Raw genomic sequence first — 115,343 nt, forward strand, 5'->3', positions numbered from 1 at the left:
CCACACCGTCATCCTCATCGCCTATTCCCAGATGGAGGACGCCGAGGCCCGCACGTACCTGCCGCACGTCGTCTTCGTCGATAAGCACAACCGCATCGTGGAGCGGGGCAGCGAGCCGGGGCAGATCCCCGTCGACTCCGACGCCGCCCGGCTCCAGGGGCTGACGCCCTCCGGCCTCTCCTTCGCCGCGGCCCGGAGCTGAGCCGTTGCGAGCATGCTCACCATCGATAGGCTGGTGGGCATGCAGGGCAAGGATCTTCCCGAACTGTTCGAGCTCTACACGCGCCGCGAGTTGACGCTGCACGATGTGCGTGCGGCGGCCCCAGATCTCACCATCGAAGGACACGACGGCGATGGAACGAGCATCCTCATCCGCGATGGCGTGCGGCTGGTCCTGAAACTCGACGAGGCGTCCATCGACGTCTCCCTCGACTTCGTCGATTACGTCAAGGAGGTCTCGGGCCGCGATGAGCTCCCCTTCTGCTACGAGCTCGAATGGCCGGGCGGACGGCACGTCGCCTCGGTGGGCGACCCCGGTCTTGAGATCGCCGAGGATCTGGCGCGTCGTTGCGACGGCGTCGTCGCCGACTTCCACAAGCGGGTGGTGTGGCCGGTCAGCGAGTCGCCGCCTCCCGACTTCGACTCCGATCTCTACGACGCCCCGGAGGAGTCCTTCCAGGTTGTGCAGTTGCGGTGGTTCGTGCGCGAGACCGTGTGCGATGTCCCGGTTGCCGCCTGGATGCGGGCCGTCGGGCGGGTGGCGCCCGACTGGCTGCCCACCGAGTACACCGGCAGGGCGCGCATGCTGGCGCTGACCGAGGCGACCATCGACGCGGCGGACGATATGAGGCGCACCGGCGACTACGGGGTGTTCCTGACCGGTCCTGAACCGATCCATGCGGTGGAGATGCTCCCCAGCGCCCCGCAGGAGCCGTACGGCATGTACTGCGTCGAGTGCGCGGTCGAGCTCGCCGTGCTCGACGGGGCTGCGCTGGATCGGCTCCACGAGATGTTCATCGCGGTCGCCGATGAGCTGGGGGCCGAGTTGGCGCTGGCCGAGGTTCTGGAGAACTGGGATCACACGTACAACGGGAGCGTCATGCCCGGATCGCAGGCGCAGTACCCCCAGGAGCTCGGCATGGGCGACATGGTGGTCGCGGGACTGCCGATGCGCCCGGTGCCGTGGTGCTACTTCGGTCCCGCCTACGCACGGCTGCTCTCCGGTTTCCTGTCCGGCGCCCCGGCGCAGTGGGAGCGCCTGCGCACCGCTCGCGGTCTCGACGTGAGGCTCAGCGGGCTCCCTGTCCCGGCCGAGGAGCTGCCGTCGGACTGGTTCCCCGCCGACTTCTGCATGTCGCTGCAGCCGCGGTGGTTCCACGAGAGCATCCTGTACGGCGCCCCCGCCCTGCCGGACTGGAACTGAGTGCGCCGGTTCCTGCCCGAGGTCGTCGGACTCGGACATGACGGTTTTCATCTCGCGGATACCCACGGATTTCACGTAAAGAGAGCATACGTCTTGTGTTCGTACGGGCCGCTGTCCAGGTGTCCGTAGCTGGGTGTGTTGGTATGTGGGACGTGGTCGGGATGGTTTACGGGGCGGTTGCTGGTGCCTGGGGTGAGTGGGGGTGGTACCGTCGATGGTGTCCCTTTCCGCGTTGAGTAGTGCCATTGATGAGTAATGAGAGGCCATCAAATGGCGGGTAGTTTGAAGTGGTACCATGATCAGGCGCAATCTGCGAAGTCGAGTATGGATTCGGCGAGTGGTCATATTAGTGGGGATTCGGTGGAGTCGCCGTCGGGTTGCGGGTCGTCGGCGTCGGCTGCGACGGCGGTGGTGTCGAGTTTTCAATTGGCGTTGTCGGGGTTGCAGTCGAGTATTCCGTCGTTGTCGAGCAGTATGTCGTCCGCTGATTCGAATATGACGTCGGCTGATACGCAGAGTGCGAGTAGTGTGCCGCAGTGTTCGCCGGCGCAGTCGGGGACGGATCCGGGGTCGACGCTGGGTTCGGGTTCGTCGTCGAAGGGTGGTTCAGGGGGTGGGAAGCCTCATTCGTCTTCGCATCCCGGGTTGTCTGCGGATGCGGGGTCGACGTGGAGTGGCTCTTCTGGTGGGTCGTCGTCAGGGTCTGGTTCGGGGACGTCGTCGTATGCGGGTATGAGTTCGAATCCTAATGGGCGCTGATCGGGGCCCGGTTGGTGATGTGGTTGTGAGTGCGGAGGTTAGTGATTATGTCGATTGATACTCATTTGGATGCGACGCCGTCTGATATTACCTCGTCGGCGACGAAGATCGGTGATATTAAGTCGCATGTTGATAGCGCCGAGACTGATATGATTAGCGCGCGTAGTAGTGTGGCGGATTTGCGGGGGACGACGGCGGGTGCTGTGTATCCGATGGTTAATTCGTGTGTCACTAATTGTGAAACTTTGGTGTCGAATCTGGGTAGTTATAAGACTGCTTTGGATAATCTTGCGAGTGCTCTGGGGTCGATTAAGACTGATTTGGAGGGTATCCGTAGTAGGGCCACTGAGGGTGGCTTGACTCTTTCTGATGAGACTATTGATGCGCCGACGCCCTCATCGTCGTCTTCGTCATCCTCTGCTGGTGATTCGCCTTCTGTTCCTGGGGATAGTCCTAGCGGGACGGAGGTTGATAATAGTGATGCTGAATTTCAGCAGAAGATGATATTGTATACCACGTTGGCGACTGAGACGAGTGATATTCGTACTCGGGAAAAGGAGGCTCGGCAGGATTTTGTGGATGCCTGTCAGAAGATCACTAATCCTGTGTACCATGCCGTGGCCGCTGGGGTGAAGGACTATATCAGGCCGTCGACTAAGGGTGGTGGTTGGATCGCGGCGGCGACTGCGAGTAAATGGGGCGTGAGTCGTACGAAGGATGCTGTTGGTTTGGTGAGGGGTTTTGCTTTGCGAGCCAGTGGTGCGGATGTTGCTCGTTATCGCAAGTGGGCGACGTCGCATTCGGCCAAGCCGGGAGCGCCTGCTCGTAGGTGGATCAGGGGCAAGAATCCGGTCATGACGGAGGCTGGCGGTAAGGGGACATGGGAGTGGAAGCATGCGTTCAATGACCGCAAGCTCGGGAACTGGAAGGTGCCGGCATCGGCGGAAGGGTCCAGGAGTGCGAAGATCGCGGAAACGGCCGGGAAGATTGCGGATAGCAATGCGCTGAAGTATGCCGGTCGTGCGGGCACCGCGGTGAGCTTCGGTGTTGATGCTTACCAGCAGTGGCAGAAGGACTCGAAGGACCCCTCGATCGGCACTGGTGAGAAGGTAGCCCGGGCGGCGACGAAGGGTGCTGCTTCTGCGGGTGGTGCGTGGGCCGGCGCTCAGGCGGGTGCCGCGATCGGTGCGTGTGTGGGCGGCCCGGTCGGGGCTGCGGTTGGCGGTATTGTTGGCGGAGCTGTGGGGTCTGGGGCAGGAAGTGCTTTAGCTGATCTCGCCAATAAGGGGATTCATAAGTTGTGGCATTGATGGTTAGTGGTTTGTGAGGGGGTGAGTTGGTGTGTCTGAGGGTGTGTTGTACGGCCTGGTGTGTCTTGCCTTGGGTGGGGTGACTTTGGTGAATTGGTGGTTTGCGATGTTCTCGGACAGTGATTATGGGGAGATGTGTCGTGACATGCTTGCGGGTGAGTTCAGTCTGGGCCGTAACACGGTCGCGGTTATTCAGCCTGCTGTAGGGACGCTTTTCGTATTCGGAGGAGGGTTGCTGCTATCTGAGGCTGCCGGCCTTGGCTATGATGAGGGTCCTCTAGCATGGTTTTTCCTGGCGGGAGTATTGCTGTCTGTGGTGATGGGGTTGTTGGGTTTGATTCCGGTTCCGTTGCCGAGGTTGATGTATCCGGAGGGTCAGATGGAGAGGCGTTGGCGGCGGAGTCTGACCGCGGCTGAGGCTGCTGAGGCTGCTGAGGCTCAGCGGCGTGCGGATCATCCTGCTGGTGGTTCTCGGCCGCCTTACCGTGGTAAGCACCGCAAATGACCACCATCGCCCACCCTCTGGGGGTCGTTGATACCGCTGAGCATAGTGACGGGGTCTGCGGTCTTCGCTACCCGAGGTATCGACCAGGCTTTTGGCCTGCTGCTCAGACGGATGCTGCGGTCGGCGGTATCGTCGGCGGAGCCATCGGATCCGGGGTCGCGAGTAAGGGTGTTGACACGGTTATGAGTTGGCTCCATCACTGATGATCATTGATGGTGGCGTGTGGCGCGAAGGCGGTGATGTGGCTTGTCTGAAAATCTGCTTTACGGTCTGGGAAGTCTTGTGCTGGGTGGGGTGACTTTGGTGAATTGGTGGTTTGCGATGTTCTCGGACAGTGACTATGGGGAGATGTGTCGTGATATGTCGTCGGGGGAGTTCAGTCTGGGCCGCAATACGATCGCGGTTATCCAGCCCGCTGTAGGGACGTGTTTCGTGTTCGGGGGAGGGCTGCTGCTGGCTCAGGCTGCTGAATTCGATAACGAGGGCCCTTTAGCGTGGTTTTTTGCTGTAGGAATATTTCTGCCTATGGTGGTGGGTTTGTTGGGTTTGATTCCGGTTCCGTTGCCGAGGTTGATGTATCCGGAGGGGCAGATGGAGAGGCGCTGGCGGCGGAGTCTGACCGCGGCTGAGGCCGCTGCGGCTGATGAGGCCCAGCGGCGCGCGGACCATCCCGATGACGGCTCTCGGCCGCCTTACCGTGGTAAGCACCGCAAATGACCACCCCCGCCCATACCCTGGGGGCTGCTGATACCGTCGAGCACATCGGCGGCCCTCGCGCATATTCCCAGGGAACCCCGGTCTGGCAGCGGGATGTACTTCTGTACTCCCTTGTGAGGTTGTGAGAGCGTTCTGCTGGTGTCAGGCCGTCGATGCGGACTGTAGGGAAGATGGAAACTATGGTTGTGCGACCATGCTTGGTAGGTACTCTCTCATGCGGCCTCATTTGAATACGCGCGGGCAGGTGCCCATTCTGTATCGCCTGTCTGATTGAATCCCACGATGTTCCCGCTCCTCCCATGTGCGGTCAGGGGGTGCTGTGCACATGGGAGCGGAGAACTTCCCTCACACCCAACCCAGATTTCGCAGAACGGTGCGGTTTCTGGAATGTAGAGACGCTGCGAGTGTGCAATGCCCTGTAGCGCCCTGCTCACAATGCCCACGATCGCCCTCTCGCCGGCGGCAACGTCGTCATAAGTCAGCCGGAGCGGCACATAACCGGCGGCGAGGGCGCGCTGGTCGCGGTGCCGGTCGCGGACGAACTGCTCCTTGGAGGAATGGAACTCGAATCCGTCGTCCTCCACGATGAGCCACCCCTCGACAAGGGCATCGACCTCGCCGATGCCCTCGAGCACGACGCCGGCCTCGACCCGCAGCCCGGTTTGCCGCAGGCACAGCCGGGTGCGAGTCTCCACATGGGAGCGGGCGGCCGCGTCGGCCTGATCCAGGCGTAGACGTGCGGCCTTCGAATAACGGCCGACCAGCAGCTCGGCGATCTCCTCCTTCGTCGTATCCCCGTGGTTGAGTGCCGCGTCCGCGACGCAGATCGCGTCGAGCTCGTCCAGGCAGGTCAGGGCGCAGGCGACGACCTCGGCCGGATGAACCAGGGGGAAGTCGTCAACCGTCATCGGGGTCAGCGTTGCCGGCCGGTGGATGCGAACATCGGTGAGGGGTCTGCTCGCTGATGCGCGTACTGAACGGTCCCTGGGGACGGCGATGTGGAACTCGCGCGACGGGTGCCACATGGGGTAGCCGAGTACACGAGCAGCGCTGGCGCACGTGAGATGGCCGCGAAAATGACGAGCTCGCACAATGCTCCGCTCTGTTCCGGGTTGGACGAGCAGTCGGCGGTGCGCTCGCGTGGCCGATTCCTCGCGGTTGAGAGGGGTGGTGCTTCTCCCGGCCGAATAGACTCGCGCGCGTGAGTGACGAGACCCAGCAGAACACCGTCCCCGAGCCAGACAACGCCCAGGCCCCTGCAGCGGCCCCTGCAGCGCCCTCCGAGCAGCCCGGTGGCTCCGGGCAGGCCCAGCGGCCCCAGCAGAACGAGCAGACCGGCCAGACCAAGCGGGACAAGCAGGCCCAGCAGGCTGATCAGGCCGGTCAGCCCAGGCAGGATCCGGGCCCCGGCGAGCAGTTCGCGGTCCGCGCCGCCAAGCGGGAGCGGCTGCGCTCCGAGGGCTGGGAGCCCTACCCGGTCCAGCTCCCCATCACCACGACCATCGCCGCCGTGCGCGAGCGCTACTCCCACCTCGAGGCCGGTCAGGAGACCGAGGACATCGTCGGCGTGGCCGGGCGCGTGGTTTTCCTGCGCAACACCGGCCGCCTCTGCTTCGTCTCCCTCGCCGACGGCGCGGGCACCACCCTCCAGGCGATGCTGTCCGCCAAGGCCCTGCCCGGCTCCGGCCACACGTCCCTGGCGGCCTTCAAGGCGGACGTGGATCTGGGCGACCACCTCTTCGTCCACGGCCGCGTCATCTCCTCGCGCCGCGGCGAGCTGTCCGTTATGGCCGAGCCCGTCCTGCGCGAGTGCGCCGACGCCGTCGAGCCGGCCGAGCGCGGGGATGACGACGTCGTCGTGCCCGCCTGGCGCCTCGCCTCCAAGGCCCTGCGCCCGCTGCCGAAGGTCTGGACCAACCAGGAGGGCGAGGAGGTCAGCCTGAGCGAGGACAACCGGGCGCGCCGTCGCGAGCTCGACCTGCTGATCCGCCCCGCCGCACGCGACATGGTGCGCACCCGGGCCGCCGTCATGCGCTCCCTGCGCGACAATTTCCACCGCCGCAACTACCTCGAGCTGGAGACCCCCATGCTCCAGGTCATCCACGGCGGCGCGGCGGCCCGCCCGTTCATCACCCACATGAACGCCTTCGACATGGACCTCTACCTGCGCATCGCCACGGAGATCTACCTCAAGCGCGCCGTGGTGGGCGGCGTGGACCGCGTCTTCGAGATCAACCGCAACTTCCGCAATGAGGGCGCCGACTCCTCCCACTCCCCGGAGTTCACCGCCCTGGAAGCCTACGAGGCCTACTCCGACTACGACGGCATGGCCGAGCTGACCCGCAACCTGGTCCAGCAGGCCGCGCGCGACGCCTTCGACCTGCCCGAGGGCGGCGAGATCGTGACCCTGGCCGATGGCACCGAGTACGACCTCTCCGGCGAGTGGGACAAGATCGACCTCTACACCTCCGTCTCCGAGGCGCTGGGGGAGGAGATCGCCGTGGACACCCCGCGCAAGCAGCTCGTGGCCCACGCCGAGCGAATCGGCCTGGAGGTGGACGACTACGCCGTGGCCGGCAAGGTCGTGGAGGACATCTTCGAGGAGCTGGTGGGCAACAAGCTCTGGGCGCCCACCTTCGTCTACGACTTCCCCGAGGACACCTCGCCGCTGACCCGCTACCACCGCTCCAAGCCGGGTCTGACGGAGAAGTGGGACCTGTACGTGCGCGGATTCGAGACGGCCACCGCCTACTCCGAACTGGCCGACCCCGTGGTCCAGCGCGAGCGCTTCGAGGCCCAGGCCCTGGCCGCCGCCAACGGCGACCCCGAGGCCATGGTGCTGGACGAGGACTTCCTGGTGGCCATGGAGCAGGGTTTCCCGCCCAGCGGCGGCATGGGCATGGGCATCGACCGCCTGCTCATGGTGCTCACCGGCCAGGGCATCCGCGAGACCATCACCTTCCCGCTGGTCAAGCGGAGCTGACCCGTACTCGGCCGGCGCTCCGTCGTGGCAGCCCGGCGGGCCTCAGCAGGCCTAGTACCCGGTAGTCCCCAGGCGGCGCTGGGCGGACTCGAGCTCGGCGTCATGAACGTTGAACTTTGGGAAAAAACTTCCCAAAACGAGCTGTTCACACTAGGGTTGCGGTATGTTGCTGGACTTCACCGTGGCGAACTACCGCTGCTACGCAGAGGAGGCGACCCTCGATCTCACTCGGGGTTCGCTTAAGACTCTGACGCCGCGTGGCGGCTCCTCCTGGCAGGAGCAGACATGGCGCGTGGCGGCGATCTTCGGTGCCAATGCCTCAGGCAAGTCCACCCTCCTGGACGCGCTTGACTGCCTCCACCATGCCGTCGGTGATCAGCGGGACATCCTGTATCAGCCCTTCAGTCTCGATCGTGACCACGCGGCGCAGCCGTCCCGTTTCTCCATTGGTTTCACCCACGAGAACGAGCGCTACAGCTACAGTGTCGAGGCGCATCGCTGGGGCATTTCGCGTGAGGAGCTCTGGGCAGCGGGGCAGCGCTGGCGCAAGGTCTTCGTGCGTACCCAGGGCCCCGAGGATGACGAGCCCACGGTCGAGTCCGGCACCACCCTCAAGGGTGCCACGAACGAGGTTCGTCGAATCACGACGCCCAAGGACCTCTTCCTCGCCATCGCTCTCAAGTACAAGCACGCCACCCTTGCTCCGATTGCGCGCAGTTTGCGTGCCATGCGCTTCATCCACCACAGTGACCGGGAGCGCGCTTCGCGTCTGCGGTGGGTGATGAGCCGTCTCGCAGAGGCCCCTGAGCAGTGGAGTGGTATTGCGAACGCCATCGCTCAGGCTGCCGACCTGGGCATTGTCGGTCTTGAGCTTGAGGAGCAGGAGGTTCCTCAGAAGGTGCTTGATCTTCTGCATCGACTTCTCATGAATGAGGATGAGGGCGAGGATGCGGAGGTGCCTGCTGAGCTGCTCACGGAGCTCCAGCGTCACCTCGTCCTCCACCACCGCGGTGCCGACGGTGAGGAGTACCCATTGGCGAGCAGCCAGCAGAGTCAAGGAACTCTCACCTGGTTGGCGACGGTCGGTCCTGCCATCGACGCCTTGCGACTAGGGCAGGTGCTGTGCATCGACGAGCTCGATGCGAGCCTCCACCCCACACTGACCGCCACGCTGGTGGACATGTTCAAGGATCCGGACCTCAATACCCGGGGTGCTCAGATCGTCTTCACAACCCATGACACGGCGCTCCTGGACAATTCTCCCGTCCAGCTCCTGGAGGCGGGCGAGGTGTGGATGACGGAGAAGTCCCCCTTCGGTGCCAGTGAGCTTTTCTCGCTCGCAGACTTCCCCTCCAACCGCAAGGGCACTAACAAGCAGCGCCGCTACCTCGCCGGTGCCTTCGGTGCTATCCCTCGGGTAGACACCTCCAGCCTCCGCCGGTACCTCTCAACGCCGGCAGGGGCGAAGTGAGATGACGCCACCGAGAAGGAAACGGCGCAGCCAACGAGTCGAACTGTGCACCGTTCTCCTCGTGACTAATGGGCGGGTCACCGAGAACGCCTACCTGCAGCAGCTGTGCCGACGTGTGGACCGCGACAGAGTCTCAGCTAAAGTGAAGGTCATCAACGGTGATCCGCTCACCGTCGTCAAGGAGCTCAGCGGGCCTCGGTCAGACCTCAGCGACTACAGGGAGGTGTGGATCGTCGTCGACCATGATGGTCGGGACTGTCATGATTTTCTGGCTAAATGCCGAGGGCTGAGTAGCAAGCGGACCGTTGTGCACGGTGTTGTTTCCGTGCCCTGCTTCGAGGTCTGGCTCAACGCCCACTACGCCCCCGTGAAGAACTACCAGAACCAGGCTGATGCGCAAACGCACTACCGGGAGCTGACGGGCCTGAGCAGTAAGGACGCGAAGATGCTGCCGGACGACTTCCCCTGGGATGAGGTCGCACAGGCCGTGGTCAGGTGCCATCTGCCGACGGACAGCCTCCCGGAGACTGATACTCAAGGGCCTTGCCCATCGACAACGATGCCCCACCTGCTCCGCAGTCTTGGACTCCTCAGCGCTGACGAGTTCTAGAACCCGGTAGTACCCAGGCGGCGCTGGGCGGCCTCGAGCTCGGCGCGCAGGTAGGCGTTCTCCTGCTGGAGCTGGGCGATGTACTGGTCCCGCTGGGCGATCGCCTCGGCGTACTGGGGGTCGCTCATCGCTCCGCCGCCTCCCGGGACGGTCCCTGCCCCGGTGGTGTAGCCGGCATTCCCGTACGCCCCGGGCGCCGATCCGTAACTCGTGTCCGCCCCGTAGACACTGCCGTTCAGCCGCGCCTCCATGGTCTCCATGGTGGCCACGACCGTATCCAAGAAGGCGTCGACATCCGGCTGCTCGTACCCTTCTCGGAACTTGGATGTCTTGAACCGTATGTTCCTGACGTCCTGGGAGGTCAGAAGTATCTCCGCCTCCTGGTGAGAACCGGTAGTCGCTCCCGGTGCCATTCCAAGGCGCTCCTCGAGTCCCCGCAGCGTGGTGGTCACCTCGTCGAGGAACTCGTCGACCTCGTCCTGAACGTATCCCTCACGGAGTCTCGTGCTATCGAACTTCACGTTGAGGACGTCATCGGATGTCAGTAGCGTCATGCTCGCCTACCCCCTGTTATCGGATTCTGCTCGCCGTCCTGGTCGTCGACCCGCAGCCCCAGGTGCTGCGCCAAGAGCGGCGCGAGTTCGGTGAGCTGCTCGCCGCTGACGGTCGCCCCACCCAAGGAGTCGACGCCGCTGACCACCCTCATCTCCAGCCCCCGCAGGTCGACATCGCTCAGGCTCCCACCGCGCAGGCGCAGCGTGCCCACCTGGCAGTCCTCGAAGCGGACCCGCTCTGCTTCGATGCCGCTCAGGTCCAGCTCGTCGATCCGGGTGCCCCGGATGAGGAGGTCGCGCACAGCGGTCCCGGCGAGGTTGGCGAAGCCCAGACGGCAGTCCTCAACGAGGACGGACTCGACATCGGCGTCGTAGAGCTCCCAGGCCCCGATACGGGAGTCGACCAACTCCACCGTTCGCCATGTGGAGCGCGGGCTGTGAAGGTACGTGGCACTCAGGCGCTCCAGGCGACAGTCGACCAGCCGTGCGGCGGCCAGGTCGGTGTCGTTGGCGAAGACCTCCGAGAACCGGCAGCTCAGCAGGCTGATCGCGGACAGGTCCGAACCGCTCAGGTCCGCCTCGGCCAGCTGCAGATCCTCGACCATCCCACCGGCGGCCAGTTCATCGGCCGCGCCGTCACGCAGGCGACCGAGGCCCGGTGCCGCGAGGACCGGCGGCTTCGGGGAGGCTGTGGTGGAGGAGCCTGCGGCCGTGTCGGTCCGTTCTGCGGTCATGGACATGTTCTATCGCAGATCGGCTCCGGGCACCGGGGGTTGTTCTCCCCGGTGCCCGGACGTGACGGAGGGACTCGTGTCCAAATCTGTGACAAAGGAGCTCCGAGGCCATTACTCCGCCGAAAGGAACCGCGGAATCATGCGGTTTTCTTTTCCGCAACTGAGGGTGATCGCGGCCTTTGTCGCCGATATGGACACCATGAACCGCCGCTACTCGAATCGGACGGTGGTGCCGGCCAGCATCCGCCTGCCGTAGCGGGCGCTGGCCAGGGTCGCCGCCACCACCAGCGCCAGGCACGCCCCCAGCACCAACCAGTAGCCGCTGCTGGGCCAGCTGATACGGCGCCCTGATACCCCACCGATCAGCGACCACGCGGTCAGCCAACCCAGCCCGATGCTCATGGCCAGGGCGGTGGCCGTCGGCAGCGCCGTCTCGTAGGAGACCATGGAGCGCAGCGTTGCCGCCGGCATGCCGACCAGTCGCAGCAGGCCGAGGACCCGCTGGCGCCCCAGCAGCGCCGCCACCGTCGAGACCCCGAGCGAGACCGCGGAGATGCCCGCGGCGATGAGGATGCCGATGTAACCGAGCTGGGCGAATTGGTTCTCCATGGCACTGCCCTCGAGGGCCTGAATCGAGCTGGGTGAGGTCGGGGAGGTACCCGGGGCCAGGCCGGAGGTGGCCAGAGCGGTGCGGGCCCGCTCGACTGCTCCGGGGCTGGCCGGGTCGGTGCCCACCAGGAGGACGGGAGCGCCTTGCTCATGGGCGGTTTTCAGCTCCCCGGCACTGACCGGTGACGGCGAGGCGGCGGCATTCTCATACAACCACCGGGTGCTGATGCTCACCGCGCCATCGGGGGCCGCCACGTGCGGCGCCCCGAGTGCCTCGGCCTTGTCGGCCTCGAGGATGACCTGACTGTCCTGCGTGCTGTCTCCACGGATCCTCCCCATGGCGACCGTCGTCACCCCGGGTACGCCGGAGAGCCGGTCGACGGCGCTGTCCAGTACGCCCTCGTCTCTGACCGTCGGCATCACCTCGAGTGTCGTGGGGCTCAGGTGCCCACCGCCCTGCGTGACGTCACGGGTTCCCGCAGCGGCCGTGATGGCGACGGCGAACACCGTCATGGCGTAGACGGCGATGACGACGCCCGCCACCGCTCGGAAGACTGCTCGAGGGTGCTGAGTGATCCGGTTGAAGCCGATGACCTGCGCCGCCGAGTGGGCCAGTGCCCGACCTCCTTGCGCCACCCACAGGTCAGGACCGGCCCGGCCCACAGCAGCCCCAGCATCGCGCACAGGAAGGAGGCGGGCAGCAGGTAGATGGTCAGATCGGAGTCCTGACGGGCCACCGCCGGAGTGCTGACCAGACCTGCAGTCCCCAGGATCACGGGCACCAACGAGATGAGACGCGGGCGGCGCTCGGTGCGCTCTCGGGACCCGCCCAGAGGGCCGAGGTCGGCCCGTCGCGTGCGCCACCAGGCCACGGCCGCCGCCCCCGCGGTGGTCGCGACGACGGCGAGGACCGCGTTGACCGGTGAGCGCAGCAGGTCGGAGTAGTAGAAGCGACTGGACCTCAGCGTGATCTGCGCGGCCACGGGGATCATGGCCAGGTAGAGGCCCACGCCCGCCAGGGCGCCGACGAAGGTGGTGGCCCCGATCTCCAGGGCCGCGGTGCGGGCCACCTGCTGCGGTGTGGCCCCGATGAGGCGCAGCGTGGCGAAGCGCTCGGCCCGCTGCGCCGCCCCCAGGTCCGTGACGATCCCGACGAGCAGCAGCGCGGGCACGAGCACCGCGATGGCACCGATGAGCGTGGCGATCCGATACGCCTCATTCTCGTAGGGGATGCCCTGGAACGAGGTGACCACCTGGGGCGGGATGTAGAACTCGGAGGCGGCCACGGTCCCCAGGTCCGTCCCGACGACGGCCACCAGCGAGTCCGGGCCCTCGACGGCCTCGGGGGTCAGGACACCCACCTGCTTGCCATAGCGGTCGCCGAGCTGGTCGGCGGGGAGGGAGGAGATGCGCTTGGCCAGGGCCGGCGAGGCCAGGTACTCGCCCTGCTTCGGGACGACATCGGCCCCCGGAATCCTCACTGAGGTGGTGCCCGACTCCGGCAGGGCCACCCGTAGAAGCGTGATCGGCCTGTCGCCGACGATGTCGACGTTGCTGGCGACTGCCAGCTCGTTGTCTGTGAGGACATGATCGGGCTGGAGGTCCGTGTGGTTCGACTGCTGGGAAAGGCCGGGCATGAGCGCGGTGGACCCCCAGCTGGAGCGCATGCTGCGCTCAGGGAAGGCCTCGGCGGCGGCCAGCAGCATGAGGAACAGGGCCACTCCCACCATGACGCCGGCGACGATCCCGGCCAGGCGGCGTCGGGCGGAGCGGTCGTTGGCGACGAGCAGCCGGGTCAGGGCGATACGGCTCATGACCGGCCCCCGGTAGCGGCGTGCCCGGGCTCCTTTGGTCCGACCACGGCGTGTGTGGCCCCGGGACCGATGCGACCGTCGCGCACGGTGACCTCCCGGTCGGCGTAGGCGGCGATGCGCGCATCATGGGTGATGATGACCAGGCCGGCACCTCGGGAGCGCACCGAGTTCAGGAGTACCTCCATGGTCCGCTCGGCGGCCAGGGAGTCCAGGGAGCCGGTGGGCTCGTCGGCGAAGAGGAGGTGCGGGTTGGTCACCAGTGCCCGCGCGACGGCGGCCCGCTGCGCCTGCCCGCCCGAGAGCTGGGTGGGGCGCTTGTCCAGGTGCTCGCTCAGCCCCAGCTCACCGAGGGTCTCGCGGGCCTGGGCCAGAGCCTTCCGGCGCGAGGCGCCCGCCAGAAGTAGAGGGATGGTGACGTTGTCCAGGGCGGAGAGGTCCGGCAGGAGCTGGCCGAATTGGAAGATGAAGCCGAACTCCTTCAGGCGCAGGCGGCTGCGGGCCGACTCGTCGAGGGCCGCGATGTCTTGCGGCGTATCGCCTCCGTGATAGTCGACGCGTCCGGCGTCGGGCACGAGGACCCCGGCCATGACGTGCAGGAGCGTTGACTTTCCCGAGCCCGACGGGCCGGTGACGGCCAGGACCTCACCGGCCAGGACATCCAGGTCGACGCCGCGCAGCGCGTGGGTCTGCCCGAAGCTCATCTCCAGGCCGCGGGCGCGCATGATGACCTTGTCCGGCGGGTCCGCCTCGCCCCGATCTGGCGTGGGGAGGACATCGGCGGCCGTGGAGGTGGTGGCGTTCATGAGTGCACCTCCTCGCGCAGCTCGCTCAGGCGGGCCGCGGTGGTCTCCATCCAGCGCAGGTCGGCCTCGATGTGGAACAGGGCGTGGTCGGCCAGCAGCACCGTGCGCAGGTCGCCGTCTTGCTTGAGGCGGGTCAGCTCGCGCATGCGCGCCATGTGCTCGGCGCGCTGGAGGTCGAGAAGGCGCCCGGCGTCGTCGTCGAGCATGAGGGCGATGACGGTCTTGGCGAAGATATCGGCCTGGACGTCGCCGGCCGGGGTGACCGGGGTCAGCAGCCACTGCTCGACGCTCTGGCGCCCGGCGTCGGTGACCTCGTAGCGCTTGCGCTCCGGGCCGGCGCCGGGCTCGGCCTCGACCTGCGTGATGAGCCCGTCGCGCACCAGGCGGGCGAGCGTGGCGTGTAGACCTGGCCGTAGGCCAGTGGCTTGGAGGCGGCGAACCAGTGGTCCCAGGAGCGTTTGAGGTCGTATCCGTGCCCCGGCCCGGCGCTGAGCAGCCCAAGAAGAGTGAGTCTGGATTCCATGCCCACAACTATGCGCTGAGTGTATACACCGACGACATACTCCGCGAGGAGGAGAAACTGAGGTGTGGTCGTGAGCCTGTGCCGAGGCGGTGGGCCTTTGTTGTCCGGGCCGTGTCGGCCTCTGGGGTCGTCGGCAGATCGTCCGTCCCCTCAGCTGACGGTTGTCGCTGACGGCAGGTTCGTGGTGGAAGATGCGACCCCGGAGCACCCTCGTACTGTGGGTCCTCGCCGGGGTGAGCGATCCGATTGCTCAGTGGCGTTTCCAGGCGCGGATCTTGGTGCGGAAGGAGGTGAAGGGTGCCACCGTGTTGATATGCACCCACTTGGCCACCGGCCAGGCCGACGGTGTCGAGGAGGCCCATGCCCGCTGCCCTGAGGTGAAGAGCTCCTCCAGGCTCAGCGATGCCACGAGAGCGACGACGTCGTCGACCCTGTCCCGAAAGGTCTCCTGGAGCTGGGGCAGCGAGGCATCACGCCACTGCTCGTAGAAGGCGCTGTAGAGATCGCCGAGCCGGTTCCATTGGTAGCCGGGCGCGGGCGTGACCACCTCGCGCCCCGCCCGCTCGTCTCGCTCCCAGTCCAGCAGCAGGTCCATCCACCCCAGCTGGTAGGTGAGCATCTGCGCCGGCGTGCGGTCCACCCCGTCCTTGAGGACGTGGAGCCCAGAGGCGGGGACGTCGTCGAACTCGGCGATGAACAGCTCGGCGCGCTTGCGGATCTCCGCGATGAGCTCCTCACCGGAGGCGTAGTCCTTCACGGCGGTCTGGTCTCCTTCTTCGCCCTCGCTGGCCCGCCGGCGGCAGTCGGAGGCGTGCGGTCGTAGGGTAATCCGCGCGGTGCCCTGAACCTACGAACCCGAGACTCAACCTACGAACTCGCGGCGCCCCAGCCGTGCCTAGTCCTGCGCCGTGACCCCGACGTCGGCCATCTTCCGCTCCGTCCATGGGGCGACGACGAACAGGACGATGGCCACGGCAACCGTCACGACCCCTAGGCCGTAGTAGTAGGTGGAGTTCGCGACGTGCTCCGTCCTGGAGATGATGAAGCCGGCCAGGCCCTGGCCGGTGGCCGTCGTCAGCAGCCACAGGCTCATCGTCTGGGAGGCGAAGCTCTTGGGCGCCAGTGCAGACGTCGTGGACAGTCCCACCGGGGACAGGAAGAGCTCGGCGACGGTCTGGATGATGAAGACCACGGCCAGGAACCACCAGGGGGACAGTCTCGCGCCGCCAGTCCAGGTCTGGAAGCCGTAGCCCAGGATGAAGGCCGATACCCCGATGATGAGCACCGAGATCGCGAACTTCATGATGGTGGAGGGGAATCTGCCCGCCCGCCGGGTGAAGAGCCAACCGATGAATGGCGCCAGGATGACGATCGTGGCCGGGTTGATGGACTGGTAGGTCTCCGGGGTGATGACCCAGCCGAGCAACGGGATACGGCCGTCGGTGTTGTCCTTGGCGAAGGTGGCCATCTTACCGGCCGCCTGCTCGGAGATCATGAAGAACAGGACCGCGCCGATCCACAGGGGGATATAGGCGCGCAGGTGGGTGCGCTCGGGGGCCGTGACCTTGGGGGAGCGGAACATGAGGATGAAGTAGCCCAGAGCGGCGCCGGCCGGGATGATGAGCATGGTCGCGGAGATGGCGTCGAGCAGGCTGCCGGTCAGGGTGCTGAGGGCCACGACGAGCGCGGCCGCAGCCGCCACGGTCAGTACCGAGGTAAGTACGAACCTCTGGCGCTCCTGGGGGCGGATGGGGTTGGGAACGATGAAGGCGAAGGCTGAGAGCTTGTGGCGGCCGTAGATGAAGGCGATCAGGGCCACCGCCATGCCGACGGCGGCCGAGAAGAAGCCGGCGTGGTAGCCGTAGTGCTCGCGCAGCCAGCCGGTCACCAGCGGAGACGCCAGTGAGCCGAGGTTGACCGACATGTAGAACAGCTGGAATCCGGCGTCGCGCCGCGGGTCGTCGTCATCGTAGAGGCCCCCGACGATCGTGGACAGGTTCGGCTTGATGAAACCGGTGCCCACGGCCACCAGCACGATCCCCGTCCAGGAGAAGGCTGGCGCGGGAATGGACAGGCAGATGTGCCCGGCCATGATGACCAGGCCGCCGTAGAGGGTGGACAGCCACGGCCCGATGATGCGGTCGGCGAAGATGCCGCCGGGGATGGCCAGCAGGTAGACGGCCGCGCTGTAGGAAGCCAGGATGACCTGCCCGGAGTTGGCGCTCAGGCCCAGGCCGCCGCCGGCCACGGTGTCGGTGATGAAGTAGAGCAGGATGGCACGCATGCCGTAGTAAGAGAAGCGTTCCCACATCTCCACATTGAGCATCCATGGCAGTCCACGGGGGTGACCGAACAGCCCCCGGTCCTCCTTTGACGGCGTCGTGCGCAGGGTGGAGGGGCGCCACCGGCTGGCGATCATCCGACCGGTATCGAGATCGTCCTCGACGGGAGTCGGGGTCGTTGACATGAGACTCTCCCTTCCTGTGGTCGGGTGAGGCGTGCCGCTGGACCGTCAGTGTCCGGCACGAACCACAGGTACCCAAGCACCCTACTCCGACCGCATGGCTATTTTGGGAGAACGTGAAGATGGCTGTGCGAAGCGGCCCATGAGGTCGGCGAGTCCGGGACGCTCATTGCCCCCTCTGGGATCCATCGGCGGCAGCCGGACCTCGCGGTCGTAGGGTAATCCGCGCGGTGCCCTGAACCTACGAACCCGAGACTCAACCTACGAACTCGCGGCGCTCCAGGTGCGGCTCGTCCAGGCGGGCCTAGTCCTGGGCGGCGACCTCGACGTCGGCCATCTGCCGCTGGGTCCACGGGGCGACGGCGAACAGCACCAGGGCCATGAGCAGCGTGGCCACGCCCAGGCCGTAGTAGTAGGTGGCGTCGGAGGCGTCCTCGGTCTGGGCGATGACGAAGCCGGCCACGCCCTGCCCGGTGGCGACGCTGAGCCACCACAGCCCCATCGCCTGGGAGGCGAAGCTCTTGGGGGCCAGGGCGGTCGTCGTGGCCAGGCCGACTGGGGTCAGGAAGAGCTCGGCGACGGTCTGGATGACGTAGACCAGCGCCAGGAACCACCAGGGGGACAGGTCCTGCCCGCCCGGCCAGATCTGGAACCCGTACCCCAGCATGAGCGCCGAGAGCCCCACGATGAGCACCGCGATGACGAACTTCATGATGGTGGAGGGGAACCGGCCCGCCCGCCGGGTGAAGAGCATGCCGATCAGCGGGGCCAGGATCACGATCGCCGCGGGGTTGACCGACTGATAGGCCTCCGCGGTGATCGACCAGCCGAACAGGGGCAGCCGCAGATCTGTGTTGGAGTCGGCGAAGGTGGCCATCTTGCCGGCCGCCTGCTCGGTGATCATGAAGAACAGGACCGCTCCGATCCACAGGGGGATGTAGGCACGCAGGTGGGTGCGCTCGGGGGCGGTGACCTTCGGGGAGCGGAACATGACCACGAAGTAGGCCACGGCCGCACCGACCGGCACGAGCAGGCCCGCCGTGGCGACGGTGCTCACCAGGTTTCCGGTGATCGCCTGCAGGACGGCCACGACAGCGCCGACGGCGACCAGGACGCCGAGGGAGCCCAGCAGCAGCCGCCGGCGCTCCTGGGGGCGGATGGGGTTGGGCACGGTGAAGGCGAAGGCGGAGAGCTTGTGGCGGCCGTAGATGAAGGCGCCCAGGGCGAAGGCCATGCCGACGGCGGCCGAGGAGAAGCCGGCGTGGTATCCGTAGTGCTCGCGCAGCCAGCCGGTCAGCAGAGGAGAGGCGAAGGCGCCGACGTTGATGGACATGTAGAACAGCTGGAAGCCCGCGTCGCGCCGGATGTCATCGTCGTCGTAGAGGCCGCCGACGATGGTTGTCAGGTTCGGCTTGATGAAGCCGGTGCCCACGGCCACCAGCACGATCCCCGTCCAGGACGTGACCGTGGTCGGGATGGTCAGGCAGATGTGCCCGGCCATGATGACCACGCCGCCGTAGAGGGTGGACAGCCAGGGTCCGATGATGCGGTCGGCGAAGATACCCCCGGGGATGGCCAGGAAGTAGACGGCCATCCCGTAGAGCGCGATGATGACCTGTCCGCTGGTCTCGCTCAGGCCCAGGCCCCCGTGGGCGACCGTGTCAGTGATGAAGTAGAGCAGGATGGCGCGCATGCCGTAGTAGGAGAAGCGTTCCCACATCTCCACGTTGAGCATCCAGGGCAGCCCCCGGGGCTGGTCGAACAGTCCCCGGTCCTGCCGCGACGGCGTCGTGCGCAGGCTGCGGGGCCGCCACCGGCTGGAGATGAGGCGGCCGGGACCGGCCAACCTGTCCTCGCGGTCGTCGGCCGCCGTCGCGGTGCCTGACATCGGGCCGGATGTCGAGTCTGACATCGGACCTGACGTCGAATCGGACTCGGACTGTGCCATGGCGCTGTCCCTTCCTCAGGGCGGTGGCCGCTCGGGGCCGGCCGCAGGGGTGATCCAGGGCGCCGGGTGCTCCGTCTGACGCGAAGGAGCACAGACCTGTCGCCGAGGTCAGAAGTGATGGTGCCCAGACCATAGCGCCCCGCCTGTTTCCGGCATGCTTCCGGTTCTCGGCCAGACGACGGTGGCCCCGGAGAGGCGACCGCTGGGGTCTCCTCTCCGGGGCCACCGGGCACCGCCGCGCAGGGCGATGGCAGGGATGCCTCCGACGGGCGGATGGCGCGGGGCCGGCAGGGCCTGCCGGACCGGGCCCTCAGCGGGCCAGGGCGTCGGCTGCTGCCTTGACGGTCGGGCGCACCGGGGTCAGGCGCGTCAGCTGGGTGACGTGACGCGGTTCGAGCTCATCGATGCTCGAGACGCCCAGGAGCTTCATGGTGCGCACGATCTCCTCCGACAGGATCTCGATGGTCCGGTCCACCCCGGCGCGCCCGCCCGCCATGAGGCCGTAGAGGTAGGCGCGGCCGATGATCGTGAACTTCGCGCCCAGGGCCACGGCCGCGATGATGTCGGCGCCGTTCATAATGCCGGTGTCGATCATGATGGTGGCCTCGGAGCCGACCTCGCGGACGAGCTCGGGCAGGAGCCGGAAGGGTACGGGGGCGCGGTCGAGCTGACGCCCGCCGTGGTTGGACAGGATGATGCCGTCCACGCCGTGGTCGAGCAGCCGCTTGGCGTCCGGAATGTTCTGCACGCCCTTGATGACGATCTTGCCGGACCACATGGAGCGGATGACCTCGAGGTCCTCATAGCTGATCGTCGGGTCCATGGCGGAGTCCAGCAGCTCGCCGACCGTGCCGCCCGTGCTCTTCAGCGAGGCGAACTCGAGCTTCGGGGTGGTCAGGAAGTCGAACCACCACCACGGCCGGGGGATCGCGTTGAGGACGGTGCCCGCGGTGATCTGCGGCGGGATGGAGAAGCCGTTGCGCCGGTCGCGCAGGCGCGCCCCGGCCACCGGGGTGTCCACGGTGAACATGAGGGTGTCGAAGCCCGCCTGCTCGGCGCGCTCGACCAGGCCGTAGGAGATCTCCCGCTTGCGCATGACGTAGAGCTGGAACCAGTTCCGCCCGTGCGGGTTGGCCGCCCTGACCTCCTCGATGGAGGAGGTGCCCAGGGTGGACAGCGTGAACGGGATGCCGGCGGCGCCCGCGGCCCCGGCGCCCGCGATCTCGCCCTCGGTCTGCATCAGGCGGGTGAAACCGGTCGGGGCGATGCCGAAGGGCATGGCCGACGGCCCCCCGAGGATCTGGCAGGAGGTGTCCACACTGGGCGCCGGCCGCAGGATGTCGGGGTGGAACTCGACGTCGCGGAAGGCCTGGCGGGCGCGGCGCAGGGAGATCTCGCCCTCGGCGGCGCCGTCGGTGTAGTCGAAGGCGGCGGCGGGCGTGCGGCGCTTGGCGATCTTCCGCAGGTCCCAGATGGTCTGGGCCGACTGGAGCCTCCGGTGCTTGGCGTTCAGATCGGGCTTCTTGAAATGAAGCAGATCGAAGATCTCATTCGGATTGGGGATCTGGCGCTTGACCATGGCGGTGGACCTCGTCGTTGAGCGAGCATGACAGTACAAACGCACGTGACAGGGTGCCGACGCAACGTCTGCTCCGCAAGACTATCAGGGACGAACGACCCAGGAAAAAGGCACGCCTCACCTCATGACCGTGTTGACGGGGCGGGTAGCGCCCGCCGCCCGCCGCCCGCCGTCAGCCGTGTCCGCCGCCCGCCGCGCTGACGGCACTACTCGAAGCGGACCGTGCCTCCCGCGCTTCCCGAGACCATCCGGCCCGCCGCTCTCGCGCTGGCCACGATCGCCAGTCCCGTCAGGGCCAGGCACGCCCCGACGACGGCGTAGTAGGAGCCCGTCGGCCAGCCGATCGAGCGCGAGGACGTGCCCGTGACCAGGATCCAGGCCGTATACACCGCCGCCCCGATGCCCAGGGCCAGCACGCCGGCCACCGGCAGAAGGGTCTCGTAGGCCACCGAGCGGCGCAGGACGTCGCGCGGCATGCCCACCAGGCGCAGCAGTGACAGCACCCGGCGCCGCGCCAGCAGGGAGGCGATGGTCGACACCGCCAGCGAGGCGGTGGACACGCCCGCCGCGATGAGGATGCCGATGTATCCCAGCGTCGCGAACTGGTTCTCCACGGCCGTGGCCATGACCGCGGTTCTGTCGTTGCGCGTGATCGGGTACATCGTCAGGTTCAGGCCGGAGGTCTCCATGAGGGTGCGCGCCCGCTCCAGTGCGCCCGCGCCGCCATCGGTGCCCGCGAGCAGCACCGTCGGCGCCGGCTCCTCCCCGGGCGCCTCGGCGGGCTGCGGATCGGCGGCGGCGTTGACCAGCCATCTGGAGGACACGCTCACCCAGCCCGTGTCCGACTGCGCATCGCCCGCCCCCAGGGCGCGGGCGTCCTCGACGGACAGCGTCAGCCGCATGCCGGCCCTGTTCTGCTCCTTGTCCCTCTCGGAGTCCTCGGAGCCCTCGGACTCTTCGGCACCCCCGCTCCCGCGCGGCGCCTCCATCCGCGCCAGGGCGACGGTCTCCACGCCCTCGACGTCGCCGAGCCGTCTCACCGCGGTCTCGAGGTCGGCCGGGGCAGCCGGATCGCTCGGGTCGCTCGGGTCGCTCGGCCCTGCGATGGTGTAGAGCGTCGTCGTCGGGAGATACCCGGCTCCCTGGGCGGGCACGGCGGTGCCGACCGCCGCCGTGATGGCGACCGCGAAGAGCGTGACGACGTAGACGGCGATGACGAGCCCGCCCACCGCCCGGAAGGCCGCCCGCGGGTGCTGCGCCAGCCGCCCCAGGCTGATGACCTGGGCCGCGCTGCGGGCGCCGCGCCGCGCCAGTCGTGCGCTCCAGGAGGTCAGGAGCGGCCCGGCCCACAGCAGCCCCAGCATGGTCAGGCAGAAGGAGCCCACGAGGAGGAGGCCGATGGTCGTGACCGAGACTTCGGAGCCTCGGGACACGACTCGCACCGCCGTGAGTCCGGCCAGGCCCGTCAGTAGCGGGAGCAGGGACCGGAGCCGGGGCGGGCGCTCACTGCGCTCGCGGGACGCCCCCAGCGGGCCGATGCCCGCCCGCCGGGTGCGCCACCAGGCCACGGCGGCGGCGCCGAGCGTCGTGCCCAGGACGCTGGCCGCGATGACCGCGGGGGAGGCGAGCAGATCGTGGGGGAAGAAGCGGGAGGAGTTGATCACGATGCGCGCCGCCGCCGGGATGAGTGCGAGGTAGGCGCCGACGCCGAGCAGCGCCCCCAGCAGGGTCGTGGCCGCCGTCTCCGCCGCGGCGATCCGGGCCACCTGCCCGGGCGTGGCCCCGATCAGGCGCAGGGTCGCGAAGCGCTCGGCGCGCTGGGCGGCGCCCAGGTCGGTGACGATGGCGATCAGGAGGAGCACCGGGACGAGGGTGGCGATCGCGCCGATGGCGGCGACGATCTGCCAGACCTGGGAGGCGTAGTCGTGGCCGACGAGCTCGGTGACGACCTGCGGCGGCGGCATGCCCGGGCCCTGCCGGCCCAGGACCTGGGACTGATCCGCCCCGATCACCGCCACCAGCGAGTCCGGGCCCTCGACGGCGTCATTGGACAGGGCGCCGACCTGCTCGCCGTAGCGCTCCCCGAGCTGGTCGGCGGGCGCGGAGTCGATGAGCTCGGCCAGCGCCGGCGAGGCCAGGTACTGGCCCGGCCGGGGCACGACGTCGGAGCCGGGGACGCGCACGCTCGTGTCGGGCGTGGCGGCCACGAGCATGATGGTGATGACCCGACCCTCGTAGTAGTCGGTGGTTGAGGCGATCGCCGCCGTGGCCGGGGTCAGGACCGTGTCCGGCTCCAGGTAGGTGGGGTTGGCCGAGACGGGCTGGTTCTAGGTGGAGCGCCGGCTGCGCTCGCCGAACGCCTGCGAGGCCGCCGCCAGCATGAGGAAGACGGTGATCCCGACCATGACCCCGGCGACGATGCCCAGCAGGCGGCGTCGCGACGAGCGATCGCCGGCGATGACGAGGCGGGCGAGTGGCAGGTCCTTCATCGCGCATCCTCCGCGATCCCGGTCCCGGCGCTCAGGCGCCCGTCGCGCACGACGACCTCGCGGTCGGCGTAGGCGGCGGTGCGCGGGTCGTGGGTGATGATGACCAGTGCGGCGTGCGCGGCCCGGGTGGCGCTGGTCAGGGCCTGCATGGTCTGCTCGGCGGCCAGGGAGTCCAGGGCGCCGGTGGGCTCGTCCGCGAAGAGGATCCGGGGGCGGGTCACCAGGGCGCGGGCGACGGCGACCCGCTGGGCCTGCCCGCCGGAGAGCTGGGTGGGGCGCTTGCCCTCGTGCCCGTCCAGGCCGAGGGCGGCCAGCTGCTCGCGGGCGCGCTCCAGGGCCTGCCTGCGCGGCGCCCTCGCCAGCAGCAGGGGGATGGTGACATTGTCCAGGGCGGACAGGTCCGGCAGGAGCTGGCCGAACTGGAAGACGAAGCCGAATTCGGCCAGTCGCAGCCGCGAGCGCTCGGCCTCGTCCATGGCGGCGACGTCGCGTCCGGCGTAGTCCACGCGTCCGGCGTCGGGGATCAGGACCCCGGCCATGACGTGCAGGAGCGTGGACTTGCCCGACCCGGACGGCCCGGTGACGGCCAGGACCTCCCCGGCGACGACGTCGAGGTCGATGCCGCGCAGGGCGCGGGTGGTGCCGAAGGCGAGCTCCAGGCCGCGGGCGCGCATAATGACGCGGGGCGGGGCGCCTGCGGGGTCTGCGGGGGGCGCGGGGGTCGCGAGGGCTGCTGGGGCTGCGGCTTCTTCGGCCGGGCTGCTGCTGAGGTCGGAGCCGGTCACGGTGCTCATGCGCGCACCTCCTCGCGCAGTTCGGACAGGCGGGCGGCCGTCAGGTCGATCCAGCGCAGGTCGGCCTCCAGGTGGAACAGGGCGTGGTCGGCGACCAGCACGGTGTGCAGGTCGCCGTCCTGCTTGAGGCGGGTGAGTTCGCGCATGCGCGCGGTGTGGGCGGTGCGCTGCAGGTCGAGGAGGTGCTCGGCGTCGTCGTCCAGGAGCAGGGCGATCACGGTCTTGGCGAACAGGTCCGCCTGGATCGAGTCGGAGGGGACCTCCGGGCGGCGGATCCATTCCTCGACGGCGGCGCGGCCGGTCTTGGTGATCTCGTAGCGCTTGCGGGCGGGGCCGGCCCCGGGCTCGGCGCCGACCTGGCTGATGAGGTTGTCGCGCAGGAGGCGGGCGAGGGAGGAGTAGACCTGGCCGAAGGCCAGCGGCTTGGTCTGGGCGAACCAGCGGTCCCAGCTGAGCTTGAGGTCGTAGCCGTACCCGGGACCGGAGCCCAGGAGGCCGAGAAGCGTAAGGCGAGTGTCCATACACAGAGTATACACATGGGGTATACGCGCGTGGTGTAGTGGGTTGAGATGAGGTCGAGGTGCGCTTGGGGCGCGTGAAGCACTGCGCGGCCGGGTGGCGAGCCCGTGCGGTGTCAGGACAGGCGGCGCTGGTGGCCCGATCTGCTGCGGCGCCAGGAGGCTCACGGCACTGGCCGGACCTGAGAGCGCGCAGTGCCAGGCCTGGTGCGGCGCTGGGCCAGCGTGCCCCGGTCCCGGGCTCGTCCTCATCCTCGGCGCGTGGTCTCAGGGCGGGTCGGCGCAGTCCCATGTCAGAGCAGTTCTATGCCGTTGTCTGCCGTCGTCACAGTCCCGGCACAGGGCGGTGCCGCAGGCTCGTCTCGGACGCCGCCGCACGGGCGGTGCGGACGCGAGGAGCGCATGTGGACATCATCAGCTGGATCGCCGGCCTCGCCGGCACCGTCTCCGACGCCGGGGCGCTGCTCGCGGCCCTGGGCCCCTGGGTGCTGGTCGGAATGGCCGTCATCGTCTTCATCGAGTCCGGCGTCCTGTTCCCCTTCCTGCCGGGGGACTCGCTGCTGGTGACGGCCGCCGTCCTCCACGGCTCGCTGGGCCTGGGCCTGTGGCAGATCGTGAGCGTATGCGTGGTGGCGGCGATCGCCGGTGATCAGGCCGGCTACTGGCTCGGCTCGCGCTTCGGGCGCCGACTGTTCAAGGACGACGCCCGGATCCTGCGCACCGATCGGCTGGAGGCGGCCGAGGCGTTCTTCACCCGTCACGGGCCGCTTGCCCTCGTACTGGGGCGCTTCGTGCCGGTGGTGCGCACCTACGTGCCCTTCGCTGCCGGGACGGCCCGGATGCCCTACCGCCGCTTCGTCACCTGGAATGTGCTCGGGGCGGTCGCGTGGGTCGGGCTCATGACGGCGGTAGGCGTGCTCCTGTCTGGGATTCCCGGGATTGCGGACTCCATTGAGGGCGTCATGCTCGTCGTCATCGCCGTCTCCATGCTGCCAGTCATCATTCCGGCTGCGCGGCGGTGGTGGTCAATGCGCCGCCGGCCGGCAGCCGGTCTTAGATGATTCGGGGTCGGCGCCGGTGGGCCGGGTGCTCAACGTCAACGGAGGTTCGTCGCATGAACGTACCTTTCTCGCATCCTACTGAGGGTAGATCTCAGTAGGATGCGAGAAAGGTACGTTGACGTTCGCCCGCGCGGGCGTAGGCCGGCCCGCGTGAGTGAGGGGTCGCCCGCCCCGGGAGTCACGGCGCCCCTGCTGGTGGTGCGGGGGCGGCGCCGATCCGTGCCACCAGAGCGTCGGGCAGCGGGTACGGGCGCTCCGGAGGAAGATCCGCTGCGGTCACCCTGGGCAAGGCGCGCAGGCGCGCGACCTCGTCGGTGATGTCCCGCAGGGCGAGGACCCAGTGGTCGACGTAGTCATCAACGGCGCCCGGGCCGATACCGACCTGCAGAGAGTGGTACGGCAGCGGGTTCAGCGAGGCGCTGCGCTCGGGGTCCCACTGGACGCGGACAGGACTGCTCGCCTTGAGGGCGGCCCACTGCTCGCGGTCGTTGTGGACTGCAGGGTCCATGTGGCTCAGGCACGAGAGGCTCAGGGCCTCCTCGAAGCCGGACCTCGACATGGTGACGGCGAGGACGCGCTCCTGGCCCGGTTTGGTCGCCCAGCCGCTGCGGTACATCATCCACAGGAAGGACGGTTTGACCCACGTCATCCGGCTGCGGCTGAAAGGCGCAACGAAGCGGCCGGCCGCGACGGCGGGCTCGGCGATGGCGGGACCGTAGGCCTGGTAGACGGTGATGGAGTGCGCGTCCCAGACCGCGCGCGCCTGCCGGTAGGGGACGGCGATCCGTGACCTGTCCACGGCGGCGGTATAGAGTCTCGTCATGGCCTCAGCGTAGACTCAGAGGTCCCGGAATCATGCGGATTCTTCTCCCCATTGATGTCGCGATGACGGTTTGAACCGCTCTAAACCGCCGCCGTGGACAGCCCTCCGTCAGCTCTCCATCAGCCCTCGGCCGCGAGCGCCCGCAGGCGCGCCCGCGCCCCCTGGGAGCGCAGCGCCGCCAGCTCCTCGAGGTAGGTGGCGGCGAAGCGCTCGTCGCGCGCCAGGTCCCCGAAGATCTCCTCGTTGGCGATGAAGGCGGTCTCCTCGCCGGCCTCCTGCCGCTCGGCCAGGGGCCGCAGGTCGTCGGCCACCGGGATCGGGTCGCCGTTCTCATCGGTGCCCGCGGCCCCCAGCGACCAGGCGGCGCACATGGCGGCACCCAGGCGGATCGGCCCGCCCGCGGCGAGGTTGTCGCGCACGGTGGGCAGGACGAACTTGGGCATGCCGCTGGGGCCGAACTGCGCCAGGCGCAGCAGGGTGTCGGCGATGGCGGCGTTGGTGAAGCGCTCGAAGAGCGTGTCCACGTAGGCCGCCAGGTCGATGCCGGGCACCGGCCGGAGCCGGGGCAGCGCCTCGCGCTCCAGGAAGGCCCGCACCCAGGCGGCGACGTCGGGGTCCCCGGCGGCCTCGTGCCCGTAGGCCATGCCGAGCAGGCGCCCCCAGTGCCCCAGGCCCTGGTGGGAGGCGTTGAGCAGGCGCAGTTTCATCAGCTCGTAGGGCACGACGTCCTCGACCATCTGCACCCCGACCCTCTCGAAGGCCGGCCGGCCGGCGGGGAAGTCGTCCTCGAGCACCCACTGGGTGAAGGGCTCGCACACCACCGGCCAGGCGTCCTGGATGCCCAGCCTGGAGCGGAGATCGGCGATGTCCTCCGGCGTGGTCTGCGGGGTGATCCGGTCCACCATGCAGTTGGGGAAGGCGACGTGCTCGTCGATCCAGATCGCCAGCTCCGGGTCGCTCATGGCGGCCTGGGAGACGACGGCGGTGCGCGCGATCTTGCCGTTGCCGGGCAGGTTGTCGCAGCTCATGACCGTGAAGGGGGCGGTACCGGCCTCGCGGCGTCGGCGCAGCGCCTCCACGATGTAGCCGAAGGCGGTGGTGGGCGCGTGCGGGTGGGCGGCGTCATGGACGGCGCTCGGGGTCTCGGTGCGGAAGGCGCCGGTGGCGTCGTCGATGTTGTATCCGCCCTCGGTCACCGTCAGGGAGACGATCCGCGTGGTGGGTGCGGCCATGAGGCTCAGGACGGCCTCGGGGTCGTCGGGGGCGAAGAGGAAGTCGTGGATCGAGCCGATGACGGTGGACTCGTGGCGGCCGTCGGGGTATTTGAGGGTCAGGGTGTAGGTGTGGTCCTGGGAGGCGAGTGCGTCGCGCATGCGGGTGTCGCCCGGCAGGAGCCCGACCCCGCAGATGCCCCAGTCCAGGCGGGTCTCATGCGGGCCGCCGGGTGCCGAGCCGTCCCGCATGAGGCGGTCGACGTACATGGCCTGGTGGGCGCGGTGGAATCCGCCGACGCCGATGTGGACGATTCCGGTCGTGATCGCCGGGCGGTCGTAGGAGGGGGCGAGGTCGCTGCGGTTGGGGGTGGCGGTCATGGCGGGTCTCCAGCTTCTCTCGGCGGGTATCGCGGGTATCGCGGATATCGATAGTGCGGATTGCGGGCGCCGGGCGGCTCGTGAACGTCAGCTGTGGGAGACCGTGGCCATGAGGATGACGAGGTTGCACTGCGCGGAGACGGCGACCTCATCGGTGTTGATCCAGTGATTAGTGGCCTCGAATTCCGCGTGCTCGACGTCGAGGAGTTTGTCGGCGTCCTCACGGGCGACGGTGTTGAAGGTGCAGTCCTTGGGGACGTACTGGTGGAGGTAGGGGTAGATGCCGGGAAGGGGCTTGGCCTCGCCGGCGGAGGCGTCGTCGAGGGCCTGGGCGGCGCTGGGCTCGACGACGGCTACGGCGTGAATCCAGTAGGGGCGATCCGGCTCGGGGAGGAGCTCGCGTTGACTGCGCACCCGACTCTGGGCGACGAAGTGCGCTTCGCTCGCGTGAAGGCCGGGCAGGCGCCGCGTGAGCCGTTCGGCGTCGGTCTGGATCTCCAGGTTCTTGTTCTCGTCCGCCAGGACTTGGGTGAACTCGGCGAAGCGGTCGTCATGGGGTGTTCTGTCGCCTAACAGCGACGAGCATCCGGTCAGGAGGACGGCGCATGCGAGGACGGCGGATATGCGCCGCGTGCGCGCCGTCATGACCGTCCTCCTGCCGTCGTCTTGCCTTTCGAGGATAGCCGGTCCTCCCGTCCACCGCGGCGGTTTAGAGCCTCAGCTCGGCTTCAGCGTAGGCTCAGGAGTCGCGGAATCATGCGGATTCTTCTCCCCATTGATGCCGCGATGGCGGTTTTGAACCGTTCTGAACCGCCGCCGTGGACAGCATGGACGGCAGCCCTGCCCCAGTCCGCTCAGTGGGCGATGACGACGCCGAGCCGGCGCGGTCCGTGGACTCCCTGAACGCGCACGAGCTCGATGTCCGCCGTCGCGCTCGGGCCCGCGATCCACGTCATGGGGCGGGCGGGGTGCTCGCCGAGCACGTCCACCGCCTGCGGCACGGTGGGCACGATCGACTCCCGCTCCAGGACGCACACGTGCTTGTCCGGCACCAGGGTGATCGCCCGGCGGCCCTGGTCGGGCTCGCCGTCGAGCACGATGGTGCCCGAGATGGAGATGCCCAGGCGCGAGCAGGTGACCACGGCGTCCACGTGATCCAGGTCGAGGGTCGCGATCGGCTGGTCGGGGGAGTCCTCGAGAACCTCGCGCCCGCGGCCGGCGGCACGCTTGTACGCCTCGGGCAGCCCCGCCGGCACGACGACGACCCGCGCCTCGCCCAGCAGGGCGTCGATCGCCTCGGCGACCCCGGCGTCGTCGGGCTCGGTGCGCACCACGGCGTCGTAGTCCTCGAGCTTGTCGACCATGTCCGCCACAACCGGCCCCGAGCCCGGGGCGTGCTCGCCGACGCGGATGTAGTCGCGCGGGACGGGGCGCGCCGGGCCGCGCTGGGAGCGGGCGATCGCGTCACGGGCCCGAGTCAGAATCGCAGTGCGCGCGTCCATCAGCGCTCCTCCTCGCGGCTTGGGCGGGCCGGGCCTGAGTGGGCCGGCCCTGAGTGGGGTGCCGTCGGGTGGGTGCGCGCCCACCACTCGCGGAAGTTCTCCGCCGGCGCCTCGGGCAGGTCGCGCGCCCCGGTCCACATGGAGGCCGGGAAGGGCAGGGCGCCGATCCTGCCGTCGCGGCCCACGAGCCGGGTCGCCTTGACGGCCTTCTCGGCCAGGCCCCACAGCCGTCCGCTGCTCATGGCCGGCTGGGTCGCGCTCATCGCCACGTCCCACATGTCCGGGAGCACCTTGCGCTTGACGTCCACGGTGCGGGCCCGCAGGTGGATGAGGATCGTCGGGATGTCGATGTCCACCGGGCAGGCCTCGCCGCAGGCCCCGCACAGCGAGGAGGCGAAGGGCAGCGTGTGCACCGGGTCGTCGTCGGCGAGCCCCTGGGTCAGCTGGGGCGTGATGATCGCGCCGATGGGGCCGGGGTAGACCGAGCCGTAGGCGTGCCCGCCCACGTGCTGGTAGACCGGGCAGATGTTCATGCAGGCCCCGCAGCGGATGCAGTGCAGGGCCTCGCGGCCGATCGGGTCGGCCAGCGTCTTGGTGCGCCCGTTGTCCATGAGGATGAGGTGGAACTCCTGCGGGCCGTCGCCCGGCGTCACCCCCGTCCACATGGAGGTGTAGGGGTTCATGCGCTCCCCGGTGGCGCTGCGCGGCAGCAGCTGGGAGAAGATCTCGATGTCCTGGAAGCGGGGGACGAGCTTCTCGATGCCCATGAGGGTGATGAGCGTGTCGGGCAGGGTCAGGCACATGCGGCCGTTGCCCTCGGACTCGAAGACCGAGACGGTGCCGGTCTCGGCTACGCCCATGTTGGTGCCCGAGACGGCCACCGAGGCGTGGAGGAACTTCTTGCGCAGGTGGGCGCGGGCGGCCCCGGCCAGCTCGACCGGGTCGTCGGACAGGTCCGCGGGGGCGTCGCCCATGCGATCCAGGAAGATGCCGCGCACCTCGGAGCGGTTGCGGTGGATGGCCGGGACGACGATGTGGGAGGGCATGTCGTCGGCGAGCTGGACGATCATCTCGGCCAGGTCGGTCTCGTGGGCGGTGATGCCCGCGGCCCGCAGGTGCTCGTTGAGGTTGGTCTCCTGGGTCGCCATCGACTTGATCTTGACGACGTCGTCGACGCCCTTGGCCCTGATGATCGAGGTCGCGATCCGGTTGGCCTCGGCGGCGTCGCGCGCCCAGTGGACGATGCCGCCGCGCGCCGTCACATTGGCCTCGAAGCGCTCCAGGAGCTCGGGCAGGTGACTCATGACCTCGTTCTTGACGGCGCTGGCCGCCTGACGCAGCTCCTCCCAGTCCGGCATCTCCTCCACACGCACGGCGCGCTTGTTCCGGATGGTGCGCGTGGCATGCCCCAGGTTGCGGCGCAACTGGGTGTTCTGAAGGGTCTGGTGGGCCGCGGCCGGGAAGGACTCGCCCCACCGCAGGGTGTTGTCGGGGATCTCGACGGTGGTGCGCCACCCGCCGGTGTGGGCTGAGTCGGCCGAGCCGACTGAGCCGACTGAGCCGACTGAGCCGGCCGAGCTGGCTGAGTCGGCCGTGGCGCCCGGCGTCGTCGGCGTGCTCGCGCGGCCCGGACCCGCCGGCATGCCCAGGAAGGTCAGACTCATCGGAGCGCCGCCTCCTTCTTCACGTCCCTCGCAGCGGGGGCGAAGGACACGTTGCCGTTGAAGGGCCGGTCCTTGGTCGAGGCGAGGATCTCCGCCAGGTGCATGATCCGCACCCCCGAGTTCAGGCGCGACAGGCCGCCGCCGACGTGCATGAGGCAGGAGTAGTCGCCCATGCACAGCACCTCGGCCCGGGTGGACATGACGTGGGAGACCTTGTCGGCGAGCATGGCCGTGGAGGTCTCATGGTTCTTCATGGAGAAGGTGCCGCCGAAGCCGCAGCACACCTCCGCATCGGGTAGAGGAGTCAGGTCGATGCCGTCGACGGCCTTCAGGAGCCGGTAGGGGCGGTCGCCGACCTTGGCGACGCGCAAGGAGTGGCAGGTCGGGTGATAGGTGACCCGATGCGGGAATGAGGCGCCGACGTCGGTCACCCCCAGGACGTCGATGAGCAGTTCGGAGAGCTCGTAGGTCTTGGCCGCCACCTCCTTGGAACGGCGCGCCAGCGCGGCGTCGTCCACGTGCTCGGCCACGAGAGCCTGCTCGTGGCGGGTCGCCCCGGCGCAGGATCCGGAGGGCACGACGACGGCGTCCCACTCGCCGTCGAGCACCGGCTCGAAGGTCCTGACATGGTTGCGGATGAGGGAGGCGGCTTGCGCGAAGTACCCGGTGTTGGCGTGCATCTGGCCGCAGCAGACCTGGTTCTCCGGGAAGACGACCTCGTGCCCGAGTCTCTCCAGGATGGTGACGGTCGCCTGCGGCGCCTGCGGGAACATCGAGTCTCCGATGCAGGTCGCGAAGAGTGCGATGCGCACGGAAAGGACCTTTCGTAGACGTCATTGGCTCAGGCGACACGGTAGGCGCGCTGGATCGAGCGCTGGCGCCCCGGGTTCGGTGCTCGTGGAACGACGGGTGTGAAAGGGCCGTATCGCTGGGGAAAGCGGGCGTGCTCGGCGGCGAGGTCCGGACGCGCGCGTGGTCATTGAGGCTTCCCGGGGGAGCCGGTTTGCGCAAGCACCGCCTGCGTTTTATGACGGGATGTCGTGAGCGCCGCGGTCGCGGTGCTGGTGGAATTCTCCTCCCCAGGGGGGAGAACGGCTCCGACCGTGCGGGGGAAGTCTCGGCGGCGGCCTCACTCGTAGCGTGCCTCCATGCATCTGACAACATCTTTTGTTCCTCGGGGTGTGCGCTACCCGGCCCCCGACGTGGCCCGCGGTTTTATGCTCCTGCTCATTGCGTTGGCCAATGTGTCCGTGTGGGCTGCGATGGCCCGGGGCGGTTCGTCCGGCTCGCCCGGCGGGGCTGGCGGGGCCGTGGACACGGTGTGGATCTGGGTCCGCACCCTGCTGGTCACCAGCCGGGGATACCCGTTGTTCGCCATGCTCTTCGGATTCGGGCTGACCGTCATGATCAACCGACGTGTTGCGAGCGGTACAAAGGCCTACCTGCAGACTCTGGGCGCAGCGGAAGCCGGGCGTGAGCCGACGCCTGCGGAGGAGACATGGGCCCGCGAGCAGGCCACTGTTGACGCTCGCCGCCTTGTGAGACGTCGCGGCCTGTGGATGATCCTGTTCGGTTTTGTCCACGGCATCTTCTTCTACGGCGACATTATTGGCACGTACGGGCTGGCGGCCGTGATCTTCGCGGGGTGGCTGGCGCGAAAGCACCGTAAGCGGGCCCTGGCGGTCTGCGTCCTCCTCACTCTGATCCTGATCTGGACGCAGCTGAACGCAGGGGGCAACGCGGCCATGATGGGGACGACGTACGCGGAGGCCGTCGCCCAGGAACAGGTGCATGCGGAGGGCCTGTCCGTCTTCTCCGTCTTCCTCCTCAACGTCCAGCGGTGGGCTGCCCAGTCGGTGACCATTCTGGGCATGGCCTCCACCATCGTGCCGGCGATGTTCATCGGTGCCCGCCTGGCGGATACCGATATCATGGCCGACCCCCGCAAGTACCGGGGCCCACTGGCCGCCGTCGCCGTCGGCGGGCTGGTCATCGGTGCCGCGAGCGCCGTCGGCGTGGCCCGCTGGATCGCCGGTGGGAGGCTCATGGTCTGGGACCTGGTCGTTGACGAGGTCTTCGGCCTGGCCGGGGCGTGCGGCTGGCTGGCGCTTCTGAGCCTGTATGCGGGCGGGCCGACGCCTGACGGGCGGCTGACCGGCCTGCGGGGGCTGGCCTCGAGCCTGGGACGTCGTTCCATGACGGGGTACCTGAGCCAGACGATCCTGTTCGGAACGGTCTTCGTGATCGTGCCGGGGCTGCTGGGAACCCGCCTGGTGGTGGGGGAGGCCGCCTCCGCGGGGATCGCCGTCGTGGTCTGGCTGGCCACCGTGGTCCTGTGCGCGGTCCTTGAGCGCGGTGGGCACGCTGGTCCCTTCGAGGCTCTGCTGCGCACGGCCGTGGCCCGCACCGAGCGCAGGCGCCGCCTGCCCGCACCGCCGGCTCCGCAGCCGGTCGGTCCTCCGACGGTCGCTGCGGGGTCCTGAGCGCAGCCGAGATCGGTCGCTCTCCGCGTCGAGATCGGTCGTACTCCGCGCCGAGATCGGTCGTACTCCGCATCGAGATCGGTCCGCTTCCGGCTCGAGATCGGTCCAGTTCCGGCTCGAGATCGGTCGTACTCCGCATCGAGATCGGTCCGCTTCCGGCTTGTGGCGTGTCAGGGCATCTGAGACAGGGTGCGTGTTTCGGGTGCGGTGGCCCCCGGTGGGCTGGTTCTCGAGGCTGGAGGTCGTGTGGTGAGTCGGGCTGGACAATCCCGAGCCGGCTCCGTCAATGTCCGCGCCTGCCGGGGCGGTCGATGTTGCACACTCGCGTGCACTCGGCGTCGGTGGGAACCGCGGAATCATGCGGAAAAGCACTATCAGTAGCGGTCATGGCCTTGCTCCCATGTGCGCAGTCCCCCTCACCGCACATGGGAGCCCGACCACTACACACCACGCTCACCGGAAAATCACGTCATTCCAACAAAAACCAGTTACCGCCCCGTCGAGGCTCCGGTCTCCCATGTGCATCACCGACGACAACCACACCCACCGAACACCGCCTCGGATGCTCGGCTGCAGAGAACAAGCGGCGACCTCCCCTCACCCGGTGAGGTACTCGCAAACACCGCCGCAGACGCACTGACACCCCTGTACTCCGCGCCGAGAGCGGTCCAAGGACCGATCTCGAGCCGGAATGCGACCGATCTCGGCGCGGAAGTGGACCGATCTCGAGCCGGAGTGCGACCGATCTCGGCGCGGAAGCGGACCGATCTCGACGGAGGGGGGTGCCGGGCGGCTCACCTGGGCGGGAAGTATCCGCCCAGCCATCCCTGCGCGGCGATGAAGACCAGCGCCCCCAGCAGCACGAGCAGACCCAGGGAGAACGGCGCGGCCTTCTTGAGGATCTCCGCGTCCTTCCCGGGCGCCTGGACCGCCGTGGTGACGACGGCGAGGTTCTGCGGCGAGACGATCTTGCCCAGGCCGCCGCCGATCGTGTTGGCCGCCAGGAGGATGCGCGGGTCGAGGTTCGCGGTCTGCGCGGCGGTGGCCTGCAGGTTGGCGAACAGGGCGCCGGCGCTCGTCGCCGAGCCCGCCACGGCCGTGCCGAGCCAGCCCAGGGACGGGGACAGGAAGGCGAAGACCGCTCCCGTCGTCGCCAGCGCGGCTCCCACGGCGCTGGTCTGGCCCGAGAAGTTCATGACATACGCCAGCGCCATCACGGAGGCGATCGTGATGATCGACATGCGCAGCGTGTAGATCGTCTCCGGCAGCGCCCGCAGCATGCGCCCGGCGCTCACCTGGAACCGGCCGCCCGACGAGCACCGGGCGTAGACGACCGTCACAATCGCAGCTGTGATGAAGATCCACGTACCCGGGTTGGACATGGTCTGCAGGGTGTACACGGCGCTGTTGGAGGGCTCGCCGCTGCTGGTGAGCAGCTCGCCGTGGACGCCGGGCCAGGGGATCTTGATATCGGTGCTGGCCAGTACCTTGGACAGGTCGATCCCGATCTTCCACAGCTTGGTGATGCCGATCATGACGATGACCAGCACATAGGGCAGCAGGGCCAGGACGATGCGCTCGGTGCTCGGCTTGTCGTCGTCGCTGGTCTCCGAGTGGAACTCCTCGGGAGTGGCCGACGGCGTCCACACCAGCAGGAAGAGGTAGGAGGCGGCGAAACCCACGAGGGCCGCCATGACACTGGTCAGCTCGTAGGACACGTACGGCGCGATGAAGTGGCCGCCTCCGGTGGCCAGCCCGGCGACCAGCGCCAGGGGCCACAGCTGGCGCACCGCGCGCATGCCGTCGAGGATCCCCAGCAGGAGGAAGGGCATGAGCACGCAGATGACCCAGGTGAAGTGGGTCATGAAGATCCCGATGACCGTGGGGTCCTCCCCGCCGCCGAGGTTCCCGGCGGTGGTCACGGGGATGGCCATGGCGCCGAAGCCCACGTAGATGGCGTTGCCGACGATCGTCATGAGCGCGGCCTTGATCTTCTCCACGCCGAGGGTCACGAGCATGGCGGCGGTGATCGCCACCGGCGCCCCGAAGCCCGCCAGGCCCTCCAGCAGACCGCAGAAGCAGAAGGAGACGATCAGCGCCTGGGCGCGCATATCCCCCTTGCCGATCGCATTGAACACGGCCCGCAGATCCGTCGAGCGCCCGGAGACCTCGGTGAGGTTGTAGAGCCACACGGCGGCGATGACGATGTAGATGATCGGGACGAATCCCATGGCCAGGCCCTGCGTCCCGGACAGGAATGTCATGCCCACCGGCATGTGGAAGCACACGACCGCCAGCACCATGGACAGTCCGAGCGCGATGATCGAGCACCAGTGCGTGGCGACCTTGAAGGCACCCATGAGGACGAAGAAGGCGATCAGGGGCGCGATGCCCACGATCGCCGTGAGGAACACATTTCCGCCCACCGCCGATGTCGACGGAGTGAAGTACGTCTGCGTGGCGCTGGCGAGCGGCAGGATGTCGAGGGGCATGAGGACTCCGAGATCGGGGGCGGAGGTGCGGTCCGTCGCGAAGGGTCGACGGCGCCGGCGCCGGGATGTGCCGATCGTGACGAGACAGACCCGATCATGCCACGTCCCCGCCGCCCGGCGCATGGTCTGCGGCGGGTCGAGCGCGCCGCCTTGACCGCATATACCCCCCGGGGTATATGCTGAGCGAGACAAGATACCCCCGGGGGTATACATGAGATGTGAGGAGAGATACCATGTGTCGACCCGTGACCTGCAAGACGTGCGGCAAGACGACGTGGGCCGGCTGCGGCCAGCACGTCGCACAGGTGAAGGCGGGTGTGCCGGCGGGGCAGTGGTGCACCTGCGAGCGCGACGCTCCCGCCCCCGTTTCCGTCGGCGGCCTGCTGGCGCGCCTGTTCGGGAAGCACTGAGCCATGGGACTCGCCGATTCCGCCGATTCCGCCGCTCCCGCTGCTTCTGCCGCTCCCGCCGCCCGCGCCGAGTCCGAGGCGCCGTCGCGCCGCATCGTCATTGTCGGGGGCGTCGCCGCCGGCATGAGCGCCGCCACCCGCCTGCGCCGCCTCGACGAGAGCGCCGCCATCACCGTGGTCGAGCGCGGTGAGCACGTCTCCTTCGCCAATTGCGGTCTGCCCTACTACGTCGGCGGCGTCATCGCCCGGCGCGAGGACCTCCTCCTGCAGACGCCCGCCTCGCTGGCCGCCCGCTTCGCCCTCGACGTGCGCGTGCGCACCGAGGCCACCGCCATCGATCGCGCGGCCCGCACCGTCCGCGTGCGCACCACCGGCCCCGACGGCGCCGTCACCGAGGAGGAGCTGCCCTACGACGCCCTGGTCCTGGCGCCGGGCGCCCGCCCCCTCCTCCCGCCGATCCCCGGTATGGAGCGGGCCCTGACACTGCGCGACGTCGCCGACGCCGACGCCCTGGCCCGCGCCGTCGCCACTGCCGGGCCCGACGGCGGCGCGGCTCGCAGCGCCGTCGTCCTGGGGGGCGGCTTCATCGGCGTGGAGACCGCCGAGAATCTTCACCGCCGCGGTCTGGACGTCACCCTCGTCGAGCTCGCCGACCACGTGCTGCCCCCGCTCGACCCCGAGATGGGCGCCCCCGTGGCGGCCCGCCTGCGCGAGGCCGGCATCCGGGTGCGCACCGGCGTCTCCATCGCCGAGCTGGGGCCGCGCGAGGCGGCCCTCACCGACGGGACCGCCGTGGCCGCCGATATCGTCGTCGCCGCTGTCGGAGTCCGCCCCGACACCGCCCTGGCCCGCGCCGCCGGATTGGAGGTCGATGAGCGCGGCGGCATCGTCGTGGGCCCCGACCAGCGCACCAGCGATCCCGCGATCTGGGCGGCCGGCGATGCCGCCGTCAAGACCGGCGCCATCGACGGGGCGCCGGCCCACATCGCCCTGGCCCAGACCGCCAACCGCCACGGCCGCGTCATCGCCGACTCGATCATGGGGCGGCGGGCCGCATCCGCGCCCGCCATCGGCACCGCCATTGTCGGCGTCCTCGGCCTCCAGGCCGCCATGACCGGCTGGAGCGAGACGCGCGCCCGCGCCGCCGGCCTCGACGTCGTCTGCGTCCACGTCCATCCCGCCGACCACGCCGCCTACTATCCGGGCGCCGGGACCATGAGCCTCAAGCTCGTGGCGGAGGCCGGCACCGGGAGGATCCTCGGCGCCCAGGGCGTGGGGCCCGCCGGCGTCGACAAGCGCATCGACGTGATCTCCACCGCCATCCGCGGCGGACTGCGGGCCCCCGACCTGGCCGATCTGGAGACCGCCTACGCTCCGCCCTTCGGCGCCGCCAAGGATCCGGTGGCCATGCTCGGCCTCGTCGCCGACAACGTTCTGAGCGGGCTGACCCCGACCCTCCAGTGGCATGAACTCGATGCCGCCCGCTCAGCCGGGGCGAGTCTGGTCGACGTGCGCAGCGCCGCCGAGTACGCGCGCGGTCACATCCCCGGGGCCATCAACATCCCGGTCGATCAGCTGCGCGGCCGCCTCGACGCGCTTCCCGACGGTCCCCTCGTCGTCTCCTGCCAGGTCGGCCTGCGCGGTCACATCGCCGCCCGCCTGCTCCTCCAGCACCGCCGTGAGGCGCGCAACCTCGACGGAGGCTACCGCACCTGGTCGGCGGTGCGCGGCGCCGGCACGGTCGGCCCGGAGCCGGGCGCGACGGGGGAGGTGTGAGCATGGCGGTCCACCTCGACCCCGATGAGCTGCGCCCGGTCGTCACCCGTCTCAAGCGGGCGCGCGGTCAGCTCGACGCCGTCATCCGCATGCTCGAGGACGGCCAGGACTGCGAGAGGACGGTCACCCAGATCGCCGCCGTCTCCAAGGCCGTCGACCGGGCCGGCTATGCCGTCATCGCCACGGGCATGCGCGCCTGCTTCGCGTCCGACCCCACCGGTGAAACCGTGGACGCCGCCCGCCTGGAGAAGATGTTCCTTACCCTCAGCTGAGCTGGACTGAACCGTGCTGAGCCGGGCCCGCCCCGGGGCGAGTCTCCCTGAGCCGGGTACGCTCCGGGCCGAGCCGGGCCCGCCCCGGGGCGAGTCCGTGCTGAGCCGGGCGCGGCTCAGGGCGATGGCGCGGTCTGCACGGGGCCGGGCGAGATGGGGCTGTGGTGGAGGTCGGCGGGGGCGACCTGGTCGGCCAGGGCGATGACCTCGTCGATCACCGGCTCGACCTGGCCCGGTGTGGTGCCCCACACACGCATGAGGACGTCCACGGGCACGGTCGGCAGGCCCGCCTTGCGCAGGACGACCACGGCGCTGGGGCGCGCGGTCGAGCCCATCGCGGTTCCCTCGGCGAGCGCCCAGAAGCCCGCGGTGGTGAGGTTGGGGCGCAGGCGGCGAGGCGCGCCGCCCGGCAGGTTCTCGTTGAGCAGCGCCAGCTGAGTGGCGTGACGGCCCTCTTTGGAGCTGTTGTCGTAGGCGATGACCAGGCTCAGGTCGACGGCGAAGACGCCCTGCGTGCCGCCGTCGCCCACGTGCAGGAGCCGAGCCAGCGGGGCCCGGCGCTCGATGCGCCTCAGGGTGACCAGGAGCTCCTCGAGCTTGGCGCGCCGCCGGGGATCCGCACCGGAGGCTCCCGACGTGCGCCGACGCGCCTCCGCGCGTTCCCAGCCCGGTGGGGGGAACTCGGGCACCACGATCCATGTCGAGGCGTTCGGGGTGACGGCGATCTGCATCCTGAAGACTCCTTGTGCATCACGTGCATGCGACGGTCAGCGCTCGTAGGACGCTGCCCATCTTATGCTGTGGCTGTGTCAGCAACAGTTCCCGTGCCCGCCTCCCCCGTGCAGCGTCTCCTGGCCGGTGGAATCGACATCCTGCTCGTGGTGGGGATCTCAGGCTTCCTGCCGATCTCCCTGCTGGGCAGGCTGACATGCGCGGGACTCGTCCTGCTCGTGTTCATCGTGGTTCAGTCCCTGACGGGCGTCGGCCCGGGCGGCGCCGTGATGGGCATGCGGTTGCACCGGGTCGCGCGTGGCGGCAACAGCCCCGGAGTGGCGGCCCTGGGGCGCGCCGGTCTCATCGCGGTGGCCGCCGTGGCGAGTCTGGGGGTCGTGCCCGTCGTCATGGTGGTGCGCGCGGACGCGACCGGCCTGCGGCGCACCTGGTACGACCGCATCTCGGGGACGATGCTGGTCTCCAGGCGCTCGCACACGATGTACACCCTGGTCCTCGACGGGCGCTCCGTCCTGGTGGACGCCCCGGTGCTCCTGGGGCGCGCTCCCGAGCGGAGCCCCGGGCGCGAGGGCGTGCGACTGGTATCCGTGCCGTCCGATGACACGACGGTCTCCAAGACGCACGCCCTGCTCGAGCCCACCGCGGAGGGGATTTCAGTCACCGATCTCGGATCGACCAACGGCACCTACCTGGTCGATTCTCAGGGCAGTCACGAATTGGCCCCCGGTCTGGCCGAGACAGTGCCCAGGGGTGGGGCTATATACTTCGGCGAAGCTGAGTGCCGTGTTCGGTGACGTGTACCGGCGGAGCCGGAAGCGCGCCCGAGCGGGCTCGGCAATTGCCACCCCTTCCCCGTTCCCACCATCCCCGCTATAGCTACCACCCCACCCGCGCCCCACCCGCTGGGTGAGTCCAAGGAGGAGACAGTGTCCGAACACGGAATCGCTCGCTGGAGTCGTTGGGCAGAGGGAACCTGGACGGCTGCCGTCGCCCCGCACGGCGTCCTCCTGCTCCCCCCGAAACTTTCTGAGGAATTCGTCACCGACCTGTGGGAGGAGCTGCGCTCCTCCCGGGGCAGCCTGACGGCGATCCTGGATCACCTGGTCATGGGGGCCGGGGGTCATCTGTCCGAGATCCCGGACTTCGCTCTGGTCGTGGCCGCATCCGACGGCGTGCGCATAGCCGCGCGCGGTCAGGTGGGCCTGGAGATCGACGGCGAGTCCGTGGAGGCCCACAGCGTGGCGACATGGCGAGAGATCTTCCTGCCCGGCTCTCCCAAGATCATCGTGCGGGCGCCCGAGCCGACGGGCCCCGTGCTGCGCCCGGTGGTGGACGCCGTCCTGACGGCCTCCGCCGTGTTCCCGGGGCAGATGCCGGATGCTCCCGACCCCGAGGAGCCTGCCGGCACTGCGCACGATGCGGGCGACGCCGATGACGCGGGCGACGCCGGCAGTGCGGACGACGCAGATGAGGCTGACAGTCCAGGCGGTGCCGGCAGTCCAGGCAGCGCTGACGGTGCCGGCAGTGCTGACACTGCAGGCGAGCTGCCGTCCAACGGTTCGTTATCCGGGTTATCCGAGCTATCGACGTCATCCGCATCCACGCCTCCTGACGCCGCGTCGCCTCCGACGGCCGGCAGCCCCGGTACCGCCGGCGCTGTCGCATCCGCTGCTCCGGCGGCCTTCTCGCCCGTCTCGCCGGCAGCGCCGTCTGCGGGCAGCCCCACCAGCACTCCTGACACCCCCAGCACCCCTGACACCCCCGACACGGCCGCCTCTCCCGCGGTCTTCTCGCCGGCCTCGCCGGCGGCCCCGTCTGCGGGCAGCCCCACCGACACTCCTGACACCCCCAGCATTCCCGACGCTGCCGTCGCCCCCGACACTGCCGCCGCCTCCCCGGCCGCTTACTCGCCCGCAGAGGGGACTGCGTCGGCGGACGGCTCGGAGGTGGTCGAACTCACCGAGGCCGAGGAGCTGCCGGCCGCTGCCAGGCCCTTCGGCATCGACGTCGACGACGTGCCGGTGGACGGCTCGCAGGTCGTCGAGCTCGCCGACGCCGATCGGCTTGAGCCCGCTGACGTCGATGATGTGATTCGTGCTACTTCTCCCGGTTCTGCGGGTTCTGCCGGCTTCCCCATCGGCTCGGCGGACGACGAGTTGTATCCCCTGGGCTCCGCAGAAGACGATCTCGACGAGGACTTCGATTCCGAGGACGACCAGGCCGGGGATCATGACGGCTGGACGCTGGCCTCCCTGCCCGACGACCTGGTTGACGAGCTCGGTCCCCTGGTGCCCGATCGGTCGGGCGCCTCCGCCTATGCCGACGAGCCCTCGACCGACACGCCCGTGTCCATCGCGGTGGCCATTCGGCAGCCCGAGATTCCGGCGGCGGGACGCCAGGCCCTGTCAGTGCTCTGCCCGGAGGGCCATGCCAACCCGACCAACTACGTGCGCTGCCGCGCCTGCGGCGCCGAGCTGTCGCAGCCCGCGCGCATGATCACCTGCCCGCCGCTGGGTCGCCTGCGCCTGTCCTCCGGGCAGGCCGTCACTCTCGACCGTCCGGTTCTCGTCGGCCGCCAGCCCTCCTCTGTCGATGTCTCCCAGCTGGAGGGCCAGTCGCCGACGCTGGTGACGGTGCCCAGTCCGGAGCAGCTCATCTCCCGCAACCACGTTCTCATCGAGCTCGACGAGTGGTCCGTGCTGGCGCGCAACTTCTCCGGGGGCAACGGCACTGTGCTCAATCGCGCCGGTGCATCCCCGCAGAAGCTGCCCTACTCCGAGCCCCTGGTGCTGCGCAACGGTGACGTCCTCGACCTCGGCGACGGCCAGTCGCTCGTGCTCGAGGACCTTCCGTGACAGGTTCCCCCCACGCCGCCCACCCTGAGATTCCCGGATACACCTATCTGCGCGAGCTCGGGGCGGGCGGCTACTCGCGCGTCTACCTCTATGAGCAGCACATGCCGCGCCGAGAGGTCGCGGTCAAGGTCATGGACACCGACGTCGCCGGGAGCTCGGCCTCCCGCTTCGAGTCCGAGGCCAACCTCATGGCGAAGGTCTCCTCGCACCCGGCGATCCTGTCCGTCTTCGGCGCGGGCGTGTCCGCCGACGGGCGTCCCTTCATCGTCATGGAGTACTGCCCCCCTCCGCAGCTGGGAATGCGGCTGAGGCAGAAGGTGATGGCGATCCCCGAGACGCTGGACACGGCCATCCGCATCGCCGGGGCCGTTGAGACGGCGCATCGTGCGGGCATCATTCACCGTGATATCAAGCCCGCGAACATCTTGTTCACCGTATACCGCCGCCCCGTCCTCGCCGACTTCGGCATCTCGGCCATGACCGGGCCGCGGGACACCCCCAATGAGCTGCGGGGCATGAGCGTGCCCTGGGCCCCGCCGGAACAGCTCGTCGGCTCGAGCAATGCCGAGCCCGCCACCGACGTCTACTCCCTGGCCGCCACCATCTACGCCATGCTCACCGGCCACAGCCCCTTCGAGACGCCGGGATCCTCCGAGGGCGTCTACGAACTGGCCCGACGCATTGTCAAGGACGCGGTGCCGCCGCTGGGGCGCCCCGATGTCCCGGCGTCGCTTGTGAGGGTGCTCACGGTTGCCCTGGCGAAGGAGCCGTCCGGCCGTTACCGCACGATGCTCTCCTTCGCGCGGGCGCTCCAGCAGATCCAGGGCGAGCTCGGACTGTCCACCACCGCCGTCGATCTCTACGACGATGGCGAGCAGGACAATCCCGATCGGACTCTGCTGGATGTCGATGACCCCGAGGCGACCCGTCTGGGCGTGTTCTCCCGTGTCGAAGAGCCCGTGGTCGTTCCGGCCGACCCGCAGCCGGCCGCCGTCGACTCGGAGGAGGCGGCCCGTCCCAGACCTCTCGCCCGGCTCCTCGCCGGTGCGGCCGTGGTGGTTCTCGTCGCCGTCGTTGCGGGCGCCCTTTACGCCTCGCACTTCGAGGATCCCCAGCCCTTGGCGACCTTCGCGACCCTGCCCCCGGGGCGCTCGGATCCGCTGGGGGGCACCGTGCCGGAACCGCGCAACCTCCAGGGGGCCGTCAGCGCGAACGGGCAGGTCGTCTTCACCTGGGATCCCCCCGAGGACGAGTGGAGCGGCGACTACCTCTACCGCAGCGACGTGGCGGGCCAGGAGAACGAGTCCCAGGAGCGGACGGACGGCACGAGCGCATCCCTGCCCGCCCAGGACGGGACGACGTGCATCGCGGTCTTCAGCAGACGGCAGGACGGCAGGACCTCCGAGGCTGCCCGCGCCTGCGTTCCCACGCCCTGATCAGCCGTTCCGGCACCGGTATCGCGGGGTATCCGGCAGACGGAGTGGACGGAGCGACCGGTGTGGCTGGAGCGGTCGCAGCGGCCGCAGCGGCTGATGGGCTGGGAGGGATGGACGCCTGCCGCAGCCTGGCGGTGCTGGCAATAGCAGCCCTGGCAGCCCTGGCAGCCCTGGCCGGCAGTTCCGGTCCTGTCAGTCCTCCACGCGGTAGGCGGCGCTGCCCAGCACGATTGTGGCCCCGGTGGGCACGGGAATCGACTCATTGGGCTTGACCACGGTCACATGGTCCTCCTCCTCGACCCGAGTGCCATTGGTCGAGTGGAGGTCGGTGATCCACAGGCCTCCCGGCGCCAGTGCGAGAGCCGCATGCGTCTTGGAGATCGAGCGGTTCACATCGTTCAGGGATACGCAGGTGGCATCGGGGTATTCGGAGATGTTGTCCGGGTCACGGCCCACGACGGTGGTGGCCTCCAGGTTGATGGGGTCGCCGCCGGTCAGGGGCACCAGCCGGCTTGCGCGCGGGTCCTCGGTGTGGCGGTGTCTGCCTCGGGCGGCGGGCGGCGAGGAGGCCGAGACCGCCGGTCGGGTCGCCTGAGCCGCGGGGACCGAGTCCGCGCTGATGATCGGCTCGGCCGATGCGGCGGATCGGGACGCCATGCGCGACCGGGGCGGCGTCGAGGAGGGGAACAGGGATTCAGACGGCAGCGGCACGATGATGGGCTCCTCAGGTGAAGACGAACGTGGTGCTGACTCAGGTGCAGTCATTGGCGAGAACACCACGGGTTCGCGTGAGGATGGCGAAGACACGCCGTCGGGAATGGCGGCTGCCAGCATGGTCGAGGAAGCTGGGAATGGGCCGGATGGGGCCGGGGAGGCGGGATATGGGCCGGGCGGCATGGCCGGAGACGTGGGAAGAGGATCCCGCATGACCGGGGATGCGGGTGCCGGGTCCGGGGTGGCCGGGGACGCCGGAGAAGCCGGGAGCTCCGGGGATTCCGGGGACGCGGGGGGCGCCGGGGATGCAGGGGATACAGGAGCTATCGGGGATGGCGGGGATACGGGAGCTGCTGGGGACGCTGCGGATGTCGGGGAGGTCGAGAAGGGAGATGCGGTTGCCGGGTCCGGGGTGGCCGGGGGCGTCGGAAGAGAGCCCTGCACGGGTGACGCGGGAGCCGGGTCCAGAGTGGCCGGGGACGCCGGGGCCGGGAATTCCGGGGACGCCGGGGCTGCCGGGGATACGGGAGACGTCGGGAACGCTGGGGAGGTCGGGGATGTCGGGGAGGCCGAGAAGGGAGATGCGGGGAAAGCCGGTGCGGCCGGGGAGGCGGGAAGCGGGTCGGAGGCGGCAGAGGCGACTGAGGAGGTGGGCAGCGGCTCTGGCAGGTCTGGTACCGGCGCGAGTGGCGGGTCGTCCGCGGTCGGGGTGTCGAGCTGTGTGGGGACGGCCGCCCAGGGCACGGAGTCGATGATGGCGCGGTCGGAAGTCGGAGACAGGACCACTGCGCTGGTCGTATCGACGGTGGCGCCGACGTCCGTCGAGGGGTCGGCGTCATTGGGGTTGAGGAAGAATGCGTTGTCGGGGAAGACGTGGGCGTGGGCCCGCGAAGGCGTTCTCGCGGCCGCATGCTGAGGGGGGACGGTCGCCTGCGGCTGATGCCTGATGGACTGGCGCTTCGGAGCCTGCCGCTTGGGGGGCAGCGTGGCGTCGTGCCGCTTGGGCGCAGCGGGCGCCTGCGCCTGGCCGCCGGTCGCCCCCGCCGGGCGGGAGCGCATGGTCACCGCCAGCGTTCCGGCCATGCGATCGTGCCAGCCCTGCCCGCGCGGGTCGATGGACGCCGAGCGCATGAACACGATCGCCCCCAGGCCCACGGTCACGCACAGCAGGTCGGCGTGGATGAACAGGCGCGTCCTCGGCGGACCGCCGGTGGTCGCATCCACCAGGCGCACGCCCATGACCCGTCCGCCGGGGCTCCAGCCGGTCAGGGCGAGGACCAGCTCGCGGGGGACCAGGACGGCCGCGACCGCCACGGGCCACGCGATGAAGGCCTGGGGGATCGCCAGGCCGAGGAGCAGTCCCAGGCCCGCTACCAGTGCGCCGCCGACGACAAGGTCGATCAACCCTGCGATGACGCGGTCGCGCACCGCGGCGGATTGGGCGGTGGCCTGGTTGTACGACGGCGTCGAGGTCACTGGCGTTTCCTCCTGAGTGCGAGACGATCTGTGAATCGCCGGGATATGTGGGGACTCGGCCTGTGCGGGCGCCGCAGAGAGCGCGGTGACAGGCGAGCGGCGAGGCGCCGCATCCGGGAGCGATCCGAACCCATGGCGGGGACCATGGCGTCGGCCGACTCCCAGATTGTGCCCACAGCGTACGACGACGGTATACCCTCGCCGAAGACTTGGGCATCCACAGCTGCCGCGAAACGTGTCAGCTCGGCCGTCGGAAAGGCCGGTGCGAGCGATGATGCCGCCTCGCGGCGGGTGGATCGCGGAGGTGTCCTGCGACCGAAGTCACGTGCCCGGTCCACGACCTCGTCCCATGCGCCGAGCACGCCCTCGACCCCGCTGCGGCCTCGTCGTCGTCGCCGTCGCAGGGACTTGGCGGCCAGGATGGTGGCGATCGGGAGCAGCACGATCCCCAGCCCGCCCGCGACCATGGCCACGATCCGGCCCAGGCCGTGATTGTTGTCATCATTGGAGTCGTCGCGATCCTCGTCCTCGTAGGACGGGGGCAGATGGGCCGGGTCCTGCAGGGGCAGAGGCGGCTGGAGCACCTGCGGCTCGGGGTTGGACACCTTCTCGGTCGTCTGCTGCTGCGGAATCTGATCGCGGTCGGGGACCACGTCGATAGTGATCCATCCCACCGAATGGAAGGGGACCTCCACCCAGGCGCTGATGTCCTCCCCGGTGACATTGGCGGCATTGCCGTCCATGGTGGGCTTGAAGCCCATGACGACGCGCGCCGGAATCCCCAGCGAGCGGCACATGAGCATCATCAGGACGGGGTACTGCTCGTCGTCGCCCACCAGCGAGCCGGCATCCACCATGGAGGCGATGCGGGCGGCGCCGTGCCCGGGAGGGGAGGGGCTCTTGGTGCCGTCGGAGTAGTAGCCGGTGCGCAGCGCCTGCTGCAGCATGCGGATCTGGGCCAGCGGTTCGGACGTCGACCCGACCAGCGTTGTGGCCAGGGTCTGCACCGAGGGGGGCACGTCCTCGACCGGCCCCAGGGCGACGTCGTCAATGCCGAGGTCGGTCAGCTGGGCGTCCGTGGCCGTCTCGGGCGCCTCGACCTGCTCGATCAGGGTATCGCCGCTGGTCAGCCCCGCAGTGGCGATACCGGTGGTCGAGAAGACGTCGTAGTACAGGCTCTGGGAGACGGCCTCCGCACGAGGGCCCGAGACCTCCAGGCCGAGGGTGTCGGCGACGGTGGGCACCCAGGGGAAGGAGTAGTCGTCAATGGTCACGGTGGTTTCGCTGGAGTCCTGCGACTGCGTCGTCCCGTCGCTGGTCAGCGGGGTGTCGTGGCCGATGCGCTGGAAGCGGGCCGCGCCGTTGGCGGATGCACTGATTCGGGCCGACAGTCCGTCGTAGGAGTCCAGGGCCGCCAGGCGGATGCGGGTGGACTCATCCGCGCCGGAGACGGCCATGAGGGAGTCGGAGGCCATATCCGTCTCCAGGGTCCGCACCAGTGACAGCGGCGTGGCGTACTCGGTGAGGTCCAGCGGCGGTTCGAACAGGTCGCGCAGCACCGTGCGGTTGTGAGGGGCGGCCGGGATGGCCAGCGCCACCACCGTGCCGGTGACCGTCAGCAGGGCGAGCACCCGTAGAAATCCGCGCCGTGAGCCCCTGCCCACGCCCGCATCCTTGGACTCGAGCACTTCGGCGACCCGCTCGCGCCTGCCGCGCTGCGCGGTCACCGCCCACAGCAGGAGTACGCCCGTCACCAGGACCACTCCCAGCTCCGTGGGCATCAGCGCGGTGCGAACGCCCCAGGCGATGGCCAGGCCCGCCTGGGCCATGACGGTCATCCCGGCGATGAGCACGCGGCCCGACAGGGCCGCCCGCGTGGCGATCACGCCGGCGATCAGGCCCACCAGCCATGGGAGCACCGTCATGGACGGGAAGGCGGTCAGCGGCACCGGAAGGGTCAGGGCGTCGCGCCACACCGTGACCGTGGCGGCCAGCACTGCGCGAACCGCCTTCCAGCCGCTGCCGGTGTCCGGCAGGACCCATGGCCCCGCACCCACGTGGACGAGCGCGGTGAGCGCCAGGGTGGGAGCGGGGCCCAGACGGCCCACGAGGCACACGACGGCGACGACCGCCCCCGCCCCGATCCCGATGGCGGCGGCCCGGGCTCCTACGGGGGAGCCGAAGGGCGGCACGAACAGGATGGAGGCGATCAGCGCCAGGACGATGACGAGCCCCAGGTCGATCCACCGGTACGGCGGTATGCCCCGCAGGCCGCTCGCAGTGCGGAGGCCGTCCTTGCGCAGCGGAGCCGGGGCCGACGATGAAGCACTCACGATGCCCTCCTCATAATGCGCGGGAGGGATTCGATCCGATCCAGGTCGTAGGCGGTCACTCCGCCCACGGAGCGGCGTCCCATGGCGTTCGAGCCGCAGCGCAGCGCCAGCACGACCGCGTCCAGGGGCGTCAGGGTGCGCACCCGTGCCAGCGTCTGCTCCTCGCAGCGCTGCCCGGTGACCAGGATGATGACGGATGCCTCGGGATGGCGGGATGAGGCTTGGCGGGCCAGGTCGTCGCAGCCCTGGATCGCGGTCGATGTCACCAGGCAGGAGGCGTCGAGCAGCCGCAGCCCGGTGGCGGTGGGCAGTTCCTCATCCTGGGTCGCCAGCGTCACCTCGCGGCCGTCGCTGATCGCGTCCAGACTCAGGGAGCAGGCCACCGAGACGGCCGTCTCGAAGTCCTCCTCCACCTCGTAGTCGTCGATGAGGCAGTCCAGGAGGATCAGCAGGCTGGAGCGGTGCGTCTCCTCGAACTGGCGGACCATGAGGCGCCCGGTGTGGGCGGTCGTGCGCCAGTGGATATTGCGGCGGTCATCGCCGGGCACGTAGTCGCGCAGGGCGTGGAAGGAGACGTCGGAACTCGACAGCTCCTGGGTGACCGCTCCCTCGACGTCGCGCATGAGCCCGTGCAGCGAGGATCCCACGCGGACGGTGCGCGGGTGGATGTGGACGAGCTGGGCCTGAGTGCGGGTGCGCTCGCGGCGCAGCAGCCCGACGGGATCGCTCTGGACCGAGACCACGGGGCCGACGGTGACGACGCCGCGTCGCGCGGTCGGCAGCACGAACCCGCGCTCATGGATGGTGGCGGGACGCAGGGTGGGCACGGCGAAGACGGCGGTGCCCGGGCCCACGGGCATCTCCATGCGGGCGGGCAGCAGCGGGCGGCCGGTGGGGTTGAGGACCGTGAGGTGGATGATCGCCTCGTCGCCGACCGTCACCCGCGGCTCGAGCAGCTCGTGGGACACGCGGTGCGCGCCGTGCGGCAGAAGCCATAGCCAGGAGGTGCTCACGACGACGGCCAGGACCGCGGCCGCGCTCCACGCCTCCTGCCAGCCCAGCCGGAATGCGGCCGAGCCGGTGACGATCAGCAGCAGCAGGCAGGCCCAGCCGATGGGGGTGACCAGACGCAGTGCCCAGTTGGGGGTCGAGACGCCGTCGATGATGCGGCGCAGGGGGACCGACTCGTGCCACGCGGGTGCTGAAGGCGTGGCGCCGCGCCGGCGGGCGCCGTCGCGTCCGGGCCGCGGTTGCGCTGGGGCGGGTTGAGGTGCGGGCATGCTGCTGAGCCGTCGGGACTAGAGGCGGGTCGTGGGCGCGGGCGTCTCCTCCAGGGCGCGCGTGATGACGCCGCGGGCGGTGGCGCCGGAGAACTCGGCGTCGGGGTCCATGACCAGCCGGTGGGCCCAGACGACGTCGGCGAGCTCCTTGATGTCGTCCGGAAGGACGTAGGCGCGTCCCCGGGAGGCCGCCCAGACCCGGGCGACGCGCGTCATGGCGATGGCGCCGCGGGTGGATACGCCCAGACGCGTGTCGGGGGAGTTCCGAGTGGCTTCGACCAGGGCGCCGATGTAGTCCAGGACCGAGCCCTCGACGTGATTGCCCGCGGCCAGATCGGCCATCTGGGCCACCGCCGGGGCGGTGATGACCGTATTGAGGGCCCTGGAGCGGTCGGGGTGGGCGGAGTCGGCGAGAATCCGGGTCAGGGCCTGCCGATCGGGGTAGCCGATGGTGGTCTTGACCAGGAAGCGGTCGAGCTGGGCTTCGGGCAGGCGGTAGGTGCCCGCCTGCTCGATGGGGTTCTGGGTGGCGATGACCATGAAGGGGCGGCCCGTCTCGTGGCGCTCGCCGTCGACGGTGACCGTGGATTCCTCCATGACCTCCAGCAGCGCCGACTGGGTCTTGGGCGAAGCGCGGTTGATCTCATCGGCCAGGACCACGGAGGCGAAGACGGGCCCCGCGTGGAACTCCCACTCATGGGCCTTCTGGTCGAAGATGGTCACGCCCGTGATGTCGCTCGGCAGCAGGTCGGGGGTGAACTGGATGCGCGAGTGCGTGCCCTGAACGGTGGCCGCCAGCGCTCGGGCCAGGGCGGTCTTGCCCGTCCCGGGGGCGTCCTCCAGCAGGAGGTGCCCCTCGGCGAGCATGGTCGTCAGCGCCAGGCGCACCACGTCCTCCTTGCCCAGGAGGGCCTGGCCGACATTGTCGACGATGCGCGTGAAGGTGTCGGCGAACCATGCCGCGTTGTCCTGAGAGAGGGCCATGGACGGGCGACCTCCTGAGAAGTGTGAGTTAAAGACGCTATAGGGACATGCATGCGGAGTCTACTGCTGGGTGCACGTGATCTTGAGATTGGGGTCCTGGCTCCGGTGCGGGAACCGCTTGTGGCCGTTGCCGGAGGAATCCACCGCGATACTGTCCGTGTACGTCTTGAGCTGGCCGTCCACCCTGTCCCGGTAATCGTAGGTGCAGGACGCGGAGCTGTTCGGGCTGAACCCGGACACGTCCAGGACGATCCTCCAGCAGAAGTTCCGCTGGAAGCCGGTCTCGTCGAGATCCTGCTGAGAGCAAGCGGCCTCTTGGGTGTCGGTCGTGATGGTGAAGGTCTTCGAGCCGACGCTCGCCGTGGCCGAGTCGCAGGACCAGTCGGTGGTGCCGGCGCCGTTGGAGGCCCGTACGCACCAGGTGGCGGATTTCCCGGCACCGGGATCGAGCCACTCGACATGGCCCTCCGAGATCGCCCCGGATCCCTTGGTGGAGTAGCCCTCATAGGTGACTGCCTGCCCGCCGGTGTCGCCGGGGGTGAAGCTGCAGCGCACATAGGACCCGGACGGCGAGCAGGAGACCGAGGGGGCCCCGGGCGGTCCGTAGGGCCTGGCCGAGTTGCCGGTGGTCGAGCCGGAGACCGAACCGTCGGGGGAGACGACGCGGGCCTGCACCGTGTATCCCCTGCCGTTCCACAGGCCGGTGAAGTGCGTGCTCCCGGTCCAGCTGGCGCCCCCGTCGATGGAGTACTCCACGTGCAGCTCGCTGGTGGACCAGCCGTTGCCCGCGCTCGCGTAGGCGGGGGTGACGACGTCGATCGTGCCCGACGCTCCGCTGGCCGCGATGACCGGCGGGGACGGCGGGTTGGGGGCGCCGGTGACTTTGAAGTCCGTGGACGGCGACTCCGCGGAGCTGCCGCCGTGGGTGGCGGTCACGCTGATGCTGTAGCTGCCGGGGGACAGCGGCACGTACGCCCCGGTGCTCGTGCCCGCGTCGACCGAGGTCGAGGTGTCCCCGCGGACGTTGACGGTGTAGGAGACTCGTGCGCCCGTTCCGGCCGAGCTCCAGGAGACGTTGACCCCGCCGGCCGCCTGCTGCACCGAGGGCTTGCCCGGGGCGCTCCACGGCCCGGCGGCGTTGGACGTCGCCCACTCCGAGTTGCCGCTGCCGGCGACGACGGCGCGGACCTTGGCCACATAGCTGCCGGAGCCCACGTAGAAGGTGGCCGATGTCCCGCTGGTCGTCTGCCGTTGACCGTCGTCGAGCTGCACCTCGTAGGTGACGGACCAGCCATCGGCGTCCACGGGTGCCCATGAGGCGGTGACCTCGCCCTGGCCGCCGGCGAGCGTGACGCCCGTCGGCCGCGATGGGGTGACTGAAAGCACCTTGGGCGTTGACGCTGCGGAGGGCTCCGAGGAGCCGGCGGCGTTGGTGGCCACCACCTGGAAGGAATAGGTGCCGCCCGTCTGCAGGCCGTAGGCCTCGCAGGGCGAGCCCGTGCAGGTCCAGGTGCCGGCGCCGCCGACCTCGGTGAGCGTGTAGGAGGTGATCGTCGATCCGTGGTCGGATCCCGGCGTCCAGCTCACCGCCATGGAGGAGTCCCCGCGGGGCTCGGCGCTCACCCCGACCGGCGGGTCCGGGACGCCCGAGACCGTCACGGTCACCGTCCCGCTGACGCCGCGCGCCGCGGAGCCGGTGGCGTCCAGCGCCCGGTAGCCCACGACGAGGCGCCCGGTGAAGCCGGCGGCTGGGCTGATGGTCAGCGTCGTGCCCGATGCCGAGACGCTGCCCTGTCCGGAGGTGACCGCCGGCGCGTCCGCCAGCGTGATGGGCTTGCCGGGGAACGGATTGGTCACCAGGGTGGCCACGTCCACCGTCACCGGTGAGCCGTCCGAGGTCAGTGTCGCCGGGGCCGTCGTCATCAGGGGCTTGGTCGAGGCGACCACCTTCAGCGGGAGCTCGGCGCTCACCGACGGATTCGTCCCGTCATCCACCGTGATGGTCACCTCCCCAGTGGTGCCGATGGCGGTGCCCTCCGTCGTGCTGACCGACAGCGTCGATCCGGACAGGCTCACCTCGAAGCCGCTGGGCGCCGAGCCTGCGGTGAAGGAGAGACGGTCGTTGTCGGCGTCCTTGGTCATGGAGGCCAGGTCCGCGGTGGCGGCGCCCTCCCCGGGGGCCGTCAGCACCTGCGTGGGGGTGAACACGGGCGCGGAGTTCGTCGCGGACTCCACGAGGACCGGCAGGGTCAGGGTGGAGCTCAGGGCGTCGTCCCCCGTGCCGTCGGCGACCGTCATGGTCACCGAGGTCAGCCCGAGGAAGCCCGAGGTCGGCGACAGCGACACGGTGTCGCCGCTTCCGCCGACGGTGGCCGAGTCGAGCCCGGTTCCCGTGCGCAGATCAGAGCCGTCGGTGACCGTCAGCGAGGTGCCGGCGCGGGAGCTGATGTAGGTCGACAGGCTCACCTCCGTGGTCCTGCCCGCCGGGATGCGCGCCGGCACCGTGGTTGAGTTCAGACGCGGCCGCAGCTCGGAGCGGGCGGGCACGATGACCACGGCGTTGCCAGTCAGGCCGTCGATGTCCGTGACCGTGTAGAGCACGAAGCGGCGCTCCTCGCCGACCGTGACCCGGATCGACTCTCCATCGACCACTTGAGCGGTCGGGTCGTCGGTGGTCAGCGTCAGGTCCCAGGGGGAGCCGTCCGCGTCGGAGTCGTTGTCCAGGACCGGCACGGTCACCGAGCCGTCCGCCTCCACCTTGTCCACGGTCACGTAATCGTCCACGCCCACCGGGCTGGCCGTGGGCGCGTCGGCGTCCACCTGCACGGTCAGGGTGCCCACATCGGTGCCGCCGCGGGAGTCGGAGACGGTGTAGTGGACCGTGCGCACGCCCTCGGTGGCGGGCAGATTCAGCACGATGCGGTTGGAGCGCACGGACACGCCCAGGGCGTCGTCGTCGGGGACGGGGGTGCCCTCCAGGACGAGGTCGTCGCCGTCGGCGTCGAGGTCGTTGGAGACCACGTCCACGGCCACCGTGCGCCCCGGCTTGGCCACCACCGTGTCGTCGGTGGCCTCCGGCGCGGTATTGGTCGGGGAGGTCGGAGCCACCCCGACGCGCACGGTGGCGCTCGCCTGGGCCCCGAAACGATCCTGGACGGTGTAGGTGAAGGTGTCCGTGCCGGTCGTGCCGTCGGTGGGCGTGTAGGTCATCCAGGAGCTGTCGACCTGGACGGTGCCGCCGGTCGGGGGCTGATTGAGCCCCACCAGGCTCACCGAGTCGCCGTCGGCGTCGATGCCGTCCAGCGGCACGGTGATGTCGACGGGCGCGCCCGCTACCGTGCTCGCCTCCAGGTTCTGCGGGCTGGGGGCGGCGTTGGAGGTGTCGTCGCGGTCGCGCACTTCGATGTCGAGTTGGCCGGTGGCGGTCTGGCCCAGGGTGTCGGTGGCCGTGTAGGTCAGGGTTGTGCGCCCCGGGATGTCGCCGGCCTTCAGGCGCACCGAGTCCTCCGAGACCCACGCGGTGCCCAGGGAGTCCCCGACGGTGCCGAGCTGGTCGGACAGCGTCAGCGCCAGCCCCGAGGGCGAGGTGTCGTTGTCGAGTACCGGGACCGTGACGACGTCGCCCACTCGCACCACCGCGGTGTCGGAGGCCGTGACCGGGACCTGCGCCTCGCCCGAGGTGATGGGGACGACCGTGACGTGCCCGGTCGCCGTCGAGGCGCCGTTGGACACGGTGTACTCGAGGTCCACCTGCTCGGGCACGCTGCCCGAGGAGGTGATCTGCAGCAGGGAGTGGTTGACCACGGTGACGGTCACTCCCGACTCCGGGGGCGCCGAGGCCGACTGGAGTACGAGGATCCCGCCGGAGGGGTCGAAGTCGTTGTCCAGGGGGGAGATGGTCACCGCGCCGCCCTCGCGCAGCAGTGCGGTGTCGTTCTCCGGCACGGGAGGCACCGAGGAGTCGGAGGCGGGCGCGACATCGACGCGGATCACGCCCTTGGCCACTGCCGCGCCGGCCGAGACGTCGTAGGTGAGGTAGTAGGTGCCCGCAGCCTCCGCCTTGAACGTGACGGTGCCCGCCTGCCGGTTGATCTCGGCCGTGGTGCCGGCGGGGGCCTCGTCCAGGCCGGCCAGGCTCAGCGGCTCCCCTGTCGGGGAGGAGTCGTTGTCGAGCGGTGAGATGACCGCCTGGGAGCCGGAAACGACGTGGACGTGGTCCGCGTTGGCGATCGGCGCGGCCGAGTCGGCGGACTGCACGTCCACATCGACCGTGCCCGAGGCCGTCTCGCGGCCATCGGAGACGACCACCGTCAGTGAGCGGGTGCCCGGGGTGCCCGTGAGGTCGCGCACTGTGACCGTGCCCTCGTTCGTCGTGCGCACGTCCAGGCCGTCGCCCTGGGCGGAGACCAGGTAGAGGGTGTCGCCGTCGGGGTCCTGCCAGTTGCCGAGCACGCTGGCGGAGGCGGAGGCGGAGCCCGAGACCACGATCTTCGGGGTCGTGCTCTGCTCGGGAGCTCCGTTGACCTCCCAGGGGTGCACCTCGACGGTGGCCACGGCGGAATCGGACAGACCCCTGCCGTCATCGGCCGTGTAGGGGACCGTGATGATGCCGGCGGCGTCCTCGGCCGTATTCAGGCGCAGGGCCAGGCCGTCCTGCGCCTGCGACACCATGCTTCCCGCCGCGTCGCCGGGAGACGCGGTGAGCACGTCGCCGTCCTGGTCGGAGTCGTTGGCCAGCACCGGCAGAATGGTGGAGCGCCCCGGGCGCACGCCGAAGGAGTCGTCGACGGCCTCGGGCGCGTGGTTCTCCTCGGTTCGCTCGGGCAGGGACTGCGATTCACTGGTCTGGGCCGAGTCATCCTTGTTGGTGGCGTCCTCGTCCGTCTGCGAGGTGATGTCGGTCCAGTTCTCGACCAGCACGAGCTCCTCGTCGGGCAGCCACACCGTGCCCTCGGCGATGTCGTTGAGAACGATGGCGTCCCGGTTGACGCGGAAGACGGGGGCGGTGGAGGCGGCCAGCTTCTCATCGTGCCGGGTCTCGACCTGGCCCGAGCATTGGCGCAGGAACTGGCCCGATCCGGACCATGCGGCGTACACGCAGTAGCCCAGGCGCACCGGGGCGGCGGCCACGCCGTCGGAGGGCTCGCCGTCGTCCGCGGCGGGAAGGGTCGTCGATCCTGATCCGTCCATGCGCACGTTCAGCAGTCCGGTTCGGGAGGCCACCAGGACGGTGTCGGAGGCCGGGCCCGGCTGCTGAAGAGTCAGGCCCGATTCGCCCAGGTCGAGGGTCTTCCCGCCGGGCAGGTGGAGCACTCCCGTGCCGCGTTCCAGGACGACGGTCTGCTCCCCGACGGCGGTCACGGCGATATCCGTGCCGGCTGTCAGCGCTGCTGATTCCGTCTTGGGCTTGCCCCAGCCGCTGGAGCGCACGGGGACGGTCGTGATCGTGCCGGTCTTGGTGGATGCGGCGTGGACGGAGCCGTCGGTGCCGGCGACCGCCACCACCTCCGGGGAGTTCTCGATGAGCGCCGGAGCCGCCGACAGCGAGCCGACGGCGTTGACCGTGGTCGCGCGCACGGTGCCCTCGACGGGGTTGGCGGAGATGACCCGGTCGGCGCCCTGGGAGACAGTGACGCCGCCGGTCAGCGGCGCTCCTGCGGATAGCGAGACGGTCGTGGGGTCCACTGTGGAGACGGTCGAGGCGGCCGTGTCGGGGACCAGGACGTGATCGGCGTTCTGGGTGACGTCGAAGCTGTCGGAGGCGGTGCGGATGGCGCCGTCGACCTGGCGGGACGGATAGTTCAAACGCGCCACGAGGTGCTGGGTGGTGCTGGTGACCCACACCCCGCCATCATTGAGCTCGACGTCGGCCTGGGAGGCCCCCTCGTGCATCCAGGCCGCGACTGCGAGCGCGGCGAAGGCCAGGATGGCGAGCATGGTGGACAGCCGACGGCGCGTCACACGAAAACCGCGGCGATTGCCGAAGCGCCGCGGGAATGTGATGCGCACGGTCCTCACCGCCCGTCCGGCACGGGGGTGCGCGCGGCGATCTCCTGAGCGAGTACACGGCGCAGCATCGTTGAGGAGGTGGTGGGGGTGTAGGGCAGATAGACCACCCGTGCGCCCACCTCCATGATCTGCGCCTCAAGCGCCTTGCCCTTGTCGGTTCCCTCCCAGTCGGTGCCCTTGAACAGGACGTCGAAGGGGGACCGGCGCCAGGCCAGGCGCTTGTCCTGATCGAGATCCGGCACGACCGCGTCGACCATCCGCAGGGCGCTGACCAGGGCCATGCGCTCGGTATGGGGAACGATGGGCGGACGTCCCTTCATGCGCTCCAGGGACTCGTCGGTGGCGACGCCCACGATGAGGCGGTCGCACCGGGCGGCAGCGGACGTGAGAATGTTGAGATGCCCGATGTGGAGCATATCGAAGCCACCGGGTACGTAGCCGGTGAGCATCAGTAGGCTCCCCGTCCCCCGACAACCGCTTTCAGAGTGTTGGCGAGGATCTCCACGTCGAGCTGCGCGCCGCGGTTCTCGACGTAGTGCCGGTCCAGGGCGACCGTCGAGTCCCAGGACAGATCGGAGCGTCCCGAGACCTGCCACAGACCGGTCAACCCTGGCTTGACCAGGAGCCGGCGACGGGCCTCGGAGTCGTATTCCGCGACCTCCTGGGGCAGTGCCGGCCGGGGGCCGACCAGGCTCATGTCACCGCGCACCACGTTGAAGAGCTGGGGAAGCTCATCCAGGGAGGTGCGGCGCAGGACGCGTCCAACCCGCGTGATGCGGGGGTCTCGACGATCCTTGAAGAGCACCTTGTTTCCGGCATCGCCACCGGCGGCGACGACGGCCGCGCGACGCGCGTCCGCATCGATGTACATCGAGCGGAGCTTGAACATGGTGAAGTGGCGGCCGCGCTCGCCCACGCGGATCTGGGTGTAGAACGCTGGGCCGGGCGAGTCCAGGCGGATCGCCGCGGCGGCGATGAGAAGAACCGGTCCGGCGAGGGCGAGGAGCAGCGTTGCGGCGACGCGGTCCACGAAGTCCTTGGTGACCAGCCGCACCCGGCGCAGGCGCACATCGATCAGACCGCTCCAGCCGTGCGTCACCGGCAGGCCGCGCATGCGGCCGGGAACGACGTCCTGAAGGCCGGGGGCGACGACGAGGCGGGCGGAGGTGGCCTCCAGGGCCCGCATGATGGAGACCAGCGAATCCGGGGTCACGCCGCCGAGTGTCATGACGACGTCGATGTGCTCGGAATGGACCGTGTGCCTGATCGAGTCGGCGTCGCCCAGGGGCGTGGCGGAGGGGGAGCGGCTGGTGGTGGCCGACAGGTAGCCGACGACCAGGAATCCGTCGCCCGGGTGGCGGTGCAGCTGGCGCAGGATGACCTCAGCCCCCGTGCCCATGACGATGAGCGTGCGCCGCAGGCCGTGACCGTCCATGCGGCAGCGGCGCAGCCAGGCGCTCTCGATGCTCCGGTTGATGATCGCCAGGGTCGTCTGGGCGGCGAGCAGGAGCAGCAGGACGGAGATGGTCGAGGAGAGCGGCGCCAAAGCCTGCTTGGCGATGATGGCGATCGGCGCGATCACCGCGGCCGCGGTCAGCAGGCGCCCCCAGCCGGAACGGGCCTGATCGACGACGTCGACCCGCAGCGCCCCGAGGGACCAGGCCAGGAGCAGCATGGCTGCACCGGTGGAGGCCGTCATCAGCGCGCCGGTCGGGTTGACCAGGGCGTGCAGCAGCGTGGGGGTTGCCACGGATGCGATGTCGCCCAGGAGGAGCCAGGCGAGGAGGTCGCGGCGCATGACCGGCCAGGAAGTGAAACCGGGCGAGTCCAGCGGGGGGAGGTACCCGCGCGCGCCCGCCCGCAGCGTGCGCCTTGTGGCGGGCCGCTGTGAGGACTGGAGCGGGATGGTGGGCTGCAAGGCTTCTCCGTGAAGGCGTTAGATGCGGGGGGTGGGATGGGTCGATTGGTGTCGATAAGGAGCTTTAAACGATCTCTGGATGTTCGCTGGGCGTTCTTGTATGTGTCGAATATGTGTCGATGTGGCGCGGTCGTCGTCGGGTCCGCTTGTCTGATGATGCTACCGTGACGGCGGCCCCTGGCGGAATGCGCGTGAGGAGAGTCATCCTACGCGTGTTCGTTCCCCATTATCCATCTTCGACCGTCTGCTGGTGAGGAGATCATCCCATGACTTCGACCCGTTCGGCGCCCGCATCGGGTGTATGGGCGCCGATACGCCGTACGGCACTGGCAAAGGTCGTCGTCATGGGGGTGACCGGGGTCTTCGGACTGGTCAACACCCGGCTCATCATCAGCCACTTCGGCACCGACGCCTACGCCCAGTACGGGCTCCTGGCCACCTTCCCGAACCTCATGCCCTTCACCGATCTGGGCATCGGCGCGGTGATCCTCAACTCGGTGGCCGGATCGAGCGATCTTCGTCACGATGCAATCGTGCGGCGGACCCTGACGACGGCGATCCGCGTGCTCCTCGCCTCGGCGCTCATCATCGCCACCACCGGCGTCGTGCTCGGGCTGGCGGGCTTGTGGCCGACCCTCCTGGGCGCCAAGCTGATGGACGGGTGCGGGGTCACCGCGACGCTGTGTCTGGTCGTCTACGCCGCGGCCCTGCCGCTGAGCGTCGGCCAGCGGATCGTCGTGGGGATGGGGCGCTCGGCCACCCAGGTCATCAGTCAGGGCATCGTCTCCCCGGCCCTGACGTGCATGCTGCTTCTGGCCGTCGTCGTCCGTCTGGAGGCGGGCAACGCCGTCTCGGTGATGTCGTACATGGCCAACACGCTCGTGTCGATCGTGTGCGTCGTCGTGGCCTGGCGGACCACCCGGCCGCTGCTGTCCCAGGCGCTGCGCGACGTGCCGAGGCTGCGCGAGGTGCGCGGAGTCCGGATCGTGGACACCGCGGGTCCCTCGCTGGTCCAGGCCCTCATCATCCCCATCGCCTTCCAGACCGACCGTCTGCTGCTGTCCCACTTGGGGGGCGGGCAGACCCTGGCCCAGTACAACCTGGCCGCGCAGATGTTCAATCTGCTCACGCAGACGGTCTCGGTCACCGGCATGGCCATGTGGCCGCACTTCGCCAAGGCGCGCGCCGATGGGCGGGTGGAGTCCCCCTTCGGGGCGGCGAGGTCCTTCGCCGCGATGGGAGGGGGGCTGAGCCTCGGCCTGGTCCTGGTGGCGCCGTGGATGGCCTCCGTCCTGTCCGATGGGAAGATCGAGCTGCCGGTGACGCTGCTGGCGGCCAATATCGCCAACGTCGTCGTCGAGGCCGCCAAGCAGCCGCTGGGCATGTACATGACCGACCCGCGGGGGCTGCGGGCCCAGATGATCCCCGTGGTCATTCTGGTGCCCATGAACCTCGTGCTGTCCTGGGTGCTCATCGCCCCTCTGGGGGCGGCGGGCCCGATCGCCGGCTCCGTCATCGCGGTGATCGTGTGCCAGTTGGTGCCCTACGCCCTGTGGGTGTCGGCGGATCTGCGCCGTCGCCGCGTCCAGGAGGACGGCGATGACGACGGCTCTGTTGATGTTGCCGGCTCTGCTGGCTCTGCTGATGGCGCTGATGGCGCTGATGGCGCTGGCGGTGCTGACTGCCCTGCCTACGAGACCGATGGCGATGATCCCGATGCCGCCGGAGCCGCACCGGGCGAGGGCGCCGCCGGGGAGGCGGTTCTGGAGGCCGTCGGAACAGCTGCGGACGGGGGCGGCCCGGCTTCCGCGGCTGCGCGGGCTCAGGGGCGTACTGTCGTCCAGGGCGCTGCGCCCGCTGCAGAGTGCCGGGACCGGGACGCTGCCGGTACTGTCGGCCCCGTCGATCCGGGTGCACCGGAAGGGCGTCCCGCCGCCTCAGACTCCTCAGATGTTGAAGATCCCGATCCGTCCGTCCCGAATCAACCGGAGAGATGATGCCCGCAACCACGCCCGCGCCCACTGCCCGTCCTGGTGTCGCGGAGTCCATTCGCGCGCTGTCGGCGGCGCAGAAGTCAAACGCGGGCGCCCCTCTGTATTCGCGGGTCATCAATCGACCGGTGGGGCGCGTGCTCGCCGCTATCGCCCACCGCGTGGGCATGACGCCCGACCAGGTGACGGTGCTGTCGGCCTGCTGCACCTACCTCGGCATCGTGCTCATCGCGGTTTGGGCGCCCTCGCCGGCGGCGACGGTGCTCACCTCTCTGCTGCTCATGCTGGGCTATGCGCTCGACTCGGCCGACGGCCAGCTGGCACGGCTGCGCAACGGCGGCTCCAGGGCCGGGGAGTGGCTCGACCATGTGGCCGATGTCATCAAGCTGTCCACGATTCATGCGGCGATCGCGATCAGCCTGTTCCGCTTCAGCCTGGACCAGCTGACGGGACCGGTGGTGCTGCTCGTGCCCCTGGCCTTCGGGGCGGTGCAGAACGTCCACTTCTTCAGCTACATCCTGACCTACCAGTTGCGATACCACGGAGGCACGCCGCTGGCCAAGAACGAGGGCCGGCCGAGCTTCGTCAAGGCGGTGCTCTCGGCGCCGACCGACTACGGCCTCATGTGCTTCGCGCTCATGCTGCGCTTCACGCCGACCGTGTTCATATGCGTCTACGGGCTCATGCTGATCGGCTATGCGCTCTACGTCGCGCTGGCCCTGCCCAGGTGGTACCTCGAGCTGCGCCGCGGCGCCTGAGCGCGCCACACTTCGCGAGATCGGTCCGGTTCCGCGTCGAGATCGGTCGTACCCCAGTGTGGGGTTGTTCTCAGGGTGGGAGTCGTATGCGTCGGCCTTCACCTCCGCGGGCCAGCTCCACTGATGCCTGCGTGGGCCGGGGGTGGTGGGTGTTGCACACTCGCATGCACTCGGTGTCGGTGGGAACCGCGGAATCATGCGGAACAGCAACATCAGTAGCGGTAATGGTCTTGCTCCCATGTGCGTAGACCCCCCTCTCTGCACATGGGAGCCCGACCACCGCGCGCGACGCTCACCAGAAAAGCCTGTCATTCCAACAAAAAATGGCCCTCGATCCGCAGACACTTCGGTCTCCCATGTGCAACATCGAAGACAACCGCACCCACCAGACACACCCACCACGTCGCCCCAGCTCCAGCTGCACTGACTCACTACAGCCGGCGTCGAGATCGGTCCGATTAAGCCCGGCCAACCCGACGTCGAGACGCACACGACGAGCTCGAGAGCGAAAGCCACATGCCACACCTCAGAACCGCTGGCGAACAGCAGATCCGCGGAACCGGACCGATCTCGGCACGGGTTACGACCGATCTCGCGCCGGAACTGGACCGATCTCGACGCGGAATACGACCGATCTCGCGAAATAAAATGAGGTGTTCGCCGGTGCTCCCGGTGAGTCTCAGGATGCTGCGCCCTCGGACAGCAGGTCCTCGACGACTTCGACCATCGCCGTGCGGTAACGCTCGACGCCGAAGCGCTTGGCCGCCTCCCGCCGCGCGGTCCGGGCCAGGGTGCGGGCACGTCCGGGATCGGCCGCCAGGCTCAGCAGCGCGTCGGCGAGTGCTCGCGGAGAGTCGGGCTCGACGAGCAGTCCGGTCACGCCGTCGGTGACGACTTCGGCCAGTCCCTGCGCCCGAGAGGCCACCAGGGGGCGCTCCGCGTGCATCGCCTCGACCGCCGTGTTGCCGAAGGGCTCGACCCGAGAGGGCACGACCACGGCGTCTGCCGCATAGAGCACCGGCCACGTCGGATGGACATAGCCGAGCAGTTCCACATGACCCGCCAGATCGGGGCGCGCGGCGCGCTCGCGCAGCTGCTCCTCGTACCACTCGTAACCGGGGAACACCGACCCGCACAGCCTCAAGGAGGCGTTCAGCCCGTCGGCGCGCAGATGGCCCAGCGCCTCCAGGGCGACGTCGACGCCCTTGCGCGGGGAGAGCCTGGCCACCATGGCGATGCGGAAGGCCGCTTGCGGGAGGCGCTGGCGCAGCGGGGGCGGCGGATCCTGCGGCGCGGGGACGCCGTTGTGGACGACCTTGGTGCGTCGTTTCAAGGGAGGCTGCGCGCGCACGAGGGTGTCTCGCGCGGCCTGCGAGTTGACCACGACGCGGGAAGCGGCCAGCAGCGGAGCGTTGAGCCCGGTGCGCACCAGCAGGTTCTGGGTGTCCTCGGCCTCGTGGACGTGGGCGAGCACCGGCACCCCGGCTGCGCGGCCGGCCGGCGCCCACCACGGCAGGGTCACGGTGTTGACCAGGACGAGGTCGGCGTCGTTCGCCTTGATCAGGCCCCGCAGTCGGGCGATCTCCCCGCCGGAGCGCGCCACCAGTCCGGCGAGTCCGCGGGGGCTCATCAGGGATTTGCGCAGCACGGTGAAGGGCACGATCGCCACTCGCGCACCGAGGGCTTCGAGCTCGGGCCGCAGCGGCCCGTCGTCGGGCAGAGCGGCATTGACCCGGTGGCCGGCATCGACCAGGGCCCGGATCGTCTCCAGTAGCTGGCGGTCGGAGCCGTAGAGGTCGGGCGAGGGGTGGGCGACCAGGATGGTGCTCATCCGATCACCCCCGCGCGCCTGCCGCTGGGACGGTGATGGGAGGGGCCCTGAGCGGCCAGTCGTCGGGCCAGCGCCTCGTAGCGGTCGGCCACTTCATCCCAGTCGTAGAGCCGGGCGCGCTCGAGCGAGAGGCCGCCGCGCTCCAGGTGGGCGGCGGGGTCGGCCTCCGCGGAGGCGACCAGGGCGGCGACGTCGTCGGCGTCGGACCAGTAGCGGCCGGCGTCGCCCAGGACCTCCCGGTTGAAGGGCACGTCGAAGGCGTCGACGGCGGTTCCCGCGCCGATGGCCCGCAGCAGCGACGGGTTGGTGCCGCCCACGGAGTGGCCGTGGTGGTAGATGAGCGCCCCGGCGTACAGCTGGTCGAGCAGCTCCTGGTCCCAGATCCCGCCCAGGAGCCGTACGCGCGCGTCGGCCAGGGACTCGATCCGGCGGGTGTGCTCATCGGAGTAGGGGGCGGAGCCGACGACGACGAGCGGGCGGCGGGCCGACGAGCGGGTGTAGCCGTCGACGATGACGTCGACGTGGTTCTCGATCTCGAAGCGCGCCACGACCAGGTGGTAGCCGCCCGCCTCCAGGCCCAGTTCGGGCAGCCGGTCGGTGCGCGTGGGCACCTGCGGGGCTCCGTAGGCGATGAGCTCGGTGGGGGCGGAGAACTCCTGGTCGTAGTAGTCGGCGATGCCCCGGGCGTCGGCGATCAGGGCGTCCGAGAAGCGGACGGCGGCGGCCTCCGCGGCGCGGTAGTAGCGCTGACCGGTCGGGCCCCACTTGCCGCGCTTCCACTCCAGGCCGTCCACATGCGTGGCCACCGGGATGCGGGCGGCGCGCAGTGCGGGCAGGAAGGGTGAGTTGGCGGCGTTGAAGACGAAGGCGACGTCCGGGTGGACTCTCGGCAGCAGGTGCGCGATCGAGGCCCCGGTATGGGAGAGGGTCTCCAGGCTGCGGCGCCGCATGGCGGGCAGCTCGATCACGCGCATGCCTCTGTAGAACCGGGGCAGGGGAGTGGAGGCGTCGGGATTGCGGGAGTAGACCAGGACGCGGTGGCCCCGGTCGGCCAGGCGGCGGCCGACCTCCTCGATCGCGGTCTCGAAGCCGCCGTAGCGTGCGGGAACGCCGCGGGTCCCGATCATCGCGATTCTCAGGCTCTGGGGGGTGGAGACGGTCACGGTGGGCCTTCCGTGGGGCGGGAACGGGATGGTGCGGAAAGGCTATCGCGGCGGTGACGGCAGCGGTGCCGATGGCGGTGGCGACGGCGGTGACGACGGCGACGACAACGGTGCGTGCAATGCGAAAAGCGCCTATCCTGCGCCAATGATCAGACCTGTACGTATTGCAGCTCTTGCCCTTCTTCCTGTTCTCCCCATTGCCCTGATCGCCGGCTGCTCCCACTCCAAACCCTCCGACGATCCCTCCGCCACCGCGGAGGCCACCGACTCCTCCGGAACCCCCGATCCGACCTCCGTGCCGAGTGTTGCGACCCCGGCCTCGCCCTCGCCCGCGGCAACCGAGTCGGAGCCTGCGGCAACTGAGGATTCCAACGAATCCAACGAATCCGAGGACCAGGGGGGCGACGAGCTCCCGGCTCAGGGCCTCGACCAGGCCGCCGCTCTCGATGATGGTCTGGCTGTGCAGATCGGCGCGCTGAGGGCCACCGATCTCGAGGCCGGCCCCGGTGAGATCGGCGGGTCGGGCATCGTCGTCCCGGTTACTGTGGGGAATTCCACAGGCTCCGACTTGTCCTTGAGTGGACTTGTGGTAACGCTCACGTACGGTGCGGATGCGGTGCCGGCCTCCCCCGTCGATAGCGCCTCCGACGCGGTTCCCGCCTCGATCGCACCCGGAGATGCCGTCGTCCTGGAGTACGGATTCGTTGTCCCCGTTGACCAACGCGGCTCCGTCAGTGTCGTCGTCGACTCCGGCGCCGGCTCGCGTGCGGCCGTCTTCCAGGGGGAGGCTCCGACGTCCTGACGGCGTTCCAACGGCGTTCTGAACGACACCCTGCTGAGATTCTGAAGAAGTCCTGAAGCCGTTCTGATACTGTCCTGAAGTGCCCCTGAAGCAGTCCTGAAGGCGGCGCTCATCGGATGTCGTCTCTTCATAGCTTCCACATAGTCATATCAATGAGGTAACGTCTTCCACATATTCCCGCGTCGTCCTCTCTACCTGGGCAGAGGGCGTCGTTCTTCCCCCAACCTAGTTCCCACACAACCAAGGCGCCTGTACCCCAATGGGTGCCGATATCTTGGATGGAGCCGCCTCGTGCCTCGTCACTTGCGCACATCGATACCCGCGTTCATTCTGTCTGTCCTCCTGCTCGGCGCCGGCCTGCTTCCGGTATCGAGCGCCAGCGCTGAAGGTTCCAATGGGTCCATGGAGGGCCCGGCGGACCAGCAGGCGCCCATCGACCAGAACAACCCCGACAACCCCGGTGGCCAGAACAACCGTGGCCAGAAGCCGGGCGACCAGAACAATCCCGGCCAGCAGCCCGGTGACCAGAACAACAACGGTCAGAAGCCGGGCGACCAGGGCGGGGACCAGAACAATCCCGGCCAGCAGCCCGGTGACCAGGGCGGCGGCGCGGAGAAGCCGGGCGAGCCGGCCGAACCGACCGGGCCGCAGACGGTCTCCGCGGATGCCCTGCCCACCGCCCAGATCGGTGACGGCGTGGTGTGGGACCAGGAGGTCGTCGGCAACACGGTCTACGTCGCCGGCACCTTCTCCTCCGCGCGTCCCGCGGGCGCGGCCGCTGGTGAGAGCGAGCAGTCGCGCAGCAACCTGATGGCCTACGACATCACCACCGGTGAGCTGCTGGACTGGGCGCCGACCACCGACGGTAATGTGCAGTCCATCACGGCCTCCCCCGATGGCTCCACCCTGTACATCGGGGGCAACTTCACCAAGCTCAACGGCGCCAACACCTACCGCGTGGGCGCGGTCTCGGCGGCCGATGGCTCCCGCCAGCGGCTGGGCCTGGGCACCAACACCGCGGTCAAGGCCGTGGAGGTCTCTGCGGACGGCTCGACCCTCTACATCGGAGGAAGCTTCACCGAGGTCAACTCCCAGCCCCGCTACCGGATGGCCGCCTTCGACCTGGGCTCGCGCACGTTGAAGGACTTCGCCCCCGAGGTCGCCGACTACTCCGTGCAGGCGATCGCAGCCGCACCGGACGGCAATGGCGTGGCCATCGGCGGCAGCTTCAGCTCCGTCAACGGCTCCTCCGAGCCCGGCTACGGCATGGCCATCCTGGAGAACGACGGCAGCGTGCGGAACAATGCGATCAACTCCGTCGTGAAGAACGCCGGCAACAAGGCCGCCATCATGAGCCTGCGCGCCGATAGCCAGGGGCTCTACGGCACGGCCTACTCCATGAACAGCAGGCTGGGCAATATCGAGGGCATGTTCCGTGCCGACTGGACCACCGGTGAGCTGGCCTACCTGGCCGACTGCCACGGCGACACCTACGACGTCCAGCCCATGGGCGATGTCGTCTACGCCTCCAGCCACACGCACGACTGCTCCAACATCGGCGGGCTGCCCAACAGCACTTCGACGTTCCACAACGCCGTCGCCTTCACGAACAAGGCCACCGGCACGGTTCTGCCGAACACGGCCCCCGGCTACGCCGACCACCAGGGCCAGCCGGCTCCCGAGAACCTCAACTTCTACCCCGTCTTCAACTCGGGCGGCTTCACCGGCATGAATCAGTCGACCTGGACCGTTGAGGGCAACAAGGACTACGTCGTCTACGGCGGTGAGTTCACCACCGTCAACGGCGGCGGGCAGCAGGGCCTCGTGCGCTTCGCCCGTCGTGAGATCGCCCCGAACCAGATGGGCCCCGAGACGAAGGGCGGCGCCTACAAGGTGACGGCGGACTCGAGCGAGCCCGGGGTTGTGAACCTCTCCTTCCAGGCCAACTGGGATCGTGACGACAAGACGCTGACCTACAAGGTCTACCGCGATACCACCGACTCCGAGCCGGTCTCGACCCAGAAGGCGACCGCCGGCTTCTGGGAGCTGCCTCAGCTGACCGCCACTGACAAGGTCAAGTACGGTTCCTCTCACCGCTATCGCGTCGTCGTGGAGGACCCGTGGGGCGCCTCGACCTACTCGGACTGGGTGAGCGTCACGGCTGCCGGTGAGCCGGGCACCGATCCTGCGGAGCCCGAGCCCGACCCGGGTGACGTCGCTGTTGGCCAGACCTTCCTCAATGACTCCTTCGACCGGGACACCCAGACTGGCTGGGGCTCGGCCGCCAAGGGCGGAGAATGGGCGATCGACTGGGGTCGTAGCAACTTCTCCACCGCCAACTCCAAGGGCGTGATCGCGATGAAGGGCGCCCGTTCGTCCTCGTCGGTCCACTCCCAGGTGATCAACTCGACCTCCACCGAGTCGCAGGTCGACTTGTCCCTGGACGGGCTGGCGACCGGTAACGGCGCCTACATCTCCTACATCGGTCGTCAGACGGAGGCCGGCCGCTACCAGGCGGACTTCCGTGTCGCCGCTGATGGTGCTGTGACGATGACGGTGACCAAGAACTCCGGCGGCACCGACACGGTGATCGGCACGGCGAACGTGGGCACCTACACGGCGGGTCAGCCCCTCCACCTGCGCTTCGCTCTCGACGGCGCCGAGTCCACAGCCGTGCGCGCCCGCGCCTGGATCGGTGACTCCGAGCCCGGCGAGTGGCAGGTGGACAAGACCGACACCGACGCCTCTCTGGCCGCACCCGGCTCGATCGGCTTCACGACCTACGTGTCGGGATCGGCCGGTCCGGAGCAGATCAACCTCAATGTCGACTCTGTGAAGGTCACGCGCCTGAGCTGAGATGACGCATGCCGGAGGGCGCCGGCCCCCGCATGGGGGCCGGCGCCCTCCGGCATGCGTATGGGGTCCGCCTGTATTTGCGTTCGCAATACCGCAGACGCCGGGGTGCTCCGGCATGCGTGTGGGTCCTGCCCGGGTGGGAGGCGCGGTGCGCAGCGGAGCGCACTCAGCGTCACGGCGTCACGCAGCGCCCCTCAGGGCCGCGCAGTACTGACTAGTAGCGACTAGTACTTGGCTAGTACTGACTAGTACCGGCTAGTAGCGACTTAGTGCGGATACCCGGCACCGCGCCCGACAGTGCTCACAGCGCCCGACAGTGCTCACAGCGCTCGCAGTGCTCACAGTGATCACCAGGCTTTCTACGGAGAGCCCGGTGGAGAAGCGGCGCCGATAGCTCAGGGGCTCTCTGGGCTATCGGGGCTTTGGGTGCTGGCGGCGCCAGCCGGCCCCTCTGGGCCTTCAGGACCCTCGGGCCATCCGGCGTCCCTGCTCTCGCCGGCTCTGCTGTTCTTGCTGGCCTTGCTGCTCTCGCCGGTCCCGCCGTTATCACTGTCCTCGCGGATCAGGGGCACGCCCTCGGCGGGTGACTCGCCGCGCCTGACCTGGCGCAGGAGATGCAGTCCGTCGCGCGTACCCGCCCATGCGGCTCTGAGCGATGAGCGAGAGTTGAGCAGCTGGCGCTTCCCTCCGCGAAGGACGATCTCTCGCGCGGCCGCGGCCGACGTGGCGGCCCAGCGGCGCTGCTCCGCACGCTCAAGCTGAAGAGCCGCGTAGAGCAGGCGGTTGCGCGTGTTGTAGTAGTAGTAGGTGTCGGATTTGGCTCGCCCCTGATCGGGCGTCGTACTGGAGGCCTGCGTGCCGCCCTCGTCGTGGACTGCCGTCGCGCCGCGCGCGAGCATGAGGGCTCCGCCGGCGCCGAGCACGCGGGCGCAGAAGTCGACGTCCTCCCAGTACAGGAAGTAGCGCTCATCGAACCCCCCTGCGGCCTCGAACAGGCGTGTGGACAGTGCCAGACAGGCGCCGCTGAGCCACGGCCGGGTCCCGCCCGGGGGAATGGGCCTGCTCGAACGGGGCGAGCGCATGGAGCCGTCCGCCAGGCAGACCACCGTGCGGTCCGCCACGACATGTCCCTCGGAGTCGGTCAGCACGGGCGCCACCAGGGTCAGAGGCTCGGCCTGCACCCGGCTGACGAGCCGAATGAGATTCTCTCGGGAGATGGCCGCATCGGGGTTGAGTAGGAGCAGGATCTCGGCGCCCTCGGCGCGGGCGCGCGCGGCACCGAGATTGACTCCGCCGCCGAACCCGACATTGGTCTCAGGCGTCTCGACGACCCAGTCGTGCTCGCGCGCCATCGCGAGCGTCTCCTCGCGCACCTCGGAGGTCGAGAAACTATCGACCACGACGTAACGGGCTTCCGGGACGTTCTGGCAGACCTGCGCCAGGTTGCTCTCCAGGAGTCCGGGGGAGCCGTAACTGACGACGATGACGGCGGTGCGGGTCAGGAGGCGAGAGGTCTCGTCCCCTGTCGTCGATGCGGTGCTCGTGTGATCGGTGCCCATGGCGGCCTTCCTGCAAATGCGGTCCGTGAGGTAGCCGGGACCGCGGCGCCCTGGAATAGTACCGTCGAGGCCGTCCAGGCATCGGAGAGGGGAGCCGCGGTGAATGCTCGACATGGGCCGGAGGACGGCCGCACCGCAGGTCGGCGCGCGCCTGCGGGGCGCATCGAGCGGGAGACGGTGGATCGTCCGAACCTTACTGTGGCTGTTCTCACATACCGGCGTAATGGCTACCTCGCCGAGCTCCTGCCATTACTGCTGGCCCAGGTCGGTCAGCTCGCCGACGAGGCGGATGCGCGGGTTCTCGTCGTCGACAATGATCCGCAGGCGGGTGCGGCCGCGGTCGTGGCCGAGGTCGCCGCAGCTGCTGAATCAGATGAATCCGCTGAGCCTGCCGAGCCCTCTGAGACCGCCGGGGCTCTGGCCCCAGAAGAGCCGGAGGACTCAGAGGAACCGGAGGAATCCGAGGAACCAGAGGCCGACTCCCCCCTCGGGCGGGCCGATGAGGACCGTCGTCCTCACCGAGTCGGGAGCCGTCTCGGGAGCCGTATCAGGCATGTTCATGAGCCGGTGCCCGGTATTGTCGCCGGTCGCAATCGTGCACTGCAGGAGTGCGCCGGCGAGGATCTGCTGGTCTTCCTCGATGACGATGAACTGCCGCGCGAGGGCTGGCTGCGCGCTCTGGTGACCGCATGGCGCGAGGGCGACTGCGCGGCGGTGACCGGCCCCACCCCACCGATGTACGCGCAGGCTCCGAACGCATGGGTCGCCGCCAGCGGCGCATTCGATTCCTGGCGGGCCGACGACGGCGCCCGCGTGCCCAGTGCGGACACCGGCAATCTGCTGCTGGACCTGAAGGTCGTGCGCGACCTGGACCTGTGGTTCGATCCCGGCTACGGACTGAGCGGGGGCGAGGATTCGCTGTTCACCCGCCGTCTGAGTCTGGCCGGCGGGGTCATCCGATTCGCGACCGGCGCCGTCGTCGACAAGCGGGTACCGCCCGAGCGCGCCACCCGCGCCTGGGTGCTGCGTCGTTCCTATCGCTCAGGCTCCTCGTGGGCGCGCGTGCGGATCGACACCGCTTCCGGCCCGCGTCTGCCGCTGCGACTGGGCTATGCCGTCAAGGGCCTGGGCCGGGCCGGGCGCGACGGTGCGCGCGCCGTGCTGGCCCGCAGGCGCGGGGATACGGCTGCCCGCGCCGTCCACGAGGTCTCGTGTCGGGGCGGTCTGGGCATGGTCGTGGGGGCCTTCGGGGTGCGAGTGCTGGAGTACAGCCGCAAGGGGGACTCATGACCGTCTCGGAGGGCGGCTCCGTCCTCGTCGAGGGCCTGACGATCGCCATCCCGACCTACCGCAGGCCCGATGCCGTGGTGTGCGCTGTGCGCGGCGCGCTCGCTCAGGCCGCTGCTGCGGCTGGAGCCGCGGGCGTGTCTGGCGATGCCGCTGAGGTCGTCGTGATCGACAACGATCCTTCGGCGTCGGCGCGGTCGGCCGTGAGCGCGCTGCGCGCCGATGCGCCCGAGGGGGTGGGCCTGCGCTACGTCGTCGAGTCGCGCCCCGGCGTCGCCGCAGTGCGCAATCGGGCCCTGGACGAGGCCACCGGCCGGCTGCTGCTCTTCATCGACGACGATGAGGAGCCGGAGCCCGGTTGGCTCGCCGCACTGCTCGCGACCTTCGCGGACACCCGGCCCGCCGCCGTCGCCGGGCTCGTCGTGCCGGTCTACGACAGCGAGCCCGATGCGTGGGTGCGTGCGGGCGCCTTCTTCGAACGGCGCACCTGGCCGACGGGCACACTGCGCCCCGTTGCCGCGACCAATAACCTGTTGCTCGATCTTCGCTTCGTGCGGGATCACGGCCTGCGCTTCGACGAGGCCTTCGGCGCCACCGGCGGGGAGGACACGCTGTTCACCCGTCGCCTGGTGGCGGCGGGGGGAGAGATCCGGTGGTGCGACGACGCCCGCGTGCGCGATCACGTGCCGGTCGCCCGTCTGGGGCGGGAGTGGATTCTCAGACGTCAGCGCACCCATGCGGCGACCGCGGTGCGCGTCGATCTCGCCCTGGCCGGACCGGGGCTGCATGTCGCCGGACGCACGAGGGCGCTGGGCGGCGGCCTTATGCGGGTGCTGCTCGGCTCGGCGCGCACCGGCCTCGGGCTGCTCAGCGGATCTCTGACGCATCGGGCGCGGGGCGCGCGCCTCGTGGCTCGCGGGCGAGGGATGGCCGCCGCCTCCGTGGGGCGCGGGGTGCACCGGGAGTACGGCCGGGCGGGCTGACGCCCGGAGCCGCCGGGACGCCGGCCCCATTCGCCGAGATCGGTCGTACTCGGCGTCGAGATCGGTCCGCTTCCGGCTCGAGATCGGTAGCAATCCGTGCCGAGATCGGTCCGGTTCCGCCTCGAGATCGGTAGCAATCCGTGCCGAGATCGGTCCGGTTCCGCCTCGAGATCGGTCGTACTCCGGTGCGGGGTGGGATATCTCGGGGCTGGGAGAGCTGGATGAGTCGGGTTTTCACCGTTGCGGGCCGGCTCTGCCGGTGCTCGCGTGTGCCCGGGTGGTGGTTCGGGCGACGTCGGCACTATCGACGCCGCCGACCGGTGCTCGCGTGTGCCCGGGGCGGTCGTCACCGCAATTACTCAGCATGAAAAACCTTGTCCTGATGCCCGCGCCCGGCAGGGGCGGTCGATGGTGCACACTCGCCCATGCCCTGCGTCGGTGGGAACCGCGGAATCATGCGGAAAAGTAATTTTGGTGGCGACCATGGGCCTGCTCCCATGTGCGTAGCCCCCCCTCACCGCACATGGGAGCCCGACCACCACGCACCATGATCATCAGAAAAGCCCATCATTCCAACAAAAAACAGCACCCACCCCGCAAAGATCCCGCTCTCCCATGTGCAACACCCAAGACACCCACACCCACCAGGCACGCCACACCCCACACAACCAACCCACCACAAACTCGAACCGGAATACGACCGATCTCGACGCGGAGATGTACCGATCTCGGCACGGGTTACGACCGATCTCGGCGGGGCGAGGGCGGGCTCTGTCCTGGAGGTTGGTCAGGACTCTGCTGCAGGCACAGGGCGGTCCCCGCGGCGATGGTCAGGTAGGGCGGCAGCACGAGCAGCGGGCCGATGGCCGCGTTCATGACCATGAGCAGCACGGCGAAGAGCAGCCATGACCGCAGATGGGCGGTCCCCAGGTTCTCCCACAGGGCGCGCAGGCCCAGCCAGACCACGAACAGCAGGAGCGCCGCACCGGGCAGCGACAGGGCTATCCAGATGTCCGCCAGGCCGGAGTGCAGCTCGAAGCCGTGCCCGAACATGTAGTTGTGGACGTACCCGTTGTTGGGGTTGTAGTTTACGGACGCCATGCCCTGCATGGCGGTGCGGACATCCTCGTAGCGGGGCTGGAGTCCCGCGCCGTAGCCCCATGGACGGTGGGTCAGCAGGGCCCAGGATGCGCCCAGCTCGGGGCGCGCCGCGATGAGGAGATTGCTGCCATGCAGCTGCGTCGTGGTGCGCTCCTGGACGTCCGGTCCCAGATATCCGGCTATGGCCGCGGCCACAACACCGAGAATGGCCACTCCCGCCAGTCCCGGCAGCAGCAGAATGTGGCGGACGCGCAGGCGTCCGGGCGACAGCACCGTCGTGCTGAGGCTGCTCGAGATGATCTGCCAGACCAGCAGCGTGATGATGAGAACGAACATCCCGGTTGCGCCGCGGGAGTCGTGAACCAGGTAGATGCCGCCCAGCGCCAATGCGGCGACAAGCTGTCCGCCGCGGCCGAACCGTTGCGACATGGCCAGAACCACGACGCTGACGGCGGCGCCCAGGTCGAGTTTCCACGGGTTGTCCGAGGTCTGCAGGAGGTGGAGGTTGCCCAGGATGGCGCCGGTGCCGAAGGCGATGACGGCGCCTTCCAGCCCGAGCCGCTCACGGCCCCACACGAAGGCGGCGACGGAGGCGGGCAGGCTCGCGGCCAGGAGCAGCTGTGTGCGCTGATTGGCGGCGATGATGGTGAAGTCCTCGTAAGCGGCGAGGGACAGCGCCCATCCGGCCGCCGTTGCGAGCAGGGCGAGGATGAGCAGGAGGGCGAATCGTCGCGATGTGCGCACGGCCGACCAGGTGATGGGAAGAGACGCCAGGGCGACGCAGTCGCTGATGAAGATCCCGCCGGTGATCTCGGTGCGCCAGCCCACCAGGACGAGCAGGACTGCCGCGAACCAGGGCTCCCAGACCCAGCGGGCCGGGGCCTCGGAGGTTGCATCGCCCCCCGTGTCCGCAGACCCCGCGGTGCGCGCCCGCAGGTCCTCGTCCAGGGGAGTCGCGGCGGGTGCTGCACTGGTCGCCGACGCGGCGGCCACCGCTGTGATGCCCCTGGAGGGCGAGGCGGGGAAGGGGACGCCTCCCATCACGTCAGCGGCGCGGACGGCGGCCCGGACGGCGAGCCCCCGAAGCCGCTCGGGCCGAAGCTCGATGGCGCCGACGACGCGGCGCCCGCACTCCCGCCGGCTCCAGCGGCGCGGGCAACGCCACCAACGCCGCCAACGCCCCCGCCGGTTCCGGTGGCGCGGGCAACGCCGTCGAACCCGCCGGCGGTGCCGATCCTTCTGACCTCGCCTAAGCCGCCGCTCGCGGCCCTGTCGCGGCCGCCGGCGCCCCTGGGACCGCCGCCGACCGCCCTGCCGACGCTCCTGACGCCCCCGACGCCACTGATGCCGCTGACGCCGCTTGCGGCGGCGCCGAAGCCTTCAGCGCCCGCGTCCGCAGCGGTGTTGATGCCGGTGATGCCGGCAACATCCATCTCGGGCGCCGTGGCCGCATGACCGGCCGTCCGACGAGTCGCCGTGGGCGAGGCCGAGGCCGGCGGGTTCAGCTTGCTCATGAACAGGGCCGTCATGACGCCGAGAACCCCTCCCACGACTCCGCCGATGAGGGTGTAGCGCGTGCGCGACGGTCCCGATGGCGAGGTCGGCAGCGAGGCGGGGTCGATGTCGGTCAGGGTCAGGGTGACCTCTTCCTTCTGAATGGACATGGTGCTGATCTCGCCGCGCAGGGCCTTGATCTCCCCCTGAGCGATGGCCTGGGCGTCCTGCGGCGAGGACGCCTGCGCGGTGACGTCGATGATGAGGCTGTTCGTCGGGTTCGACAGCTTGACGGCGCCGGCGACCTTGCTCCGGTCCACGCCGGTGGAGGACGAGACTCTGTCCACGACGGACTGGGACGTGCCGATCTCCACGAGCGTGGGCATGATGTTCGTGATCACTGAGGAGGCCGAGGAGACCGAGTGGGTCCCGTCCCCGCCGTCGGCTGCCACGAGCGCCTTCGTGTGCGAGGAGTAGACCGGCGGGCTGAGCAGCGCAACGGCGAGTCCGATGATGGCGCCCAGGACGATGTGCGCCAGCGCAAGCGGTGCGTGTCGGCGCAGCGCACTCACGATCTGATCAGGCTCCATTGTGTCTCCTCGCCTTCGGCTGTTCGCGTCCCGAGGACCATCGCGACCTCCCCCGCGACCAGTACCCGAGTACCCGAGTAAATGGCCATCGCGAGGAGGGCGGGTCGTGCTGTCTCGATGGTGGGCAGTCGCCCGGGACGAATAAGAGGCTACTCGACGACGTCGTCATCGACCCAGTCCAGGGTACGCGTCACAGCCTTCCTCCAGTTGCGGAATAGACGCTCCCTTTCGGCGGCGTCCATGGCGGGATCCCAGCGTCGGCCCTCCGCCCAGTTGGCGACGACGTCGCCTATGCCCGACCAGAAGCCGACTGCGATGCCGGCGGCATAGGCGGCGCCGAGCGCTGTGGTCTCGGTCACCTTCGGGCGCACCACCGGTACACCGACCTGATCGGCCTGGAACTGCATGAGCAGTTCGTCACGGGTCATGCCCCCATCGACCTTCAGCTCCTGGAGGGTCGTGCCGGAGGCCTCGGCGTCCCGATTCATCGCCTCGAGCACCTCGCGGGTCTGGAAGGCGGTCGCCTCCTCCACGGCGCGAGCGAGGTGCCCCTTGTTGACGTAGCGGGTCAGGCCCACCAGGGCGCCGCGCGCATCGGGGCGCCAGTGCGGGGCGAAGAGCCCTGAGAAGGCGGGCACGAAGTAGGCGCCGCCGTTGTCGTCCACCGATCGGGCCAGCGCTTCGATGTCCCGGGAGTGGGTGATGATGCCCAGGTTGTCGCGCAGCCACTGCACCAGTGACCCGGCGACTGCGATCGACCCCTCCAGGGCGTAGACGGGCGGTTCGCCCTCGATCTGGTAGCACACGGTCGTCAGCAGGCCGTTGCGGCTGCGCACCGGGGTGGCGCCGGTATTCATGAGCATGAAGCAGCCGGTGCCGTAGGTGCTCTTGGCCTGCCCCACCTCGAAGCACGCCTGGCCGAAGGTCGCCGCCTGCTGATCGCCCAGGATTCCGGCGATGGGGGTGTCGATGAGCAGGCCGTTCTTGCGGCCCAGCCCGAATATCCCCGAGCTCGGCCTGATGGTCGGGAGCATGGAGGCGGGGATGCCCATGTCCGCGCAGATCTCAGGGTTCCAATCCAGGGTGTCGATGTTCATCAGCATGGTGCGCGAGGCGTTGGTGACGTCCGTGGCGTGCACGCCGCCGGTCGCTCCGCCGGTCAGGTTCCACAGCACCCAGCTGTCCATGGTGCCCATGAGGAGCTCGCCGGCCTCGGCGCGCTCGCGGGCCCCCTTCACGTTCTCCAGCACCCAGGCGACCTTCGGGCCGGCGAAGTAGGTGGCCAGGCCCAGCCCCACGCGGTCCTTGTAACGGTCGTAGTCGGGGGAGCCGTCGGGTTCGGGGGCGGCGGCCGCCAGGCGGTCGCAGATCTTCTGCGTGCGGGTGTCCTGCCACACGATGACGTTGTAGACGGGCTCGCCGGTGGTCCTGTCCCACACGACGGCGCTCTCGCGCTGGTTGGTGATTCCCACAGAGGCGATCTCGTGGCGGTTGACCTCGGCCTTCGACAGGACGCCGGCCACGACCGAGCGCACATTGGCCCAGATCTCCGCGGCATCGTGCTCGACCCAGCCGGCTCGCGGAAGGATCTGGGCGTGCTCCTTCTGGGCGACGGCGACGATCTCGCCGTCGTGGTTGAACAGGATGGCGCGCGACGAGGTCGTGCCCTGATCGATGGCCAGGACGTACTTCTTGTCGGTCTTCATGCCGGTCACGGGGTGTCCTTTCGCGTCGTTGCGGCGACTGTATGCGACTGGGCAGCGACTGGGCAGCGCGGGAAGCGTCGGACGGGCGCGGTGCGCCCGCGGACTGCGCGGGCCGCCGGGACGCGAGGGCGATCAGATCGCGCGGGTCAGGCGGGCGGCGGCCTCGGCGTCGGAGGTGTCCTCCTCGGCCGCGGCGATCTGGGCGACGCGCTCGGCGTAGGCCGTCCGCTCGGCCTCGACCTCAGCCTCTGACCAGCCCAGCAGCGGCGCCATCACCGCCAGGACCTCGGCGGCGGCCCCCAGACCCCGGTCGCGGTGCTCGATGTCCAGGCGCACGCGCCGCAGCAGGACGTCGTCGAGGTGGGCGGCACCCTCGTGGGTGACGGCCCAGGCGACCTCGGCGCGCAGGAAGGCGGGCGCCTCGCCCAGCGGCCGCCCCAGGGAGGGGTCGTCGTCGATGGAGTCCAGCAGCGCCGGGAGCTCGTCGCCGTAGCGGTCCAGCAGGTGGGTGACCCGCGCCAGGGTCCAGCCGCGCTCGCGGGCGATGGCGCCGGCCCGTGCGGCCAGGGCGCGGTATCCGGCGGCTCCCACCAGAGGCAGGCGCGCCGTCGCGCTGGGGTGGGCGCGGGCCAGGGCCTCGCCCAGGGCGTGGTCGACAGCGTCGGCGGCCATGACGCGGTAGGTCGTCAGCTTGCCCCCGGCGATCGCCGTCAGCCCGGGCGCCACGCGCGTGACCGTGTGCTCGCGGGAGACCTTCGTGCTGGCCGCCAGTCGGTTGTCCGCGCCGGGCTTGAGTCGGGGCTGGAGCAGCGGGCGCAGCCCCGCGTAGACGCCGATGATGTCATCGCGACTCAGGGGTCGGGACAGCACCTCGTTGGCGTGCTGGAGGATGTAGTCGATGTCCGCGGCCGTGGCCACCGGCTTGGCGACATCCTCGGTCCACGGGGTGTCGGTGGTGCCGATGACCCAGTAGCGCGGCCACGGGATGATGAACAGGACGGACTTCTCGGTGCGCAGGAAGATCCCGGTCTCGGCGTCGATGGCCGCCTTGGGGACGACGATGTGGACGCCCTTGGAGGCGAGCACCTTCAGGCCTCCCGCGTCGGTGGCCAGGTTCTGGGTGTCCTCGGTCCACACGCCGGTGGCGTTGATCGTACGGGCGGCGCGGATCTCATGAGTGGCCCCGGTCTCCAGGTCGGTGACGGCTGCGCCGGTGACCGTTCCGCGCGCGTCCTTCAGGAAGCCGGTCACCCGTGCGCGGCTGACTGCGAGCGCGCCCAGGCCCACGGCGGTGCGGATGAGGTCGATGACGAGGCGGGCGTCGTCCACGCGGGCGTCGTAGAAGCGGATCGCCCCGATGAGCCTGGAGGGATCGAGGGCCGGGGCGAGTGCGCGCGCACCCTTGCGGCCCAGGTGCTTCTGGATCGGGACGGTGCGGTGCCCGCGGGCGCCGGCCAGCGCCAGGGCGTCGTAGACGCCCACGCCGACCGCCGAGTAGGAGCGCTCGCAGTGGTGCGTGAGCGGCCATAGGAAGGGCTGGGCCTTGACCAGGTGCGGGGCGATGGTCTCGAGCAGGCGACCGCGCTCGCTCAGGGCCTCGCGGACCAGGGGGAGGTCGAGCTGGTAGAGGTAGCGCAGGCCGCCGTGGACGAGCTTGGAGGACCACGAGGAGGTTCCCGAGGCCCAGTCGCCCATCTCCACCACGCCGGTGCGCAGGCCTCGGGAGGCCGCGTCCAGGGCGATGCCGGCGCCGGTGATCCCTCCGCCGACGACGAGAATGTCGAGTCCCTCCTCGCGGTTCATCTCCTCCAGTGCGGCGGCGCGCTGCTCGCGCGTCAGGCGCGTCAGGACAGTGGCCTCCGGGGCGGTCGGCACGTGCATGCGCGGGCTCCTGGTCGAACGGGGCAAGGGGTTCCTCAACTCAGGATCGCCGCTTCATGAGATGATGGGCAAGCCGAATGCACGAATGTGCATCCATGAGCCGGCAGGGGAGGGATGATGCGCACCATGCAGTCGCCCCCGTCGGCCCAGTCGGCTCAGCCTGCCCCGTCGGCCCAATCAGTCCCCCGGGGCGGGCCGTCGGCCTCTCGGGGCGGGACGCGCAAGTCGCCGGCCCTGGACGGCGCTACCGCCGCGGGCGCGGCGGGCTCAGCGGGCGCCGCCCCCGTGCCGGAGCGCGTGACCGCCGAGGACCGGCGAGTCTTCGAGGCCGCCTCCATGTACTACGCCCAGGCCGAGACCATGGAGGTCATCGCCCGCCATCTGGGCTGCTCGCGCTCAACGGTCTCGCGCCTGCTCGCCCGGGCACGGCGTGAGGGCGTGGTGCGGATAGAACTGTCCCGTCCCGGCGGGACGGGCGGTCTCGAGGCGCGCTTCGGGACCGAATTCGGCGTGCGGGCGCACATCGTGCCCGTGCGCGAGGGGACCACCGAGATCCATCGTCTCCAGCAGGTCGCCGCCGTCGCCGCCTCCCGTTTCGTCGAGCTCGTCGGCGAGCTCGCGCAGACCGCCGCGGGCGGCGGGGAGCCGGAGGGGGCCGGCAGTGGGCCGGGGCTCGTCGTCGGCGCGGCTTGGGGGACGACCATGAGCGAGGTGGCGGCGGCGCTGCCGGCCAGGCGCGTCCCCGGTCTGACGATCGTTCAGCTCAACGGCGCCTCCGACCCCGTGCACGAGGGTCCCTCGGCCGGACAGATGCTGTCCTTGATGGGAGAGTCTCTAGGGGCGCGCACGATCGGTTTCCCGGTGCCGGCCTTCTTCGACCGGGCCGCCACCCGTCGGGCCATGTGGCAGGAGCGCTCGATCAAGCGCGTCCTGTCAGTTGCGGCCGCGGCGCGCCTGGCCGTCTTCGGCGTGGGCACGCTGGAAACCGGCACCGGCGCCCTGCCCAGCCAGGTCTACGCCGGCGGGCATCTCACCCGTTCCGATCTCGCCACTGCTCGGCGCGAGGGCGTCGTCGGCGACGTCTGCACCGTGCTCCTGAGAGGGGACGGCACCTGGAGTGACATCGACCTCAATGCTCGTGCCACCGGCCCGACGCCCGTTCGGCTGGCGGGCATTCCGCGCAGACTGTGCGTCGTGGCCGGTACCGGGAAGGCCGGCGCCTGCTTCGCGGCGCTGCGCGCCCGTGTGGCCACCGACCTCATTGTCGACGACGCCACCGCCCGCGCGGTGCTGTCTCTCAGCCAGCGGAAGGAGACTCCATGAGCGCCACGCATCCGTCGACCGGCGCCGGCCCCGATCCTGGAGATCAGGCTACCGCGCGGACTGCGCTCACAGGGGCGGCAGGGCCTTCTGGGCGGCCCGGGCCGTCGCGGTCGGGGGCGGGGCCGTCGACGTCCGGGCCCTCCGAGCCCTCCGGGGCCTCCGCATCCTCGCTGCCCTGGCGCACGGTCCTGCGCGCCGCCCGGCCCGCGGACGCCCGGGCCATCGCCGAGCTCGTCCGGCCCTACTCCGATCGCCGTATTCTCATTGCCAAGGACCTCATCACCTACTTCGAGGACATCCAGGAGTTCACCGTTGCCGAGGGTGCCGGAGCGCTCGACGGCGCCCAGGAGGGGGCCGGGGGCATCATCGGCTGCGGCGCCCTGCACGTCATGTGGGACGACATCGCCGAGGTCCGCACGCTCGCCGTTCGCAAGGACCGTATGCATCGGGGGGTCGGCGGGGCGATTCTCGGGGAGCTGCTCGAGCGCGCTCGCGGCATGGGCCTCCAGCGCGTCTTCTGCCTGACCTTCGAGGTCGATTTCTTCACCGCCCATGGCTTCCACCCCATCTGGGGCACGCCGGTGGGCATGGACACCTTCGCCGAGATGGTGCGCAGTCACGACGACGGGGTCGCCGAGTTCCTCGATCTCGCACGGGTCAAACCCAACACCCTGGGGAATACGCGGATGATCATCGAGTTATGAGCGCTGTGAGTGCCGTGAGCGTCCTGGGAGCCGCCGGGGCTGCGAGGGCCGCCGGGTCTGCCGGGGCTGTGATCGACTCGGGTGTTGAGGGGGCGCGATCCGCGTCGCCCATGCCGTCCGCGCAGGCGGTCGTTTCCTGGTACCGCGAGCACGCCCGCGATCTGCCGTGGCGGGAGCCGGGGACGACGCCCTATGGCGTGCTGGTCTCGGAGGTCATGAGTCAGCAGACGCCGGTGGCCCGGGTCGTGCCCGCGTGGCGGCAGTGGATGGAGCGCTGGCCGGATCCGGCCGCTCTGGCGGGGGCGGCTACCGGGGAGGTGCTGCGGGTGTGGGGCGGTTTGGGCTATCCCCGGCGAGCGCTGCGGCTCATGGAGTGCGCCCGTGTCGTCGTCGAGCGCCACGGCGGACGCCTGCCCTGCGATCTTGAGGCGCTGCGGGCGCTGCCGGGGATCGGCGATTACACCGCTGGAGCCGTCATGGCTTTCGCCTACGGGCGTCGGGCGCTGACGCTGGACACCAATGTGCGGCGCGTGCTCGCTCGTGCGGTCGGCGGCCGGGCTCTGCCTCCGCCCTCGTTGGGCAGGGCCGAGCGCGAGCGGGCCGAGGCGCTCCTGCCCGAGGCGGACGGCGAGGCGGCCGCCTGGTCGGTTGCCGTCATGGAGCTGGGGGCGCTGGTGTGCACCGCCCGTGAGCCGCGCTGCGGGCGCTGCCCGTGGCGCGAGGGCTGCGCGTGGCTGGCTGCGGGGATGCCTCCGGATGAGCATGCCGGACGACGTCGCAGACAGGCCTGGCACGGGACGGATCGGCAGGCGCGTGGCCTGATCATGGCCCGGTTGCGCGGGATCGATGCGGGGGCGGCGCTGGATGCGCAGACGCTGCTGGATGCTGCCGGCGGTGCCGGGGCCCGCGGGGGCCGGACGGCGGATCGCGGGCAGCCGTCCAGGGCGCTGGCATCTCTGCTGGACGACGGGCTCATCGCCTCCGATGACGGGGGAGGGACCTTTCGCCTGCCTTGAGGTTGTGGGGATCGCATCCCCGGCGAATTGCCGTAGCGAACTGATCAGCATATTGAGAGGCGAAGGTGGCTATGGCGATCTTGTGACTGATCGTAAACTACCGGGTGGCGTCAGCGTCGACGACTTCATCAAATTGAGTTACAGGGTGGCTAATAATCAGGATGCCGTTGTTACTCTGAGCGCCAGTATTGGCGAGTGGGCGCACCAGGCATCGCAAATCGCTACCGCCGGCAATTCGGACAATTCTGGCGAACAATTTAAAGGAATTCAGAATCGTTACCAGCAGTCTGCGGCGGCCCTCTCCTTCCTGGCGGGCATGGCGGACGATAAGGCTGGATGGAAGACCGGCCAGACTAGGGGTACGGTGAAAGCGTTGAGCGATAATAATAAGTTGGCTTTTAATGTTTTCAGTACGGTGGCCTCAGCCGGCCTCGGGGCGGTTGGTGGCCCGCTGGGAAGTGCTGCTGGCAAGACGGCGATGTTTGTCGGGGCGACGCTTTCTCGATCCAATATCAACCTGGATTTCGGATCGAATATCATTGATGACGAGCGCGATAAATCCGATCCGTCTGATGATCAGGTGGAGACTCCATCCCAGCAGGTCGTGCACTGGGCCGAAGGGGCGTGAAAGAACCGGCGATGATCGGTTGCGAGAGCCGACCAACGCAGTTGTCCTGGGGAAAGCGGATCGATACGCAGATGGCGCGACTGTGGAACGCGCGCCGGTCCCTCCGGGGGTGACTGTGTGTGAGGTTGTCACGGCGTCGCAGGTCGGCGAGGTTCTGCACCAGGACATTATCCGCTATGTAGACTCCAACAAGATCATGGCGCCCAAGGATGCCAGCCCGACCCCCAAATATACGATGTGATATTAAACTAGGCGAGGGCCAGTACAGCTAGGTCCGCATTACCTAATTACCTACGGCATCGACGCCACTGAGGACGGTCCCCGAGACAACCCCGACGACGTCAAAGCGGCCACTGACCTCGCCCAGAAGGTCGCGCTCGCGGTCCCCGATCTCGCCGCCGCCGGAGACAGCCAGGGCGAGTGGTTGGAGTACAGCGGTGCCCAATACGTCAACGGCACCCCCGCCGCGGAACTCAATAACACGCCCACGCCCACGCCGGCTCCCGTGCCTACTGGCACAGGTACCCCGTGAATAACAAGCCTCACGACACCACATTCCCGAGAATGCGTGGACTCCGCCCCATGCTGCGCTGCGGGGAGCGGCTCAGCACAACCGGGGCCACTGGGCGGAGAAGTACAAGCTTCTGGGGTCGAGCCTCACCAATCCGCTGAATCATCGGCGTCCTGCGTGCGACGCGCTCGCGATGTCACTAATGTCATGGCCAGGACGGTGACGCCACCGATGCCGACTGCGCCCGCCAGTCGCCGCCGCTGCTGCGGACCGAAATCCGGTTCCGGCTGCGAAGCTAGAACGGGCGCGGGGCTCTCCGGTATGCGGGATCCTCGCGGATTCTCAGGCCCCAGGGCGGTGCCGTCGTCGATGAAGGTCAGTGCCGGATAGGGGGCGATCGTGCCCCAGCCGACCGAAGAGCTCCACTCTGCCGGTGTCGTGCGCAGGGCCGTCACCGTCAGCCGGTAGGCCCAATCCTCAGGGGGCTCGTCCGGATGGTCTGCGGCGACCAGGGCGGCCACGGCGCCCGCGTATCCGGTCGCCAGGGCCGAGGACGGCGAATCCTTGGCGATGACGCAGTCGCCATTGCCGAGGAAGGTTGTCGGGGCCGCTTGTGCCGGGACCGCAAGACCGATGCCCTCGTTGCGCAAGGCAGCTCCTGACGCCGCCCCCTCGGAGGTCAGGGCCGTCACGCCTACGACGCCGTCATAGGCGGCCGGATAGCGCTCCTGGCTCTCCTCCTCATCCTGTTTCTCACTCTGCTGGCGGTCGCCCGCGTTGGCGATGACGAGTGCTCCCGAGTCGGTCGCATGCTCCGTCGCCTCCTTGAGGGCGGGGCTGTCCTCCTTCAGGGCCTGGGGCACGACGATGATCTTCGCCCCCTTGTCGGCCGCCCAGCGGATGCCCTCCGCCGTCCGATCCGGCTGGGGGCCGTTACCCGCCTTGACCGCCTCGTCCGACGTATTGGTGAACACTCGTACAGGCATGATGGAAGCCTCGCCGGCCAGACCGACCAGACCCGAGTCCGGCGCGCTGCGGGCGCCGATCGCCCCGGCGATCGCCGTGCCCTGACCGCTGATGTCCTCGGTGCCGCTGCCCTTCTCCTTCTTGTTGACCAGGTCGGTGCCGGGGACGAGAGCTCCGTCGAGATGCGGGTTGTCCTCCGCAACGCCCGAATCGACGACGGCGACGGTCATGCCTCCTCCCTTGGTGATCGACCAAGCCCGCTCCATCCCGATCTGCGAGACGATCGGCGGGACCGCGGGGATGAATGTCGTCTTGTCCTCCTCGCAGCCCGCGACTGTGGAGTCACGAGTTGGAGAAGAGACGGTGGGCTGTTCGGTCGGTTCGGGTGTGGGTTGTTCGGTTGGCTCGGGTGTGGGTTGTTGGGTCGGTTCGGGTGTGGGTTGTTCGGTTGGCTCGGGTGTGGGTTCTTGGGTCGGTTCGGGTGTGGGTTGTTCGGTCGGCCTGGGGCTGGGCTGCTTGGGCAGTATGCGTTGGTTGAAGGGTGGTGCTGGGGAGGTTTCGTCGGCGCGCGCGCCGACGGGACCCGCCAGAACCGCCAGGACAACGCAGGTGGCGCAGGCCAGAGCCGTCAGTGCTGCGCCCCTCCCGCGACGGCATCCCCGGATCATCATCATTCTCTCCCGCATTCGTGCTGTTGTCCGCCTTGACGTCATTCGCTATGCGCTTCTCATCGTCCGTCTCATTGCTCGCTGACCCCATCCCAGACGGCCTCTGTGGACAGCTCGGCCCCCGTGGGGAAAAGTGCGAGCCAGGTCGCCGGTACGGCGACGACGCTGCTCTCGTCATAGCCCAACCGTGCGAGTGTGTCGGTCAGCGTGCCGCCCAGGCCCCATGCCCGCCCCGCGTCGGTGATGAGGAAAACGGGGCCGAGGCTGCCGCCGGCGGAGGAACGCACAAGTGCTCCAGTGCCACCGGTCACTTTCACTCCCCCCGATTCGATCTGATCTGCGGATGCCAAGGTGGTTTTGGCGATTCCAGATGACGAGGACTCTCCGAGCACGGCGCATACGCTGGAATCCGTTGCGGCACCTTTCTCCAGGGTTGTGGGCCAGTCCTCCGGGGCCGCGGTCGTCGTGCTGACTTGGGTGAGATCGGAGACGCTGACATCCTGGACGGGTGCTGTGGCGCCTCCTCCCAACTTGTACAGCGCCAGGGAGACATCGCTGAGAGCGCCCAGACTCGAGTCGGACTGGACGACGTAGTATCGCTGGCCGCCTGCTGAATCGGTCACCGACAGCAGCATTCCGGCGACCGGGTTCTTGATCGTCGAGGACAGGCCCGATACCGGCAGGCCGGCGTCGGGCACGGAGAAGCTCTGGATCATGCTGCCCGGAGTGAACAGCGAGAGCCAGGCTGCGTCGACCTCGGTGACGGGCTCGGAATCGACGCCGAGCGCGAGCAGGACTGAGCCGAGATTCTCCGCGGGCAGCTCGTGGCTGACGCCCTCCGCCACCAAGTAGGTTCGCCCGTCGACCGACACCAGGGCGTGCTGAATGTCGCCCAGTCCCTTGGGTGATTCGCCCACGTTGGTGGCCGTCTCTCCCGAGGACGTCGAGCAGGCGGTCCATCCGTGAGCCACGAGGGATTTGGTGCGGGGCAGCTGCTCGGGCGCGTCCTCAATGCCCACCTGGGAGCCGCGTTCGATTCCATCCAGGACCGAGCCCTTGAGAGACGACTCCTGGAATTTGCCGGGCTCGGCGAGCAGGCGCGCGCTGGCCAGGTTCGTCACCGGGCGCAGGCGACTGTTGATGGTGATGTAGCGGGTGCCCTCGCCCTTGACGACCAGCAGGGTGTTGTCCTGCCAGTTCGCGGGCAGGGAGCCGACGAACATGCCGGAGATCCATGACGCCAGGGCGATGACCAGGGTCAGGACCACGCTGCCGATGAGGGGCGGTGCGACGCGCTTCGGCTCGAGCTCGCGGCCGCCCGGGGCGCCCGCCACGAAGGCTGTCACCAGGCGACGCCGGTTGAAGCGCTGGGCGTCGAGAATCTCCTTGTTCGATGCCATCAGAGCACTCCGCAGACGATCGCGGCCAACGGCAGGATGGCCAGCAGGACGACGACCTCCAGGGCGTCCGCCGCACGTGCCAGACGGGGCCGGTAGCTCGGGCCGAGCACGTTGAGCAGCAGGACGACCACGCCGATGGCGCTGACGGCGCCGACGGCGGGCATGATCAGGTCGGTTCGGGCCACGATGATCGTGATGATCAGTGCGGCCAGTGTCACCATGCCCCCGACGATGCCGGCGACCACATCCGCCTGGGACCTCGCCGCCCGGGTGCCGAGCAACGAGGCCGCGGCGATGGCGGTGACCAGACCCGCCCCGGCGTAGCCGGCCGACGTCAGCGTCGGAACACTGGCGAGGACGATCATCGCGCAGGCGATGCGTGCCGACAGCACCAGGCCATGTGCGTTGAGTACTCGGGCCGTCAGCGTGGGCGTCACCTCGGTGCCGGGCTCCAGGACCGGCCGGTCGGTTCGGTCGGGAAGGGAGATGTCGATCGGCACCGAGGCCAGGGCCAGCCATGGTGCGAGCAGCGAGATGATGGCGACGACCGCGGCGATGACGGCGAGCACGCTGGCGAGCGGGCGGTTGAGGAGATCGACCCCCATCCCGGTCAGGCCCAGGCATGAGGCCACCAGTAGGGGGCCCGAGATCAGCCAGCGGTCCTCTTCCAGGAAGGGGAGGCACACCAGCACGATGGCGGCGAGCGCTCCGCCCGCGGCCATCATGCGCAGGCCTGTCGGAGGCCCGATGAAAGCCGTGTGGGCGGCGACGGCGCCGAGCGCCCCGGCCGTCATCACCAGCGGCCAGGTCCCTGCGCCGCGCAGCCGCCAGAGTGCGAAGGCGGCCAGGACGAGCAGGCAGCTGCACGCCAGCGCGCATAACGGGGTCACGAGTCCGCCGGGGCCCTGGCGCAGCAGGAGCAGGCCCACCACCAGGAACAGCAGGCAGGTGGAGGCCACAGACATCGACACCGAGTCCTGCTGGCTCCAGGCGGCCTGTCTCGCCTCTACCTCTGTGGCGACGGCCTCGACGAGATCGTCGTAGCGCGCTTCGGCCTCAGTGCTGCGCACCTCGAGCGTGAGCAGAGCGCCCGCCCGCACACCCTGCTCGACGATCGGTCGTGCATCATCCAGCTCTCTGCCGTCCTCGGTGACGAGCATGAGGCCGTACACGGCGGCGTCCTCGTCCAGGGCTCCGAGACGAGCGGCCACGTCGGGGAGTATCTCTGTGAGCGGAAGCGAGGAGGGGAGGGCGATGTCTGCGGGGATGTTGCGGTGCCGGATGGTGACGGGGGTCAGCCCGGTCACCCGGCGGCGGGTACTCGTAAGGGGCACGACGTTCTCCTGTGAATCCAGGGGCGGGACGGCGGGGCCGGCGCGCCGGGCAGGCGCGTCGCGTGGGGTCGGATGGCTCCGTGCTCCATCCTGACACGTCAGTCCTGCTCGGTGCGCGGCCATAGTGCTTCACCAGGATCGATCGTGGAGGTCGGGGCGTATGGGATGCGTGGGGTGCATGAGGAGAATGATGCGAAAGCCATCCGGTGAAAGACTCGCATTGAGGCGGAGACGTGGGTATTTTGGTTTCTGCTCGGTAACGATCGGGTCGCGCCCTCGCCTCCCGTTGAGCGCTTTCATATTCCCCCCTGACCCCCAGAAAGAGAGACCATGGCACAGAATCTCAGTGCAGGAACTGGTGTACTCGCCAATGCGAGGAACACTGTCAGTAGCCACCGCGCGAGCCAGCAGGCGATCGTGAACAGGGTTGAGAGCTCTGTTCAGGCCCTCATCGGTGCAGGAGGATGGACGGGCGCGGGAGCCAGTGCTTTCCAGACCGCCGCCAATCAGTGGATCCAGGATGCTAAGAACATTATCGCCGTGCTCGAGCGCTTCGAGAATTCTCTGCAGGCGACCGATACCCAGTACCAGACCACTGAGGAAGAGGCGGCCTCTGGCGCCCAGAAGCTCGCGGGGGCCTCACAGGGCTACCACGGCATGATGCCTTGAGCCTGATACGCTCAAGCCCACTTAGTATTTAGGACCAAAGGAGGATCACTTATGTCTGATGTCGGCATGGAAGTTAATTACGGCCAGATGGACCAGGGGGCGCAGGAGCTCAATACTGGTTCGCAGCAGATCAACTCGGACCTGGAGAGCATGGACGCCGAGCTCAAGCCCACGCAGTCCGAGTGGACCGGTGATGCTAACCAGCAGTACCTCGCGGCCAAGGCGGAGTGGACGCAGTCGCTCCAGGACATGAATCAGGTACTCGTTCAGCTGGGCGCCCACGTGACGACGTCGTCCGGCAACTACAGCACCGCTGACAGCCAGAGTGCTGCTGGCTTCGGCGCCTGAGGAGTAATACGCTCCACGAGGTGCGGGCCTAGTTTCGTGATGGCGGGTGCGCACAGACCAATAAGGTCTGTGCGCACCCGCCATCACGTGGATGAGCGAGATCCTCCTGCTCGGCCGGGCGGTAAGCGACACACGCCTGCACCGTGGCCAGTGTGTCCGGCCGGGCGTCTGAACAGCTGAGATCAGGTCTTCAGGCGCTCTTCTCCACAGTGATGCTCTCGTTCGCGAGCAGAAGGACCGCGCCTGGAGCAATGGCCGTGCGCCGCTCCGGCTCGAGCCGGATCTGCTGCCCTGTGGGATGCACCATGACGGTGCCGTTGGCGGAGCTCAGATCCTCGGCCCACAGCTGCCGGTCATCGAAGCCTATGCGCAGGTGGGAGCGCGACAGTGCACTCGACGAGGTTTCCAACGTCATCAGTTGAGTGTCGTCGGGGAATGCCGGTTGCGGCGCCCGTCCGATGATGCACTGTCCCTCCAGAGGAACGCGCTTCCCTGAGCCCGTGACTAGAACAACGTCTGGGTGGTTGGTCTGCGAGCTGAGCTGCTGGCCGTCCTGTGGGACGGCTCGCAGAGAGGTCTGCCGCTGGGTGGCTTGGGTGCCCCGTGGGTTCTGCGCGGTTGTGCCGAACGCGGCCGTGCCTGGGCTACCGAGGCTACTGGAGTCCCCAGGGCCTCCGGCGAGGCTAGGGCTAGAACTGCCGGCACCGGCGGTAGCGCGAGTAGCGGCACCCTTGGCACCAGTAGTACCTGCGGCACCGGCTCTGCCGATTGCGTAGGCTCCTGTAGGAGCCTCTGCGGCGGTTGGCGTTGGCGGCGGAGTCTCGGGCGGGCTCATCGGCGATGTGGCAATCGCCGGCGAGGGCGAGGCCGGAGCGCGATGAGAGGTGGCCCGGCGCCTTCTGCTGCGCGTAGGCGCCTGCGGCGATGCGGGCGACTCGAACGCGGATGTCGGTGACACGGGCAGCGCGGGGGATCCGGGCGATCTCGATCCCGCGGGTGCTGGTGATACGGGCGGTGCGGGTGCAGCGGGCGGGGGCGGGGCGAGAGGCGGCGTCGGGCTCTCCTGCGCGCCCGGTGCCTTGCGCCTCTGGGGTGCGGAATCGACGGGTCCCGACAAGGGTGGGAACGGAGACGCGGTGTGTCCGGGGCCTCTTACCGGCGCATTGGCCGTCCCCGGGGCCGTCCCGGGAGGTGCCGGCGGCTGTGGGGCGCGCGGGCCGCTTGCACCGGCCTCCGAGGACGGTGCCCACGAACGATTTGCCGCTGGACCGAGGATTCCCTCACGCACGGCGGGCGTCGGTCGGACGGGGAGCTCCGGATCGGGGGAGTGCGGTGATGCGGATGCCGGTTCGACGACAGGTGCTGCGGATTCTACGGGTTCCGACGGCATGGTCTCACCCGCAGTCAAGGATGCTGGACGAGGCCCGCTCGGAGAGGCGGGCGAAGCGGTCAGCGGCCTGGGCGCGGGGGGCTCTGCTCTTCCACCTTTGCGGGCTTTGTGGGCGCGCGAGCGTGCGGAGTCTGCGTCGTCCCGCCGCCTGGGGCTGCTGAGATCGGATTCTCGAGTGTTTGCGCCCGTCCGGCGCGACCGGCGGGTTGTCAGGGTCCGGCATCGTGTCACGCCGTCCACGAGTCCGGCCTCCTCCCCATTGCGGCTTATCGGTGTCAGCAGGGTAAGCGCGACCCGGGCGGTAGCGCGACCGAGTCCGGGCGTGGTCGCTCCCTCGGCGGTGACGACGCGCGCTCCGACGATGGCCGTCCCCGGAGTCCTGCCGGTGCACGCCAGAACGATGATGACCGTTGCGAGAAGTTCGAGGGCGCTGATCCAGGCGAGTGCGTTCCAGCCCGCGAGGAGATGGAGCGCGACCGGTGGGGCGATGAGGATCACCAGATCGATGACGGCGGCGCACAGCAGTTCGAGGATTGTCGGACGCCCGGGGGCGGTGGAGCGGCCCGCTGAGGGTGCTGAGGGTGCTGAGGGCGCGGCGGTCGCGGCGGTTCCGAAAGTCCCGGGGGCCTCGGGGAACGCCTCTGCGGCCCGAGCGGTTCTGGCGGTTCCGGTCGGTCGGGCGGAGTCGTGACGTCGTGTACTCACAGTTGCCTCATGAAATCGATGATCCCCGCGGCGACCACCGCTGCGGGAAGTGCCAGGAGTCCCGAGATGGACCCCAGGATGTCTCCGAAACGTCCCCACCATGCGGATCGGCGTCTGCCCAGACTTGAGAGCATGATCACGCCGGATACCAGCCCGGCCAATGCTGCGATCCCCATGAGCAGGTTGAAGGTCATTGTGCCTGGTTGAGAGCCGGAGGTCAGAATCGAGATGATGGCGGCGATGCCCACCGCCAGACGTGGCAGGATGCGCTCGGTGTGCGAGCGGGCGGTGCGTGGGTGGAGAAGCAGGAGGGCTGCGACGAGGGCCAACTCGACGCGAGCTCCCCAAGCGGCTGCGTTGCTCCCCAGAGCGATGCTCACCGCTGCCGGTGAGCAGGCCACCACGACGACCGCGATGACGACGCCGACCGATATCGACACCGACTCCGCCTGAGCCAGCGTGCGCGATATCCGTCCACTGCTCACCTCGTCCGGGGGTCGCATCATTGGGGCTCTCACGCCGCGGCTGCCCGCGCGCTGCTCCGACAGGTCGAGCAACTGCTGATCGGGTATGGAGGAGAGGGCCGCGGTGGGCACCAGCGTGATGATCACTGCTCCAATGGCGAGGACGATGACGGCCACAGGGGCCCGGGGAATCCCGAAGGCCAGGACTGCGGAGACGATGATGGCCGCGACGGTCCACGCGAGGGCGCCGGTTGCGGCGCATACCGAGCGCAGTCGCAGCCACACCGCCAGGGCGGCCGCCCCGGCTCCCCAGGCGGTCAGCAGCGCCGCCATCGTGGTCGGCTGCAGGACGTCCGCCGGTGCCAGCAGGACGCCCGTCGCGGCGCCGAGCAGGGGCAGGGGCAGAACTGCGACCGCCTCATGCAATGAGCTGAGATGCTTGCGCGTTGGGATCATCCGAGCCAGCAGAAGAGCCGCGGCGAGTCCGGCTGCGCCCATGCGTGCCGGCATGGGCAGGCGCTCGTCGTTGGCGGCCAGAACCGAGTGCCAGCCCAATGCGAGGAGTAGGAGGGCCACCAGCACGACGGAGGCCGCATCGAGTCCATACCGCGCGGGTCGAGACCCGGAACGGGCAGAGAAGAGACGACGGGCTGCGTGCCTGCCGGTCGCCCTGCCGCCCACGAGCAGCATGGCGCCATCCTCGAGGTCCCGTCCGAAAACGGCGTCCAGCGGCGCAGGCGTCCCCGAGGCGGTGGACACCAGGGCGTTGTCGGGGACGGCCGCACCCGTGCGGGCCTCCAGGAGCGCGCGCAGCGGCGTCCCAGCCGCCACGGAGACATCGGTCCACCCGCCCTCCTCGACGAGGGTGACGCGTACGCTCGTCACATTCATGCGGATTCTCGCTCTTCGTGTGTGAGTGGGACGTTGTGTGTGGGGTGCTGGGGTCGTCGGGGTCACCTTGAGTAGGGGACGCTCGGCGTGGAGCCGCATCGGCTCGCATGAGTACTCTAGGGGTACATCCCCTCCGGTGCCCTCACGTGAATATCACTCCGGGGATCTGGAGAATCCGGGCCGCCCTTGCCGTCGGCGGGCCCGCTCGCCGACGAATCGGAAGGTTTCCGGCCGCCTTATGACCGACAGCCAGCTGAGCTCCGCAGACTCCCCCGAGCGCCCATCGGGGTCGATAGACGTCAAGGCGCCGCCGGACGCGGTCGTGGCGCAGGACACCTCGAGCGTCCTGGCCACTGTGCTGCCCCTGACGGGATCGATGGGCGTCATGGTCTTCATGGCCGTGTCGAACTCTAACGGTAACCGCACCCTTTTCTTGGGCGGCGGAATGGTGGTGGCGATGCTGTCGATGGTCGGCATCAACATCTACCGGCAGGTTCGTCAGCATCGCGAGAGCGTCAAGGATCAGCGGCGCGAATACCTCGCCTACCTCTCCGAGTTGCGCAACTCGGTACGGACGATGGCGGGCAGGCAGCGGCGTCATGCGGTGCACGTTCTGCCTGAGCCGGAAGCCCTGCCCTACTTCGTCAAGGACGGGCGCCGCGTGTGGGAGCGAGGCGCCGGGGACGATGAGATGCTCGTCCGGCTGGGCCGCTCCACTCAGCCCTTGAGCGTTGATCTGATACCGGAGAAACTCGACGCCCTGGCCAAGCCTGATCCCGTGTGCCTGTCCGCCATGTCGCGCTTCGTGGCCACTCACCGCGATGTTGACGGGCTGCCGTTGGGAACCTCGCTGAGGTACTACTCCCGTGTGGAGGTTGTTGGAGAGGCCGAAGCGACTCGCGCGCTCACACGGGCGCTGCTGGTGCACCTGATGTCCATGACGCCGCCGAGCCGTCTGCGTGTGGCCGTGGTGGCCTCCGGGGAGACTCTCGAGCAGTGGGAATGGCTCAAGTGGGCGCCCCACGCCTGGTCGGACTCGGTCGAGGATGATGCCGGCCCGGCGCGCATGATCGGTCTGTCGTGGGAGGAGGTGGCGGGGCTGCTTCCTGAGGGTCTTGAGAATCGTGGGGCCTTCTCCTCCAATGCCACCGATGCTCCCGTGCCGTCCATCGTCGTGGTGGTCGATGGCGGGTGGGTTCCGCCCGGGTCCCCCATCGCGTCCAGCGGTGGCCTCAATGGTGTCACCGTGATCGACCTGCCCGAGAGATGGGGGCCGCTGACCTCGCTGTCGACGCTGCGTGTGCTGCTGCACCCTGCCTCGACCCTGACTCACGCCACGCCGATGGAGGTCGTGCGGGCCGGGGAGGATCCTGCCCTCGCCGTGGCCGACACCATGGACATCGCGACTGCTGAGGCGGTGGTGAGGCACCTGTCCGCGCGATTCAGCGTCTCAGGGGAGACCGCGGTCAGCAGTGCCCCTGTCGGCACGCCGGATCCGAAGCGCTCGGCAGATCTTCTCAACCTCCTCGAGCTCGGGGACGTGCGCGACTTCAACCCGGACAGCGATTGGCGACGCCGGTCGGGGCGGGACCGGCTGCGAGTTCCTTTCGCGGTCACGCCCGAAGGCGCTCCGGTGGTGCTGGATATCAAGGAGTCTGCTGAGAGCGGTATGGGCCCGCACGGTCTGCTCGTGGGCGCGACCGGATCGGGCAAGTCCGAGGTTCTGCGCACTCTCGTGCTCGCGCTGGCGCTGACCCACCCGCCCGACCAGCTCAACTTCGTGCTCGTCGACTTCAAGGGCGGTGCCACCTTCGCGGGCATGTCGGAGCTCCCGCACGTGTCCGCCATGATCTCCAACCTGGAGAGCGAGCTGGGACTGGTCGACCGTATGGAGGAGGCCCTGCGCGGAGAGATGACGCGCCGCCAGGAGATACTCCGCGACGCCGGCAACTACGCCAACGTCACCGATTATGAGGAGGCACGCCGCGCCGGCAAGCACAACGGCGAGCCGCTTCCCGCCCTGTTCGTCATTCTCGACGAATTCTCAGAGCTGTTGTCTGCCAAACCGGACTTCATTGAGGTGTTCGTCGCCATCGGACGCCTGGGGCGCTCGATGCAGATTCACCTCCTGCTGTCTTCGCAGCGTCTGGAGGAGGGGCGTCTTCACGGTCTGGAGTCGCATCTGTCCTACCGGATCGGTCTGCGCACCTTCTCCTCGGCCGAGTCGCGCATCGTCCTGGGGGTCGCCGACGCCTACGACCTGCCGCCCTATCCCGGCAGCGGCTACCTCAAGAGCGGCACGCGCGACATGACGCGCTTCCGGTCATGCTATGTGGCGGGTCCACCCCCGACGCGCGCCGCCCTGACGGCTGCTCCTGCAGCTGCGGCGGCTGCCCGGAACTCCGCCGAGCGGGCGCGTGCTCCCCGAGTCGTGCCGTTCTCCGCGCTCCCGGTTCGCGGCCAGGCGGCCCCGCCGCCGGTTGAGGAAGAGGAGGAGGTCGTCCTGGACCCGGCAGCGGAATCCGCCCAGCCGTCTCTTCCCCAGGATGCCGAGTACGCCGAGATGGTGACGATGGACATCGCCGTGGCGCGAATGGCCGGACACGGCACGCCCGCACACCAGATCTGGCTGCCGCCCCTGGAGGTCAGCGAGACCTTCGATTCGCTGCTGGGCGACCTCGGCGTGGATCCGAAGCTGGGGCTGGTGTCCCCATCATGGCGCGCTCGCGGCGACCTGGTGGTGCCCATGGGCATCACCGACGTGCCCCTGGAGCAGCGCCGCGAGCTCTACAGCGTCGATCTGTCGGGCTCCGGCGGTCACGTCGCCGTCATCGGCGGTCCGCTCAGCGGCAAGTCGACGGCACTGCGCTCCCTGGTGATGGGACTGGCCCTGACGCGTACGCCGACGGAGGTGCAGATCTATGTCATCGACCTGGGCGGCGGCACCTTCGCGACCATGCTCGATCTGCCGCACCTGGCCGGCGTCGCCACCCGTGACGAGCCCGACATCGTCGCCCGCATCATGGCCGAGGTATCGGCCCTGCTGGACGATCGTGAGCGCTTCTTCAAAGCCAACCGCATCGATTCGATCCAGACCTACCGCCGTGAGCGGGCGGCGGGCCGCATTGACGACGGGTACGGCGACGTCTTCCTCATCGTCGACGGCTGGTCCACGCTCAAGACCGATTTCGAGCAGGTCACCGACAAGCTCATGGCTATCGCACCGCGCGCCCTCGCCCTGGGCGTGCACATCGTCGTCGCCACGGGGCGCTGGACCGATATGCGCATGACCATTAAGGACATGTTCGCCACCCGGATCGAGCTGCGACTGGGCGACCCGACGGACTCCGAGATCAACCGGAAGATCGCGCGCGAGGTTCCCACCGGCAGGCCCGGGCGCGGGCTGGATCCGAAGGCGCGGCACATGCTGCTGGCCACGCCGCGCACGGACGGCGACCATGATCCCTCGACGCTGGCCAGTGGCGTCAACAACGCTTGCCGCACGATCGCCGAGGCCTGGACCGGTCCGCAGGGGCCCAAGCTGCGCCTACTGCCCACGCGCATCGATCTGACGACCCTTCAGGAGCAGGTGCCGCCGGGCGGCGACCCGGTCATCGGGATCAACGAGGCGCGTCTTGAGCCCGTGCGCCTCGACATGAGTCACGATCCGCACCTTCTCGTCCTGGGCGACGCCAAGACGGGCAAGTCCGCCTTCCTGCGGGCGCTCGGCAACGAGCTGTGCCGCGGGCACTCGACGGACGAGGTCCGCATGGTGGCGATCGACCTGCGCCGCTCCCTGCTCGGCGAGCTTCCCTCCGAGCATCTCCTCACCTATGTCACGGTCCGCGAGGAGGCGGCTCGGGAGGCCAACGATCTCGCTAATTTCCTCAAGGCCCGCATGCCCGGTCCCGATGTGACGCCGGAGCAGTTGCGCCGCAGGTCGTGGTGGCACGGGCCGGACGTCTACGTTCTCGTGGACGACTACGACCTGCTGTCCTCGGGCCAGCAGACCGCCAACCCACTGCTTCCCCTGCAGCCGCTGCTCGCGCAATCGCAGGATCTCGGGCTCCACCTGATCCTGACCCGGCGCATCGGGGGTGCCAGCCGCGCCATGTTCGAGCCCATCACCCAGACGCTCAATGATCTGTCGACGCCCGGCATCATGCTGCCCGGAAGTCCCGACGAAGGGCCGCTGCTCGGGCGGCAGAAGCCGATTCCCGGGCCGCCGGGACGGGCGCGCCTCATCAGCCGCGATCATGGGGTCCAGGCGCTTCAGCTGGCCTGGGCGCCCCCTACCCAGTAGGCAGAGCAGATTGATGGCGGGTGACAAGAAGCCGTCGTTCTGGACCTGGTCGGCGGCACCGCAGTGTCGTTGACTCCGGACAGTGAGACGGACTTGTCTTCGCTCGTCGTCTCGCCCGCGGCGGAGGACCGGCTCACCGTTCCGGTGGTTCTTTGACGCGAACGTTCACCTGGAAGGTCGGGGAGGAGCCGCCTCAGATCGCGAGCGACGCAGGCACTTCCGAAGACGGGCAAAGTTCGGGCCGCGACGGATCCAGAGATCGGGGCGACTGGCGAGGGGGGTGATGACGGCGTTCGGCAGCCGCGAGCAGAGGCCGGGATTGATCCGAAGAAAGACTCCAATGATGATATCTCTCGGAATGATCCGGTGAACTGGTATCCCGATGGACGGAAGTATAAGAAATATTAATCCTGACTGTAGGCCCTGTTCGCATAAATATGGTGCCGTTGCCGTTGCCGTTGCCGTTGCCGTTGCCGACAGACTTGTCTACGTCTGTCGCGTCGCCGGGTGAATCCGGGTGAATCCGGGTGAATCCGGGTGAATCCGGGTGAATAAGGAGAGACACAATGGGGAATCGGGGGCGGCGTGCTCTTATCGGGACAATGATGTGTGCTGTGTTAGCTGTGACAGGGTGTTCTCTGCCCTGGGGTGGGAAGCCCAAGGACAAGCGTTTCGCCGAATTCAGTGAGTACGTTCCCGAGAAGCTGGAGGTCAAGACGGATCTTGAGGCTGTGACCACTAGACGTATGCCCGGTCTTCACGCTTCGGCCGCTCACTGGGTGGGCCAGCGGGAGGAGAAGCCGCGCGAGGTGCTTCCCGATCAGGATCCCAGGTACTGGTTTCACGCCGTTGTCAGCGTGGAACCCGATAGCGCTGGCGCTCTTCAGGAGGCTTCGTCCGGTCTCGCGGGTCTGCTGCCGGCGATCTACTCCGATCTGCAGCAATACGTTCCTGAAGACTGTGCTTTTAATGCCGTTCCTGAGGATAAGGCTGACAGTATTCTCGATGTCGAACACGCACAGACCGAGTCAGAAGGTGGATGGTTCCTCGTCACGGAGCTCGTGGTGTCGTCGGACTGTGGCCTCGTCATTGTAAGAGGGAGAGGAAGGTAGTTCTGGGGCGCTCCTGAGCACGACGCTGTGGGTGGGGCGCCTGATCGGAAGCTGCTGCTCGTTGGCCCCTGGACATGCTGCGGAGAGTTGCATAACCTGCAAGTATATCGTCTGCCCCTGTACATACGACCGAGACCGACAAGCACCCGATTATCCCGCCCGTACTGTACCTGCCCTCCACCGGCGCCTCTAGCAAGTGGGGTGCTGAGGTCGAGCTGCGTCATATGCGCGATGGCCGTGTAGCGCTGCTGGCCTACACGGCTCTGGACCGTTTGGCGACATGTATGGGACCGTACCAGCCGTGGGTGCTGTACCGCACGGAGCAGCTGGACGAGCTGGGCGGAGTTCAGTCTTACGACGTGATTTATCTGGATGTGCCAATGCCGCGCGAGCTGTGGCGCCAGGCAAAGGGTGAGGCAGCAGATGAGCAGTGATCTCCAATTCGAGTACGATGCCGCAACATACATCAAGGCGCGTTTCTACACTGCGCAGCACGACCTGGAAGAGGATGCGAGCACTATTCCGTCCGAGGTCGATGGCGGCGAAGGTACGCAGTACATTGAGAATATGATCGCCCAGCTGGCGGACGACACCGGCACGCTGGCCCAGGCCGCGGCGCTGGGCGGAGAGAATATGGAGTCTGCGATCGACCTGGTTACTGGCGTTGATGAAGACGCGGCTCAGACCTTCCGCAGGATGGAACAGGAGATGCCATGAGTGACGACGCCTCTGCAGGTTCGGGCGATATCGATGTGACGATTCCCGGAAGTGTGGAGTCCGTTGATGGAGCCGCCTCCTGGCTGGAGGACCTGCGGGATAATCTCCGTGATGGCAGGCTAATGTTCACCAATAACGCCACTCAGGCGAATGGCAGTCTGTCTGGCGAGCTGGCCTCGGCTGTGACAGCCTTCTCCAACGATCTATCAACTGCTGCCGACGACGCCTATAATCGTGCTAAAAGCGCCGCCGATACCGTCCGATCCTTCGCCGACCAGCTCTCCTGGCGCAAGGACGATATGAACGATCACCTCGAAATTGCGAGGGGTTATGATCTGGACGTGGATGGCAATATTATCCACTACCCCGAAGCTGTTTCTGACCCAGGGGATCTTCCTAAGGGTGCCACCAAGGATGAGAAGAACGCATGGTATGAGGCGGACGAAGCCTATGACGCGTACTGTCGTAAGGTGACGCATTTCGAGAAGGTTCGCACTAAGGTTAACGCAACTTTTGTCAAACTCAATGACTGGATCGATGAGAACCTCGTGACCACGGAGTCCGATGTCCTCGACAATTCCGCTATAACCGGCGTAAAAGCACTTCTCGCGTCCTGTCTTGATGCAGGTTACGGCACTCTAGTGAACAACAATTATATTCCCACGGTCAATATTTTGCGAAGCGCAGCCGAACAGGCGGCTATAAGGGCGGCACAAGACTCATCGAAAAATCCACAAGTTCATGCGCGCAGTGCGCGGCCGAGCGATACGGCTATCAGCAAGAAAAGAGGCAAAGGTGACTCCGGTAAGCTCAGTAAAACTGCCGACACCATAGAGGGCTTCGGAAAGTTCGCAAGAGATTTCGGGAGTGTTGCGATCACTCTCGGCTTCGCGGGCGCCGATCTTGCTAATGGCGAGTCGCCTAGTGAAACAATTCTAACGGCTACTACTGGGGCGATCGCCGGAGAGATGGCCGGCCCTGCTGGCGTCGTGGTGGGTCCTGCAGTCGCAGCAGGTACTAGCTATGCGTATGAAACATGGGTGTCGCAAGAGACTCGGGATAAGATCGACGAAGGTCTTGTCGATGCCAAGGACTGGACTGCTGATACGGTGGCGGACGGATGGGAGTCCTTGACCGAAGGCGTCGGCGACGCCGCAGACTGGGTCAAGGATAGCTGGAAGATGCTGTGATCGACGTCGATGCTGGTTGGCGCCAGGCGCCAACGCGGAAGGTCTACACCTGCGATCGCGCTGACCGTGATCGGAGGATTGAGGCGTGGGTGGGGGTGGTGATCGGCGGTAGTATGATGCTGGGCTTCATCCTCCTCGCGTTCGTGTACTCGATCACGCCGAATGTCGTCTTGGTCGTTTCGGCGGGCCTGAGCCTGGTTCTATCTGGTGCGGGAAGGTTCGTACTGTGCAGCCGGATTCGTGAATCTCCCAGCCGGTGGCGTCGGGGCGACGGCGCAGTCGAATTCGGGCCGTGCTGGGGCTTCCTCCTGTGGGAGCAGATGCCCCCTCTGACGCTCACGATCGGTGTTGCGCTCGCATTGCGGATGCCATTTCCTCCAGGCGCCATCCATTCCGACGTAACCAGGTCGATGCGGCTCGCTCTAGGACTGCTCGCCGCCGCCGTGCTCATGTGGGCGTTCATGCCGGTGAATCCTCCGCGAAATCCTGAGCTGATCCTTGAGCCCAATGGAATGTGGCTGTGGCCGGGTGGTCGTCATCGCGAATACATTCCCTGGGAACTGGATCCTGTCGTCGAGGGGCGACTCGGCCGTCATTTTCCACGTGCCGTAATCACCAGGAGCCGAGGCCGCCCGGCGAGCTTTCCCATAGTCCCCATCCCGCTCGGCTACGTCCAGCTCCAGCGGGTGGTCGAGTTCTACTCCGCCCACCCCGAGCTGCGCGACGAGCTCGCCACCGACGCCGGCCTGGAGCGTGTCCGCCTCCTCATGTACACCCCGATCTGGCGGGTCGAGGAGGAGCTGCCGCCCATCAGCTCCTCAGAATTTTCCGCGGGACACGAGCGCGAACCGCACGAGACGCTCGTCTCCGCCGATATCGTCCCGCCTGCAATGAATGACCGGCCGATCCCTCCCGATGCCCGGGAAAGCTCTGATCTGGAACCTCTTTCAGAGGCGTCTCGGCCGCCGGTGCCGTCCGGAGCCCTTAGTTGCGAGAAGGCGGATCGCAAGAACGCCAACGCCCCTCTACGCATCCTGCTCTATATCATAATCGCCGCGCTTCCCCTGTTCACATATGATACCGCCGGTCAGAATACTGCGCTCACGTTATTGTGTCCTGCTATTATTCTTATAATTCTGCTTCATGTGCCGATTCTCTGGATGGTCGATATTCCGATAGCGCGAGCGCCTCGGCGCTGGGTGCGAGATGCGGGAGGAATCGCGTTGCCCGGGTTCTGGCCGTTCCCTCTGGCTAGACAGATCGGTGCGCTGCTCTTCGCCCTGCTTGGTCTTCTTGTTTATTATCTTGTTCTTTCTGATCGGTCTATTGATGAGGATTATCCTGTTCAGTCTCTCTGCATTGCGACGGCCTGTCTCGTGATCGCAGTCGTGATCTGGTCGAGGACCCCGCGGCCGCGCCTGGGAGCGGGGATCACTCTCACCCCCGAGGGGTTCCGCGTGTCGCCGGGCACCCGCCACGAGAACGCATTCATGTGGCAGGACGGCCCTCGCGTCGTCGGCGCCTCCAGATCAGGCTCCGCCCTCATCCTGACCGCCTCCGGGTCCGCACTCACTGCGGTTCGCATGGCCCCCATTCCCCTGGGCTACGTCCAGCTCCAACGAGTAGTCGAGTTCTACACCACCCACCCCGAGCTGCGCCGCGAGCTCGCCGACGACGCCGGCCTGACTCGCGTCCGCGCCCTCATGCGCACTCCCGTCTGGCGGATCGAGAGGACTCTGCGGCCCACGCCACCCATGCGGCCAGAACCGCAGGCGCCCCGGACCCTCGACTGCGAGGCGGCTGACCGCAGAAGATCCGGTGCTCCTCGTCGCGCCATCCTGTGGGCACTCGGGGCTCTCGCCGGCCTCGTAGCGATCGCCATCAGCGGCCGGGAGACGACAATGATCGCCCTCCTCGTCGTCGTTTTCATCCTCATGCTGCTGCGGGCCGCCGTCCTGCGGGTCTTCCAGATCCCCTTGGACCGTGCCGATCGGCACTGGGCCACCGGCCGCAACGGCATCGAGCTGCCATCCTTCTGGCTCGCCCCGCTACTCACGCGCCTCGGCGCAGGAACACTCGCTCTCATTTCATTCGTCTGCTTCGCACTTACCGTCACCGCCCGCCCCTCCGAGGAGCAGTTCCGCATCCCCTCCGTACTCGCCGCAGCCGTGTGCTTCGCCTTGGCCCTGACAGTCTGGCGCAACACCGGACGACCGCACTCGGGCCCGGAAATCATCCTCACTCCCGAAGACTTCCGCATCGCGCCGGGAACCCGGCACGAAACAGTATTCCGGTGGGACGGCCGCCCCTGCGTCGTCGGCGCCTCCACACGATCAGGCCACATACTCATCGGCCATCTTCTCGATCCTGATGCCGGTCTGGCCCGCCTGCCCATAGACGCGTTCACTACGGGGTACGCCCAGCTCCAGCACGTGATCGACGTCTACTCCGACCATCCCGAGCTGCGCGACGAGCTGGCCACCGATGCCGGCCTGACCTGTGTCCGCGCCCTCATGCGCGCTTCCATCTGAGTCGGAGAGCAGCGAGGAATGCGGCTCAGCGAGGCGTGCTGCCCGCGGCTGCGGAGCTTCTGCGAAAACTTCACTTCGCTTCGGCGGGGGCGAGCAGGACGGAGCGGGTAGCACCGGTACAGTCGTTCGTATGGCAAAGGGACGAAAGGGAGGCGGCACTCCGCCGCGCAAGAAGAAGCGTCGAACGGGCGCCGCCCGGTCGTCCTCCGGCGCGGGCTCCGGCCGCGCGCACCGTTCCACCTCGAGCGCCCGCGCCTCCGGGACCCCGCGCCCGGCGGGCGGCGCGCCCGCGGGCAAGACCAAGCGTTCTGTGGACGCGGGCCGCCCGGGCAAAGGGACCAAGGGGACCGCCAGAGGATCCAGGGAGACCAGGGAGACTAAGGGGACTCAGCCGGCCAAGGCCGCCTCTCCAACGGCCGGTGCTCGCCCGCGCAAGGGGCAGCGACCGGCGAAAGAGACCCGCCCGCAGACGCCCGGCACGACTTCCCCGGCTCCCGGCAAGCCCTCCGCCGCCGCTCGTCAAACCACCGACAGAACCGCCGGAACCACCGAAAGGCCGCGCTCCGCCTCCCGGCAGGCCGCGCAGGGCACGGCTCAGCGCTCGCGCACCGTGACCACCCAGGACGGGCGCCCATCGCGTTCCGGTGTGCGCCGCCGCGCAGCCGCCGCGTGGCGGAACACGAAGGGCGCTGGCTCCGCCCGCTCCGCGGCGGGGGCGCCCGGCCGCCCCACCGGCGCCCGGCTGCGCCGCGCGGCGACCAGCCTCCCGCCCCGGCCGCGGTACTGGCTGCGCTGGCTTCTGGTCATCGCCGTCGTCCTGGGCATCATCGGCGCTATCGCCTACGCCATGATCGCCAGCGCCACCTGGGTCCGTGCCACCATCCGCAGCCAGGACGACGCCGAGGCCGCCAGCTCCGTGCGCACCGTCTACCCCAACCCGGTCGCCTGCGATGCCGCACAGCTCAACGTCGCCGTGGACGCCCCCAAGGAGACCACCGTCGGCGCCGGTATGAGCATTGAGGCCACGCTCACGAACGAGGGCGGTGACGCCTGTCTGCTCGACATCGGCGGCGCTTCCCTGGGGGCGGTCATCAACTCGGGCGATCAGACCGTGTGGACATCCACGACCTGCCCCGCCGAGCCCACCGAGCGGCCCCTGCTCGTCGATGTCGGGGAGTCCGCCCACGCCTCCCTGACATGGAGCGGTATGTCCACGGCTGCGGGATGCTCGCCGTCGGAGCCGGCCCCGGACCCGACGCCGTCCCCGGAGACGACTGCCGCGCAGGACCCTTCGGCGAGTCCCGGGGCCAGCGTGTCGCCCAGTCCGTCGCCCGTCAACCCGAACGTGGCTGCGTCCGGCACCTACCGGCTCCACCTCCAGCTCAACGGGACCGACGTCACCGGCGAGCAGGTCTTCCTCATCCAGTGAGAACTCAGTGAGGGCTCAGCGAGGACGTGGGTGAGAAAAGCCTGTCAGCCTCATCAGACCCGACTAGACCCGCCGGCCCCGCCGGTATGCAGTCCTCACGCGTAGCGGTCGACGATGGAGACCTCCGCCAGGCGGGAGAGCCCGTCGCGCAGGGTCCGCGCCTGGCCCGCATCCACGCCGTCGACGGCCTGAAGCTCCTCGACCGTGGCGCCGAGAATCGCCTGGAGCGACCCCCAGGTGCCCACGATCGTGCGCGCCGCTGACAGCGACAGGCGCGGGATCTTCGCCAGAATCCTCATTCCGCGTGGTGAGATCGAGGCGTCGAGGTCCTGCCCGTCATCGCCCCCGATCCCCATGGAGCGGGCGACCATCGCCATGTCGAGCAGGGCGGGGGAGCCGACCCACTTGAGCCGGGCGTCCACGGCGTCCCTGTCCAGACCGATCGGCAGGTAATCGGACAGCAGGAAATCGCGCTCGGCCATGAGACCGCGCGTGAGCTCCTCGAGCTGGAGGGCCAGCAGGCGCCCATCGGTGCCGAGCTCGATGACGTAGCCGTCGATATCCGAGGCGATGCGGCGCACCATCTCGAGCAGTTGGAGGACCGAGGTGACTTCGCGGACGGTGACGAGGTCCTCGATCTCGAGGGCGTCCAGACCGGCCGAGGTCTCGTCCAGGCGCGCCTTGTAACGCTCCAGGGTGGCCAGTGCCTGGTTGGCTCGGGCCAGGATCGCCTCACTGGGCTCGATGACGTGGCGCTTGCCGTCCACGTACAGGGAGATGATCCGCATGGACTGGCTCACCGAGATCACCGGGTAGCCGGTCTGGCGGGCCACGCGCTCCGCCGTGCGGTGGCGCATCCCGGCCTCCGCGGTCTCGATGGAGGCGTGGGGGAGGAGCTGGACGTTGGCGCGTCGGATGCGCCCCGCGGTGCGGTCCACGACGACGCCGCCGTCCATCTTGGCCAGCTCGCGCAGTCTCGCGGCGGAGAGCTCGACGTCGAGATTGAAGCCCCCCGAGGAGATCGACTCCACCATCTCGTCATAGCCCAGCACGATGATCGCTCCGGTGCGTCCGCGCAGGATGCGCTCCAGGCCATCGCGCAGCACGGTACCGGGCGCGACGAGTGCCAGGGTCTCGCGCAGCGGACTGCCGGGCTTGCCGGTCGGCTCAGTCATTCATGTCTCCAGGCGGGGAGGGGGACGGGGCGTCGGTCGGCGCCCCAAGGCGAGGTGATGTCATCGTATCGGTGTACCCGCGCGACTGCAGTGAGGCGCATCGCGCGCAGCCCTGATCGGCCCTGAAAAGCTCTGAGCAGTCCTGAGCGGGTCTGCTCAGAGGGCCAGTACCGGCGGGATACGGGCCGAGATACGTGCGGGATGAGTGCGGGATGCGCATGGGGCGCGAGAGCAACGAGCGCACGGCGCCCAGTGCTGCTGTTATCGTCCATTCCGTCACCGCCCATCCGCGGCTGGCAGCCTGCGAATGCTGCTGTGCAGTTGTGCAGTGCGTCAGCCGCGGGGCAGGGCCGCTCCGACGGCCTCGCCCACATGGCCCACCGGCAGCACCTGCACGCCGGCGACGGACCGCAGTTCCTGAGATCCCGCCAGGGGCACGATGGCCTGATCGAAACCCAGGCGCGCGGCCTCGGCCAGGCGCCGCTGGATGCCGACTGTGGCCCGGACCTCCCCGGTCAGGCCGACCTCCCCGAAGGCGACCAGCCCCGCGGGGGTGGGCAGATTGCGGGCCGCACTGACCACGGCCAGCGCCACCGCCAGGTCCGTGGCGGGCTCGACCGCGCGGGCGCCTCCCACCGTGGAGACGTAGACGTCCGAGCCGGAGGTGTCCACGCGCATGCGCGCCGTGAGCACGGCCAGCGCCATGGCCACGCGGGAGTGATCCACACCTGACGTGGTGCGTCGCGGAGAGCCTGCGGCGCTGCCCGCCACCAGCGCTTGGATCTCGACGGGCATGGGACGGCGCCCCTCCAGGGTGACCGTCGCGCAGGTGCCCGGCACCTCCGAGCGCGCCGCGGACAGGAACAGGCCCGAGGGGTCGGCCAGGCCCACGATGCCGCGCTCACCCAGATCGAAGCAGCCGACTTCGTCCGTCGGGCCGTAGCGGTTCTTCACCGCGCGCAGCAGGCGCAGACGGGCATGGCGATCACCCTCGAACTGGCAGACGACATCGACCAGGTGCTCGAGCACGCGCGGACCCGCAATACCTCCGTCCTTGGTGACATGGCCGACCAGGAGCACCGGAATGCCGCGCTCCTTGGCCACGGCGATCAGTGCTCCCGCGACCGCTCGCACCTGCGTCACGCCGCCGGCCGATCCCTCGGTCTGCGCTGAGGCGATGGTCTGTACCGAGTCGACCACGAGGAGTGAGGGCGAGGCCGCCTCCACATGACCGAGCAGTGCCCCCAACTCGCTCTCAGCGGCGAGCAGCAGGGCCGGATCGATCGCGTCGATGCGCTCGGCCCGCAGTCGCACCTGACTCGCGGACTCCTCCCCGGTGACGTAGAGGACGGGGCCGTCGTCGCGCTCCTTCGTGGTGTGCGCGGCCTTGGCGGCCACATCGAGCAGGAGGGTGGATTTGCCCACCCCCGGCTCGCCGGCCAGCAGTACGACGGCGCCCGGCACGATCCCGCCGCCCAGCACCCGGTCCAGCTCGCCGACCCCGGTGGGCCGGGCCCGGGCCTCCTCGGCGCTGACCTCGCCTATGGGACGGGCCGCGGAGGCCGGGTGCACCGCCCTGACCGGGCCGGATCCTGGTCCGCCCGCCGCCAGGGCGCCGGCGCCGGAGGCTCCAGAGGCCTCTGTGAACTCCTCGAGGGTGCCCCAGGCCTTGCACTCACGGCACTGGCCGAGCCACTTGGGGTTGGTCCATCCGCAGTCCGTGCACACGTAGGCCGTGCGCGCCCTGGCGCTCTTAGCGGTTCTGGTGGAAGCCATGCTGTCAGGTTAGCGAGCGGCACCGACACGAATACGCGGCACGATCTCTGCGGGGTCGGGCGGAGTCAACCGCCGTGCGATCCGTTGTACGAGCCGCTCTGTCCGTCGGGCGTCGGTAGGCCTGTCCGAGGCGCCTGGCCGTAGCCGTCGGTGCTGTAGGAGCCGTAGGCCGGCTCGCCGTGGCCCGGATCGCTTCCCGGCGCGCTGGCCTGCTGAGTCCGCCCGTAGCCGGGCGAGGACGGCTGGGCCCCGTAGCCGTACACGGGTTGCTGGGCCTGTCCGTACCCGAACGCAGGCTGCTGAGACCGTCCGTAGGGCGCCGCTCCGCCCACCTGCGGCGCCGGCTGGCCGTATTCGGCGGCAGGGCCCGGCTGGCCGTAGAGGTTCGTCGCCGTCTGCGCCGTGTTCTGGTGCTCCGGAAGCGACTGTCGACGATTCACAAGGGCCCGATCGATTATCTTGACCAGGCCCACTAGGAGGATTGTGGGGAGGGCGAGCAGAAAGATGGGGATCCGCGTGCGGCCGGTGCTGTTCATGGAGATCCATATGAAGATGCCGATGCCCAGCACGACGCCGATCACCACTGCGAGGACTAGCATGACGTAGTATCCGTTGGAATGTGGGTTGTCCTGAGAGGCCATGGGCTACTCATTTCCTTGGGTCTTGGTGGTGAGATCACCGGCTGGAGGGTCGGTATGAGAAAGAGTATTAGTACCACGGGCTCGTCCGCGTCCTTCCCGCCGCCTGCATCCGGCGGAGCGTTCACCGCCCCCGAGCAGATCGATGGGCATCGCCTGACCGGTCACCAGAAGTCCCTCATCGGGATGGCCATCGTGGTCAACGTGTCGGAGTTCTTCGACATGTTCCTCATCGGCTTCATCGTCAATCTGCTGATCGAGGCGCCGGGCTGGAACCTCACCGGCTTCCATTCCGGCGTCATCCTCGCCGGGGCCGGCCTGGGCACAGTCCTCGGCTCCATCACCTGGGGCAGGCTGGCCGACGTCTTCGGACGCAAGCACGCCTTCATCTGGTGCATCGTCGTCCTCGTCGTCTTCACGGCCGCCTCCGCCCTCACCCCGGTCAACGGCTGGATCCTGCTGGCGGTTCTGCGCACCGGCGTCGGTTTCGGCGTCGGGGGTCTGAACATCACCTCGGTGCCCTTCGTCCAGGAATTCGTGCCCGCCAAGCAGCGCGGCCTCCTGTCGGGCCTGACGAGCGTCTTCATCCCCGCGGGCATCTTCCTCGGCGGCCTGGTCACCAAGTACTTCGGCGATGCCCTGGGCTGGCGCGGCCTGATCGCCGTGGGCTGCGTGCCCATCGTGCTGCTGGCCTGGGCGCGCGTCGTCCCCGAGTCGCCGCGCTTCCTCCAGTCCAAGGGACGCGAGGAGGAGGCCCGGGCGGCCTACGCCTGGGCGATGGAGATCCCCGTGGAGCAGGTCGCCGCCCTGCCCCCGATCCCCGAGAAGGCCTCGGCGTCATACTCGGTCATCTTCACCAAGTACCCTCGCCAGCTGCTCGTGGTGGCGCTGGGCTCCTTCTCCTTCATCCTCGGCTCCTTCACCGTCCAGTCCTGGGGGCAGACGCTGCTGGGACAGTCCTTCAAGTTCCAGGCGAGCACGGTCGCGACCCTGTTCATGCTGGTCTCTCTGGGCGACCTGCTGGGGCGCCTGGGCTCGGCATGGATCTCCGATCGGATCGGACGGCGCTGGACGATGTTCGGCTGCGGCGTGATCGGCGGTATCGGCGCCCTGATCGCGGCCTTATCGACCCGGATGGTCCATGGGGACGAGATCGGCAGTGCCGGCTACGTGTTCTTCGCGGGCATCTTCATCGTCATGATGTTCGGCGACGGCGCCTTCGGCATCCTCAACGCCTTCGGCGGCGAGCAGTTCCCCACCGAGGCCCGCTCGACCGGCCTGGGGCTGGGATACGGCATCGGCGCGGTCGCCAAGGTCGTCGGCCCCTACGTCGTCGGGGCGCTTATCGGGGGCAGCAAGCTGAGCGCCGACGTGGTCTTCCTGCCCTTCGTCGTCTTCGCGGTGCTGCTGTTCATCGGAGGCGTCATCTACCTCTTCGCCCGTGAGACCAAGGGAGCCTCTCTGGAGGACATCTGACCTCTCCGCACGTCGCCGAGATCGGTCGTACTCCGGCTCGAGATCGGTCCGCTTCCGCGCCGAGATCGGTCGAGTTCCGGCTCGAGATCGGTCCGGTTCCGCATCGGCACCAGCGCCCGGCCCTCGCGACCATGCATTCAGCGCATGTCGCGAGGGCCGGGCGATCTCGATTCTCTTGGTGTTGGTCGGCTGGTCAGGGCTGATCAGTGCTGCCCGTACACGTTCTGGTAGCGATCATTGAGCCGATCGACCAGGTCCTGGTCGATCAGCGTGATCTCGCCGTCGGCGCGGGCGATATGAACGGTGCGGGCGACCTCCTCGCACATGACGGCGGCCTTGACGGTGGCGCGGGCATCGCGCCCGATGGTGAAGGGGCCGTGGTTGGCCATGAGCACGGCCGGAGACTTCGAGCCGGACAGGGTCTCCACGATGCCGCGCCCAATGGAGTCGTCGCCGATGAGTGCGAAGGGGCCGACGGGGATGGGGCCCCCGAATTCGTCGCCCATCATGGTCAGGGCGCAGGGGATGGGCTCACGGCGCGCGGCCCAGGCGGTGGCATAGGTGGAATGGGTGTGGACCACGCCCCCGACGCCGTCCATGTGCCGGTAGACGTAGGCGTGGGCGGCAGTATCCGATGACGGGGTGAGCGATGCCGGTGTGCCGTCGTCGATCTTGTTGCCGTCCAGGGTGCACACGACCATGGTGTCGGCGGCCAGCTCGTCATAGGAGACGCCCGAGGGCTTGATGACGAACAGGTCGGTCTTCACGGTTTCACCATTGCGAGTGAGGGTGACGCGCTCCGAGACGTTGCCGGCGGTCCACACCACCAGACCCCAACGGGGCAGCTCGGCGTGCAGCGCCGCCACCTTCCGGCGGGTTGCGGCCACCGCCTCGCGCACCTCGGCATCCAATTCGGACAGGACGATCGGCTCGGATGACTCGGCCAGATCTGGCAATTCGGAAAGTCGGGGCAGCTCGGGCAACTCGGGCACCATCCTCTCTTGTCTCGTCACGACGACGCCCGCCCGGCAGGCGGGCTCCGGTGACAGGGCCTGACGCGTTCCACTGTGCCGGGCTCGATTCCATGTGACGTCGGCTGCGATGAACGGATGTGCGCCTTAGTTGCTCGGTTCGTATGGTGGTGCGGGTGGTCGGCGGTATGTCCTCTCGACTTACTCCGTGAATCTATTAGGAACCTATTAGGTGAATCCGGGGCTCGCTCGGGGTGGGTTCCGTCGAATCGGTCTCCGGGAGAGGTGGCCGGGATGTGAACTCATGTTCACATCCGAGGATGCTCAGTGTCGGCGTCGGTAGCGGCGTCATCGCCTCGGGCGGGTGCGACTGGAGCACAAGCTCATCGACATCGACATCGATGCAGGCGAGAACGGCCCCGGCCCCCTCCGCTGGCGGAGGGGGCCGGGGCAGTCGGAGCGGGCTCAGGCCTGCGCGAGGGCCCGGCGCACCCTGGCGGCGACGGCGTCGCCGGTGAAGCCGTACTCGGCGAAGAGCTCCGCGGCCGGGGCGGAGGCGCCGAAGTGGTCGACCGAGACGATCACCCCGGCGTCGCCGACGCGCTCGCGCCAGCCCATGGCGATGCCGGCTTCCACGGAGACCGTGAGGGAGTCCTCGGGCAGGACCGAGGCGCGGTAGGCCTCGTCCTGGGCGTCGAACCACTCCAGGCAGGGGGCCGAGACGACGCGGGTGGGCGTGCCCTCGGCCTGGAGGACGGCGCGGGCGTCCGCGGCGACCGACACCTCGGATCCGGTGGCGATGATGGTCACGGCCGGGGCGGCGGGCTCGCCGTCGGCGCCGACGGCCTCGGCCAGGACGTAGGCGCCTCGGCGCACGCCCTCGGCGGCGGCATCGGCCGAGGCCAGGACGGGTAGGTTCTGGCGTGACAGGACGAGGCCGGCCGGTGCGTGGTGGCGCCGCAGGACCTGGGCCCAGGCGGCGGCGGTCTCGTTGGCATCGGCGGGGCGGACGACGTCGAGGCCCGGGATCGCGCGCAGGGAGGCCAGGTGCTCGATGGGCTGGTGGGTGGGTCCGTCCTCGCCCACGCCGATCGAGTCGTGGGACCACACGAAGATCGAGCCGATCCCCATCAGCGCGGCCAGACGGGCGGCGGGGCGCATGTAGTCCGCGAAGACCAGGAAGGTGCCGCCGTAGGCGCGGGTCAGGCCGTCCAGCGCGATGCCATTGAGGACCCCGCCCATGGCGTGCTCGCGCACCCCGAAGTGGATCATGCGGCCGTAGGGGCCGTCCCCCTCCTTCTGGGCGAGCCCGGCGGGCAGGAAGGAGGGCTCGCCGACCATGGTGGTCTTGTTGGAGCCGCCCAGGTCGGCCGATCCTCCCCACAGCTCGGGGACGGCGGGCGCCAGGGCGGTGAGCACCGCGCCCGAGGCGCTGCGAGTGGCCACTGATGCCCCGACCTCCCAGGCGGGCAGGGCCGCATCGAGTCCCGTGGGCGGCTCCTCGGCCAGCAGCCGGTCCAGCAGCGCGGCCCTCTCCGGGTTCGCGGTCCGCCAGGCCTGGTAGTGGGCGTCCCAGTCGGCGCGGGCGGCCGCGGCCCGCTCGGCGGCGCGGGCGCGGGTGCGGTCCAGCACGCCGTCGGTCTGGAAGAGGGCGTCGGGGTCCAGGCCGAGCGCCTTCTTGAGCCCGGCGACCTCCTCGGCGCCCAGTGCCGCGCCGTGGCTGGACTCCTGGCCCTGCTTGGTGGGTGCCGGCCAGGCGATGATCGTGTGCAGGCGGATCAGGGACGGCCTGGAGGTCTCGGCGCGGGCCTTCACCAGCGCCTCGTGCAGGGCCGTCAGGTCCTCGCGGTACTCGCCGCCGGCGGTCCAGTCGACGTCGAGGACCTGCCAGCCGTAGGCCTCGAAGCGGGCCGAGGGGTCCTCGGCGAAGGCGATGTCGGTGTTGCCCTCGATGGAGATGTCGTTGTCGTCGTAGATGGCGATGAGGTTGCCCAGCTGTTGGGTGCCGGCCAGGGAGGCGGCCTCGGCGGCGACGCCCTCCTGCATGCAGCCGTCGCCCAGGACGGTGTAGACGAAATGATCGAAGATCGATTCGCCCGCGGGGGCGTCGGGGTCCAGCAGTCCGCGCTCGTAGCGGGCGGCCATGGCCATGCCGACCGCATTGGAGAAGCCGGCCCCCAGGGGGCCGGTGGTGGTCTCCACGCCCTTGGTGTGGCCGAACTCCGGATGCCCCGGCGTCAGCGAGCCCGCGGTGCGCAGCGCCTGAAGGTCGGAGACCTCCAGGCCGTAGCCGGCCATCACCAGCTGGATGTACTGCAGCACCGAGGCGTGCCCCGCCGACAGCACGAAGCGGTCGCGCCCCAGCCACTGGGCGTCGGCCGGGTCGGCGACCAGCTCGTGCTGGTACAGCAGGTGGGCCGCCGGGGCCAGGGAGATGGCAGTGCCGGGATGGCCGGAGCCGGCCTTCTCGACGGCGTCCGCCGCCAGCGCCTTGGCCACGGCGATCGCCTTGAGATCGAGGGCCGAGAGCTGAAGAGAGCCGGGGCTGTCAGGGCTGTCAGGGGTCGTGGGGCTCCCGGTGGTCTCTGTGCCATCAGCGGTCATGGACGGGCTCCTTCGTGGGTTTTCATGAGATGGGTGCGATATGCGTTCGGTATCGGCCGAATTGGCCGAATCGGCCGATGTCCGCCTGCCGGCGGTGCGGCGACGGTTCTGCGGGAATCCTCGCGCGGCTGCGTGCACACGGGCAACTGGGCCGGTGGACGGATGTGCGATCCCGTGCTCCCTGCGCTCCCCATGCTCCCATGGTGGCCCCGTGGTCCGTAATCCGCGCAACGAGATGCCGCCCGACTGAGACGGCGCGTCCGGCCCTGGTCTCATTCCCTTATCCGGGCGAGGTCCGCCGCGCTCGCAGCGAGGCGCCCGGGTGGAAGACCGGGGCGATGCGCTCGGGCTCCCTTCCGGCGAGGGGGAGTATGCCCTCGAGCTGGTCCACGAGCAGTCCGACGGCGGTCCCGGTCACTCTGGAGACGTCCGAGTCGTAATGGGTGTAGTCCACGCTGGTGTGCGGCGAGTCGCCTGAGCCCCCGGCCCCGATGATCGAGATATCGACTCCCGGGGTCCGGCCGTTGGAGGTGAGCACATTGATCGCATCGTCTATCGAGGTGGCGGGGGCGGCGATGAAGGCGTCCGCGGGGCTGGCGCCGGCGAGGTAGTCGTCCAGCGCTGCGCGCATCGAGCGGAAGTCGCGGGCGACCTCCAGGGACTCCAGCGCCAGCCCCAGCGCGGATGCGCGATCCTCGAGCGCCTGGGTGAAGCGGTGCAGGAAGCCCATGGGCATGATGTGCTCCGAGGTCGGGTTGATGACCAGGGCGCGTCGATGGCCGGCGTCGTGGAGCCTCTGCGCGCAGCCGGAGCCGATGGCCTCGAAGTCCGTGTCGGTGGCGACGACGCCATCCGCGTCATGGCTGAAGCCGATGAACACCGACGGGATTCGCGATTCGCGCGCGGCCTCGACCCGGGGGTCGCGGTCGAGGACGTCCATGATGAGGATTCCGTCGCACAGCGCGGATTCGGTCAGTCTGCGCATGCCCTCGACACCCTCCTCGCCGCTGATGACCAGCAGCTCGTAGCCGTGGCGCCGGCAGGCGGCCGCGAGCGAGACGATGTAGCGGTACTGCCCGGGAGCATCGGTGCACCTGTGGTACGGCACGATCAGCCCGAGGATCCTGCTGCGGTTGCTCTTCAGGGCGCGCGCACTCGCATGCGGTCGGTAACCGAGCGCGCGCATCGCCTCGTGCACGCGAGCTCTTGTCTTTGGTGCAACAAATCGCTTGCCGCTCAGGACGTAGGAGACCGTGGACTGTGAGACTCCGGCGGCATGTGCGACATCGCGGCTAGTGGGTGAAGACGGCATGATGCGATTTCGGGTGATGTGTGGCGGGTGAGTTCATGCTCGGGACCTCCCTTGCGCTATTAGGTGTATCACGATACATTCAAGCTCCCGGGCGCAGCGAAGAGGCTGCGCCCACGATCCCGTCACGTCGCAGCCGGCAGACGCGAGCATCGATCGCATACGTGTGCGCATACGTATCGCCCGGTGCCGACCGCTGCCGGCGGAGGAAATGGAGCTGACATGTCCACGATTCAGCACAGGCTCATGGTCGATCGCCGCCGCATCCTGCAGGGCGCCGCGCTCGCAGCGGCGGCGCTGCCGCTGGCCGCATGCGGCAAGAGCGGCGGATCGACGGCGGACTCCTCGACCATCAAGATCCTCGACTACTACGCGGACGATCCCGATAACGGCATCTTCCAGAAGGTTCTCGAGGAGTGTGCCGCCAAGGTGGGCGTCACCGTCGAGCGGGAGAGCGTCAACGGCACCGGCCTGATTCAGAAGGTCCTGCAGATGAGCTCCTCCAAGACCCTGCCCGACCTGCTCATGCTGGACAACCCCGACCTTCAGCAGATCGCCGCGACCGGGGCGCTGGCCCCGCTGTCGGACTTCGGGATCGCCGCCGAGGGCTTCATTGAGGGCTTCGTCAGCGCCGGGACCTACCAGGACAAGCTCTACGGAATGGGGCCGTGCGCCAACACCATCGGCCTCTACTACAACCAGGACATGCTCTCCGCGGCCGGGGTGTCCGTCCCCACCACCTGGGATGAGCTCAAGACCACTGCCAAGACCCTGACCAGCGGCGACACCTACGGCATCGCGTTCTGCGCCGCCGCCTCCTACGAGGGCTCCTGGCAGTTCCTGCCCTTCTTCTGGTCCAACGGCGCTGACGAGACCGACATCGCCTCGTCGGCCGCCGCCGGAGCCCTCCAGCTGTGGGTCGACCTGGTCAACGAGGGATCCGCCTCCTCCGGCGTCCTGAACTGGGGGCAGGGCGACGTCGGCGAGCAGTTCACCTCCGGCAAGGCCGCCATGGTCATCAACGGGCCGTGGCAGACCATCACCTTCGACCAGTCCGATATCAACTGGGCGGTCGCGGAGATCCCGGTGCCCAAGGCCGGCGACACCCTGATCGCGCCGCTGGGCGGCGAGGTGTGGACGGTTCCCCAGACGGGCAACAAGGACCGCCAGGCCAAGGCCGCCGAGCTCCTGACCGAGCTGCTCTCGGCCTCCAGGCAGTTGAGCCTCAACACCGAGCGCTACACGATCCCCACCGACTCCCAGGACGACGCGGACTACCTCAAGGAGCTCCCGCAGATGTCGTCGCTGGTCGAGTCCGTCAACAACGGCCGGGCCCGGACCGCGAAGCTGGGGGAGGCCTGGCCCAAGACCGCCGAGGCCCTCTACAACGCCATTCAGTCCGCCCTGACCGGCAAGGCCTCGGCTCAGGCCGCCCTGGAGACCGCCAAGGCGGACTACCTGTCATGACGGCGGGCGAGACCGAGAGTCTGTCCGGAACTCTGTCCGGACCCGCTCCGGGCGATCCGGAGAGCCCGGCGGGGGGAGGGGAGCGCCCCTCCGCCGGGCGGGCCGCGGCGCGCCGATCGCTGCAGCGTCGGGAGGAGCTGAGCAAATGGTGCTTCCTCCTGCCGGCCCTGGTCTTCATGGCGCTGTTCTTCGGATACCCCATCGTCAAGAACGTGACGATGAGCTTCCAGGAGTACACCACCTCCACCTTCTACACCGGCCAGGCCCCATGGGTGGGCCTGAGCAACTACGTCTCGGTGCTGACCTCCTCGGTGTTCTCCACGGCCATGCTCAACACGTTCCTGTTCACCGTGGGCTCGATCGCCGGGCAGTTCACCATCGGGCTGGCGCTCGCGATCTTCTTCAAGCGGCGCTTCCCCCTCAACGGCGTCATGCGCTCGCTCATCCTGCTGCCCTGGCTCCTGCCGATGATCGTCTCGAGTGCGATCTGGAAGTGGATGCTGGACAAGGACAGCGGAGTGGTCAACCAGCTCCTTCAAGCGGTGAGCCTCCCGGCCGTGCCATGGCTGACCAGCACGAGCGTGGCGCTGATCGCGGTCATCATCGTCAATATCTGGCTCGGCATTCCCTTCAACATGACCATTCTGTACAGCGGGCTCCAGGACATCCCCGATGAGCTCTACGAGGCCGCCTCGCTGGACGGGGCCGTGGGGTGGAAGGCATTCAGGTATGTGACCTGGCCGCTGCTCAAGCCCGTGGTCTCGGTGGTGCTGGTCCTCGGGGTGGTCTACACCCTCAAGGTCCTCGACATCATTCTGGGGCTCACCGGCGGCGGGCCGTCGAACGCCACTCAGACCCTGGCGACGCAGTCCTACAAGCTGTCCTTCGCCAACTTCGAGTTCGGACAGGGGGCGGCGCTCGGGAACGTCCTGGTGCTGGTCTCCGTCGTCTTCGCGGTCGTCTACCTCAGGCTCAGCCGGTCCGGGGAGGAATCATGATGACGTCTCGTGCGCGCCGTTCCAGCCGCTCCGCCGTGAGCACGGCCCTGGGGCTGGTCTTCCTGTCGATCATGCTGTTCCCCGTGTACTGGATGGTCAACGCCTCCCTCCAGCCGGGCGTATCCACCGCGAATCTGCGAATTCTTCCGCTGAGTCCCAGTCTGGACGGATACCGGGAGGCGTTCGCCAGTCAGGGCGCCAATCTCGCC

The 115,343-nt window shown here is 68.8% G+C and carries 87 protein-coding genes and 1 pseudogene (1 of these 88 only partly in view); 40 read left to right on the forward strand and 48 right to left on the reverse strand.

The window, feature by feature from the left end; genetic code table 11:
- The 5 genes from W5W_RS14635 to W5W_RS14640 all read left to right on the forward strand — a co-directional run.
- Positions 1–202, forward strand: a 202-nt coding sequence (locus tag W5W_RS14635) for an aspartate 1-decarboxylase (RefSeq protein WP_193760058.1), incomplete at its 5' end; no start/stop codon positions are given.
- Between the two features lie 12 nt (positions 203–214).
- Complete coding sequence (locus W5W_RS0105055; RefSeq protein WP_008733093.1) at positions 215–1,423, forward strand: hypothetical protein; 1,209 nt, start codon at positions 215–217, stop codon at positions 1,421–1,423.
- A 536-nt stretch (positions 1,424–1,959) separates the two neighbouring features.
- A complete protein-coding gene (locus W5W_RS0105060; RefSeq protein ID WP_017194608.1) occupies positions 1,960–2,172 on the forward strand; it encodes a hypothetical protein in 213 nt (70 codons plus the stop codon).
- A 57-nt stretch (positions 2,173–2,229) separates the two neighbouring features.
- Positions 2,230–3,492: a hypothetical protein gene (locus W5W_RS15620; RefSeq protein WP_154650248.1), complete on the forward strand. Its 1,263-nt coding sequence runs from the start codon at positions 2,230–2,232 to the stop codon at positions 3,490–3,492.
- 751 nt (positions 3,493–4,243) lie between these two features.
- Positions 4,244–4,714 (forward strand): hypothetical protein, encoded by a 471-nt coding sequence (locus tag W5W_RS14640; protein WP_193760059.1) that lies wholly within the window; start codon positions 4,244–4,246, stop codon positions 4,712–4,714.
- A gap of 212 nt (positions 4,715–4,926) precedes the next feature.
- Here W5W_RS14640 and W5W_RS0105070 read toward each other — a convergent pair whose 3' ends face one another.
- Positions 4,927–5,622, reverse strand: coding sequence for a PDDEXK family nuclease (locus W5W_RS0105070; RefSeq protein ID WP_017194610.1), 696 nt, complete (start codon positions 5,620–5,622; stop codon positions 4,927–4,929).
- Between the two features lie 293 nt (positions 5,623–5,915).
- Between W5W_RS0105070 and W5W_RS0105075 the strand changes: the two genes are divergently transcribed.
- From W5W_RS0105075 to W5W_RS0105085, 3 genes are all read left to right on the forward strand, one after another.
- Positions 5,916–7,697, forward strand: coding sequence for a lysine--tRNA ligase (locus tag W5W_RS0105075; RefSeq protein ID WP_017194611.1), 1,782 nt, complete (start codon positions 5,916–5,918; stop codon positions 7,695–7,697).
- A 163-nt stretch (positions 7,698–7,860) separates the two neighbouring features.
- A complete protein-coding gene (locus tag W5W_RS0105080; RefSeq protein WP_008733094.1) occupies positions 7,861–9,168 on the forward strand; it encodes an AAA family ATPase in 1,308 nt (435 codons plus the stop codon).
- A gap of 61 nt (positions 9,169–9,229) precedes the next feature.
- Positions 9,230–9,778 (forward strand): RloB family protein, encoded by a 549-nt coding sequence (locus W5W_RS0105085; RefSeq protein ID WP_017194612.1) that lies wholly within the window; start codon positions 9,230–9,232, stop codon positions 9,776–9,778.
- On the opposite strand, the gene W5W_RS0105090 is transcribed toward W5W_RS0105085, so the two are convergent.
- From W5W_RS0105090 to W5W_RS0105145, 14 genes and pseudogenes are all read right to left on the reverse strand, one after another.
- Positions 9,775–10,332 carry a DivIVA domain-containing protein gene (locus W5W_RS0105090; protein WP_008733089.1) on the reverse strand — a complete coding sequence of 186 codons (558 nt, stop codon included), beginning with the start codon at positions 10,330–10,332 and terminating at the stop codon, positions 9,775–9,777. The genes W5W_RS0105085 and W5W_RS0105090 overlap by 4 nt on opposite strands.
- Positions 10,329–11,066, reverse strand: a complete 738-nt coding sequence (locus W5W_RS0105095) for a pentapeptide repeat-containing protein (protein ID WP_029574090.1) — start codon at positions 11,064–11,066, stop codon at positions 10,329–10,331. Before W5W_RS0105095 ends, W5W_RS0105090 begins: the two co-directional genes overlap by 4 nt.
- A 210-nt stretch (positions 11,067–11,276) precedes the next feature.
- Positions 11,277–12,218: an FtsX-like permease family protein gene (locus W5W_RS16650; RefSeq protein ID WP_238533256.1), complete on the reverse strand. Its 942-nt coding sequence runs from the start codon at positions 12,216–12,218 to the stop codon at positions 11,277–11,279.
- On the reverse strand, positions 12,185–13,489 hold the full coding sequence (locus W5W_RS16655; protein ID WP_238533257.1) for an FtsX-like permease family protein: 1,305 nt from the start codon (positions 13,487–13,489) through the stop codon (positions 12,185–12,187). The genes W5W_RS16650 and W5W_RS16655 overlap by 34 nt, the downstream gene beginning before the upstream one ends.
- On the reverse strand, positions 13,486–14,292 hold the full coding sequence (locus W5W_RS0105105) for an ABC transporter ATP-binding protein (protein WP_008733072.1): 807 nt from the start codon (positions 14,290–14,292) through the stop codon (positions 13,486–13,488). Before W5W_RS0105105 ends, W5W_RS16655 begins: the two co-directional genes overlap by 4 nt.
- A pseudogene (locus tag W5W_RS14650) lies at positions 14,289–14,815 on the reverse strand (PadR family transcriptional regulator). Before W5W_RS14650 ends, W5W_RS0105105 begins: the two are co-directional and overlap by 4 nt.
- Positions 14,816–15,065: 250 nt before the next feature.
- Positions 15,066–15,572: a ClbS/DfsB family four-helix bundle protein gene (locus W5W_RS0105115; protein WP_008733067.1), complete on the reverse strand. Its 507-nt coding sequence runs from the start codon at positions 15,570–15,572 to the stop codon at positions 15,066–15,068.
- Between the two features lie 138 nt (positions 15,573–15,710).
- Positions 15,711–17,282: a peptide MFS transporter gene (locus tag W5W_RS0105120; RefSeq protein WP_008733041.1), complete on the reverse strand. Its 1,572-nt coding sequence runs from the start codon at positions 17,280–17,282 to the stop codon at positions 15,711–15,713.
- A 301-nt stretch (positions 17,283–17,583) separates the two neighbouring features.
- Positions 17,584–19,167 (reverse strand): peptide MFS transporter, encoded by a 1,584-nt coding sequence (locus W5W_RS0105125; RefSeq protein WP_029574091.1) that lies wholly within the window; start codon positions 19,165–19,167, stop codon positions 17,584–17,586.
- Between the two features lie 370 nt (positions 19,168–19,537).
- Positions 19,538–20,806, reverse strand: coding sequence for an alpha-hydroxy acid oxidase (locus tag W5W_RS0105130; RefSeq protein WP_017194613.1), 1,269 nt, complete (start codon positions 20,804–20,806; stop codon positions 19,538–19,540).
- 206 nt (positions 20,807–21,012) lie between these two features.
- Complete coding sequence (locus tag W5W_RS14655; protein WP_017194614.1) at positions 21,013–23,019, reverse strand: FtsX-like permease family protein; 2,007 nt, start codon at positions 23,017–23,019, stop codon at positions 21,013–21,015.
- Between the two features lie 114 nt (positions 23,020–23,133).
- Positions 23,134–23,295 (reverse strand): hypothetical protein, encoded by a 162-nt coding sequence (locus W5W_RS16660; RefSeq protein ID WP_017194615.1) that lies wholly within the window; start codon positions 23,293–23,295, stop codon positions 23,134–23,136.
- Positions 23,292–24,089, reverse strand: coding sequence for an ABC transporter ATP-binding protein (locus tag W5W_RS0105140; RefSeq protein WP_017194616.1), 798 nt, complete (start codon positions 24,087–24,089; stop codon positions 23,292–23,294). The genes W5W_RS16660 and W5W_RS0105140 overlap by 4 nt, the downstream gene beginning before the upstream one ends.
- Positions 24,086–24,610 carry a PadR family transcriptional regulator gene (locus tag W5W_RS0105145; protein ID WP_017194617.1) on the reverse strand — a complete coding sequence of 175 codons (525 nt, stop codon included), beginning with the start codon at positions 24,608–24,610 and terminating at the stop codon, positions 24,086–24,088. The genes W5W_RS0105140 and W5W_RS0105145 overlap by 4 nt, the downstream gene beginning before the upstream one ends.
- A 401-nt stretch (positions 24,611–25,011) precedes the next feature.
- Between W5W_RS0105145 and W5W_RS0105150 the strand changes: the two genes are divergently transcribed.
- On the forward strand, positions 25,012–25,668 hold the full coding sequence (locus tag W5W_RS0105150; RefSeq protein ID WP_017194618.1) for a DedA family protein: 657 nt from the start codon (positions 25,012–25,014) through the stop codon (positions 25,666–25,668).
- Between the two features lie 178 nt (positions 25,669–25,846).
- Here the strand turns inward: W5W_RS0105150 and W5W_RS0105155 are convergent, their stop codons facing one another.
- The 6 genes from W5W_RS0105155 to W5W_RS0105180 all read right to left on the reverse strand — a co-directional run bounded on the left by W5W_RS0105155 (position 25,847) and on the right by W5W_RS0105180 (position 32,061).
- Positions 25,847–26,491, reverse strand: a complete 645-nt coding sequence (locus W5W_RS0105155) for a DUF4291 domain-containing protein (protein WP_017194619.1) — start codon at positions 26,489–26,491, stop codon at positions 25,847–25,849.
- 119 nt (positions 26,492–26,610) lie between these two features.
- A complete protein-coding gene (locus tag W5W_RS0105160; RefSeq protein WP_017194620.1) occupies positions 26,611–28,083 on the reverse strand; it encodes a mannitol dehydrogenase family protein in 1,473 nt (490 codons plus the stop codon).
- A gap of 87 nt (positions 28,084–28,170) precedes the next feature.
- Positions 28,171–28,728, reverse strand: coding sequence for a hypothetical protein (locus tag W5W_RS16810; protein WP_008732508.1), 558 nt, complete (start codon positions 28,726–28,728; stop codon positions 28,171–28,173).
- Between the two features lie 209 nt (positions 28,729–28,937).
- A complete protein-coding gene (locus tag W5W_RS0105170) occupies positions 28,938–29,585 on the reverse strand; it encodes a LutC/YkgG family protein (protein WP_008732503.1) in 648 nt (215 codons plus the stop codon).
- Positions 29,585–31,249, reverse strand: a complete 1,665-nt coding sequence (locus W5W_RS0105175) for a LutB/LldF family L-lactate oxidation iron-sulfur protein (RefSeq protein ID WP_008732499.1) — start codon at positions 31,247–31,249, stop codon at positions 29,585–29,587. Before W5W_RS0105175 ends, W5W_RS0105170 begins: the two co-directional genes overlap by 1 nt.
- The gene (locus W5W_RS0105180) at positions 31,246–32,061 is read right to left on the reverse strand and encodes a (Fe-S)-binding protein (protein WP_008732498.1); all 816 of its coding nucleotides are present in this window, start codon (positions 32,059–32,061) and stop codon (positions 31,246–31,248) included. Before W5W_RS0105180 ends, W5W_RS0105175 begins: the two co-directional genes overlap by 4 nt.
- Before the next feature lie 336 nt (positions 32,062–32,397).
- On the opposite strand from W5W_RS0105180, the gene W5W_RS0105185 reads away from it, so the two are divergent.
- Positions 32,398–33,732 (forward strand): DUF418 domain-containing protein, encoded by a 1,335-nt coding sequence (locus W5W_RS0105185; protein ID WP_029574093.1) that lies wholly within the window; start codon positions 32,398–32,400, stop codon positions 33,730–33,732.
- Between the two features lie 794 nt (positions 33,733–34,526).
- Here the strand turns inward: W5W_RS0105185 and W5W_RS0105190 are convergent.
- Entirely contained in the window at positions 34,527–36,224 is a 1,698-nt protein-coding gene (locus W5W_RS0105190) for an L-lactate permease (RefSeq protein WP_050980374.1), read from the reverse strand.
- Between the two features lie 245 nt (positions 36,225–36,469).
- On the opposite strand from W5W_RS0105190, the gene W5W_RS16345 reads away from it, so the two are divergent.
- The 3 genes from W5W_RS16345 to W5W_RS0105205 are packed head-to-tail and all read left to right on the forward strand — an operon-like array spanning position 36,470 to position 38,682.
- The gene (locus tag W5W_RS16345) at positions 36,470–36,634 is read left to right on the forward strand and encodes a hypothetical protein (protein WP_017194623.1); all 165 of its coding nucleotides are present in this window, start codon (positions 36,470–36,472) and stop codon (positions 36,632–36,634) included.
- Between the two features lie 3 nt (positions 36,635–36,637).
- Positions 36,638–38,410 (forward strand): FAD-dependent oxidoreductase, encoded by a 1,773-nt coding sequence (locus W5W_RS0105200; protein ID WP_017194624.1) that lies wholly within the window; start codon positions 36,638–36,640, stop codon positions 38,408–38,410.
- 2 nt (positions 38,411–38,412) lie between these two features.
- The gene (locus tag W5W_RS0105205) at positions 38,413–38,682 is read left to right on the forward strand and encodes a metal-sensitive transcriptional regulator (protein ID WP_034498334.1); all 270 of its coding nucleotides are present in this window, start codon (positions 38,413–38,415) and stop codon (positions 38,680–38,682) included.
- Between the two features lie 116 nt (positions 38,683–38,798).
- On the opposite strand, the gene W5W_RS0105210 is transcribed toward W5W_RS0105205, so the two are convergent.
- Entirely contained in the window at positions 38,799–39,413 is a 615-nt protein-coding gene (locus W5W_RS0105210) for a hypothetical protein (protein ID WP_017194626.1), read from the reverse strand.
- A gap of 75 nt (positions 39,414–39,488) precedes the next feature.
- On the opposite strand from W5W_RS0105210, the gene W5W_RS0105215 reads away from it, so the two are divergent.
- The 3 genes from W5W_RS0105215 (at position 39,489) to W5W_RS0105225 (ending at position 43,705) form a co-directional block, all read left to right on the forward strand.
- Entirely contained in the window at positions 39,489–40,208 is a 720-nt protein-coding gene (locus W5W_RS0105215; RefSeq protein WP_029574094.1) for an FHA domain-containing protein, read from the forward strand.
- Positions 40,209–40,340: 132 nt separating this feature from the next.
- Positions 40,341–42,269: an FHA domain-containing protein gene (locus tag W5W_RS0105220; protein WP_017194627.1), complete on the forward strand. Its 1,929-nt coding sequence runs from the start codon at positions 40,341–40,343 to the stop codon at positions 42,267–42,269.
- Entirely contained in the window at positions 42,266–43,705 is a 1,440-nt protein-coding gene (locus tag W5W_RS0105225; RefSeq protein WP_017194628.1) for a serine/threonine-protein kinase, read from the forward strand. Before W5W_RS0105220 ends, W5W_RS0105225 begins: the two co-directional genes overlap by 4 nt.
- 192 nt (positions 43,706–43,897) lie before the next feature.
- On the opposite strand, the gene W5W_RS15230 is transcribed toward W5W_RS0105225, so the two are convergent.
- The 7 genes from W5W_RS15230 to W5W_RS0105260 are packed head-to-tail and all read right to left on the reverse strand — an operon-like array spanning position 43,898 to position 58,419.
- On the reverse strand, positions 43,898–45,895 hold the full coding sequence (locus W5W_RS15230; protein ID WP_050980344.1) for an RDD family protein: 1,998 nt from the start codon (positions 45,893–45,895) through the stop codon (positions 43,898–43,900).
- Positions 45,892–48,228: a transglutaminase-like domain-containing protein gene (locus tag W5W_RS0105235; protein ID WP_017194629.1), complete on the reverse strand. Its 2,337-nt coding sequence runs from the start codon at positions 48,226–48,228 to the stop codon at positions 45,892–45,894. The genes W5W_RS15230 and W5W_RS0105235 overlap by 4 nt, the downstream gene beginning before the upstream one ends.
- Positions 48,225–49,508 carry a DUF58 domain-containing protein gene (locus W5W_RS0105240; RefSeq protein ID WP_008734037.1) on the reverse strand — a complete coding sequence of 428 codons (1,284 nt, stop codon included), beginning with the start codon at positions 49,506–49,508 and terminating at the stop codon, positions 48,225–48,227. The genes W5W_RS0105235 and W5W_RS0105240 overlap by 4 nt, the downstream gene beginning before the upstream one ends.
- Positions 49,509–49,526: 18 nt before the next feature.
- Positions 49,527–50,492 (reverse strand): AAA family ATPase, encoded by a 966-nt coding sequence (locus tag W5W_RS0105245; RefSeq protein WP_017194630.1) that lies wholly within the window; start codon positions 50,490–50,492, stop codon positions 49,527–49,529.
- A 60-nt stretch (positions 50,493–50,552) separates the two neighbouring features.
- Positions 50,553–56,510 carry an Ig-like domain-containing protein gene (locus W5W_RS0105250; protein ID WP_017194631.1) on the reverse strand — a complete coding sequence of 1,986 codons (5,958 nt, stop codon included), beginning with the start codon at positions 56,508–56,510 and terminating at the stop codon, positions 50,553–50,555.
- On the reverse strand, positions 56,507–56,950 hold the full coding sequence (locus W5W_RS0105255; protein ID WP_008734056.1) for an FAD synthase family protein: 444 nt from the start codon (positions 56,948–56,950) through the stop codon (positions 56,507–56,509). The genes W5W_RS0105250 and W5W_RS0105255 overlap by 4 nt, the downstream gene beginning before the upstream one ends.
- Positions 56,950–58,419: an exopolysaccharide biosynthesis polyprenyl glycosylphosphotransferase gene (locus tag W5W_RS0105260; RefSeq protein ID WP_017194632.1), complete on the reverse strand. Its 1,470-nt coding sequence runs from the start codon at positions 58,417–58,419 to the stop codon at positions 56,950–56,952. Before W5W_RS0105260 ends, W5W_RS0105255 begins: the two co-directional genes overlap by 1 nt.
- A gap of 266 nt (positions 58,420–58,685) precedes the next feature.
- Between W5W_RS0105260 and W5W_RS0105265 the strand changes: the two genes are divergently transcribed.
- Both W5W_RS0105265 and W5W_RS0105270 read left to right on the forward strand, forming a co-directional pair.
- On the forward strand, positions 58,686–60,416 hold the full coding sequence (locus W5W_RS0105265; RefSeq protein ID WP_017194633.1) for a lipopolysaccharide biosynthesis protein: 1,731 nt from the start codon (positions 58,686–58,688) through the stop codon (positions 60,414–60,416).
- Entirely contained in the window at positions 60,416–61,168 is a 753-nt protein-coding gene (locus tag W5W_RS0105270) for a CDP-alcohol phosphatidyltransferase family protein (protein WP_017194634.1), read from the forward strand. The genes W5W_RS0105265 and W5W_RS0105270 overlap by 1 nt, the downstream gene beginning before the upstream one ends.
- A 679-nt stretch (positions 61,169–61,847) precedes the next feature.
- On the opposite strand, the gene W5W_RS0105275 is transcribed toward W5W_RS0105270, so the two are convergent.
- Positions 61,848–62,999, reverse strand: coding sequence for a glycosyltransferase family 4 protein (locus W5W_RS0105275; protein WP_008734041.1), 1,152 nt, complete (start codon positions 62,997–62,999; stop codon positions 61,848–61,850).
- Complete coding sequence (locus W5W_RS0105280) at positions 62,996–64,162, reverse strand: DUF1972 domain-containing protein (protein ID WP_017194635.1); 1,167 nt, start codon at positions 64,160–64,162, stop codon at positions 62,996–62,998. The genes W5W_RS0105275 and W5W_RS0105280 overlap by 4 nt, the downstream gene beginning before the upstream one ends.
- A gap of 145 nt (positions 64,163–64,307) precedes the next feature.
- On the opposite strand from W5W_RS0105280, the gene W5W_RS0105285 reads away from it, so the two are divergent.
- Positions 64,308–64,964 carry a hypothetical protein gene (locus tag W5W_RS0105285; protein WP_232611889.1) on the forward strand — a complete coding sequence of 219 codons (657 nt, stop codon included), beginning with the start codon at positions 64,308–64,310 and terminating at the stop codon, positions 64,962–64,964.
- Between the two features lie 291 nt (positions 64,965–65,255).
- Entirely contained in the window at positions 65,256–67,820 is a 2,565-nt protein-coding gene (locus tag W5W_RS0105290) for a WD40 repeat domain-containing protein (RefSeq protein ID WP_017194636.1), read from the forward strand.
- A gap of 395 nt (positions 67,821–68,215) precedes the next feature.
- Here W5W_RS0105290 and W5W_RS0105295 read toward each other — a convergent pair whose 3' ends face one another.
- Positions 68,216–69,379 (reverse strand): glycosyltransferase family 2 protein, encoded by a 1,164-nt coding sequence (locus W5W_RS0105295; RefSeq protein WP_017194637.1) that lies wholly within the window; start codon positions 69,377–69,379, stop codon positions 68,216–68,218.
- 99 nt (positions 69,380–69,478) lie between these two features.
- Here W5W_RS0105295 and W5W_RS0105300 point away from each other — a divergent pair, with 99 nt between their 5' ends.
- Both W5W_RS0105300 and W5W_RS0105305 read left to right on the forward strand, forming a co-directional pair.
- Positions 69,479–70,669 carry a glycosyltransferase family 2 protein gene (locus tag W5W_RS0105300; RefSeq protein WP_017194638.1) on the forward strand — a complete coding sequence of 397 codons (1,191 nt, stop codon included), beginning with the start codon at positions 69,479–69,481 and terminating at the stop codon, positions 70,667–70,669.
- Complete coding sequence (locus W5W_RS0105305; protein ID WP_017194639.1) at positions 70,666–71,649, forward strand: glycosyltransferase family 2 protein; 984 nt, start codon at positions 70,666–70,668, stop codon at positions 71,647–71,649. The genes W5W_RS0105300 and W5W_RS0105305 overlap by 4 nt, the downstream gene beginning before the upstream one ends.
- A 738-nt stretch (positions 71,650–72,387) precedes the next feature.
- Here W5W_RS0105305 and W5W_RS14675 read toward each other — a convergent pair.
- From W5W_RS14675 to W5W_RS0105325, 4 genes are all read right to left on the reverse strand, one after another.
- Positions 72,388–73,791 (reverse strand): hypothetical protein, encoded by a 1,404-nt coding sequence (locus W5W_RS14675; RefSeq protein WP_017194640.1) that lies wholly within the window; start codon positions 73,789–73,791, stop codon positions 72,388–72,390.
- A complete protein-coding gene (locus tag W5W_RS16430; RefSeq protein ID WP_017194641.1) occupies positions 73,791–74,834 on the reverse strand; it encodes a YveK family protein in 1,044 nt (347 codons plus the stop codon). Before W5W_RS16430 ends, W5W_RS14675 begins: the two co-directional genes overlap by 1 nt.
- Positions 74,835–74,983: 149 nt before the next feature.
- Complete coding sequence (gene glpK, locus W5W_RS0105320) at positions 74,984–76,540, reverse strand: glycerol kinase GlpK (RefSeq protein ID WP_390882570.1); 1,557 nt, start codon at positions 76,538–76,540, stop codon at positions 74,984–74,986.
- Positions 76,541–76,672: 132 nt separating this feature from the next.
- Positions 76,673–78,421 carry a glycerol-3-phosphate dehydrogenase/oxidase gene (locus W5W_RS0105325; protein ID WP_017194643.1) on the reverse strand — a complete coding sequence of 583 codons (1,749 nt, stop codon included), beginning with the start codon at positions 78,419–78,421 and terminating at the stop codon, positions 76,673–76,675.
- Positions 78,422–78,535: 114 nt separating this feature from the next.
- Between W5W_RS0105325 and W5W_RS0105330 the strand changes: the two genes are divergently transcribed.
- The 5 genes from W5W_RS0105330 to W5W_RS16815 all read left to right on the forward strand — a co-directional run bounded on the left by W5W_RS0105330 (position 78,536) and on the right by W5W_RS16815 (position 82,333).
- Positions 78,536–79,744, forward strand: coding sequence for a sugar-binding transcriptional regulator (locus W5W_RS0105330; protein WP_017194644.1), 1,209 nt, complete (start codon positions 78,536–78,538; stop codon positions 79,742–79,744).
- On the forward strand, positions 79,741–80,448 hold the full coding sequence (locus tag W5W_RS0105335) for an amino-acid N-acetyltransferase (protein ID WP_017194645.1): 708 nt from the start codon (positions 79,741–79,743) through the stop codon (positions 80,446–80,448). The genes W5W_RS0105330 and W5W_RS0105335 overlap by 4 nt, the downstream gene beginning before the upstream one ends.
- Complete coding sequence (locus W5W_RS0105340) at positions 80,445–81,464, forward strand: HhH-GPD family protein (RefSeq protein ID WP_017194646.1); 1,020 nt, start codon at positions 80,445–80,447, stop codon at positions 81,462–81,464. Before W5W_RS0105335 ends, W5W_RS0105340 begins: the two co-directional genes overlap by 4 nt.
- Positions 81,465–81,468: 4 nt before the next feature.
- Positions 81,469–82,092 carry a DUF6571 family protein gene (locus tag W5W_RS16060; protein ID WP_154650249.1) on the forward strand — a complete coding sequence of 208 codons (624 nt, stop codon included), beginning with the start codon at positions 81,469–81,471 and terminating at the stop codon, positions 82,090–82,092.
- Between the two features lie 109 nt (positions 82,093–82,201).
- A complete protein-coding gene (locus tag W5W_RS16815; RefSeq protein WP_017194648.1) occupies positions 82,202–82,333 on the forward strand; it encodes a hypothetical protein in 132 nt (43 codons plus the stop codon).
- 416 nt (positions 82,334–82,749) lie between these two features.
- Here W5W_RS16815 and W5W_RS15235 read toward each other — a convergent pair whose 3' ends face one another.
- From W5W_RS15235 to W5W_RS0105370, 3 genes are all read right to left on the reverse strand, one after another.
- Entirely contained in the window at positions 82,750–84,240 is a 1,491-nt protein-coding gene (locus tag W5W_RS15235) for a S8 family serine peptidase (protein ID WP_238533262.1), read from the reverse strand.
- A gap of 68 nt (positions 84,241–84,308) precedes the next feature.
- Positions 84,309–85,637 (reverse strand): type VII secretion protein EccB, encoded by a 1,329-nt coding sequence (gene eccB / locus W5W_RS0105365; RefSeq protein WP_008729700.1) that lies wholly within the window; start codon positions 85,635–85,637, stop codon positions 84,309–84,311.
- Positions 85,637–86,971: an EsaB/YukD family protein gene (locus W5W_RS0105370; RefSeq protein WP_232611448.1), complete on the reverse strand. Its 1,335-nt coding sequence runs from the start codon at positions 86,969–86,971 to the stop codon at positions 85,637–85,639. Before W5W_RS0105370 ends, eccB begins: the two co-directional genes overlap by 1 nt.
- A gap of 330 nt (positions 86,972–87,301) precedes the next feature.
- On the opposite strand from W5W_RS0105370, the gene W5W_RS0105375 reads away from it, so the two are divergent.
- On the forward strand, positions 87,302–87,640 hold the full coding sequence (locus W5W_RS0105375; protein ID WP_081486207.1) for a WXG100 family type VII secretion target: 339 nt from the start codon (positions 87,302–87,304) through the stop codon (positions 87,638–87,640).
- Positions 87,641–87,706: 66 nt separating this feature from the next.
- Positions 87,707–87,988 carry a WXG100 family type VII secretion target gene (locus W5W_RS0105380; protein WP_232611447.1) on the forward strand — a complete coding sequence of 94 codons (282 nt, stop codon included), beginning with the start codon at positions 87,707–87,709 and terminating at the stop codon, positions 87,986–87,988.
- A gap of 190 nt (positions 87,989–88,178) precedes the next feature.
- Here W5W_RS0105380 and W5W_RS16860 read toward each other — a convergent pair whose 3' ends face one another.
- Both W5W_RS16860 and W5W_RS0105400 read right to left on the reverse strand, forming a co-directional pair.
- Positions 88,179–88,403, reverse strand: a complete 225-nt coding sequence (locus W5W_RS16860) for an FHA domain-containing protein (RefSeq protein ID WP_017194650.1) — start codon at positions 88,401–88,403, stop codon at positions 88,179–88,181.
- A 1,676-nt stretch (positions 88,404–90,079) separates the two neighbouring features.
- On the reverse strand, positions 90,080–91,438 hold the full coding sequence (locus W5W_RS0105400) for a hypothetical protein (RefSeq protein ID WP_017194653.1): 1,359 nt from the start codon (positions 91,436–91,438) through the stop codon (positions 90,080–90,082).
- 238 nt (positions 91,439–91,676) lie between these two features.
- On the opposite strand from W5W_RS0105400, the gene W5W_RS0105405 reads away from it, so the two are divergent.
- The 7 genes from W5W_RS0105405 (at position 91,677) to W5W_RS15240 (ending at position 102,720) form a co-directional block, all read left to right on the forward strand.
- Positions 91,677–95,741: a type VII secretion protein EccC gene (locus W5W_RS0105405; RefSeq protein WP_008729704.1), complete on the forward strand. Its 4,065-nt coding sequence runs from the start codon at positions 91,677–91,679 to the stop codon at positions 95,739–95,741.
- A 605-nt stretch (positions 95,742–96,346) separates the two neighbouring features.
- A complete protein-coding gene (locus W5W_RS0105410; RefSeq protein WP_238533308.1) occupies positions 96,347–96,853 on the forward strand; it encodes a hypothetical protein in 507 nt (168 codons plus the stop codon).
- A gap of 215 nt (positions 96,854–97,068) precedes the next feature.
- A complete protein-coding gene (locus W5W_RS16865) occupies positions 97,069–97,287 on the forward strand; it encodes an SAV_915 family protein (protein WP_338009602.1) in 219 nt (72 codons plus the stop codon).
- A complete protein-coding gene (locus W5W_RS0105420; RefSeq protein WP_017194656.1) occupies positions 97,277–97,570 on the forward strand; it encodes a hypothetical protein in 294 nt (97 codons plus the stop codon). The genes W5W_RS16865 and W5W_RS0105420 overlap by 11 nt, the downstream gene beginning before the upstream one ends.
- Positions 97,567–98,760: a hypothetical protein gene (locus tag W5W_RS16070; protein ID WP_154650251.1), complete on the forward strand. Its 1,194-nt coding sequence runs from the start codon at positions 97,567–97,569 to the stop codon at positions 98,758–98,760. Before W5W_RS0105420 ends, W5W_RS16070 begins: the two co-directional genes overlap by 4 nt.
- A gap of 1,388 nt (positions 98,761–100,148) precedes the next feature.
- Positions 100,149–101,291: a hypothetical protein gene (locus W5W_RS16075; protein ID WP_154650252.1), complete on the forward strand. Its 1,143-nt coding sequence runs from the start codon at positions 100,149–100,151 to the stop codon at positions 101,289–101,291.
- Positions 101,292–101,421: 130 nt separating this feature from the next.
- A complete protein-coding gene (locus W5W_RS15240; protein WP_017194660.1) occupies positions 101,422–102,720 on the forward strand; it encodes a hypothetical protein in 1,299 nt (432 codons plus the stop codon).
- A 95-nt stretch (positions 102,721–102,815) separates the two neighbouring features.
- On the opposite strand, the gene disA is transcribed toward W5W_RS15240, so the two are convergent.
- The 3 genes from disA to W5W_RS0105450 form a co-directional block, all read right to left on the reverse strand.
- Positions 102,816–103,895 carry a DNA integrity scanning diadenylate cyclase DisA gene (gene disA, locus W5W_RS0105440; RefSeq protein ID WP_008732520.1) on the reverse strand — a complete coding sequence of 360 codons (1,080 nt, stop codon included), beginning with the start codon at positions 103,893–103,895 and terminating at the stop codon, positions 102,816–102,818.
- Positions 103,896–104,228: 333 nt separating this feature from the next.
- Positions 104,229–105,671, reverse strand: a complete 1,443-nt coding sequence (gene radA / locus W5W_RS0105445) for a DNA repair protein RadA (RefSeq protein ID WP_017194661.1) — start codon at positions 105,669–105,671, stop codon at positions 104,229–104,231.
- 65 nt (positions 105,672–105,736) lie between these two features.
- The gene (locus tag W5W_RS0105450; RefSeq protein ID WP_008732524.1) at positions 105,737–106,312 is read right to left on the reverse strand and encodes a signal peptidase II; all 576 of its coding nucleotides are present in this window, start codon (positions 106,310–106,312) and stop codon (positions 105,737–105,739) included.
- 54 nt (positions 106,313–106,366) lie between these two features.
- On the opposite strand from W5W_RS0105450, the gene W5W_RS0105455 reads away from it, so the two are divergent.
- Positions 106,367–107,785 carry an MFS transporter gene (locus tag W5W_RS0105455; RefSeq protein WP_017194662.1) on the forward strand — a complete coding sequence of 473 codons (1,419 nt, stop codon included), beginning with the start codon at positions 106,367–106,369 and terminating at the stop codon, positions 107,783–107,785.
- A 203-nt stretch (positions 107,786–107,988) separates the two neighbouring features.
- Here the strand turns inward: W5W_RS0105455 and W5W_RS0105460 are convergent, their stop codons facing one another.
- From W5W_RS0105460 to W5W_RS0105470, 3 genes are all read right to left on the reverse strand, one after another.
- Positions 107,989–108,780: an L-ribulose-5-phosphate 4-epimerase gene (locus tag W5W_RS0105460; protein ID WP_017194663.1), complete on the reverse strand. Its 792-nt coding sequence runs from the start codon at positions 108,778–108,780 to the stop codon at positions 107,989–107,991.
- Between the two features lie 441 nt (positions 108,781–109,221).
- Positions 109,222–111,360 carry a transketolase gene (tkt, locus tag W5W_RS0105465; protein ID WP_017194664.1) on the reverse strand — a complete coding sequence of 713 codons (2,139 nt, stop codon included), beginning with the start codon at positions 111,358–111,360 and terminating at the stop codon, positions 109,222–109,224.
- 280 nt (positions 111,361–111,640) lie between these two features.
- Positions 111,641–112,672, reverse strand: coding sequence for a LacI family DNA-binding transcriptional regulator (locus W5W_RS0105470; RefSeq protein WP_029574096.1), 1,032 nt, complete (start codon positions 112,670–112,672; stop codon positions 111,641–111,643).
- Between the two features lie 219 nt (positions 112,673–112,891).
- Here W5W_RS0105470 and W5W_RS0105475 point away from each other — a divergent pair, with 219 nt between their 5' ends.
- The 3 genes in view from W5W_RS0105475 to W5W_RS0105485 are tightly spaced (each overlapping or abutting the next) and all read left to right on the forward strand, a layout consistent with a single transcriptional unit that may run on beyond the window.
- Positions 112,892–114,136: a sugar ABC transporter substrate-binding protein gene (locus tag W5W_RS0105475; protein WP_017194666.1), complete on the forward strand. Its 1,245-nt coding sequence runs from the start codon at positions 112,892–112,894 to the stop codon at positions 114,134–114,136.
- Positions 114,133–115,134, forward strand: a complete 1,002-nt coding sequence (locus W5W_RS0105480; protein WP_017194667.1) for a carbohydrate ABC transporter permease — start codon at positions 114,133–114,135, stop codon at positions 115,132–115,134. Before W5W_RS0105475 ends, W5W_RS0105480 begins: the two co-directional genes overlap by 4 nt.
- On the forward strand, positions 115,134–115,343 hold the 5' portion of the coding sequence (locus W5W_RS0105485; protein WP_017194668.1) for a carbohydrate ABC transporter permease. Its footprint extends 618 nt past the window's final position; only the first 210 of its 828 coding nucleotides appear in the window; the start codon lies at positions 115,134–115,136; its stop codon lies beyond the right edge, outside the window. The genes W5W_RS0105480 and W5W_RS0105485 overlap by 1 nt, the downstream gene beginning before the upstream one ends.

It is taken from the genome of Actinomyces massiliensis 4401292 (assembly GCF_000269805.1).
GTDB classification, from domain to species: domain Bacteria; phylum Actinomycetota; class Actinomycetes; order Actinomycetales; family Actinomycetaceae; genus Actinomyces; species Actinomyces massiliensis.

What these genes read in the sequence shown, in the direction of transcription:
- W5W_RS0105470 (WP_029574096.1), bottom strand. Translation starts at nt 112,672, where the DNA reads ATGCCGTCTTCACCCACTAGCCGCGATGTCGCACATGCCGCCGGAGTC.
- W5W_RS0105410 (WP_238533308.1), top strand. Translation starts at nt 96,347, where the DNA reads ATGTGTGCTGTGTTAGCTGTGACAGGGTGTTCTCTGCCCTGGGGTGGG.
- W5W_RS0105090 (WP_008733089.1), bottom strand. Translation starts at nt 10,332, where the DNA reads ATGACGCTACTGACATCCGATGACGTCCTCAACGTGAAGTTCGATAGC.
- radA (WP_017194661.1), bottom strand. Translation starts at nt 105,671, where the DNA reads ATGGCTTCCACCAGAACCGCTAAGAGCGCCAGGGCGCGCACGGCCTAC.
- glpK (WP_390882570.1), bottom strand. Translation starts at nt 76,540, where the DNA reads ATGAAGACCGACAAGAAGTACGTCCTGGCCATCGATCAGGGCACGACC.
- W5W_RS0105455 (WP_017194662.1), top strand. Translation starts at nt 106,367, where the DNA reads ATGAGAAAGAGTATTAGTACCACGGGCTCGTCCGCGTCCTTCCCGCCG.
- W5W_RS0105205 (WP_034498334.1), top strand. Translation starts at nt 38,413, where the DNA reads ATGGCGGTCCACCTCGACCCCGATGAGCTGCGCCCGGTCGTCACCCGT.
- W5W_RS16070 (WP_154650251.1), top strand. Translation starts at nt 97,567, where the DNA reads ATGAGTGACGACGCCTCTGCAGGTTCGGGCGATATCGATGTGACGATT.
- W5W_RS0105160 (WP_017194620.1), bottom strand. Translation starts at nt 28,083, where the DNA reads ATGACCGCCACCCCCAACCGCAGCGACCTCGCCCCCTCCTACGACCGC.
- W5W_RS0105130 (WP_017194613.1), bottom strand. Translation starts at nt 20,806, where the DNA reads ATGGTCAAGCGCCAGATCCCCAATCCGAATGAGATCTTCGATCTGCTT.
- W5W_RS0105170 (WP_008732503.1), bottom strand. Translation starts at nt 29,585, where the DNA reads ATGGACGCGCGCACTGCGATTCTGACTCGGGCCCGTGACGCGATCGCC.
- W5W_RS14675 (WP_017194640.1), bottom strand. Translation starts at nt 73,791, where the DNA reads ATGGGAGGCGTCCCCTTCCCCGCCTCGCCCTCCAGGGGCATCACAGCG.
- W5W_RS0105265 (WP_017194633.1), top strand. Translation starts at nt 58,686, where the DNA reads ATGACTTCGACCCGTTCGGCGCCCGCATCGGGTGTATGGGCGCCGATA.
- W5W_RS0105145 (WP_017194617.1), bottom strand. Translation starts at nt 24,610, where the DNA reads ATGGACACTCGCCTTACGCTTCTCGGCCTCCTGGGCTCCGGTCCCGGG.
- W5W_RS15620 (WP_154650248.1), top strand. Translation starts at nt 2,230, where the DNA reads ATGTCGATTGATACTCATTTGGATGCGACGCCGTCTGATATTACCTCG.
- W5W_RS0105245 (WP_017194630.1), bottom strand. Translation starts at nt 50,492, where the DNA reads ATGGCCCTCTCTCAGGACAACGCGGCATGGTTCGCCGACACCTTCACG.
- W5W_RS16430 (WP_017194641.1), bottom strand. Translation starts at nt 74,834, where the DNA reads ATGGAGCCTGATCAGATCGTGAGTGCGCTGCGCCGACACGCACCGCTT.
- W5W_RS0105380 (WP_232611447.1), top strand. Translation starts at nt 87,707, where the DNA reads ATGGAAGTTAATTACGGCCAGATGGACCAGGGGGCGCAGGAGCTCAAT.
- W5W_RS16655 (WP_238533257.1), bottom strand. Translation starts at nt 13,489, where the DNA reads ATGAGCCGTATCGCCCTGACCCGGCTGCTCGTCGCCAACGACCGCTCC.
- W5W_RS0105340 (WP_017194646.1), top strand. Translation starts at nt 80,445, where the DNA reads ATGAGCGCTGTGAGTGCCGTGAGCGTCCTGGGAGCCGCCGGGGCTGCG.
- W5W_RS0105120 (WP_008733041.1), bottom strand. Translation starts at nt 17,282, where the DNA reads ATGTCAACGACCCCGACTCCCGTCGAGGACGATCTCGATACCGGTCGG.
- W5W_RS0105305 (WP_017194639.1), top strand. Translation starts at nt 70,666, where the DNA reads ATGACCGTCTCGGAGGGCGGCTCCGTCCTCGTCGAGGGCCTGACGATC.
- W5W_RS16660 (WP_017194615.1), bottom strand. Translation starts at nt 23,295, where the DNA reads ATGAAGGACCTGCCACTCGCCCGCCTCGTCATCGCCGGCGATCGCTCG.
- W5W_RS15240 (WP_017194660.1), top strand. Translation starts at nt 101,422, where the DNA reads ATGGCAAAGGGACGAAAGGGAGGCGGCACTCCGCCGCGCAAGAAGAAG.
- W5W_RS0105140 (WP_017194616.1), bottom strand. Translation starts at nt 24,089, where the DNA reads ATGAGCACCGTGACCGGCTCCGACCTCAGCAGCAGCCCGGCCGAAGAA.
- W5W_RS0105460 (WP_017194663.1), bottom strand. Translation starts at nt 108,780, where the DNA reads ATGGTGCCCGAGTTGCCCGAGCTGCCCCGACTTTCCGAATTGCCAGAT.
- W5W_RS0105175 (WP_008732499.1), bottom strand. Translation starts at nt 31,249, where the DNA reads ATGAGTCTGACCTTCCTGGGCATGCCGGCGGGTCCGGGCCGCGCGAGC.
- W5W_RS0105125 (WP_029574091.1), bottom strand. Translation starts at nt 19,167, where the DNA reads ATGTCAGGCACCGCGACGGCGGCCGACGACCGCGAGGACAGGTTGGCC.
- W5W_RS0105055 (WP_008733093.1), top strand. Translation starts at nt 215, where the DNA reads ATGCTCACCATCGATAGGCTGGTGGGCATGCAGGGCAAGGATCTTCCC.
- W5W_RS0105210 (WP_017194626.1), bottom strand. Translation starts at nt 39,413, where the DNA reads ATGCAGATCGCCGTCACCCCGAACGCCTCGACATGGATCGTGGTGCCC.
- W5W_RS0105105 (WP_008733072.1), bottom strand. Translation starts at nt 14,292, where the DNA reads ATGAACGCCACCACCTCCACGGCCGCCGATGTCCTCCCCACGCCAGAT.
- W5W_RS0105185 (WP_029574093.1), top strand. Translation starts at nt 32,398, where the DNA reads ATGCATCTGACAACATCTTTTGTTCCTCGGGGTGTGCGCTACCCGGCC.
- W5W_RS0105155 (WP_017194619.1), bottom strand. Translation starts at nt 26,491, where the DNA reads ATGACGAGACTCTATACCGCCGCCGTGGACAGGTCACGGATCGCCGTC.
- W5W_RS0105295 (WP_017194637.1), bottom strand. Translation starts at nt 69,379, where the DNA reads ATGGGCACCGATCACACGAGCACCGCATCGACGACAGGGGACGAGACC.
- W5W_RS0105190 (WP_050980374.1), bottom strand. Translation starts at nt 36,224, where the DNA reads ATGCCCCTCGACATCCTGCCGCTCGCCAGCGCCACGCAGACGTACTTC.
- W5W_RS0105275 (WP_008734041.1), bottom strand. Translation starts at nt 62,999, where the DNA reads ATGAGCACCATCCTGGTCGCCCACCCCTCGCCCGACCTCTACGGCTCC.
- W5W_RS0105375 (WP_081486207.1), top strand. Translation starts at nt 87,302, where the DNA reads ATGGCACAGAATCTCAGTGCAGGAACTGGTGTACTCGCCAATGCGAGG.
- disA (WP_008732520.1), bottom strand. Translation starts at nt 103,895, where the DNA reads ATGACTGAGCCGACCGGCAAGCCCGGCAGTCCGCTGCGCGAGACCCTG.
- W5W_RS0105420 (WP_017194656.1), top strand. Translation starts at nt 97,277, where the DNA reads ATGAGCAGTGATCTCCAATTCGAGTACGATGCCGCAACATACATCAAG.
- W5W_RS0105480 (WP_017194667.1), top strand. Translation starts at nt 114,133, where the DNA reads ATGACGGCGGGCGAGACCGAGAGTCTGTCCGGAACTCTGTCCGGACCC.
- W5W_RS0105405 (WP_008729704.1), top strand. Translation starts at nt 91,677, where the DNA reads ATGACCGACAGCCAGCTGAGCTCCGCAGACTCCCCCGAGCGCCCATCG.
- W5W_RS0105200 (WP_017194624.1), top strand. Translation starts at nt 36,638, where the DNA reads ATGGGACTCGCCGATTCCGCCGATTCCGCCGCTCCCGCTGCTTCTGCC.
- W5W_RS16810 (WP_008732508.1), bottom strand. Translation starts at nt 28,728, where the DNA reads ATGACGGCGCGCACGCGGCGCATATCCGCCGTCCTCGCATGCGCCGTC.
- W5W_RS0105330 (WP_017194644.1), top strand. Translation starts at nt 78,536, where the DNA reads ATGATGCGCACCATGCAGTCGCCCCCGTCGGCCCAGTCGGCTCAGCCT.
- W5W_RS0105325 (WP_017194643.1), bottom strand. Translation starts at nt 78,421, where the DNA reads ATGCACGTGCCGACCGCCCCGGAGGCCACTGTCCTGACGCGCCTGACG.
- W5W_RS16860 (WP_017194650.1), bottom strand. Translation starts at nt 88,403, where the DNA reads ATGACGTTGGAAACCTCGTCGAGTGCACTGTCGCGCTCCCACCTGCGC.
- W5W_RS0105080 (WP_008733094.1), top strand. Translation starts at nt 7,861, where the DNA reads ATGTTGCTGGACTTCACCGTGGCGAACTACCGCTGCTACGCAGAGGAG.
- eccB (WP_008729700.1), bottom strand. Translation starts at nt 85,637, where the DNA reads ATGGCATCGAACAAGGAGATTCTCGACGCCCAGCGCTTCAACCGGCGT.
- W5W_RS0105450 (WP_008732524.1), bottom strand. Translation starts at nt 106,312, where the DNA reads ATGGCCTCTCAGGACAACCCACATTCCAACGGATACTACGTCATGCTA.
- W5W_RS0105270 (WP_017194634.1), top strand. Translation starts at nt 60,416, where the DNA reads ATGCCCGCAACCACGCCCGCGCCCACTGCCCGTCCTGGTGTCGCGGAG.
- W5W_RS0105095 (WP_029574090.1), bottom strand. Translation starts at nt 11,066, where the DNA reads ATGACCGCAGAACGGACCGACACGGCCGCAGGCTCCTCCACCACAGCC.
- W5W_RS0105400 (WP_017194653.1), bottom strand. Translation starts at nt 91,438, where the DNA reads ATGAATGTGACGAGCGTACGCGTCACCCTCGTCGAGGAGGGCGGGTGG.
- W5W_RS0105335 (WP_017194645.1), top strand. Translation starts at nt 79,741, where the DNA reads ATGAGCGCCACGCATCCGTCGACCGGCGCCGGCCCCGATCCTGGAGAT.
- W5W_RS14655 (WP_017194614.1), bottom strand. Translation starts at nt 23,019, where the DNA reads ATGCTCGTGGCCGCCACGCCCGACACGAGCGTGCGCGTCCCCGGCTCC.
- W5W_RS0105285 (WP_232611889.1), top strand. Translation starts at nt 64,308, where the DNA reads ATGATCAGACCTGTACGTATTGCAGCTCTTGCCCTTCTTCCTGTTCTC.
- W5W_RS15235 (WP_238533262.1), bottom strand. Translation starts at nt 84,240, where the DNA reads ATGATGATCCGGGGATGCCGTCGCGGGAGGGGCGCAGCACTGACGGCT.
- W5W_RS0105475 (WP_017194666.1), top strand. Translation starts at nt 112,892, where the DNA reads ATGTCCACGATTCAGCACAGGCTCATGGTCGATCGCCGCCGCATCCTG.
- W5W_RS0105240 (WP_008734037.1), bottom strand. Translation starts at nt 49,508, where the DNA reads ATGCCCGCACCTCAACCCGCCCCAGCGCAACCGCGGCCCGGACGCGAC.
- W5W_RS0105070 (WP_017194610.1), bottom strand. Translation starts at nt 5,622, where the DNA reads ATGACGGTTGACGACTTCCCCCTGGTTCATCCGGCCGAGGTCGTCGCC.
- W5W_RS0105255 (WP_008734056.1), bottom strand. Translation starts at nt 56,950, where the DNA reads ATGCTCACCGGCTACGTACCCGGTGGCTTCGATATGCTCCACATCGGG.
- tkt (WP_017194664.1), bottom strand. Translation starts at nt 111,360, where the DNA reads ATGACCGCTGATGGCACAGAGACCACCGGGAGCCCCACGACCCCTGAC.